This is a genomic window from Celerinatantimonas sediminis (assembly GCF_046054195.1).
Classification (GTDB): domain Bacteria; phylum Pseudomonadota; class Gammaproteobacteria; order Enterobacterales; family Celerinatantimonadaceae; genus Celerinatantimonas.
Window position 1 is genome coordinate 1 of the sequence record NZ_JBEQCS010000019.1, and the last position, 96,169, is coordinate 96,169.

The 96,169-nt window shown below is 44.9% G+C and carries 88 protein-coding genes, 1 pseudogene and 1 riboswitch; of the genes and pseudogenes, 55 read left to right on the forward strand and 34 right to left on the reverse strand.

Going from position 1 to position 96,169, the window contains the following annotated elements:
• Nucleotides 1-53 precede the first annotated feature (53 nt).
• The 3 genes from ABTQ23_RS17460 to gorA all read right to left on the reverse strand — a co-directional run bounded on the left by ABTQ23_RS17460 (nucleotide 54) and on the right by gorA (nucleotide 3,138).
• The gene (locus ABTQ23_RS17460) at nucleotides 54-1,262 is read right to left on the reverse strand and encodes a deoxycytidylate deaminase (RefSeq protein WP_408617041.1); all 1,209 of its coding nucleotides are present in this window, start codon (nucleotides 1,260-1,262) and stop codon (nucleotides 54-56) included.
• 52 nt (nucleotides 1,263-1,314) lie between these two features.
• A complete protein-coding gene (locus tag ABTQ23_RS17465) occupies nucleotides 1,315-1,488 on the reverse strand; it encodes a hypothetical protein (protein WP_408617042.1) in 174 nt (57 codons plus the stop codon).
• Nucleotides 1,489-1,776: 288 nt separating this feature from the next.
• On the reverse strand, nucleotides 1,777-3,138 hold the full coding sequence (gene gorA, locus ABTQ23_RS17470) for a glutathione-disulfide reductase (RefSeq protein ID WP_408617043.1): 1,362 nt from the start codon (nucleotides 3,136-3,138) through the stop codon (nucleotides 1,777-1,779).
• A gap of 213 nt (nucleotides 3,139-3,351) precedes the next feature.
• On the opposite strand from gorA, the gene prlC reads away from it, so the two are divergent.
• The 7 genes from prlC to ABTQ23_RS17505 all read left to right on the forward strand — a co-directional run bounded on the left by prlC (nucleotide 3,352) and on the right by ABTQ23_RS17505 (nucleotide 12,590).
• Nucleotides 3,352-5,385, forward strand: a complete 2,034-nt coding sequence (gene prlC, locus ABTQ23_RS17475) for an oligopeptidase A (protein ID WP_408617044.1) — start codon at nucleotides 3,352-3,354, stop codon at nucleotides 5,383-5,385.
• A gap of 401 nt (nucleotides 5,386-5,786) precedes the next feature.
• Nucleotides 5,787-6,905, forward strand: a complete 1,119-nt coding sequence (locus ABTQ23_RS17480; RefSeq protein WP_408617045.1) for a branched-chain amino acid ABC transporter substrate-binding protein — start codon at nucleotides 5,787-5,789, stop codon at nucleotides 6,903-6,905.
• Nucleotides 6,906-7,030: 125 nt separating this feature from the next.
• The gene (gene livH, locus ABTQ23_RS17485) at nucleotides 7,031-7,957 is read left to right on the forward strand and encodes a high-affinity branched-chain amino acid ABC transporter permease LivH (RefSeq protein ID WP_408617046.1); all 927 of its coding nucleotides are present in this window, start codon (nucleotides 7,031-7,033) and stop codon (nucleotides 7,955-7,957) included.
• On the forward strand, nucleotides 7,954-9,216 hold the full coding sequence (locus ABTQ23_RS17490; protein ID WP_408617047.1) for a high-affinity branched-chain amino acid ABC transporter permease LivM: 1,263 nt from the start codon (nucleotides 7,954-7,956) through the stop codon (nucleotides 9,214-9,216). The genes livH and ABTQ23_RS17490 overlap by 4 nt, the downstream gene beginning before the upstream one ends.
• A complete protein-coding gene (livG, locus tag ABTQ23_RS17495) occupies nucleotides 9,209-9,979 on the forward strand; it encodes a high-affinity branched-chain amino acid ABC transporter ATP-binding protein LivG (protein ID WP_408617048.1) in 771 nt (256 codons plus the stop codon). Before ABTQ23_RS17490 ends, livG begins: the two co-directional genes overlap by 8 nt.
• 5 nt (nucleotides 9,980-9,984) lie before the next feature.
• Nucleotides 9,985-10,686: an ABC transporter ATP-binding protein gene (locus ABTQ23_RS17500; RefSeq protein WP_408617124.1), complete on the forward strand. Its 702-nt coding sequence runs from the start codon at nucleotides 9,985-9,987 to the stop codon at nucleotides 10,684-10,686.
• Nucleotides 10,687-11,096: 410 nt separating this feature from the next.
• Nucleotides 11,097-12,590 (forward strand): DUF945 family protein, encoded by a 1,494-nt coding sequence (locus tag ABTQ23_RS17505; RefSeq protein ID WP_408617049.1) that lies wholly within the window; start codon nucleotides 11,097-11,099, stop codon nucleotides 12,588-12,590.
• A gap of 85 nt (nucleotides 12,591-12,675) precedes the next feature.
• Here the strand turns inward: ABTQ23_RS17505 and ABTQ23_RS17510 are convergent, their stop codons facing one another.
• Nucleotides 12,676-14,121 (reverse strand): NCS1 family nucleobase:cation symporter-1, encoded by a 1,446-nt coding sequence (locus ABTQ23_RS17510; RefSeq protein ID WP_408617125.1) that lies wholly within the window; start codon nucleotides 14,119-14,121, stop codon nucleotides 12,676-12,678.
• A gap of 260 nt (nucleotides 14,122-14,381) precedes the next feature.
• On the opposite strand from ABTQ23_RS17510, the gene ABTQ23_RS17515 reads away from it, so the two are divergent.
• Genes ABTQ23_RS17515 through puuE form a run of 3 tightly spaced genes read left to right on the forward strand, consistent with a single transcriptional unit; the run spans nucleotide 14,382 to nucleotide 16,744 of the window.
• Nucleotides 14,382-15,059: a GntR family transcriptional regulator gene (locus tag ABTQ23_RS17515; protein WP_408617050.1), complete on the forward strand. Its 678-nt coding sequence runs from the start codon at nucleotides 14,382-14,384 to the stop codon at nucleotides 15,057-15,059.
• 12 nt (nucleotides 15,060-15,071) lie between these two features.
• Nucleotides 15,072-15,803 carry an aspartate/glutamate racemase family protein gene (locus tag ABTQ23_RS17520; RefSeq protein ID WP_408617051.1) on the forward strand — a complete coding sequence of 244 codons (732 nt, stop codon included), beginning with the start codon at nucleotides 15,072-15,074 and terminating at the stop codon, nucleotides 15,801-15,803.
• An 8-nt stretch (nucleotides 15,804-15,811) separates the two neighbouring features.
• Nucleotides 15,812-16,744 (forward strand): allantoinase PuuE, encoded by a 933-nt coding sequence (gene puuE / locus ABTQ23_RS17525; protein WP_408617052.1) that lies wholly within the window; start codon nucleotides 15,812-15,814, stop codon nucleotides 16,742-16,744.
• Nucleotides 16,745-16,782: 38 nt separating this feature from the next.
• Here the strand turns inward: puuE and ABTQ23_RS17530 are convergent, their stop codons facing one another.
• Genes ABTQ23_RS17530 through ABTQ23_RS17545 form a run of 4 tightly spaced genes read right to left on the reverse strand, consistent with a single transcriptional unit; the run spans nucleotide 16,783 to nucleotide 19,619 of the window.
• Nucleotides 16,783-17,511: an amino acid ABC transporter ATP-binding protein gene (locus tag ABTQ23_RS17530; protein WP_408617053.1), complete on the reverse strand. Its 729-nt coding sequence runs from the start codon at nucleotides 17,509-17,511 to the stop codon at nucleotides 16,783-16,785.
• The gene (locus ABTQ23_RS17535) at nucleotides 17,498-18,148 is read right to left on the reverse strand and encodes an amino acid ABC transporter permease (protein ID WP_408617054.1); all 651 of its coding nucleotides are present in this window, start codon (nucleotides 18,146-18,148) and stop codon (nucleotides 17,498-17,500) included. The genes ABTQ23_RS17530 and ABTQ23_RS17535 overlap by 14 nt, the downstream gene beginning before the upstream one ends.
• Nucleotides 18,145-18,813, reverse strand: coding sequence for an amino acid ABC transporter permease (locus tag ABTQ23_RS17540; RefSeq protein WP_408617055.1), 669 nt, complete (start codon nucleotides 18,811-18,813; stop codon nucleotides 18,145-18,147). The genes ABTQ23_RS17535 and ABTQ23_RS17540 overlap by 4 nt, the downstream gene beginning before the upstream one ends.
• An 8-nt stretch (nucleotides 18,814-18,821) precedes the next feature.
• Nucleotides 18,822-19,619, reverse strand: coding sequence for a transporter substrate-binding domain-containing protein (locus ABTQ23_RS17545; protein ID WP_408617056.1), 798 nt, complete (start codon nucleotides 19,617-19,619; stop codon nucleotides 18,822-18,824).
• 213 nt (nucleotides 19,620-19,832) lie between these two features.
• Here ABTQ23_RS17545 and hpxZ point away from each other — a divergent pair, with 213 nt between their 5' ends.
• From hpxZ to glpG, 8 genes are all read left to right on the forward strand, one after another.
• Nucleotides 19,833-20,207, forward strand: coding sequence for an oxalurate catabolism protein HpxZ (gene hpxZ / locus ABTQ23_RS17550; protein WP_408617057.1), 375 nt, complete (start codon nucleotides 19,833-19,835; stop codon nucleotides 20,205-20,207).
• A 44-nt stretch (nucleotides 20,208-20,251) separates the two neighbouring features.
• Nucleotides 20,252-21,094 carry a MurR/RpiR family transcriptional regulator gene (locus tag ABTQ23_RS17555; RefSeq protein WP_408617058.1) on the forward strand — a complete coding sequence of 281 codons (843 nt, stop codon included), beginning with the start codon at nucleotides 20,252-20,254 and terminating at the stop codon, nucleotides 21,092-21,094.
• 57 nt (nucleotides 21,095-21,151) lie between these two features.
• Nucleotides 21,152-22,339 (forward strand): amidase, encoded by a 1,188-nt coding sequence (locus ABTQ23_RS17560; RefSeq protein ID WP_408617059.1) that lies wholly within the window; start codon nucleotides 21,152-21,154, stop codon nucleotides 22,337-22,339.
• A gap of 4 nt (nucleotides 22,340-22,343) precedes the next feature.
• Nucleotides 22,344-23,915: a gamma-glutamyltransferase family protein gene (locus ABTQ23_RS17565; protein ID WP_408617060.1), complete on the forward strand. Its 1,572-nt coding sequence runs from the start codon at nucleotides 22,344-22,346 to the stop codon at nucleotides 23,913-23,915.
• A 22-nt stretch (nucleotides 23,916-23,937) separates the two neighbouring features.
• Nucleotides 23,938-25,170, forward strand: coding sequence for a pyridoxal-phosphate-dependent aminotransferase family protein (locus ABTQ23_RS17570; RefSeq protein WP_408617061.1), 1,233 nt, complete (start codon nucleotides 23,938-23,940; stop codon nucleotides 25,168-25,170).
• Nucleotides 25,160-26,431 carry an allantoate amidohydrolase gene (gene hpxK, locus ABTQ23_RS17575; protein ID WP_408617062.1) on the forward strand — a complete coding sequence of 424 codons (1,272 nt, stop codon included), beginning with the start codon at nucleotides 25,160-25,162 and terminating at the stop codon, nucleotides 26,429-26,431. The genes ABTQ23_RS17570 and hpxK overlap by 11 nt, the downstream gene beginning before the upstream one ends.
• Nucleotides 26,432-26,514: 83 nt before the next feature.
• On the forward strand, nucleotides 26,515-26,838 hold the full coding sequence (gene glpE, locus ABTQ23_RS17580; protein WP_408617063.1) for a thiosulfate sulfurtransferase GlpE: 324 nt from the start codon (nucleotides 26,515-26,517) through the stop codon (nucleotides 26,836-26,838).
• The gene (gene glpG, locus ABTQ23_RS17585; RefSeq protein WP_408617064.1) at nucleotides 26,838-27,704 is read left to right on the forward strand and encodes a rhomboid family intramembrane serine protease GlpG; all 867 of its coding nucleotides are present in this window, start codon (nucleotides 26,838-26,840) and stop codon (nucleotides 27,702-27,704) included. Before glpE ends, glpG begins: the two co-directional genes overlap by 1 nt.
• On the opposite strand, the gene ABTQ23_RS17590 is transcribed toward glpG, so the two are convergent.
• Entirely contained in the window at nucleotides 27,682-28,098 is a 417-nt protein-coding gene (locus tag ABTQ23_RS17590) for a flagellar basal body-associated protein FliL (protein WP_408617065.1), read from the reverse strand. The two genes, glpG and ABTQ23_RS17590, sit on opposite strands and share 23 nt — an antisense overlap.
• Nucleotides 28,099-28,327: 229 nt before the next feature.
• On the opposite strand from ABTQ23_RS17590, the gene ABTQ23_RS17595 reads away from it, so the two are divergent.
• The gene (locus ABTQ23_RS17595; RefSeq protein ID WP_408617066.1) at nucleotides 28,328-28,840 is read left to right on the forward strand and encodes a chorismate--pyruvate lyase family protein; all 513 of its coding nucleotides are present in this window, start codon (nucleotides 28,328-28,330) and stop codon (nucleotides 28,838-28,840) included.
• Complete coding sequence (gene ubiA, locus ABTQ23_RS17600; RefSeq protein ID WP_408617067.1) at nucleotides 28,840-29,709, forward strand: 4-hydroxybenzoate octaprenyltransferase; 870 nt, start codon at nucleotides 28,840-28,842, stop codon at nucleotides 29,707-29,709. Before ABTQ23_RS17595 ends, ubiA begins: the two co-directional genes overlap by 1 nt.
• Before the next feature lie 33 nt (nucleotides 29,710-29,742).
• On the opposite strand, the gene bfr (ABTQ23_RS17605) is transcribed toward ubiA, so the two are convergent.
• Together bfr (ABTQ23_RS17605) and bfr (ABTQ23_RS17610) are read right to left on the reverse strand one after the other, a co-directional pair.
• Entirely contained in the window at nucleotides 29,743-30,210 is a 468-nt protein-coding gene (gene bfr, locus ABTQ23_RS17605; RefSeq protein WP_408617068.1) for a bacterioferritin, read from the reverse strand.
• 2 nt (nucleotides 30,211-30,212) lie between these two features.
• Nucleotides 30,213-30,689 (reverse strand): bacterioferritin, encoded by a 477-nt coding sequence (bfr, locus tag ABTQ23_RS17610; protein WP_408617069.1) that lies wholly within the window; start codon nucleotides 30,687-30,689, stop codon nucleotides 30,213-30,215.
• A gap of 323 nt (nucleotides 30,690-31,012) precedes the next feature.
• Here bfr (ABTQ23_RS17610) and ABTQ23_RS17615 point away from each other — a divergent pair, with 323 nt between their 5' ends.
• Genes ABTQ23_RS17615 through ABTQ23_RS17625 form a run of 3 tightly spaced genes read left to right on the forward strand, consistent with a single transcriptional unit; the run spans nucleotide 31,013 to nucleotide 33,611 of the window.
• Nucleotides 31,013-31,480 carry a MarR family transcriptional regulator gene (locus ABTQ23_RS17615; RefSeq protein WP_408617070.1) on the forward strand — a complete coding sequence of 156 codons (468 nt, stop codon included), beginning with the start codon at nucleotides 31,013-31,015 and terminating at the stop codon, nucleotides 31,478-31,480.
• Between the two features lie 16 nt (nucleotides 31,481-31,496).
• Nucleotides 31,497-32,564 (forward strand): HlyD family secretion protein, encoded by a 1,068-nt coding sequence (locus ABTQ23_RS17620; protein ID WP_408617071.1) that lies wholly within the window; start codon nucleotides 31,497-31,499, stop codon nucleotides 32,562-32,564.
• A gap of 15 nt (nucleotides 32,565-32,579) precedes the next feature.
• Nucleotides 32,580-33,611, forward strand: coding sequence for a DUF2955 domain-containing protein (locus ABTQ23_RS17625; protein WP_408617072.1), 1,032 nt, complete (start codon nucleotides 32,580-32,582; stop codon nucleotides 33,609-33,611).
• Here the strand turns inward: ABTQ23_RS17625 and yjeH are convergent.
• The gene (gene yjeH, locus ABTQ23_RS17630) at nucleotides 33,571-34,842 is read right to left on the reverse strand and encodes an L-methionine/branched-chain amino acid transporter (RefSeq protein ID WP_408617073.1); all 1,272 of its coding nucleotides are present in this window, start codon (nucleotides 34,840-34,842) and stop codon (nucleotides 33,571-33,573) included. The two genes, ABTQ23_RS17625 and yjeH, sit on opposite strands and share 41 nt — an antisense overlap.
• A 208-nt stretch (nucleotides 34,843-35,050) precedes the next feature.
• Here yjeH and ABTQ23_RS17635 point away from each other — a divergent pair, with 208 nt between their 5' ends.
• From ABTQ23_RS17635 to ABTQ23_RS17655, 5 genes are all read left to right on the forward strand, one after another.
• A complete protein-coding gene (locus ABTQ23_RS17635; RefSeq protein ID WP_408617074.1) occupies nucleotides 35,051-35,476 on the forward strand; it encodes an Lrp/AsnC family transcriptional regulator in 426 nt (141 codons plus the stop codon).
• A 191-nt stretch (nucleotides 35,477-35,667) separates the two neighbouring features.
• Complete coding sequence (locus ABTQ23_RS17640; protein ID WP_408617075.1) at nucleotides 35,668-36,891, forward strand: MdtA/MuxA family multidrug efflux RND transporter periplasmic adaptor subunit; 1,224 nt, start codon at nucleotides 35,668-35,670, stop codon at nucleotides 36,889-36,891.
• A complete protein-coding gene (locus ABTQ23_RS17645; protein WP_408617076.1) occupies nucleotides 36,888-40,031 on the forward strand; it encodes an efflux RND transporter permease subunit in 3,144 nt (1,047 codons plus the stop codon). Before ABTQ23_RS17640 ends, ABTQ23_RS17645 begins: the two co-directional genes overlap by 4 nt.
• A complete protein-coding gene (locus ABTQ23_RS17650; protein ID WP_408617077.1) occupies nucleotides 40,028-43,141 on the forward strand; it encodes an efflux RND transporter permease subunit in 3,114 nt (1,037 codons plus the stop codon). Before ABTQ23_RS17645 ends, ABTQ23_RS17650 begins: the two co-directional genes overlap by 4 nt.
• A 52-nt stretch (nucleotides 43,142-43,193) precedes the next feature.
• Nucleotides 43,194-44,603, forward strand: a complete 1,410-nt coding sequence (locus ABTQ23_RS17655) for an efflux transporter outer membrane subunit (protein ID WP_408617126.1) — start codon at nucleotides 43,194-43,196, stop codon at nucleotides 44,601-44,603.
• Here ABTQ23_RS17655 and ABTQ23_RS17660 read toward each other — a convergent pair.
• Nucleotides 44,572-44,928, reverse strand: coding sequence for a hypothetical protein (locus tag ABTQ23_RS17660; RefSeq protein WP_408617078.1), 357 nt, complete (start codon nucleotides 44,926-44,928; stop codon nucleotides 44,572-44,574). The two genes, ABTQ23_RS17655 and ABTQ23_RS17660, sit on opposite strands and share 32 nt — an antisense overlap.
• A 199-nt stretch (nucleotides 44,929-45,127) precedes the next feature.
• Between ABTQ23_RS17660 and lexA the strand changes: the two genes are divergently transcribed.
• The 4 genes from lexA (at nucleotide 45,128) to ABTQ23_RS17680 (ending at nucleotide 49,585) form a co-directional block, all read left to right on the forward strand.
• Nucleotides 45,128-45,793: a transcriptional repressor LexA gene (gene lexA / locus ABTQ23_RS17665; RefSeq protein ID WP_408617079.1), complete on the forward strand. Its 666-nt coding sequence runs from the start codon at nucleotides 45,128-45,130 to the stop codon at nucleotides 45,791-45,793.
• Between the two features lie 90 nt (nucleotides 45,794-45,883).
• Nucleotides 45,884-47,242, forward strand: coding sequence for an MATE family efflux transporter DinF (gene dinF, locus ABTQ23_RS17670; protein ID WP_408617080.1), 1,359 nt, complete (start codon nucleotides 45,884-45,886; stop codon nucleotides 47,240-47,242).
• A gap of 111 nt (nucleotides 47,243-47,353) precedes the next feature.
• A complete protein-coding gene (locus ABTQ23_RS17675) occupies nucleotides 47,354-47,818 on the forward strand; it encodes a tRNA (cytidine(34)-2'-O)-methyltransferase (protein WP_408617081.1) in 465 nt (154 codons plus the stop codon).
• Nucleotides 47,819-48,022: 204 nt separating this feature from the next.
• Nucleotides 48,023-49,585 (forward strand): methyl-accepting chemotaxis protein, encoded by a 1,563-nt coding sequence (locus ABTQ23_RS17680; protein ID WP_408617082.1) that lies wholly within the window; start codon nucleotides 48,023-48,025, stop codon nucleotides 49,583-49,585.
• Nucleotide 49,586: 1 nt separating this feature from the next.
• On the opposite strand, the gene ABTQ23_RS17685 is transcribed toward ABTQ23_RS17680, so the two are convergent.
• The gene (locus ABTQ23_RS17685; RefSeq protein WP_408617083.1) at nucleotides 49,587-50,981 is read right to left on the reverse strand and encodes an ATP-binding protein; all 1,395 of its coding nucleotides are present in this window, start codon (nucleotides 50,979-50,981) and stop codon (nucleotides 49,587-49,589) included.
• Complete coding sequence (locus tag ABTQ23_RS17690) at nucleotides 50,966-51,658, reverse strand: response regulator (protein ID WP_408617084.1); 693 nt, start codon at nucleotides 51,656-51,658, stop codon at nucleotides 50,966-50,968. Before ABTQ23_RS17690 ends, ABTQ23_RS17685 begins: the two co-directional genes overlap by 16 nt.
• 414 nt (nucleotides 51,659-52,072) lie before the next feature.
• Here ABTQ23_RS17690 and ABTQ23_RS17695 point away from each other — a divergent pair, with 414 nt between their 5' ends.
• Complete coding sequence (locus ABTQ23_RS17695; RefSeq protein WP_408617085.1) at nucleotides 52,073-52,978, forward strand: cation diffusion facilitator family transporter; 906 nt, start codon at nucleotides 52,073-52,075, stop codon at nucleotides 52,976-52,978.
• Nucleotides 52,979-53,022: 44 nt separating this feature from the next.
• Entirely contained in the window at nucleotides 53,023-53,802 is a 780-nt protein-coding gene (gene cysE / locus ABTQ23_RS17700; RefSeq protein ID WP_408617086.1) for a serine O-acetyltransferase, read from the forward strand.
• Between the two features lie 258 nt (nucleotides 53,803-54,060).
• Here cysE and ABTQ23_RS17705 read toward each other — a convergent pair whose 3' ends face one another.
• Nucleotides 54,061-54,312 (reverse strand): DUF1653 domain-containing protein, encoded by a 252-nt coding sequence (locus ABTQ23_RS17705; RefSeq protein WP_408617087.1) that lies wholly within the window; start codon nucleotides 54,310-54,312, stop codon nucleotides 54,061-54,063.
• 95 nt (nucleotides 54,313-54,407) lie between these two features.
• Between ABTQ23_RS17705 and ABTQ23_RS17710 the strand changes: the two genes are divergently transcribed.
• Nucleotides 54,408-54,620, forward strand: coding sequence for a cell division protein ZapB (locus ABTQ23_RS17710; RefSeq protein ID WP_408617088.1), 213 nt, complete (start codon nucleotides 54,408-54,410; stop codon nucleotides 54,618-54,620).
• Nucleotides 54,621-54,672: 52 nt separating this feature from the next.
• On the opposite strand, the gene rraA is transcribed toward ABTQ23_RS17710, so the two are convergent.
• The 7 genes and pseudogenes from rraA to priA all read right to left on the reverse strand — a co-directional run bounded on the left by rraA (nucleotide 54,673) and on the right by priA (nucleotide 64,083).
• Nucleotides 54,673-55,161: a ribonuclease E activity regulator RraA gene (gene rraA / locus ABTQ23_RS17715; RefSeq protein WP_408617089.1), complete on the reverse strand. Its 489-nt coding sequence runs from the start codon at nucleotides 55,159-55,161 to the stop codon at nucleotides 54,673-54,675.
• 134 nt (nucleotides 55,162-55,295) lie between these two features.
• Nucleotides 55,296-57,145: pseudogene (locus ABTQ23_RS17720) on the reverse strand (choice-of-anchor I family protein).
• A gap of 185 nt (nucleotides 57,146-57,330) precedes the next feature.
• On the reverse strand, nucleotides 57,331-58,665 hold the full coding sequence (hslU, locus tag ABTQ23_RS17725; RefSeq protein ID WP_408617090.1) for an ATP-dependent protease ATPase subunit HslU: 1,335 nt from the start codon (nucleotides 58,663-58,665) through the stop codon (nucleotides 57,331-57,333).
• A 24-nt stretch (nucleotides 58,666-58,689) separates the two neighbouring features.
• A complete protein-coding gene (hslV, locus tag ABTQ23_RS17730; RefSeq protein WP_408617091.1) occupies nucleotides 58,690-59,217 on the reverse strand; it encodes an ATP-dependent protease subunit HslV in 528 nt (175 codons plus the stop codon).
• A 225-nt stretch (nucleotides 59,218-59,442) separates the two neighbouring features.
• The gene (locus ABTQ23_RS17735) at nucleotides 59,443-60,000 is read right to left on the reverse strand and encodes an SPOR domain-containing protein (RefSeq protein ID WP_408617092.1); all 558 of its coding nucleotides are present in this window, start codon (nucleotides 59,998-60,000) and stop codon (nucleotides 59,443-59,445) included.
• Between the two features lie 6 nt (nucleotides 60,001-60,006).
• Nucleotides 60,007-61,755 (reverse strand): arginine--tRNA ligase, encoded by a 1,749-nt coding sequence (gene argS, locus ABTQ23_RS17740; protein ID WP_408617093.1) that lies wholly within the window; start codon nucleotides 61,753-61,755, stop codon nucleotides 60,007-60,009.
• 120 nt (nucleotides 61,756-61,875) lie between these two features.
• Nucleotides 61,876-64,083 carry a primosomal protein N' gene (gene priA / locus ABTQ23_RS17745; RefSeq protein ID WP_408617094.1) on the reverse strand — a complete coding sequence of 736 codons (2,208 nt, stop codon included), beginning with the start codon at nucleotides 64,081-64,083 and terminating at the stop codon, nucleotides 61,876-61,878.
• A 363-nt stretch (nucleotides 64,084-64,446) separates the two neighbouring features.
• On the opposite strand from priA, the gene rpmE reads away from it, so the two are divergent.
• Nucleotides 64,447-64,656 (forward strand): 50S ribosomal protein L31, encoded by a 210-nt coding sequence (gene rpmE, locus ABTQ23_RS17750; protein ID WP_408617127.1) that lies wholly within the window; start codon nucleotides 64,447-64,449, stop codon nucleotides 64,654-64,656.
• Between the two features lie 162 nt (nucleotides 64,657-64,818).
• Here the strand turns inward: rpmE and kdgR are convergent, their stop codons facing one another.
• Nucleotides 64,819-65,622 (reverse strand): DNA-binding transcriptional regulator KdgR, encoded by an 804-nt coding sequence (kdgR, locus tag ABTQ23_RS17755; protein ID WP_408617095.1) that lies wholly within the window; start codon nucleotides 65,620-65,622, stop codon nucleotides 64,819-64,821.
• Between the two features lie 311 nt (nucleotides 65,623-65,933).
• Between kdgR and kduD the strand changes: the two genes are divergently transcribed.
• From kduD to ABTQ23_RS17770, 3 genes are all read left to right on the forward strand, one after another.
• The gene (kduD, locus tag ABTQ23_RS17760; RefSeq protein WP_408617096.1) at nucleotides 65,934-66,695 is read left to right on the forward strand and encodes a 2-dehydro-3-deoxy-D-gluconate 5-dehydrogenase KduD; all 762 of its coding nucleotides are present in this window, start codon (nucleotides 65,934-65,936) and stop codon (nucleotides 66,693-66,695) included.
• A 330-nt stretch (nucleotides 66,696-67,025) separates the two neighbouring features.
• Nucleotides 67,026-67,883 (forward strand): RNA polymerase sigma factor RpoH, encoded by an 858-nt coding sequence (gene rpoH, locus ABTQ23_RS17765; RefSeq protein WP_408617097.1) that lies wholly within the window; start codon nucleotides 67,026-67,028, stop codon nucleotides 67,881-67,883.
• 142 nt (nucleotides 67,884-68,025) lie between these two features.
• The gene (locus tag ABTQ23_RS17770; protein WP_408617098.1) at nucleotides 68,026-68,538 is read left to right on the forward strand and encodes a DUF4357 domain-containing protein; all 513 of its coding nucleotides are present in this window, start codon (nucleotides 68,026-68,028) and stop codon (nucleotides 68,536-68,538) included.
• On the opposite strand, the gene ald is transcribed toward ABTQ23_RS17770, so the two are convergent.
• Entirely contained in the window at nucleotides 68,530-69,639 is a 1,110-nt protein-coding gene (ald, locus tag ABTQ23_RS17775; protein ID WP_408617099.1) for an alanine dehydrogenase, read from the reverse strand. The genes ABTQ23_RS17770 and ald overlap by 9 nt on opposite strands.
• A 190-nt stretch (nucleotides 69,640-69,829) precedes the next feature.
• Between ald and glpX the strand changes: the two genes are divergently transcribed.
• Both glpX and ABTQ23_RS17785 read left to right on the forward strand, forming a co-directional pair.
• The gene (gene glpX, locus ABTQ23_RS17780) at nucleotides 69,830-70,804 is read left to right on the forward strand and encodes a class II fructose-bisphosphatase (RefSeq protein ID WP_408617100.1); all 975 of its coding nucleotides are present in this window, start codon (nucleotides 69,830-69,832) and stop codon (nucleotides 70,802-70,804) included.
• Nucleotides 70,805-70,807: 3 nt separating this feature from the next.
• Nucleotides 70,808-71,086 (forward strand): YkgJ family cysteine cluster protein, encoded by a 279-nt coding sequence (locus ABTQ23_RS17785; RefSeq protein WP_408617101.1) that lies wholly within the window; start codon nucleotides 70,808-70,810, stop codon nucleotides 71,084-71,086.
• Between the two features lie 61 nt (nucleotides 71,087-71,147).
• Here the strand turns inward: ABTQ23_RS17785 and ABTQ23_RS17790 are convergent, their stop codons facing one another.
• Nucleotides 71,148-72,296: a murein hydrolase activator EnvC family protein gene (locus ABTQ23_RS17790; RefSeq protein WP_408617102.1), complete on the reverse strand. Its 1,149-nt coding sequence runs from the start codon at nucleotides 72,294-72,296 to the stop codon at nucleotides 71,148-71,150.
• A 7-nt stretch (nucleotides 72,297-72,303) separates the two neighbouring features.
• Nucleotides 72,304-73,833 (reverse strand): 2,3-bisphosphoglycerate-independent phosphoglycerate mutase, encoded by a 1,530-nt coding sequence (gpmM, locus tag ABTQ23_RS17795; RefSeq protein WP_408617103.1) that lies wholly within the window; start codon nucleotides 73,831-73,833, stop codon nucleotides 72,304-72,306.
• A gap of 307 nt (nucleotides 73,834-74,140) precedes the next feature.
• Here gpmM and ABTQ23_RS17800 point away from each other — a divergent pair, with 307 nt between their 5' ends.
• The 4 genes from ABTQ23_RS17800 (at nucleotide 74,141) to ABTQ23_RS17815 (ending at nucleotide 76,908) form a co-directional block, all read left to right on the forward strand.
• On the forward strand, nucleotides 74,141-74,569 hold the full coding sequence (locus ABTQ23_RS17800; protein ID WP_408617104.1) for a rhodanese-like domain-containing protein: 429 nt from the start codon (nucleotides 74,141-74,143) through the stop codon (nucleotides 74,567-74,569).
• Between the two features lie 86 nt (nucleotides 74,570-74,655).
• Nucleotides 74,656-75,126 (forward strand): protein-export chaperone SecB, encoded by a 471-nt coding sequence (gene secB / locus ABTQ23_RS17805; RefSeq protein WP_408617105.1) that lies wholly within the window; start codon nucleotides 74,656-74,658, stop codon nucleotides 75,124-75,126.
• A gap of 1 nt (nucleotide 75,127) precedes the next feature.
• Nucleotides 75,128-76,138 carry an NAD(P)H-dependent glycerol-3-phosphate dehydrogenase gene (gene gpsA, locus ABTQ23_RS17810; RefSeq protein ID WP_408617106.1) on the forward strand — a complete coding sequence of 337 codons (1,011 nt, stop codon included), beginning with the start codon at nucleotides 75,128-75,130 and terminating at the stop codon, nucleotides 76,136-76,138.
• Nucleotides 76,139-76,353: 215 nt separating this feature from the next.
• Nucleotides 76,354-76,908, forward strand: a complete 555-nt coding sequence (locus ABTQ23_RS17815) for a porin family protein (protein WP_408617107.1) — start codon at nucleotides 76,354-76,356, stop codon at nucleotides 76,906-76,908.
• Nucleotides 76,909-76,962: 54 nt separating this feature from the next.
• On the opposite strand, the gene nfuA is transcribed toward ABTQ23_RS17815, so the two are convergent.
• Nucleotides 76,963-77,541, reverse strand: coding sequence for a Fe-S biogenesis protein NfuA (gene nfuA, locus ABTQ23_RS17820; RefSeq protein ID WP_408617108.1), 579 nt, complete (start codon nucleotides 77,539-77,541; stop codon nucleotides 76,963-76,965).
• A gap of 129 nt (nucleotides 77,542-77,670) precedes the next feature.
• Entirely contained in the window at nucleotides 77,671-78,387 is a 717-nt protein-coding gene (locus ABTQ23_RS17825) for a ComF family protein (RefSeq protein WP_408617109.1), read from the reverse strand.
• A 22-nt stretch (nucleotides 78,388-78,409) separates the two neighbouring features.
• Here ABTQ23_RS17825 and bioH point away from each other — a divergent pair, with 22 nt between their 5' ends.
• The 4 genes from bioH (at nucleotide 78,410) to ABTQ23_RS17845 (ending at nucleotide 81,961) form a co-directional block, all read left to right on the forward strand.
• Nucleotides 78,410-79,165 carry a pimeloyl-ACP methyl ester esterase BioH gene (gene bioH / locus ABTQ23_RS17830; RefSeq protein WP_408617110.1) on the forward strand — a complete coding sequence of 252 codons (756 nt, stop codon included), beginning with the start codon at nucleotides 78,410-78,412 and terminating at the stop codon, nucleotides 79,163-79,165.
• 58 nt (nucleotides 79,166-79,223) lie between these two features.
• Nucleotides 79,224-79,466: a flagellar biosynthesis protein FlgE gene (locus ABTQ23_RS17835; protein WP_408617111.1), complete on the forward strand. Its 243-nt coding sequence runs from the start codon at nucleotides 79,224-79,226 to the stop codon at nucleotides 79,464-79,466.
• Nucleotides 79,467-79,475: 9 nt separating this feature from the next.
• Nucleotides 79,476-80,009: a hypothetical protein gene (locus tag ABTQ23_RS17840; RefSeq protein WP_408617112.1), complete on the forward strand. Its 534-nt coding sequence runs from the start codon at nucleotides 79,476-79,478 to the stop codon at nucleotides 80,007-80,009.
• 695 nt (nucleotides 80,010-80,704) lie between these two features.
• Entirely contained in the window at nucleotides 80,705-81,961 is a 1,257-nt protein-coding gene (locus ABTQ23_RS17845; protein ID WP_408617113.1) for an MFS transporter, read from the forward strand.
• Nucleotides 81,962-82,007: 46 nt separating this feature from the next.
• Here ABTQ23_RS17845 and ABTQ23_RS17850 read toward each other — a convergent pair whose 3' ends face one another.
• On the reverse strand, nucleotides 82,008-84,317 hold the full coding sequence (locus ABTQ23_RS17850; protein ID WP_408617114.1) for a Tex family protein: 2,310 nt from the start codon (nucleotides 84,315-84,317) through the stop codon (nucleotides 82,008-82,010).
• A 109-nt stretch (nucleotides 84,318-84,426) separates the two neighbouring features.
• Nucleotides 84,427-84,747: a met regulon transcriptional regulator MetJ gene (gene metJ / locus ABTQ23_RS17855; protein ID WP_408617115.1), complete on the reverse strand. Its 321-nt coding sequence runs from the start codon at nucleotides 84,745-84,747 to the stop codon at nucleotides 84,427-84,429.
• Nucleotides 84,748-84,904: 157 nt separating this feature from the next.
• Between metJ and metB the strand changes: the two genes are divergently transcribed.
• Nucleotides 84,905-86,062: a cystathionine gamma-synthase gene (gene metB / locus ABTQ23_RS17860; RefSeq protein WP_408617116.1), complete on the forward strand. Its 1,158-nt coding sequence runs from the start codon at nucleotides 84,905-84,907 to the stop codon at nucleotides 86,060-86,062.
• 1 nt (nucleotide 86,063) lies between these two features.
• On the forward strand, nucleotides 86,064-88,475 hold the full coding sequence (locus ABTQ23_RS17865; RefSeq protein ID WP_408617117.1) for a bifunctional aspartate kinase/homoserine dehydrogenase II: 2,412 nt from the start codon (nucleotides 86,064-86,066) through the stop codon (nucleotides 88,473-88,475).
• A 7-nt stretch (nucleotides 88,476-88,482) separates the two neighbouring features.
• On the opposite strand, the gene ABTQ23_RS17870 is transcribed toward ABTQ23_RS17865, so the two are convergent.
• The gene (locus ABTQ23_RS17870; protein WP_408617118.1) at nucleotides 88,483-88,899 is read right to left on the reverse strand and encodes a nucleotide triphosphate diphosphatase NUDT15; all 417 of its coding nucleotides are present in this window, start codon (nucleotides 88,897-88,899) and stop codon (nucleotides 88,483-88,485) included.
• Between the two features lie 114 nt (nucleotides 88,900-89,013).
• Here ABTQ23_RS17870 and ABTQ23_RS17875 point away from each other — a divergent pair, with 114 nt between their 5' ends.
• Nucleotides 89,014-89,370 carry a DUF1422 family protein gene (locus ABTQ23_RS17875; protein WP_408617119.1) on the forward strand — a complete coding sequence of 119 codons (357 nt, stop codon included), beginning with the start codon at nucleotides 89,014-89,016 and terminating at the stop codon, nucleotides 89,368-89,370.
• A gap of 18 nt (nucleotides 89,371-89,388) precedes the next feature.
• Here the strand turns inward: ABTQ23_RS17875 and trmA are convergent, their stop codons facing one another.
• Nucleotides 89,389-90,489, reverse strand: a complete 1,101-nt coding sequence (gene trmA, locus ABTQ23_RS17880) for a tRNA (uridine(54)-C5)-methyltransferase TrmA (RefSeq protein WP_408617120.1) — start codon at nucleotides 90,487-90,489, stop codon at nucleotides 89,389-89,391.
• A gap of 268 nt (nucleotides 90,490-90,757) precedes the next feature.
• A riboswitch (cobalamin riboswitch) is annotated at nucleotides 90,758-90,973 on the forward strand.
• Between the two features lie 28 nt (nucleotides 90,974-91,001).
• On the opposite strand from trmA, the gene ABTQ23_RS17885 reads away from it, so the two are divergent.
• The 3 genes from ABTQ23_RS17885 (at nucleotide 91,002) to murI (ending at nucleotide 95,267) form a co-directional block, all read left to right on the forward strand.
• The gene (locus ABTQ23_RS17885) at nucleotides 91,002-92,801 is read left to right on the forward strand and encodes a TonB-dependent receptor domain-containing protein (RefSeq protein ID WP_408617121.1); all 1,800 of its coding nucleotides are present in this window, start codon (nucleotides 91,002-91,004) and stop codon (nucleotides 92,799-92,801) included.
• Between the two features lie 196 nt (nucleotides 92,802-92,997).
• On the forward strand, nucleotides 92,998-94,308 hold the full coding sequence (gene brnQ, locus ABTQ23_RS17890; RefSeq protein ID WP_408617128.1) for a branched-chain amino acid transport system II carrier protein: 1,311 nt from the start codon (nucleotides 92,998-93,000) through the stop codon (nucleotides 94,306-94,308).
• Nucleotides 94,309-94,409: 101 nt separating this feature from the next.
• The gene (murI, locus tag ABTQ23_RS17895) at nucleotides 94,410-95,267 is read left to right on the forward strand and encodes a glutamate racemase (protein ID WP_408617122.1); all 858 of its coding nucleotides are present in this window, start codon (nucleotides 94,410-94,412) and stop codon (nucleotides 95,265-95,267) included.
• On the opposite strand, the gene ABTQ23_RS17900 is transcribed toward murI, so the two are convergent.
• Nucleotides 95,185-95,652, reverse strand: a complete 468-nt coding sequence (locus ABTQ23_RS17900) for an RNA recognition motif domain-containing protein (protein ID WP_408617123.1) — start codon at nucleotides 95,650-95,652, stop codon at nucleotides 95,185-95,187. The genes murI and ABTQ23_RS17900 overlap by 83 nt on opposite strands.
• Nucleotides 95,653-96,169 lie beyond the last annotated feature (517 nt).

Below are 96,169 nucleotides of genomic sequence, written 5' to 3' on the forward strand. Positions count from 1 at the left end.
TTATGGCTCATGGACACCTCTTTTTTTAGCTAGTTTATCTAACTAAAAGGTGTCTAGGAAATCAGTGGCGATTCAGTGGTACAATATAGTGTTTTCCCCATAGAGTTAGCGCCACTATTGCGGGCTAGAGAGATAATTGCATCCATTTCAGCATGTATTGCTCTGGAGTATTCAATGAGCGATTTCGCTTTTGAATTGTTGAAAATAATATTAGCAATTCTTTCTGGCTCGGGAACCCCTTCATCAGCAAGAATATGTTGTATTTGATTTTTCAGTTGTAACTTATGTTTATCGTTTTGACATCCTGATTTGTTATAACAACGCTGATCTTTTTTGCTTTCATGATCGTAAAGCCCTCCTCCAAATTGAGGAACATCATTGCAGCCAGTGGCGATGATATTACCTTTTCCATCCATTATAGCTGCACCCACTTGTCTAGATAAGCACGCCGAAGAAAGTGATGCTGAATGCGCTGAGTAAATTCCCCTTTCATCTCTAGTTGGTGTGTAGTTACCTACCCCATGGATTAGATTGATGAATCTTTTTATCGATGAGCTAAGCTCAGTCGTGTCATCAAGATTTCTGATGAAGTAATCTGACATTTGGATAGCTTTTTCCACATGTTGACCGAATTTGTCATTACTATTTCTATCCCTTTCTATGAGCTTTGTTGCTTCAACACTGTCTGTAATTCCTTCTTCCTTGAGGTTTTGTTGTCTTTGGGATTTTGTCCTTAGAAGGCCAATGAGATAGAAATTTTTTCTGTAGACTTCTTGGAACAGAGCTACTTCATCATGGTGCTTAATTTGATCAATGACATAAGCGACTTTTTTTGTGATTTTTACGGCGTTTCCATCATCGTTACCATTTCCAAACATGGCATTTCTGATTAGGTGGATTCGGCGAATTGCCATCTCTGCCACAATAATATTTGAATGTTTCTTCCGTAGCTCATCCCCTAAGTCTTGTAGGGTAGTGTAGCGAGTAAAGCCACTTAAACTCCGCACCGATTCTGGATTCGGTTGTGTAGCTGCAATTAGTTCACTTAGTCTAATGTGTTCTACATGATAATTAGCTGTTTTTAGCTCAGTAATTACTGCATCTTTGAGCCGTTTAACTCCTGAGCCAACTGCTCCACATAAACCGATTACAAGTTCTTGGGAATGTCTGGAGCGTATTGCTTCAAGAGAATTTTTATAGCTGCTGTTAGCGGCTGAAGAGGGTTGCGAAGGAGATAAATTTTTAACAGTTTGAGCTGGCATATATATCCCTATAGACGATGCATATAGGAATATATTATCGGATATAGGGACGCTACCAATCAAGCTTGCTTGCAGCTACCTTTAGGTTTTTCTTTGCATTTTCGAAGGCGATCATTTTTTTCTTCTGATGAATCGAAGAGACAGTAGCTTTACTAAGAGTATTGGAGTTATTGCTGGCCTTTTTAACAGGACGAGCTTTAGGCTCTGCTATGTCAATAATTTTCATTGTAATTTACCTTGGGAAAATCGCGCAAATTATACATAGTTCAGTTGTGCTTTCAACAAAATATCTGTCGCTTTTTGTTTGAAGATACCATAATAATTAAGCATAGATTAACTATCTTGTGAAACAATTTTATTTATATTATGTGAGCTGTTGTGCAGTCGGAAAGGCATTAGTTAGTACCACAATTGTACTTTCATTATTTTAACTTTTCTTCTCACTAAGAATTTTTTGCTTGTATTGGAAAATCCGGCAGCACGAGTGGCTACCGGAGTATGCTTTAGTGAGAGCCTAGCGCATGGTCACAAACTCTTCGGCGCTGGTTGGGTGAATGGCCACACAGCTATCAAAGTCTGCTTTGGTTGCACCCATTTTCATCGCAACGCCAAAGCCTTGCAGAATTTCATCCATCCCTAAGCCAATGCCATGCAGGCCAACGACTTTTTCATCTTCACCGACACAAACCAGTTTCATTTTAGTGGCTTGACGATGGCTGGTAACGGCCGTGTACATTGCAGCAAAGCTTGAGGTGTAGACTTTTACATTGTCATCACCGTAAAGCTCTTTAGCTTTGGGCTCACTTAAACCGATAGTGCCAATTGTTGGATGACTGAAGACTACGGTTGGAACTAGGTCATAGTCCATTTTCGCCGTCGGTTTGTTGTTAAACAGCCGCTCACTTAATAATCGCCCCGCTTTTACCGCAACCGGTGTCAGCTCGATTTTGCCAATGACATCGCCAAGGGCGTAAATACCATCCGTTGCCGTGTTTGAGTACTCATCGACAGTGATAAATCCACGGCCATCTGTTTGAACACCAGCGGCTTCAAGGTTTAGTTTGTCGGTATTGGGTTCGCGGCCAATCGCCCAGATAACACAGTCAACATTTAAGCTGTTACCGTTTTCAAAGCTTAATGTCAGGCTGCCATCAGATTGTTTTTCCAGTTTTTCTGGAATGCTGTGGGTGTGTAATGTTGGGCCATCTTCACTCATGATCTCAACGAGTGTTTCATAAAGCATTGGCTCAAAACTACGCAGTGGTGCGTGTTTACGTACCGCCAGATGGACTTCACTGCCCAGACCATGCAAAACCCCGGCAAGTTCTACCGCAATGTAACCGGCACCGACGACAGCTACGCGTTTTGGCTGTTCATTGAGGGCAAAGAAACCATCAGAGGTAATGCCGTACTCGACACCCGGTACGTTCGGTAGTTGTGGCCGTCCACCAGTTGCGATGAGGATATGTTTAGCGCGGTACGGCTCACCGTTCACATCCAGTGTGTGTTCATCAACAAACTTTGCAAAGCCATTGATGCGCTCAACACCATTGTTGTTAAAACCGCGTTGGTACGAGCCATGAATACGGTCAATGTAAGCTTGGCGATTTTTAACCAAGGTGGACCAATCAAATTTGTTTAAGGTTGCATCAAAACCATAATCTGTGCCGTATTTGGTAATTGCTTCGGCAATTTGAGAGCCAAACCACATTACTTTTTTAGGCACACAACCGACGTTGACACAGGTACCGCCCACTTCATTGGCTTCGATGATTCCGACTTTTTGACCATACATTGCGGCCCGGTTGGCTGAAGCAATACCGCCGCTTCCTGCACCAATACATAAATAGTCATACTCATGGACTGACTGTGTCATGGGGTTTTCTCCCGATTATTGAGTTGGTTTTAGATATCCTGAGTATAACGAGAACTGTTCGGCAGGTCATATGGTTATTAGTAAATTGATTTATTGGTTAAACCAATTAATTAAAGTAATTTGAGGGAAATAGTTAACGGTTGATTTACGCATCGATTACCCCCATATTTTAGAAATTAACAATAAAATCCCGCCGAATATAAAGGAGTTGGTATGTCCAATCCGCTTTTAGAAGCAAAAGGGTTACCCCCGTTCTCACAGATCCGTCCTGAACATGTGAAGCCAGCTGTCGAACAGGCGATTAAAGAATATCGTGAAGTTGTTGAAAAGGTCGTCGCCAATGATACGTATAGCTGGGATAACTTTGTCTCACCACTGACGGAAATCTCTGATCGTTTAGGCAAAATCTGGTCGCCAGTGAGCCATTTGAATTCGGTGATGAACTCTGAGCCACTGCGTGAAGCTTACGAGAGCTGCTTGCCCTTATTATCTGAATTAAGCACTTATCTGGGCCAGCACGCGGGGCTTTATAAAGCCTATCAATCCCTCAAAGATAGCGAAGAATTTGCAACTTATTCCCAAGCGCAGCAAAAAACGATTACCGATTCGCTGCGTGATTTTGAATTATCTGGCATTGGCTTGCCTGTAGACAAACAAAAACGCTTTGGTGAAATTAGCCAGCGGTTATCTGAGCTGGCTTCAAAATTCTCCAACCAGATCCTTGATGCAACCCACGCTTGGTTTAAACATGTGACGGATAAAGACGACTTGGCCGGTTTGCCTGAGTCAGCACTAGAAGCGGCGGCTCAAGCGGCCAAAGCCAAAGAGCTTGATGGTTGGGTATTAACGCTCGATATTCCAAGTTATCTGCCGGTGATGACCTATGCTGATAATCGCGCTCTTCGTGAAGAGATGTATCGCGCTTATACGACTCGCGCTTCAGAACTTGGGCCTAATGCTGGTGAGTTTGATAATACGGATGTGATTAAAGAAACCCTCGCACTTCGTTATGAAAAAGCGCAATTGCTTGGGTTTAAGAACTATGCAGAGCTCTCTTTGGCGACCAAAATGGCGCAAAGTACCGAGCAGGTCATGGGCTTTTTACACGATTTAGCTAAACGCTCTAAAGCGCAAGGTGAGCAAGAACTAGCTGAGCTGCAGGCCTTTGCCCGTGAAAATCACGGTGTTGAAGAGCTTAAAGCGTGGGATAACGCCTACTACAGCGAAAAACTCAAGCAACATAAATACGCCATCTCAGATGAACAACTGCGGCCTTATTTCCCTGAAGATAAAGTGCTTTCAGGGTTATTTGAAACCGTGCATCGCCTTTATGGGATTGATGTTCGCCCGGGGGATGGGGTTGAGTTGTGGCACCCGGAAGTTCGCTATTTTGAAATCTACGATAAACTCGGCCAGCTGCGCGCATCATTCTATCTTGATTTGTATGCTCGTGAGCACAAACGTGGCGGCGCTTGGATGGACGAATGTCAGGTTCGTCGCAAATTGCCAGATGGTTCAATCCAACTGCCTGTTGCGTATCTGACCTGCAACTTTAACCGTCCTGTTGGGGATAAACCGGCGTTATTTACCCATGATGAAGTGCTGACTTTATTCCATGAATTCGGTCATGGTTTGCATCACATGCTGACGCAGATTGACGTGGCTGATGTCTCTGGGATTAACGGCGTTGCTTGGGATGCTGTCGAACTGCCTAGCCAGTTTATGGAAAACTGGTGCTGGCAAAGTGAAGCGCTGAGCTTTATCTCAGGGCATTACCAAAGCGGTGAACCATTGCCGCAAGATATGCTCGATAAACTGCTCGCAGCGCGTAACTATCACTCAGCAATGGGGATGTTACGTCAGCTAGAATTTGCGCTGTTTGACTTTACACTGCACTCCCAAGACCCGGCTACGCTCAGTGTTCAGCAGGTGCTTAACGATGTTCGAGATGAAGTCGCTGTGCTTGAAGTGCCTGAATTTAACCGCTTCCAAAACGGTTTTGGACATATCTTTGCTGGTGGCTATGCGGCTGGATATTACAGTTATAAATGGGCTGAAGTTCTTTCATCTGATGCATTTTCACTGTTTGAAGAAAATGGCATTTTTGATGAACAGACTGGGCAAGCATTTTTACACAATATCCTGGAAAAAGGTGGTTCTGAAGAGCCGATGCAACTGTTTAAAGCCTTCCGTGGCCGCGAACCAAAAGTTGATGCTTTATTGCGTCACAGCGGTATCCAAGCCTAGTCATCTATCGATCTACTGCCCCGTGGCAGTAGATCATTCTCTATTTATTGTTATTTTCCACATTTGTCGTTCCTATTGAGTTTTTTAGAAAATTAAAAATTAAGATATTTGTGCTGATTTTTCACTCAATATTAGCGGTAAGCTTCAAATTTTTACTTTTTGTTAAAAACATCAAATTTATTTATCTAAAAATCTAGATTATTGCGCTGCAATTTAAGCCTCAAGCCCCGCAGAGCCTGTATTCTACGCTTGCTCAGATGCACCGATTTGGGGTAAAAATGCTATTAAGGCAGGGGATTTTTAGTATAAAACTGCCATGACAGGACAAGCTATAAATACAATGTCCTGCGTACACACAACATCACATCAAAATGACAATAAGTGATTATACGGAGAATCACATGAAAAAATGGACTTATTCAACAGCTGCTCTGGCTGTTTCCTTGGCTATGTTTGGATGCACCTCATACGCAAACGCCGCTGATACGATTAAAATTGCTATTGCAGGACCTGAAACTGGCCCTGTTGCGCAATATGGCGACATGGAATTTAACGGCGCGCATGCAGCGATTGAAATGATCAATAAAGAAGGCGGAATCGACGGTAAAAAACTCGAAGAAGTGGATTACGATGATGCTTGTGAGCCAAAACAAGCGGTTGCGGTTGCGAACCGAATCGTGAACGATGATGTACATTTTGTCGTTGGTCACCTCTGCTCTGGTGCAACTCAGCCTGCATCTGATGTTTATGAAGATGAAGGTATCTTGATGGTTACTCCAGCGGCAACTAGCCCTGGTATTACCACTCGCGGTTATAAAATGATTTTTCGTACCATTGGTCTAGATAGCGATCAGGGACCAACTGCGGGTAAATATATTATTGAACATATTAAACCGAAACGGGTCGCGATTGTTCATGATAAACAGCAATATGGTGAAGGGATCGCAACTGCTGTAAAAGCAACTTTAGAAAAAGCCGGTGTGAAAGTGGTGTCCTTTGATGGGATTACCAGTGGCACGAAAGACTTCTCCGCGCTGATTGCAAAACTCAAACAGGAAAATGCTGATTTTGTCTATTATGGCGGCTATCACCCTGAATTAGGGCTTATTTTGCGTCAATCTGCTGAAAAAGGCTTTAAAGCTCAGTTTATGGGACCTGAAGGTGTGGGTAACAAAGACTTGTCAGCGATTGCAGGTAAAGCCTCTGAAGGGCTGATTGTTACATTGCCTAGAAAATATGACAAATCACCTGAAAACGCGGCCATTGTAAAACTGATTAAAAGCGAAGGCAAAGACCCAAGCGGCCCATTCGTTTGGACATCTTATGCTGCAGTCCAAACCATTGCTAGCGCGATTAAAGCCAATGGTGATGACCCTGAAGCGGCAGCTGATTATCTGCGCGCTAACAGCGTGAAAACGGTTATGGGTCCTTTAACTTGGGATAAAAAAGGCGATCTGAAAGGATTCTCTTTTGGTGTTTTCCGTTGGCATGCTGATGCAACCTCAACTGAACTGCAATAAGACTTAGTTTGCATACAAGCTAGGTTACAAGCTGTTGATAACTATGAGGTTGGTTTTGACCCGTTCGATTATTGTGGTCAACCAGCCTCGAGTTTTAACTTGTCCTTCGTTCGTTTGAGGCGGTTATGTCTGAACACTTCTTTTATTTTATTCAACAATTGGTCAATGGCATGACGCTAGGTAGTACCTATGCGCTGATCGCTATTGGCTACACCATGGTTTACGGCATTATTGGCATGATCAACTTTGCCCATGGTGAAATTTATATGGTGGGCACTTACATTGCGTTTGTGGTGCTCTCAGCATTGATGATGGCTGGCTTTGATAATGTGCCGCTGCTATTTATCGGGGCTTTTGCCATCAGTATGCTCGTGACCAGCGTTTATGGTTGGAGTATTGAGCGCATTGCGTATCGTCCATTGCGTGGCGGTAACCGCTTAATTCCTTTGATCTCTGCTATTGGGATGTCCATTTTCTTGCAGAACCTAGTGCGAACTGCGCAAGGCAGCCGCGATGTGGCATTGCCGACATTGGTTAGCGGTGGTTGGGTTATCGGCCCAGATCAAGGGTTTCATCTGACTATCTCATACATGCAGGTGGTGATCTTTGCGGTGACATTCTTAGCAATGACGGTGTTATCTGCTTATATCTCCCGTTCGCGAATGGGCCAGGCTTGCCGAGCTTGCTCTGAAGATTTAGGAATGGCTGCTTTACTGGGAATTGACACCAATAAGGTGATCGCCTTTACCTTTATTGTTGGGGCGGCTCTTGCGTCAGTGGCTGGGGTGCTGCTGGGCGTTTATTACGGGGTGGTTAATCCGTATGTTGGGTTTATCGCCGGGATTAAAGCTTTCACAGCCGCTGTCCTGGGCGGAATTGGCTCGATTCCTGGCGCTGTCCTGGGGGGAATGTTACTCGGTATTACTGAGGCATTAACCGCTGGCTATTTAAGCCCAGAATATTCTGATGTGGTTTCATTTTTACTGTTGTGCTTTGTTCTGCTGTTTATGCCAACTGGCATTCTGGGTCGTCCGGAGGTTGAAAAAGTATGACGCATTTAAATCTCAAATCAGCGCTGATCTCGGTGTTAGTTTTTCTGGTTTTAGCTGGATGGCTACTTGGGATCCGTCTTGAACAAAATCCTAACGGTTTGGTGCTTGCCTGGTCCGATGGTCCGCGTTGGCTATTGTTGGGGATTGGTTGTGTGTTGGTGTTTGTCTTTCAACTTTTTTCTCGCCCACTACACAGTGGTTGGGAGAGCATCAAACCCAAAGGCTCCTACAAAGTTCCTTCACCTCAAGAAGCGCCAAAGCTTTATCGTTATCTGGTCTGCTTTCTGGCCGCTGCGGCTATTATTTGGCCGTTTGTCGTCTCCCGTGGCGCGGTTGATTTAGCCACATTAACCTTTATTTATGTGATGCTTGGGTTGGGGCTAAACGTTGTTGTTGGCCTCGCTGGATTACTCGATCTGGGCTACGTCGGCTTTTACGCGGTTGGTGCATACAGTTATGCGCTATTAAGCCATTATGCGGGTTTTGGCTTTTGGACTTGTCTGCCAATCGCTGGGGTACTTGCTGGTTTCTTTGGTTTCATCTTAGGCTTTCCGGTGCTGCGTTTGCGCGGCGATTACTTAGCGATTGTGACACTCGGGTTTGGTGAAATTATCCGCATTATGCTCAATAACTTAACTGGATTGACTGGCGGCCCGAATGGGATTGGTGGCATTCCTAAACCAAGCTTATTTGGTTTGGAGTTTAGTCGCCATGCTCGCGATGGCGGTTGGGATACTTTCGATCACTTCTTTGGCCTGCATTACAACTCGGATCATAAAGTGATCTTTTTGTATTTGATGGCGCTCTTGCTGGTGGTATTCACCTTATTTGTGATTAACCGTTTGCTGAGAATGCCAATTGGCCGCGCTTGGGAAGCGCTGCGTGATGATGAAATTGCGTGTCGCTCGCTGGGGCTAAACCCAACGGTTATTAAACTCACCGCTTTTACCATCGGCGCAAGCTTTGCCGGATTTGCCGGTAGTTTCTTTGCTGCTCGTCAGGGCTTTATTAGCCCCGAGTCGTTCACTTTTATGGAATCAGCCATCATCTTGGCTATCGTGGTTTTAGGGGGAATGGGCTCTCAAGTTGGGGTGGTCTTAGCTGCCATTATTATGACGGTGGTGCCAGAGCTTGCTCGTGAGTTTAGTGAATATCGAATGGTTCTGTTTGGTTTGATGATGGTATTGATGATGATCTGGCGACCGCAAGGATTATTGCCAATGAGCCGACCCAAAATGGAGCTGAGTGTCGATGAGTAGTGAAAGTTTATTAAAAGTCACAGATCTGACCATGCGTTTTGGCGGTCTGCTCGCGGTTGATGGCGTGGCTCTTGAGATTAATCCTCAGCAGGTCGTCTCAATTATCGGACCCAATGGTGCGGGCAAAACAACCGTATTTAACTGTATCACCGGGTTTTATAAACCGACCTCGGGTGAAATTCTCTTTAATGGTGAAGCGGTGCAGGGATTGCCAGGCCATAAAATTGCTCGTAAAGGGATGGTCAGAACATTCCAACATGTGCGTTTGTTTAAAGAGATGACCGCTATCGAGAATTTACTGATAGCCCAGCATCACCATCTCAATACCAATCTGTTATCTGGATTGTTCAAAACGCCTAATTTTCGCAATAGTGAAAAACAAGCTTTGGAAAACGCGAAATACTGGCTGAAAAAGGTCGATTTGCTCGATTATGCGAACCGTCTAGCTGGCAATTTGGCTTATGGTCAGCAGCGGCGCTTAGAAATTGCGCGTTGTATGGTTACCGGGCCGCAGTTATTGATGCTTGATGAACCGGCTGCTGGGTTAAATCCGCGTGAAACGGCTGATTTGAACGAGATGATTGTCGGTCTGCGTGAAAACGAAAAGATATCTGTCGTACTGATTGAACACGATATGAAGTTAGTGATGGAAATTTCTGATTACATTTATGTGGTCAATCAGGGCCGGCCTCTCGCTGACGGCACGCCAGAGCAAGTTCGAGCCCATCCAGATGTCATTAAAGCGTATTTGGGAGAGTCATAATGAGTATGCTTAAATTTGCTAACGTATCGACTCATTATGGGCAGATCCAGGCGTTAGACGATGTATCATTGCATGTCGAAAAGGGTGAGATTGTCAGTTTAATTGGTGCCAATGGCGCAGGGAAAACCACGTTATTGATGACGTTGTGTGGCGATCCTCGTGCCAGTAGCGGTGAAATTTTTCTCGATGAGCAAAATATTACCCATCAGCAAACCTCTGAAATTATGCGCACGCATGTGGCCATTGTGCCAGAAGGGCGGCGAATCTTTTCTCGCTTAACGGTGGAAGAAAACCTCTACATGGGAGCTTTCTTTGCCACTGTGAGTGAAAAGCAGGAGCTGATGCACCAGATGTTTGACTTATTTCCTCGCTTGAAAGAACGCCGTTCACAGCGCGCAGGCACCATGTCCGGTGGTGAACAGCAGATGTTAGCGGTTGCAAGGGCGCTTATGAGCCAGCCCAAATTATTGCTGTTAGATGAGCCATCACTAGGACTTGCACCCATTATTATCGCGCAGATTTTTGAAACCATTGAAAAGCTGCGCAAAGATGGGATGACCATTTTCTTAGTGGAACAAAATGCTAACCAAGCGCTAAAACTGGCGGACCGAGGTTACGTTTTGGAAAATGGTCGAATTGTTCTTGAAGACACGGGTGAGAAGTTACTCAGTAATCCACAGGTACAAAACGCTTATCTTGGCGGTTAGTCAGACATATAATTGGATTTTTGAGCAAAACCCGGACGTTAAAAAGTTCGGGTTTTTTTGTCTAAATTAAAATTATTTAATACTTTTTTATTAAGTAATAAAGTTGATTAGCTTATTGTTTATACAGAATTTTTTGTGATTTTAATGGTCAATCATTACTTTTAGAGCGGTTTTTTGATACACCTCTCTATAGATATACCTATAGATATGCGTTTCGTTAGTCGGTATTATTCCGTTGCTCAAATAAATAGCTTGCTCTTTCAGGCTATTCAGGCTGTTTTTCTAATCAGAAGAATATTTTCACTAATTAGAAAATAAAAATAGCACAAAATTAATGGATTAAAAGATCAATTCACATCATTTACCGGATGAATCCCCCATCTGGATAGGGATGTTGGTGAGAGATATATATGAATAAAAAAGTTACCGTATCGGCAGCGGTCGTTGTCGTTGTTGCAGCAGGTCTAGTTGCAGCTCCTTATGTCGTTAAATCAAAGGTTAAACCTAAGTTTACTGAGCTTCAGGTTCCACAAAATATCGCTGATACATTGGCTAAACATGATTTAGCAGCCGAATTAAAAAATGTTAGTTATGAAGATCATGGTTTAACTGCAGATACGGTTACTCGCGTGATAGTCCATAAAGAGGGTCATCCGGATAATAAGCTGTGTTTTGATATTAGCAGCAAACTTGATTTTGGTTATGGCACTTTTTACTCAGGCAACTTAGTTAAAGCTGATTCTAAGTTATTAGCGAAATCACAAGATCCAAAATGTGGTTTTATTGATAACCCTGCACTTAAATACGATCGTGGTGCTAATGAGCTGTTTGGTGAGTTGTTTAAAGATGGCTCCCCACTTACCGCGACAACAATTCTGAACTGGTCTGGTGATGTGAACCAAGCCACTATCAATATTGTACCTCGTACCCTACATGAGCCTAATCGCCGCCAAGGTGAGGCTGATATCTTCGATGTGAAAGCGGGTCAGTTAACTATTAGCCGTAACTCTTCACACGATAAAGTACAAAGCAAATTCCACTGGGATGGTTTCCATTGGCAGGATTACAGCAGCTATAAGCCAGGTGTCGTTCAGGCTGATTTTACCCTTGGCGCAGTTGACTCTAAATCAAGTCAATCTCGCGTAAGCGATACCAAATATATGTGGACAGGTACGAGTTCAATTCACATTGCACCATCTAAATTTGTTGCAACTAATTATTTCGCTAGTGATGATGGTAAACATGAAACTTATCAGCTTGGTGGGATTAATATTGACTTTACCTCAAGTGCTGCTGATAAAAAATTGACATCAACAATGGACTTGAAACTGTCTGATCTTGATATCAAAGGCAGCAAAATCGCTAATGGTGAGGCCAAGGTTACTGTAAGTAATATCAGTACTGAAGCGATGGATGACCTGTTGGGTATTTTCCAAGAAAATGGTGCGTTTGTTAAAGCTCACGGTTATCAAAGAGACGAAATCCTTGCCAATAAATTATTGTCAGTTTATCAAAATGCCAAACTTACATTAGATCCGGTGAAAGTTGAGGATAATGGTAAAGAAATTTCTATTTCAGGCAGTGAATCAGTTGGCTCAATTGACCCTAAAATGGTTCAGATGTTGGGAATTCGCGGGCTTGTCCTTGGTTCAGCAAAAAGCTTAGTTGGTGATGTGAATCTGGTTATCGACACCCAGATGGCAAATAAACTGGCAACGACTGTTATGAGTATTTTCGCTCATAATCCGCAATCGCTCAAGCATCGTACAGAACGAGTTATGCGCGGTGTTACCCGTTCTTTGCAGCGTCAAGTTGATGCCGGTTACCTTAATTATGATAAAGCAGCGGATCGTTATACAACGAAACTGCATATCGAAAATGGCCATGTTAAACAGGTTAAATAATCTGTGTGAATTTACCTAGAGCATTGTTTAGGCTCTAAGTTTAAAGTAAAAACCGGATAACCTAAGTTATCCGGTTTTTTTATGGCTAAAGATTTGTTTGCGCTTCTACCACTTCAATAGAAACGGTGCTCTTTGCCATTAGCCAATGGTAGCTGACTCCAGCTACGGCTCCACTGATAAATAGTGAGAAATTTGCCAGTTCAGTAAAGACAAATGAGCTCAAAATAGATGCGCAACCGGCAATAATGAGTGCAATAATGGCACGTGTATTCCAGCCATTGTTGTACCAGTATTGACCATTTTTTGTATCATTATAGAGACTGCTGAGATGAATTTTCTGTTTGCGAATTCTATAGTAATCGACCAAAACGATACCATACAAAGGACCGATTAAGGCGGCTAATAAATCCACTGTGTAATGGATCATGTCTGGGTTATTAAACAAGTTCCATGGTGTCATCAATAGTGAGGCAATTGCTGCGATAAAGCCTCCCCATTTAAAGCTTATTTTTTGCGGCGCAATGTTTGAAAAATCAAAAGCGGGTGAAACAAAATTAGCAACGATATTAATGCCGATGGTAGCAAGAATAAATGTTAGAGCGCCAAGCACTGTAATGGTAGCGGAATCAAGCATCTGAACTGTTTTAATGGGGTCAGTGATCATCTGTCCAAACATTGGAATAGATGCTGAAACAATCAATACACTAAATATCGAGAAAACAATAAAGTTAAGAGGTAGACCAAGTAAATTGCCCACTTTCATTTGTTTCTTATTTTTACAATAGCGAGCAAAATCACTGAAATTAAGCGTCGGACCTGCAAAATAACCAGCGACTAGGGCAATGGCTATAATCATCTCTTTTACATTGTTCCAACCGACCAGTGATTTACTCGATAGGTTAAAGTGAATTGCACTCCAGCCCGTTTGATAGAGCATAAAACCACATAGAGCAAACATTGCGATGTAAATTGCTGGGCCACTGTAATCAATGACCTTGCGGATCATGGGCATTCCGAACATAAAGACTAGAGCCTGCGCTATCCACATGAATAAAAAGCCCATCCAACCTAAGTAAGATAACCCGACGAAGCTTTCAGACTGCAGTGTTTTTAGACTTGGGAAAAAGTATAAAGCAAGAATAATAAAAGAGCTTGAGGCTAGATAGGTTTGAATTCCATACCACACAACGGCAATACAGCCACGGATAATCGCCGGAATATTTGCGCCTTTCACTCCAAATGCTAAACGACAAACCACAGGAAATGGCACGCCAGCTTTCTGTCCTGGAGTACCCATCAGGTTAGCGAATAGATAAACAATCATAATTCCCGCAAGTAAACAGACAAACACCTGCCATCCAGCAAGTCCTAGAGCAAACAGACTTGCAGCAAATACGTAGCCTCCCACACTATGTACATCGGACATCCAGAAAGCGAAAATGCTATACCAACTCCACTGTTGATCTATTTCTGGTGCTAGGTCGGCATTGCTTAACTGAGGACTCATCGATTGAAGCTGTTTGTTCATAATCATATCCTTTTGTATTGTATACAATATCACATACAATTCTGATGCCATTTTGATAACAATATGAAAACTATGATTTTTAGGAATTAAATAGTTATTACTGCTTTTTTATTGCACTGTTATAGAACACTAAATAGATCATTTTGTGCTTTTTTTGATCGAAACCTGATCGTTGTTTAATCCATTGATCAATAAATGGCAGGACATAGAAGAATAAACTGTGTTAGATTGTATACAACAATAGACTATGATTCGTATGCAGTATGAGAAAAGATCGTCACCATCAAATGTACCAGCAGATGCTAAAAGCAATCGTTGAACATCAACTTCCCCCAGGACTTAGGCTCCCTGAAGATAAACTGGCAGCTACCTTTGCAATTAGTCGCACTGGCGTGCGCAAGGTATTGCAGCGCCTGGCTCTGGAAAAATTTGTCACCATAGAACCCAATAAAGGTGCTCATGTAAGTGAACCTAGTGTTGAAGAGGCTCGACAGGTAATTGATAGCCGAATCATGCTGGAACCTCTTTTGATTGGTGCTGTTATCGATAACTGGGATGAATCGGCAAAGAGCCGCTTACAGCAACTGATTGATATTGAGCATCTAGCTCGACATGCTGACGATTTGGCTGAACAGATTGATTTAACGGCTCAGTTCCATATTGAACTTGCGAGCATCTCAGGCAACCAAGTGATGGCTGATTTTGTCCAACAGTTGGCTTATCGATCATCGTTAGTCGTCGCTGTTTATGGTTCTCGCCACAGTGTTGGATGTGATTGCGGCGATCATCAAGAGCTTCTGGAACTTTTAGATGAAAGGCAAGTTGAATCATCTATTCAGTGGATGAAAGTTCATCTTCAGGCCATTAAACAGTCGCTTAATTTTTCAGAATCTCATGACAGTGATGTTGATTTTTCGAGCATTTTTACCCCATTAGATTAGCCGGAGAGATACGTGCGTATTCAGTTACTCAATCCTAATTCCAGTACCGCGATGACCGAACGGATGACGCAGGTTGCAAGAGAGGTTGCCTTATCTAATACGCAGATTATTCCAAGTACTGCGCAACATGGACCTCTTTCTATTGAGTCTGCTCGCGATGAAGCCATCGCTGGCGCTGCGTTATTAGATGAAATTTGGTGGGCAAAAGAGCAAGGGGTCGATGCCCATATTATCGCTTGTTTTGGAGACCCGTCACTCAGTGCCGCTCGCGAAGTAGCGGATGCGCCAGTGATTGGAATTGCTCAGGCGGCATTTCATTTCGCCAGCTTAATCAGTTATCGATTTGCTGTAGTAACCACCATGCGTCGCACCATAGCGACCGCTCAAGAGTTGCTTAGTCGTTACGGTTTTACCCATCAATGCAGTGGTGTGTATGCCAGTGATATCCCCGTATTAGCACTGGAAGAATTGTCCAATCACCACCTGCAGTTATTACTCAGCGATTGTCAAAAAGCGATTGATGAAGGTGCAGAGGCGATTGTCTTGGGATGTGCTGGAATGGCAACGTTGTGTCAGCGTTTACAAGACAGGTTTCAGGTGCCGGTGATCGATGGTGTGGCTGGTGCGGTTAAATTAGTTGAATCGCTTCATTCACTTCAATTAAAGGCAGCAAAACGAGGTCAATTCGCGGCTGCCTATCCGAAACTGTTTACTGGTCGTTACCAACATTGGAGCGACCGCTAGGAGGTGATATGCAGGTAACGTTTGCCAATGAGCGCAATTATGTTGGTTATGGCGCTAATCCTGAAATTGTTCAGTGGCCAAATCAAGCTCGGGTAGCACTGCAATTTGTTCTAAATTACGAAGAAGGTGGTGAAAATTCGGTGCAGCATGGTGATGAGCATGCCGAAACATTTTTATCGGAAATATATGGAGCTGAGCCTTATGCTGCCCGCCATATTAGCATGGAATCTCTCTATGATTATGGCTCACGCGTAGGTGTGTGGCGCCTACTCAAAGAATTTGAAGAGCGGCAATTGCCATTGACGGTCTTTGCTATTGCAACAGCCTTAGCAAAAAATCCACAAGTTACCAATGCTCTTATATCTCATGGTCATGAGGTCTGTGGCCATGGTTTAAAATGGATTCATTACCAAAATGTTCCTAAAGCAATTGAACAAGAGCATCTACACCAAGCCCTCGCACTTTACCAACAGTTAACGGGGTCTCGTCCTCTTGGCTGGTATACTGGACGTGACTCGCCAAATACTCGCCAATTATTGCTCGAAGAAGGAGGTTTTTGTTACGACTCAGACTCGTATGCAGACGACCTACCATTTTGGATGCCATATCAACAGGATGGCCAACATCGAGCACACCTCGTTGTTCCGTATACTCTCGATAACAATGATATGCGTTTTTATTCACCGTATGGTTTTAGTCATGGGGACGAGTTCTTTCACTATTTAAAAGATAGTTTTGATTGCTTGTATGCTGAAGGTGCTGAGCATCCTAAAATGATGTCGGTTGGATTGCATTGTCGAATCAGTGGCCGCCCTGGTCGAATGAGTGGACTGCAACGATTTTTAGATTATGTACAGAGCAAATCTGATGTCTGGATAGCTCAGCGCATCGATATTGCTCGCTATTGGGCTGAACATTATCCCTATCAATATTCCAACTAATAGAGATAAGGATGGTGTTAGCCATCCTTATTTAATTGTTATAAAACAGCGGCTAAAAAGCTCTGTAACTCTGGGGTCTGGGGTTTGCTAAATACTTCTTTAGCGGGGCCAGTTTCCCAGACTTTTCCATGATGCATAAATACCACGCGATCCCCGACATCGCGGGCAAAGTTCATCTCGTGAGTGACTAAAATTAATGTCATGCCTTCGCGCTTTAGCTGCTCAAGTACTTTAAGCACTTCCCCAACCAGCTCTGGGTCTAGCGCTGAGGTGATCTCATCGCATAACAGCGCTTTGGGTTGCATGGCCAGTGATCGCGCAATCGCGACTCGTTGTTGTTGTCCACCTGAAAGATTACCAGGAAACTGCTCCGCTTTATCCGACAGACCCACTTTGCCAAGAACTTGTTGGGCTAGTTCTTTGGCCTGTGTGGTTGATAGCTTAAGCACTAATTTAGGCGCCAACATGATATTTTCGGCAACCGTTAAGTGCGGAAATAAATTAAAGTTTTGAAATATCATGCCAACACTGCGGCTCAGCTCTAGCAGATGTTTTTCATCATTATCAACCGCTTGTTTATCGACAATAACAGCCCCTTGGCTAAATTGTTCCAAGCCGTTAATGCAGCGTAATAGCGTACTTTTGCCTGAGCCACTGCGACCAATAATCGAGATCACCTCGCCTGCATCAACTTTTAGATCAATGCCCTTGAGTACGTGATTATCTGCATAATATTTATGAACTTGTTCAATACTAATGAGCGACATTGAGTTTCTTCTCCAAGTACGAGCTGAAAAGCGACAGTGGATAGCAAATAATAAAGTAGATACAGGCAACCATGGCAAATACTTTAAACGGCTGAAACGTTGCGTTATTGAGCATGGTGCCAGCTTTGGTTAACTCGACAAAACCGATGATTGAGGTCAGTGCGGTTTCTTTAACAATTTGAACAGTGAAGCCAACCGTGGGGGCAATGGCAATTCGCAGTGCTTGAGGCAAAATCACATGGCGCATGGTCTGAATAAAATTGATGCCTAAACATCGAGACGCTTCCCACTGGCCTTTGGGCAATGATTGGATACATCCAGTCCATATATCTGAGAGAAAGGCACTACTAAATAAAATGAGTGATGCACTGGCAGCTGTCCAAGCACTGACTTCAATGCCAACTAAAGACAATCCGAAGAATGTCAGGAATAACTGCATTAACAGCGGTGTTCCTTGAAATAGTTCCACATAGAGCCGGACCAGACGCGATAACGTTGGGCTGCGAGAAAGACGCAAGAAGGTCAAAATCATCGCCACTACCGCGCCCCCGACAAAGGCAATGAGCGATAATAAGAGCGTCCAGCGGGTGGCCATCAGCAGGTTATGCAATATATCCCAGTTACTAAATTGCATCATAATGGCGCTCCCCGGAAGGCTCGTTTAGCTAGTCGATTGAGTAATTGACGCATTAATATCGCTAAGATGAGATAAGCTGCAGTAGCGACAAAATACGATTCAAAACTTAAGAAGGTTCGCGACTGGACAAAGTCGGCCGAGTAGGTGAGCTCTTCAACCGAGATCTGTGAAACAACTGATGAGCCCAGCATCACAATAATGCACTGGCTAATTAATGGTGTGTAAATGCGCATAAATGCAGGTGGAATAACGATACGCCAAAAGACCTGTAGTCGATTTAATCCAAGCGTTCGCCCCGCTTCATATTGGCCTTTCGGCGTGACATCGATACCAGAGCGAATGATCTCCGCGCTATAGGCTCCAAGGTTAACCACCATTGCGATAAGTCCTGCTTCCATCGCCGAAAGTTTCACGCCTAAAGCCGGGATGCCAAAGTAGATGAAAAACAGCTGCACAATAAATGGCGTATTACGAATCACTTCTACGTAGATACCAGAAATAATTCGTAAAAGTCGATTATGGGTGACTCTGGCACCTGCCGTTAGAGTGCCCATAATAAGCCCACCGATGGTGGCTATTACCGTTAGTTCAATAGTGAGCCACAGCCCTTTGAGGAACTGTGGCCAATACGGTAAAAGATCTACAAAATTAAGATGATAACTCATCTGTTATCCTAGCTGTTCTGACCGAAGTTATCTGGGAGTGGTTCTTTGAGCCATTTTTCAGACATTTTCGTCAATGTACCGTTTTTGAGTCCTTCGCTGATGAGTTTATTCACCTCAGCTTTTAGCGCCGGTTCGTTTTTAGCCAGTCCGACATAGCATGGTGAATTTTTCAGAGGAAATTTGGTATTTGGTAAGCGGGCTGGATTACGATGAGCAATCGAAGCCATAACCAAGTTACCGGTTGCTATTAAGTTTACTTGACCGGATAGATATGCTGATAAAGTTGTGTTGTTGTCTTCAAAGCGTTTGATGGTCGCTGAAGGGGGAGCTACTTTCGTCAGCTGCAGATCTTCAATTGCGCCACGTGTCACGCCAATAGTTTTACCTGCAAGATCAGAAGGTTTCGTTACGTTAATACTTTTGACACCGAAGACACCGAGAAAGAATGGGGCATAGGCGTGGCTAAAGTCGATGACTTTGGCGCGTTTTTTATTTTTACCCAAACTAGAGATGACCAGATCCGCTCGTCCTGAAAGTAGATAAGGAATGCGATTGGCACTACTTACTGGGATTAGTTTGAGTTTTACGTGCATTTGTTTGGCCAGATATGTTGCCATATCAATATCATAGCCATGGGGTTTCATGTCTGTGCCGACAGAGCCAAATGGGGGAAAATCCTGAGGTACGGCGACTTTAAGTACGCCGTGTTGATGAATATCATCAAGTTTGTTGGCATAAGCATAACTTGTGACCAGCGCAATCAGTAACAGTGAACCGCGCAGTAGCGTCCTTAGGCTGAATTTCATCGATAACTCCTGGTTTATAGGCCATAAATATTGGAACTAAAGTTTTATTAAATAATAAATAAATAACTTTAGTTCCAAAATAAAAGCAAAATATATACCATGTGAGTAAAGCTATGAGTGCACAGGCTTTGGTTACCAATGCTACATAGTTTATGGCCTATCCTTCGCCCTAAACTAGTGCGACTGGATCTTTTTGGTGAAAGGAAAATAACGATGCAAATTAATAATCCGAAGATTGTTACCGAGATTGAAGAACAAGTCATGCGATATGAAAAAGCGTTAGTCAATAATGAGATAGCCGTGCTTAATGAACTATTTTGGCACAGTGAACATACCGTTCGTTTAGGTGGTTCAGAGAATCTGTTTGGCTTTGATGCGATTGCACAGTTTCGCTCTAATCGCTCAACGAAAGGATTGGATAGAGTTGTTGAAAAGGTCTCGGTTAGTACATTTGGTGAGCAGCTGGCTTGTGCTCATGTTATTTTTTCGCGTTCGGGCCAGCCTCTTGGGCGTCAGAGCCAGACTTGGGTTAAAATAGACCAGCAATGGCGCATTGTGAGTGCGCATGTTTCGACTCTCAAAAGTTAACCTAGCCGCTTTGTGCAGTGGATTTATTTTACAAGGATATCATTATGCCAACTTCAGAACTGGCCCAACGCATCTCGGCATGTCTGGAACAACTTAGTCCTAAAGAGCGACTCTTAGCTGATTTTTTGTTAACTCATGAAGCCGAATTGGCAATGTATTCAAGTGCGGATATGGCGCGTTTAGCGAAGGTCTCTAAACCCGTAGTTAGCCGATTTTTCAAGCGCTTGGGCTATGATGGTTTTTCTCAGGCTCGAGAAGCATTACGTCGCCAAGTGACTAGCGGTGCGCCGCAATTTGTTGATCTTGATGAAGACTTAAGCCAGCTGCTCAATAGCCATTTTGCTCAGGAGCAGCGAAATTTACAGCAAACTCTCAATGGTTTGCAAAGTCAGCCTCTGGAACAGATCAGTCATGCTTTTAAAACATCAAAACGAGTTTTTCTCTTTGGCTTGCGCAATAGCTATCCGGTTGCTCTGCACTGGCGGGAACAATTGATTCAGATGCGCGAAAATGTGCATTTATTCCCTCAACCTGGACAAACGATATCCGAAGAGGTTGTTGATTTAACTGATTCTGATTTAGTGGTTGTGATTGCGTTGCGCCGACGGGCCAAAGTGATTAAAGCTCTGATGCGAGAGCTCTCAACTCGCCCTGTTAAAGTTTTATTAGTGACGGACCCTTCTGGACTGGCATTAACAACTTATGCTGATTGGACTTTACCTTGTCATCAGCTTAGCTCTGGCGGCTTTGCATCTTATGCCAGCGCGATGGCGCTAGTGAGCGTGCTATGTAACATCTGTCTTGAGAGCGAACATAAAGCACGTATTGAGGCAATCGATGCGATTTATCAGCAGTTTGATGAGCTAGAATCAACTCAAGATAGATAGGAATTTATATTCCTTGATGTTTACATTTAGAAACTAAAGTTGTATTAATGAATAATCATGTCGCTATGGTTTCTAAAAATGGATGATTACAGTGTCTACTGTGCTCATGGTCCGCATCAATTGGATAGTCTTGCACACGGACCTCTGGATGGACTGCGCTTTGTCTACAAAGACCTCTATGATGTCGCCGGTTTTAAGACTGGTGCGGGTAATCCTAGTTGGTTTTTAGAGCATGCTCCAGCCAGTTACACCGCCGCGCTCATCGAGCAGCTGCGCTACGCTGGCGCAATGGCTGTTGGACGAGTGCAGACCGATGAGCTGGCATATAGTTTAAATGGCTGCAATGCCCATTTTGGCACACCTATTAACCCTCTCACCCCCGATCGTTTACCTGGCGGCTCTTCCAGTGGCTCAGCGGTTGCTGTGGCCAAAGGGGATGCTGAATTTGCCCTTGGCACTGATACGGGGGGCTCGATTCGTATCCCGGCGGCGTATAACGGTTTGTATTCGCTGCGCCCAACCCATGGACGATTGCCTATGGCTGGTATTTTGCCTCTAGCCCCTCGTTTTGATACGCCTGGCTGGTTAAGTCGCGATGCTAAAACCTTAGAGCAGGTTGGCAGTGTATTATTTGGCTTGGCAAGAGCTTATGTAAACTCACCTTCTTTGGCAGTGGTCGAGCCACTATTTGCACGTCTTCCAAGGCCATTAGCTCGGTTGTGGCAGAGCTTTTTTAAGCGATTAACCAACCAGTTTAAAACCGTTGCAGCCCCATTTTCAGCTACGCAAATTGATGATTTAAGTGGCGTGTTTCAAACATTACAGGGCCGCCAAATTGCATCACTCTATCACCATTGGCATCAGAGCCATCCTGATGCGCTGGGTAAGGATATCGCTCAGCGTTTAAGTTGGGCTGCAACTTTGAGTACATCAGAGCAACAAGATGCCGAGCAAAAACGCCAGCAATGGCTATCCCAGTTGCAAGATTGCTTTGCGCATCACGATTTTGTTGTGATCCCGACGACGCCTGATTTTGCCCCGTTGCGAACAACAGATGCTTTAGCGCTTGGTGAGTTTCGCATGCGTTTGATGGGCATGACGGCTATGGCAGGTCTAGCTGGATGCCCTCAGGTGCATCTGCCGCTGCTTGAGTGTGAGGGAGTAGCGTTTGGATTCTCTATTATTGGCCCGCGCGATAGCGATATGCAGTTGCTAGCGTTGGCTCGCCATTTAGGTCAGTTGTAACGTTATGAAGCATCAAATCGCATTTAGCGCTCCACATCATCAGGCCAGTGAAATTGGTTTAGAACTGCTGCGTCAGGGGGCCTCAGCAACGGAGGCAATGGTTGGTGCCGCTGCTGCTATCAGCGTTTTATATCCGCATATGAACGGGTTAGGTGGTGATAGCTTTTGGCTTATTCAAGAGCCAGGAAAAGAGCCCGTTGCTATCAATGGCGGGGGCCGTAGCGCGGCTCATGCAAGTATCGACTGGTATAACGAACGCGGTTTTTCAGCTATCCCTGAGCGAGGAGGTGCTAGTGCTTTGTGTGTTGCTGGAACGCTTAGTGCTTGGCAGCAAGCTCTCAAGCTCAGCCAAAACTGGCAAGCATCGCTACCACTGACTGAACTTTTAGCACCAGCGATTGAGCTTGCTCAAAGTGGCATAAACGTCAGTGATAGTTTGCAATCTGCCAGCCGTTTAACCCAGCCAGCGCTTGGGCAGTTCCCAGCCTTTTCGAAGCTTTTTTTACCAAATGGTCAGACACTCAAAGCCGGAGAGCTCTTTCGTAATCAAGCCCTCGGGGCGTTGCTCGCACATCTTGGGCAAAACGGGCTGGATGACTTTTATCGCGGCGAGATTGCGCAGCAGATCGCTGATGTTTTACAGGACAGTGGTTCGCCACTTCGCTTCAATGATTTGGCTGCACAAAAAGCATCAATGGTCCAGCCTCTTTGCGTGAGTACACGCATGGGGAAATTCTACAATTTGCCATTGCCAACTCAAGGGTGCGCATCACTAATTATTGTCGCTTTGATGCATCGACTTCTCAAACCTTCTCAAAGCGAAGCGATGCAAATACATCTATTAGTTGAGGCGACCAAACAAGCCTTTTTAGTTCGTGACCGGCTCGTTTGTGACCCCGATATCTGTAGTGAATCCATCACGGATTATCTAACGGATGATGCGCTTGATGCCATGGCTAAAGCGATTAATCCCGAGCAGGCACTGCCTTGGCCACAAGTCGCCAAACCTGGTGATACAGTTTGGATGGGCTGTTGTGACCACCAAGGTCGTATGGTGAGTTTTATCCAAAGTTTGTATTGGGAATTTGGCTCTGGCGTGGCGATCCCTGAACTTGGGCTGGTTTGGAACAATCGCGGTGTGAGTTTTTCATTAGATAAAAACAGCCCGCTGGCATTGGCTCCAAACCGTCTACCTTTTCATACGCTTAATCCGGCGCTGGCAAACCTTTATGATGGCCGCTCAATGGTCTATGGCACCATGGGCGGTGAAGGGCAGCCACAGACGCAGGCCGCTATTTTATGGCGCTATCTTTATTTAGAGCAATCTCTTGCGCAGTCTATTAGTGCTCCGCGTTGGCTGTTAGGTCGAACCTGGGGACAGAGCAGTTATGATTTAAAGATTGAAGCACCTTTAGCGGATGTTTTAACACCTTTGCACCACATGGGCCATCGCGTGCAAAGTGTTCCGACTCACAGTGAAATGATGGGCCATGCTGGTGGCATTGTCACTCAACATCACCAGGTGATAGCCGCGGCAAGTGATCCGCGCAGCGATGGCTTGGCATTAATCAGATAAAAGAAAGACTTAAGGATAGAACATGTTAACCAATCGTTCTTTAGAACAGATAAATCCTCCCGCTCGATTGCTGATGGGCCCTGGCCCTATTAATGCAGATCCGCGAGTTTTAAGAGCTATGTCAAGCCAATTGGTGGGGCAGTATGACCCTGCGATGACTGAATATATGAATCAGACGATGGCGCTCTATCGGCAGGTTTTTTGTACACAAAACGAATGGACGATGCTGGTCGATGGAACTTCCCGCTCAGGCATTGAAGCGGTCTTGGTGTCAATTATTCGTCCTGGCGATAAAGTCTTAGTGCCTATTTTTGGACGCTTTGGTCATCTGCTATGCGAAATAGCTCGGCGCTGCCGGGCTGAGGTTCATACTCTGGAAATTCCGTGGGGTGAAGTATTTGATCCGCAGCCGATTGAAGATGCTATTAAAGCCATTCAACCGCGAATTTTGCTTACCGTCCAAGGGGATACGTCAACGACTATGTTGCAGCCATTAGAGCAGCTTGGGGAAATTTGTCAGCGTCATCAGGTTCTATTTTATTGTGATGCGACCGCCTCTATCGCGGGCAATCCTTTAAAAAGCGATTTGTGGCATTTAGATGCCGTTTCTGCCGGTCTGCAAAAATGTTTAGGTGGCCCATCGGGAAGTGCGCCTGTGACATTAAGCGATGCATTCGTCCAGCAAGTGCGAGCGCGCCAGCACATTGAGCAGGGGATTAAATCAGCCCAGCATCAAGATGGTGAAGATGAAATGATTTATTCCAATTATTTTGACTTGGCAATGATCATGGATTACTGGGGGCCGGAGCGGCTAAATCATCATACGGAAGCCACCTCAATGTTATTTGCCGCCCGTGAATGTGCCCGCATTATTGCCCTTGAAGGGATTGATGAATGTGTCGAGCGCCATCAGTTACATGGCGGTGCGATGGACAAAGGGCTCAGTGCCATGGGGCTTGAGCTATTTGGTGACCAGAGCCATAAAATGAGTAATGTCACCGGTGTTGTTATTCCTAAAGGGATTAATGGAGATCAGGTGCGTCAGTTGCTGCTGAATGATTTTGGCATTGAAATTGGAACTTCCTTTGGTCCACTGCATGGAAAAATTTGGCGCATTGGGGTGATGGGCTATAACGCTCGTAAAGATACCGTATTGACCACTTTAGCTGCACTGGAAGCGGTGCTTCGCCATTTAGGTTATGTTGCAAGCGAAGGCGCAGCGATGCAGGTAGCTTGGGATCACTATGGACAATAACGGGCACGCCAAGATCATTGGTGAGCGCATTTATGCGCGTTGCCAGAAGTTAGCCGAGTTTTCTGAATCGAGCGATAAGCTTACGCGCGTCTATTTGTCCAAAGAGCATGCACAGTGTAATCGACAGGTTGCACAGTGGATGCGTGAAGCAGGTATGCGTACCTGGCAAGATGAGGTGGGAAACCTGTGCGCTCGTTATGAAGGTCAAACCGATGGGGCACCAGCGCTATTGCTAGGTTCACACCTAGATACGGTGCGCAATGGCGGCAAATACGACGGTATCGCGGGTGTGTTGAGCGCGATTGAGGTCGTGGACAGGCTGCACCAGCTAGGCATCCGGCTAGCGTTTGCCATTGAAGTTGTGGGGTTTGCCGATGAAGAGGGAACTCGGTTTGGTTCAACTCTATTAGGGAGCCGAGGCTTAACAGGCCAATGGCAACCACAATGGTTGCAACTACAAGACAGTGAAAATATCACGATTGCACAGGCGCTAGAAAATTTTGGGCTGGCGCCGGAAAACATTGCTCAAGCAACACGTTCGGCCGATGAGTTTATCGGTTATATGGAAGTTCATATTGAGCAAGGGCCACAATTAGAGCGCGCGGGTCTTGCCGCTGGCGTCGTGAGTGCCATTAATGGTGCGAAGCGCCTACAGATTAGCATCACTGGCAAAGCTGGGCATGCAGGTACGGTGCCGATGAATATGCGTCAGGATGCATTGGTGGGGGCTAGTGAAATTGTATTGTGTATCGAGCAGATAGCCAAAGAGCAACAGCTCGTTGCAACTGTTGGTCAATTGCATTGTTCTCCCGGCTCGGTGAATGTCATCCCCGCCGCGGTGCAATTTAGCTTAGATATTCGCTCTAGCGATGATGCGCATCGCGATCGCGTTTTAGCTCAAATTCTAGAGCGCGCCAGCAAGATTGCCGCAAGTCGCTACCTTGAATTTTCTCAGCACTGCTTTTATCAGTCAGATGCAACCGAGTGTGATAGCTATTTGCAGCAACGGCTAAATGATGCCTGCGAAAAGGTCCAAGGACGTTCAATGACTCTCTCAAGTGGCGCGGGGCATGATGCGATGGCTATCGCCCAGTTATGTCCGGTAGCGATGCTATTTTTACGCTGTGAAAAAGGTCTTAGTCATCATCCCGATGAAGCCGTTATCCCCGGCGACTTAGCAATAGGGTGGCAAGTGCTTTATCAAAGTGTGCAGCAGTTAGCCGCCGATTATGAGTCGAAAAGAGCAGTATCTGACACTTAGCGCGTTCTAAGTCGCACTGTTTGTACGGTTCCCTTCATGTTAAAACAGGTTACAATAAGTTTTAACCTAATGTTGGAGAGCCTATGGAACAGTTTGAACATATTGATGTGATTGCAGCCAAAAAGCTACTAGATGAACAAGGTGCTCTATTGGCTGACATTCGCGATGAAAAATCGTACCAAGCCGCTCATGCGCCCGGTGCGATGCATTTGACTAACCAGACATTATTGCAACTGATTCAAGAGCATGAGCCTGATTCACCGGTGATTGTGATGTGTTATCACGGCATTAGTAGCCAAGGGGCGGCCCAGTATTTATTAACTCAAGGGCTGGAGAATGTTTATTCTCTTGATGGCGGCTTTGAAGCCTGGGCAAAAGTTTATCCAGTGACAGGGTCTGAAGAGTAATGCAGCAGTTAGCGATTGTCGATAATCCGCGTTTGGCTCAGTCGTTTGTTGATTATATGGCGACGCTAAAGATAGCCTGTCAGTTGAGCCCTCATGAACACGGGGTGGTTATTTGGCTGGTGGATGATGCGCATCTGACACAAGCACAAAGTGAATGGCAGGCTTTTATTAAAGACCCGATGGCTCGTAAATATCAACAGGCCTCTTGGCAAGTTGGCGATCAACATCAGGTTCGGTTCAGTTATGGCAGCTCATCCTCGTTGATTAAACAGCGCTTTTTAAGCCATTGTGGCCCGTTTACATTGGTTATGATAGCCGCTGCGATTATTGTCTACCTGGCTAGTATGTTTATGGGAAATAGTGTCTATCGCGCGCTATTTTTCCCCACTTCAATGGCTAGTTTTTACGCTCAGCCGTGGCGTATTATCACGCCGATTTTATTACATTTTAGTCTTACCCATATTCTCTTTAATTTACTGTGGTGGTGGGAATTTGGTGGTGCGATTGAGCGCAAGCTTGGTAGTGCAAAGCTCATTATTCTGACCATTGTTAGCGGCATTCTTCCTAACTTCATGCAGTTTTGGTCAACAGGACCGCTGTTTGGTGGTTTATCAGGCGTTGTATACGCATTGCTGGGGTATTTGTGGTGGACAGCTTGGCTGCGCCCTCATGTCGGCGTGCAAATTAACCGGATGATCGTTGGTTTTATGTTGTTATGGATGGTGCTTGGATTCGTGACGACACCGCTAAGTTCATCAAGTAACGGTTTTATTCCAGCGACGGCGAATCTTGCCCACCTGTTTGGCCTGATTGTTGGCTGTGCACAGGCAGGCTTTGACCGACTTATTGATAAAGATATTTCGTGAAGATCAGATCTGCGACAATATTTTTGTCGCCGGTTTCCTGAAATAACAGATTGTTAACCGCGTTTAGGCATTGCTCTTTGAGTTTGTCACGACCAGATAATGATTTGATCTGATCGCTATCCATTGAGCCAAGAATCTCAATAATTGCATCGCGCAGCAGCGGTGAATTATGTTCAACCTCTTTGAGCTTACTTTCGTGATATACCCTCAGCTCAATGGTTGCTCGAATATAGCCCAAAGATTTTCCAGCGGTGATGTAGTTGGTTACAATGTCCGGCTCTAAACTATAGTATGCATATGTATCCGGCGCCTTTGGATCGTCAGCGGCAAAGCTGGCCTGCATGCTGGTTGTGGCTAACAAGCCAAATAAAAACACCCACTTAAACCATTTCATCGATTGCTCTACCTGTCTTTGGATACATTGCGCTGTATTGTCGCCGATATCTTCTTTAGGTCAAGATTTTAAGTTTAACTTCAGAATTTATTAAAGCATAAATTGTAAAATTTTGCTTACAGCTCATAGTTTAAACATGCCTAGGAGCGTTCCTTGACGCTACATCGGACAACGATTAGGCTTGCTCTATCACAGATGAAAAGCATGATAAACTTACTATAAAAGAGCGATGAGCGGCGAAAATTATTCATCATTATTAGCATCGATTGATTGGCAGCGGGTATTGCCAACGGATGTGTCACTAGGTCTTGGTCACTATTTAAGTGACAGAGGCTCACTCACACAACGGCTAAAATCGTGCACTAAGAAATTTTCGGTGTGTCAGCTTGATGCGTTTTGCAATCAGCCATATGTTCATGAGGCTGCGCTGATGGGAGATTTGGCGCACTATCGTATCCGCGAAGTTTATCTGCAAGGCGATGGTGTTAATTGGGTTTTTGCCAGAAGCCTCTGGCCTGATATCGAGCCCTGCAGTGCATTAAATGAGCTGGCAAATCAGCCGCTTGGAGAGCTGTTGTTTGCGCAAGCACAAAATGGTGATATTGCCCGTCACTATGGTTGTGTTAGTGTGGCTGAACAAACGCTTTGGGCGCGTTTAAGTATTTACTCATATCGAAGTATTCCGGTGTTGGTTCAGGAACTTTTTTTGCCGGCAAGTCCGGCCTATTTGGAGACATGTTAATGGTCAGTGAGCAGCCCAGATGGATGGTCTATGTGCACTTGATGCGATTGAATAAACCCATTGGTTCATTGCTGCTGCTATGGCCGACTCTTTGGGCATTATGGTTGGCTGCTGACGGATTTCCAGACCCAGGCGTGTTAGTCGTTTTTGTACTGGGCGTGGTGATGATGCGCTCAGCTGGGTGTGTCATCAATGATTTTGCTGATCGCAAAGTGGATGGCTTTGTGAAGCGAACTAGCTCTCGGCCATTTCCTTCGGGACAAATAACCACGGTGCAAGCGCTGTGTCTGTTTGGCGCGTTGGTGGTCGCTTCATTTTTAATGGTATTGACGCAAAATCGATTGACCATTGAACTGTCTTTTATTGCCGTTGTGTTAGCGGCAATTTATCCATTTATGAAGCGTTATACGAATCTGCCCCAGATGTTTTTAGGCCTTGCTTACAGCTGGGCAATTCCAATGGCTTATGCAGCGCAAAGTGGCCATTTGCCATTAGAAGCTTGGCTATTACTCATTGCGAATTTCTGTTGGACGGTCGCTTACGATACGTTTTATGCGATGGTTGATAGAGATGACGATATTAAAGTCGGGATTAAATCAACAGCTGTGTTGTTCGGGCGTTTTGATAAGCTGATGATCGGTGTTTTGCAGCTGGTAACTTTGCTGTTGCTGGCGGTGGTGGGGGAATTGCATCATCTTTCGCCAGTTTATTTTATCGGACTGTTAGCCGCGGGTGGATTATTTCTTTACCAGCAATATTTGGCGCGTTTTCGTGAGCGAGAAAACTGCTTTAAGGCATTCTTAAATAACAATTATGCGGGAATGATTATTTTTATTGCGGTGGCTCTGGGATATATCATTGCTGCGTAAAAGCGAGCAGGCGGTAAAACCACCTGCTAGGACTTATAGCTGAGCTTGCAAATAAGTTTCAAGGCCCAGTAGCTTAATCTGTTTAAGCTGCTGCTCTAACCAATGGGCATGGTCAGTTTCGGTGTCATCAATCAGGCGTTGTAGCGCTTTTTTGGTGACATAATCTTGTTCTTTTTCACACAACTCCATCGATTCTTTAAGTAGATTATCGACGCGGTATTCAACCTGAAGGTCGTTTTCTAGCATGCTAGGAACGTCGTGACCCACTTTAATCGGATCGCGAGTGACCATATCAGGCGTGCCTTCTAAAAATAGAATGCGCTCGATGAGGATTGAAATGTGTTCACGCTCTTCAAGCGATTCGTGTTCAATCCTTTCAAATAACTTGCTATAACCCCAATCACCATACATCCGCGAATGGATTAGGTATTGATCCATTGCAGTGAGTTCATTGGAAAGTAACCGATTCAACGCATCAATAACAACGGGTTTTCCTTGCATAATTACTCATCCTCCGAAATTTTCGTTTGCAGATATTTCTCTTCTCCGATCACGGAGATCTGGTAAAGCTGAGCTTCCAGCCAGTCAATATGTTCTTCTTCATCATCAAGGATGTCTTGGAGAAGATCACGGCTGACATAGTCCGTTTGTTGTTCACAAAAGCCCACAGCTTGGCGCAATAAAGGCAATTGGTCATTTAGAAATTGCAAATTGCATTCAAGCATTTCTTTACTTTGCTCGCCAATTCTTAGCGCCCCTAATGCCTGCAGGTTAGGGAGCCCTTCTAAGAATAAGACTCGTTCAATGAGTTTATCGGCCTGCTTCATATCTTTGATTGATTTCTTGTAGCAAGCCTTATTGAGTACTTCAAACCCCCAGTTACCAAACATACGGGCATGGAGGAAGAATTGGTTGATCGAAGTTAGCTCATAAGTCAGTACTTTATTGAGCAACTGGACGATCTGTGGATTTCCCTGCATAGAGGCCTCCTAGTGGGCAAAAGTGATCAGATTATAATTAGCATAACTCACTATTTTGTTACAACCAAGTTAAAAATAAATAAAATTTAATAAAATCAATTAGTTATAATAATGATTATTATTCTCAATAAAAATATTTCAAGATCATTAATTAGAATAAATGATGCTCATTTTTAATAAATATGTATTAAAAAACAGCTGGTTAATATTTAAGTGAGAAATATATCGTTATCTTTTTAGTAATAATTATTTTTTTAACTAGCTATTTACTTAGCCTGCTAATTAACTATAATGCTACTTCCTGTTACACAAGAGAGATCGTTATGAACTTGGATGAGTTGACTTCAGAACAATTGATGGAACATGCCTTAGCGGAAAAATTAGGGCGTGCTAGTCGATTATGGCGCAGTGTCGCCGACCGTTGTCTGCATCCATTGGGCTTGACGCATCCTCGTTGGACTGCACTGTGGAAATTGGCTCGCCTTGAAGGGGATGTCACCCAAAAACGTTTAGCTGATGCGCTTGAAATTGAATTGCCTTCATTGATGCGCACGCTCGGACAACTGGAAGAGCAGGGCTATATTGTGCGTTATAGCAGCCAACATGATAAACGTGCGCGAATCGTCAGCATGACGGATCAAGGCGCCGAGCTGCTCGATGAAATCGCGCAGCGCATTTTAACTGTACGAAAAGCACTTCTTAAGAATGTCGATGAACGTCAACTCCAAGAGTTTGAAGCGGTTCTGGCACAAATCTCTAGTAACGCTCTCGTCCTCGACAAAGAACTTTAATCTATCTAGAAATTCTATGACAAAACATAAATTAACGGCTGACCAGCTCTTTAGCCGCTGGGTTCGGCGTGTTTGTATTTTATTTTGCCTGCTATTTGTTTATTACCTGATTGCCGATTTAAAAATGCCTGTGACACCTCAGGCAATGGTTGAGCGTCCGGTAATTCAGGTCAGTCCGCAAGTGAGCGGAACCGTGACTCAAGTGGATGTTGTTAATAACCAGAAAGTCAAAGCGGGTGAGCCGTTGTTCTCTATCGACTCACGTCCTTATCAGCTGGCATTAGACAAGGCTAAATTAGCGTTGCGTCAGGCAAAACTGACCAATGATGAGTTAGATGCATCGATTAAATCGGCACAAGCTGAGATCCAATCAACGGCCGCAGTCTTGCATCAGCGTAAACGAGATGCCCAGCGAATAGCCAAGCTTTATCGCCAACATGCGGTGTCATCATCGCGTGAAGATCAGGCTATTAGTGAAGAGCAAACTGCTCAAGCTTCTTATGATATGGCGGTAGCTAAATTACAAGGGCTAAAAGTTCAACGTGGTATTAAAGGCCCTGATAACTTGTTATTACGCCAAGCGCATAACCAGTTGGATAATGCCAAGCTGAATTTATCGTATACCCAGGTGAGTGCCTCGCAAGATGGCGTGGTGAGTAACATGCAACTGCAAAGCGGAACGATGGCTGATAGCGGTCAACCGTTGCTTGCGATCGTGGCTGATAAAATTGATGTCGTAGCTGATTTTCGTGAGAAAAACTTACGTCATGTGCAGCCGGGTTCCAAAGCTGTCGTTGCTTTTGACTCTCATCCTGGCGTGCTTTTTGACGCAACAGTTGAAGGCATTGATGCTGGGGTGAGTAGTGGCCAGTTTAATGCCAATGGGGTATTAGCAACGCCTACAACGTCAAACCGTTGGGTCCGTGATGCGCAGCGTCTGCGGGTACATCTGAAAGTGAACGATATGCCAGAGTTGGCATCAGGTGCCAGAGCGACGGTTCAGCTATTGCCTTCGTCAACTCTGCTTAGCGGCGTTGCCAAAGTGCAGATCTGGGCAATCAGTGCCTTACACTTTATCTATTAATTCAGGAGAGCGTTGATGCAACTATGGCAACGAGCACTTGGCGATGATGAATTGCGACGGATGTTGCGAGTCGCTTTTGGCTGTGTGCTGGGTTTTATCATCTCTCAGACCATGAACTGGAATTATGGCGTGTTCTATACGGTCACGCCTGTGTTGCTGCTTGCGGTTGTGCCAGTATTTACCTGGCGCACCGTGAAAGAAAACATCGGCTCAGCCGTGGTTGCTTGTCTGCAGGCAGGTCTTGTTTCGGGGATGTTCGGTTCTCATCCACTGGCCATGACTATTTTAGCCTTTGGCATGTTCTTGTTCTGGTTTTATATGATGTCCCGAGGGTTCATTACCTTTGGCTGTAACGGTGTACTTTATTTAAGTGTACTGCTGCATTTTGCAAGCTATCAGAGCGTTGATGTAAACGACATGATTGCTAACAACCTGTGGGCTTCGGTAATTACCAGTGCGATTGCTTTAGTATTGATGCAGTTGATCCCACCGACACAGCCGCCAGCGTTACCGCCTAAGCCTGATAAAAATGTGCAGCGAGTTCGCCATGAAATTTTGATGGGCTCGGTGGTTGCTACCGGATCGTTTTTAGCATTTCAGATTTTTGATCTCAAAGACTCATTATCTGCGCAGGTAACGACGATTTTATTGTTGTTCCCAATGCATTGGAATGGTTCGCTAACTTATGCACGCAAGCGTACCTTTGGGACATTAATTGGGGTCACCTTTGGGTTGGCCGTGCAACTGCTGCTGTATAGCCACAATAATTCGTTATTTTTGTATGCGCCATTATTGTGGGGAGGCATTTTCTGGTTTTGTCACGCTCATCTTAAAGAGGGCAAAGGCACTGGGATTGGTTTTTCGGCGATGACTACCACCGGGATTTTATTCGGTCAGTATCTCTCTCCCGGCGGTGATATCTTTTTTAGTGCGCTATATCGCTTTAGTAGTGTCGCTGTGGCCGCCTTTTTTGGTTTGATGGCCGTTTATGCCATGCATCGATTACTTAATTGTTTTGCCGCGACGCGTTTTGCCCCAAATGCTTAAAGAGTTGCCAGAGTTTGACCGCCAGTAAAAAGCCAATACTCAGATAGATGACGTAGCTCATCGAATGGCCAAGGCTGTAACTAAATAGCAAAGTAATCACCGCAGCTCCCAGCGCAACATAGCGCTGGAGCCCTTTTAGCAATATCACTCCGGCAATCATTGCCAACAGGTAGATCACGATAAAATTACCATTGGTATAAAGCAGCAATTGAGAAAGTTTTAGCCCGAGTGCCCATGCTCCAACCGTGACAATTAACGATAGAATGCTAATCGCAATCAGTGAGACAACTGGCACTTTGTTATGATTAAGCTTGGCTAAAAATTGTGGCAGTTTGCCCTCATCTGCCATGCTCCATAATAGCCGGGCATAGCCTTGGACATAAACATTGGTGCTGGCAAAACAGGCCAAAAAACCAAGCACGGTTACGAGTGTGCCAGTGAGCGGACCTAAATGAATGGTGGCCATTTTCCCCAGCGATGCCGAGCTCGGCGCTCCGACAAGTAGCGGTAGATCTTTTAACACCAACACGCTAGCGGCCCAGTAGATTAATAAAGTAACCAGCGTGCCTATAATCAACGCCAGCGGAAAATCTCGCTCAGGTCGGCGAAACTCTTCACCCATATGCGAAAAGGCTTCGATACCAATAACACACCAGAACATTAGCCCTAGCGCATCTGTTAATGAGCTAACATGATGAAGTGGCTGAATTTGAAAATCTATCCCTTTCGGGGCGATGGTTATCCAAAGCGCGCCAATGAGCGCAATAATTAAAGCCGCGATTAGTACCTGCAACTGGCCACTGGCTTTGGCTCCTATTAATCCCAGCACAAACATTGCCGCCAGCATGGCCAACTGAAGTAGCAAATTTTGCCAGGCGCTTAAAGGGATTAATGCTTGAATAAAGTCACTACCAATCACCAGTGATGCCGGCATTCCAACGGGTAAAATAGTAAAAAACAAAAATGCTGTTAATCTTTCACTGGAGCGCCCCAGAGCTTTGCCAACGATATGCGGAACGCCGCCTGCGTGAGGGTCTTTTTTCCCCAATGCGGCGAAAGTAAATGCAATTGGCAATGTTAAGACGAGCAATACACCCCAAGCCAGTAAAGAAACTGAGCCAGTTTGTTCGGCGGTTATCGCCGGGACGACAAAAATTCCGGTGCCAAGCATGGTCGTAGCAAGCAACGCAATACCTTGGAACAAACCTAATTGGGGTTTAAGACGACTCATGAGCAAAGCTCCAATCACAGCAGCAGTAAATGAAAAAATATGGGAGAATGATAAGTGATTTTCAATCGATTCACAGACGTTAAATTCGCGGTTTTAGTAATGAATTTAGCGTCTTTAGACTGTAAATTGTTAGTGAGCGTAAAAAGGCAACTTGCTCAATCTTTAACTCATTGTTATAAGAGATAAAAATTGCAGAGCGAAAAATAATATGGATAAATTTGATCAACAGATTGTGGCATTATTAGCCCAAGATGCGCGGCTTTCTGTCAGTGCCATTGCTCGCTCGATTAATCTGTCGCGCTCAGCAACCCAAGAGCGAATTAATCAGCTAGAACGCAAAGGTATTTTGGCAGGCTATCATGCTAAAGTGCTCGACCCGAATCATGGCGAAGCATTATGTGCTTATTTTGAAGTGCATAACCATGATACTCAGTGCAATGACTATCAACCATTGATTGCTCGCATTCCGGAAGTGCGCAGTTGCCAGTTTATCAGTGGTCAGATTGATCTGATGATCTATGTAGAAACCTTTACAATGAGTCGCTTAGAGCAAATTCGCGATGAACTGGAACAGCTGCCTGGGGTCACCTTAGTGCGTACTCATTTAGTTATGAAAACATTAATTGATCGTTAAAATAGCCGATAGTAGGCTAAATGTATCGGTTTTCGGTAATTTATAGTGGGTGTAAAGGAGCGTAAAATAACGTCTTTAGTTGTTATTTTCTTTGATATTTTTAAGTAGCCATATCACTATAATTACATGCTCAATAATAGCCTGTCTTGTATATCGACTATTGATAGTCCATGGCGCTAAAAAGGATTGTAATGCAAATAAATTCCCTCCGAACATCAGGAAAGATTCTACTGCCTGTCATTGTCGTTTTACTCATTATCGCAGCAGGCGGTGGCTGGTATTGGTACCATCAGAGCCATACCAAAACCGATAATTCAGCGCAGATGCAAAAAGGTCCACCTGGGCGTCATGGTCGTCATCACGGTACGATGCCGGGTGGTAAAAGTGGTCCACAGCCTGTTTATGCGGAGTCGGTAACAACGGCAAATGTGCCTGTTTATCTGGATGCGTTGGGAAGCGTTCAGGCTAATTACTCGGTGACCATTACCAGCCGGGTGAGCGGCACTTTAGAGCAGGTCTATTTCACGGAAGGGCAATATGTGAAAAAAGGCCAGTTGTTAGCGCGTATCGATGATAGAGCTTATCAGGCGACGTTAAAACAATATCAGGGCGATTTGGCGCAGAACCAAGCGCTGTTGCAAGATGCCAAATTAACCTTAGCGCGTTATAAAAAGCTTTATCAGCAAGACTCGCTTTCAAAACAAGATCTTCAAGAACAAGCGGCGAAAGTTGGTGAATATCAAGGGCTGGTTCAATCAGACCAAGCGCAGATTGATTCAGCAAAATTAGACATCGATTACACGCGCATTCGTTCTCCGATTAGCGGTTACGCGGGTCTTCGCCAAACCGATCCTGGCAACCTTGTCAGTGCCGATAGCACTGAGATTTTAAATGTTGCCCAAACTCGCCCTATCGCAGTGGTCTTTACCATTGCTCAGGCTCATTTGGCAGATGTAGTCCCAGGGCTTCGCAAGGGCAAAACCTTTGCCGTTGATGCGTATAACCAAACGGGTGATAAGTTATTAGGCCAGGGCAAACTTAAGTTTGTGAGCAACCAAATTGACTCAAGCACTGGTACCGTCAAGCTAAAAGCTATTTTCCCTAATTCAAAAGATACCCTTTATCCGAATCAATTCGTCAATGTGCGATTGCAAATCAATACCTTAAAAGATGCGGTTGTCGCCCCCAAAGCGGCGGTTCAGCTAAGTGACTCTGGTGATTTTGTCTATGTGATTGATAAACAAAATAAAGCGCATAAACAAAGTGTGGTCACCGGCTCGATTGATGGCGAAGATCGCATTGTTGTCGTCAAAGGGCTTAAAGTTGGCGAGCAGGTGGTTACCACCGGTGTCGATGATTTATCCGAAGGTAGTCAAGTTACAATTATGAAAGCATCGACCAAGGATGCTCAATGAACCCTTCTCGATTATTCATCAACCGGCCCGTTGCGACCATTTTGTTGATGGTTGGTGTGTTGTTAAGCGGATTATTGGCTTACAAAATGTTGCCTGTTTCGGCTTTGCCGCAGGTTGATTATCCAACCATTCAGGTGACGACGCTCTATCCCGGTGCGAGCTCGCAGGTGATGGAAACGGCCGTGACCGCACCGCTTGAGCGAGAGTTAGGTGAAATGGCCGGGTTGAATCAGATGTATTCAACCAGCTCTGGTGGCGCGTCGATTATTACCCTCAAATTTAATCTATCACTCTCGCTCGATGTTGCGGAGCAAGAGGTGCAGGCAGCTCTTAATTCAGCCGATTCATTGCTGCCTGACGATTTGCCAAATCCACCGACCTATAAAAAAGTAAACCCCGCTGACAGCGATATTATGACTATTGCTGTGACCTCCGATTCGATGGCTTTAAATAAAGTTCAGGATCTGGTGAACTCGCGAATTGCCCTGAAAATCTCCCAGATCTCTGGGGTTGGGATGGTCTCTTTAGCGGGCGGCCACCAGTTGGCGGTGCGTATTCAGGCCAACCCCAAAGCATTGGCGGCTCATCACTTAACGCTTGAAGACTTATACACAGTCATTAACGAGCAAAATGTGAATGGCTCAAAAGGTGGTTTTGATGGCAAATATCATTCGGTCAGTATCGATGCTAATGATCAGCTGCGAAACCCTGAGCAATACGCCAATCTCATTATCAAATACGAAAATGGCTCGGCGCTTAGAATAAAAGATGTCGCTAAAGTTATTCATGGCAGTGAAGATGAATATCAATCGGCAACCGCTAACGGCAAACCTGCCATTATCATTCAGATTAAACGCCAACCCGGGGCGAATGTAATTGAGGTTGTCTCACGGGTGAAACAGTTACTGCCACGCTTAAAACAACTGTTGCCGGGTAGCGTTAAAATGACCATTCTTTCGGACCGCACGCAGACCATTCAGGCGTCTATCAGTGATGTGCAGTTTGAAATGATGTTATCCATCGCGTTGGTGGTGATGGTGACATTTCTGTTTTTACGCAATATCGCCGCAACCTTTATCCCAAGTGTCGCCGTACCGTTGTCCTTGATTGGGACGTTTGGCGTGATGTATCTGGCTGGATTTAGCTTAAATAACCTGACCTTAATGGCGCTGACTATCGCAACTGGCTTTGTGATTGATGATGCGATTGTGGTGGTGGAAAACATCGCCCGCTATTTAGAGCAGGGCGAGACGCCAATGAATGCAGCACTTAAAGGCTCAAAGCAGATTGGCTTTACCATTATTTCGCTGACCTTCTCTTTGATTGCCGTGCTGATCCCGCTGTTATTTATGGGCGATGTGGTTGGGCGATTATTCCGTGAATTTGCCATTACGTTGGCCGTTGCCATTGCGGTGTCGATGATTGTCTCGCTGACTTTAACGCCAATGTTATGCGCGTATCTGTTGCGTCATATTCCAGAAGAGCAGCAAAGTAAGTTCTATAAAAAAGGTGGGCAGCTGTTTGATAAATTACTCCATGGCTATGAGAAATGTCTGGATGTGGTGCTTAATCATCAACGCGCAACTCTTGGGGTATTTGTCTTTTTACTGGCGCTAACTGCTGCTTTATATTTGTGGATCCCGAAAGGATTTTTCCCCTCTCAAGATACTGGCTCATTACGTGGCATTACCATTGCTAGCAACGATGTGTCGTTTAAAGAGATGGCGCGCCGCCAGCAGCTCGTTGTTGATAAGCTGCTTAAAGACCCAGCGGTAGATAGCATTAGTGCAACCGTCGGTGTTGATGGTCAGAACATCAGCCTCAACCGTGGTCGCTTGCTGATTAACTTAAAATCGTTTGATGAGCGCTCTGAGCGCGCGCCAGCGATTATTAAACGGATGCAAAAAGAGGTCGCTGATATTTCAGGCATCCATCTGTATCTGCAGTCACTTCAAGATTTGACCGTTGATGATCAGGTTACGCCAAGTCAGTATCAATTTAACTTAGCGGATACTGATAGTAGCGAGTTGGTAACTTGGACGCCTAAATTGATGGCGGCGATGCGCCAAACCGGCTTGTTTAAAGATGTAGTGAGTAATTTACAAACCCAAGGGCGCATTGCCTATATTCAAATTCATCGTGATATTGCTGCCCGTTATGGCATAACTGCTGATGATGTGGATACAGCACTCTACAATGCGTTTGGCCAGCGTTTGATTTCGACAATTTTTACTCAATCAAACCAGTATCGGGTGGTGCTTGAAGTCAGTCCAAATGATCAATTAAACCCAGATAGTTTGAAAAATATTTATCTTGCTGGCGATACGGATTCATCGGATAGCGACTCCTCAAGTAGTAGTTCAAGTTCTTCTTCAAGCTCGAGCTCTGATTCAAGTTCAACGCCAATGGTGCGCCTAACCGATGTTGCTTCGGTTAAACTTGAAACAGGTGCGCTGATGCAGGCGCGTCTGAATCAGATCCCGGCGGTGACGGTGTCATTTAATTTGCCCGATGGAAAATCAATTGAACAAGCGCAGCAGCAACTGACGCAAATTCGCCAACAGCTCAACCTGCCTGTTGGGATGAGCCTCACTTATCAGGGAGCTGCATCGGCATTTGATAAAGCAACGGGCAATACCTTGTATCTGATTCTGGCAGCTCTTTTGACCATGTATGTGGTGCTCGGTATTTTGTACGAGAGCTTTATCCATCCAGTCACTATTCTCTCATCACTGCCAACGGCTGCGGTCGGGGCCTTTTTAGCGCTTATTTTCGACCATTCAGAATTTAGCTTAATTGCGTTAATTGGGGTGATTTTGCTGATTGGGATCGTGAAGAAAAATGCCATTATGATGATCGACTTTGCGCTGGAAGCTGAACAAAAACAGCACCTCTCGCCTAGAGATGCGATTGCTCAAGCTTGTTCATTGCGATTTCGTCCGATTCTTATGACGACCATGGCTGCCTTGTTAGGTGCTTTGCCATTGATGTTCGCCCATGGCTCGGGTGCTGAACTGCGCTCGCCGCTAGGGGTTGTGATTGTCGGAGGATTGATCTTTAGCCAAGTGCTAACTCTGTTTACCACACCAGTGATTTATCTGTTCTTTGATCGCCTCACTCGGCGGCGGAGGCACGGATGAATATTTCTCGTCCGTTTATTTTGCGCCCAGTGGCGACGTGGCTGTTAAGCCTGTCGCTCATGGCTTTAGGCGTGATTGGTTTTCGACTGTTGCCAGTTGCGCCACTGCCGAATGTTTCATTTCCGGTGATTATGGTGCGCGCCTCTCTTTCTGGCGCTAGTCCTGAAACGATGGCGGCAACGGTTGCCACGCCACTTGAGCGAGCACTTGGCCAGATTGCCGGGGTCAATGAGATGACTTCAACGAGCTCAAAAGGCTCGACAAATGTTATCTTGCAGTTTGATTTAGACCGCGATATTAATGGCGCGGCTCGTGATGTGCAGGCGGCGATTAACGCCTCTCGCGCGCTGCTGCCAAGCAGTATGCGAACCTTGCCAACTTACTTTAAAGCTAACCCGGCAGCCGCGCCGGTGTTGATGTTGTCGCTTACTTCGAATGAGCTAACGACCGGGCAGATGTATGATTTAGCATCCAGTCAGCTAGAGCAGCGTATCGCTCAGGTGAAAGGGGTTGGCGAGGTCAATCTATTTGGTGCCTCACTCCCAGCGGTGCGCATCGATCTGCATCCACAGGCGCTCACCCATTATGGAATTTCGCTTGAAACCGTGCGTAAAAAAATCGCTGCGGCAACCAGCGTGTCTCCCAAAGGCATTATCCAAAGTAATCGCTTTGCTTGGATGATCAACTCCAATGGTCAGCTCACCAAAGCTAAACAGTATCGTCCGCTCATTATTGCCTATAAAGACGGTGCGACCATTCGTCTGAAAGATGTCGCAAACGTCTACGATTCGGTGCAGAACCGCTTTAATGTTGGTTATTACAATAATCAACCAGCGATCAACGTTGGGATATCGTTGGCCGCCGGTGCCAATATGCTCTCAACCATTAATGAGATTAAAGCGCAGTTGCCGCTGTTTCGTAAGTTACTGCCAGGTGATGTGCAATTACACACAACATTGGACCGCTCACCAACGATTCGTTCCTCGTTACATGAGACTGAGCGCACGCTGATTATTGCGGTGTCATTAGTAATTGCGGTGGTCTTTGTCTTTTTAAGAAATGCCAGGGCACTGCTGATTCCGGCGGTTGCACTGCCGCTGTCTCTGATTGGTACCTTTGCGGTGATGTATCTATTAGATTACAGCTTGGATAACCTTTCACTGATGGCGCTCATTGTGGCGACTGGCTTTGTCGTTGATGATGCGATTGTGGTGCTGGAGAATATTTCTCGTCATCTTGAAGACGGTTATGGGCCTGTTCGGGCATCGCTTCGTGGGGCCAAAGAAGTTGGCTTTACGGTGTTATCGATGACCTTATCGCTGATTGCTGTGTTTATTCCGCTGTTGCTGATGGGCGGTATTATTGGCCGATTGTTCCGTGAATTTGCGGTGACGCTAACGGTCTCATTGCTCATCTCGATGCTTATCTCTCTAACGCTCACCCCTATGCTGTGCTCGCGAATGCTGCGCCGGCAAAAACAGCGTAGCGCCCAGCCTCGCGTGTATCGGTGGATTGAGCGCGGTTTTAACGCGTTGCAGAGCTCGTATCAGAGCGGTTTGCGCTGGTGTTTGAAACATCGGCGAATCACATTATTGTCTTTGCTGGTTACGATTGGCCTTAACTTTTATCTGTTTGCGGTGGTGCCAAAGGGATTTTTCCCAACCCAAGATACCGGCATTATTTGGGGCGGGTTAACGGCTGACCAAAGTACCTCGTTTGCGCAAATGAAGCCGCGGCTGCGCCGTTATACATCGCTGATTTTAAGTGACCCTGCGGTGGCCAGTGTTATGAGTTCGGTCAGTAGTAATGGTCGCGGCGGAAGTAACTCAGGGCGTTTCTTTGTGCGTTTAAAACCGCTGTCACAGCGCAGCGCTTCAGCATCTGAGGTGGCTAACCGATTGTATGCCAAAGCGCAGAAGATGGCAGGCGGTGACCTATTTTTGATGGCCGCGAGTGATTTAATGTTTGGCGGTCGGCGCTCCAATGCCAGTTATCAATTAAGCCTTCAATCCGACGATCTCAGTCAATTGCGTCAATGGGCGCCAAAAGTGCGTGATGCTCTTAGTAAATTGCCCCAGTTATCTGGCGTTGACTCTGACCAGCAAACCGGTGGCCAGCAGGTTAAGTTAGTGATTAATCGCGCGGCGGCAAAACGCCTAGGGGTATCGGTTAAAGATATCGATGCACTTTTAAATAATTCGTTTAGTCAGCGCCAGATTGCCAACCTTTATGAACCGCTCAACCAATATTCGGTGGTGATGGGCTTAACTAGTGACTACACCGATAATAGCGATGTGCTAAACCATCTGAAAATTGTCAATGATGATGGGGATGTCATTCCAATTAAAGATTTTGTCACACTCACCAGCTCCAATGCCCCGTTATCGGTACATCATCAGGGCCATTCTGCCACCATTACCATCGCATTTAATACCGCTGATGGTGTGACATTGCAGGCCGCTCAGCAGGCCATTAAAACTGCCATCGCAAAAATAGGGATGCCAAGTGATGTAGTGGCTGATTTTGCTGGCAATGCGATGCTCTTTAATAGCTTTGTGAGTAATATTCCATGGCTATTAATGGCCGCACTTGCGGCGGTTTATATTGTGCTGGGGATGCTCTATGAAAGTTATGTACATCCACTGACGATTCTTTCGACATTGCCATCTGCTGGTGTGGGCGCATTAGTGCTGATGGAAATTACCGGAACATCTCTCACTGTGGTGGCTCTGATTGGTATTTTGTTGCTAATCGGGGTGGTGAAGAAAAATGCAATTATGATGATCGATTTTGCGCTAGAGGCTCAGCGCCAGCGTAAGCTAAGCCCTGAAGAGGCAATTTATCAGGCGTGTTGCCAGCGGTTTCGGCCGATTTTGATGACATCTCTTGCTGCGTTTTTCGGGGCGCTGCCAATGGCCATTGATCACGGTGGCGATGCTGATTTGCGAAGCCCGCTTGGGATCGCAATTTGCGGCGGTTTGGTCCTTAGTCAGCTTTTGACGTTGTTTACAACGCCAGTTGTTTATCTGTACATGGATAAACTCAGTTTTAATACCCGGCGCTTATGGCGGCGTATCGTCCATAGAGAATCGTTAAGTTATGAAGGATAACAGTTTGCAAAAAATAACAGCGTTAGGACGCTTAACTGTTCTGGGGCTTGTCATGGCGAGCTTAGCAGGGTGTGCGATGGTCGGGCCGGATTATAAAGAGCCCAAAACAGTCACACTTGGTAACCAGTACAAAGCGGCGAAAGGCTGGTCACTGGCCAAACCACAAGATGCCCAAGATAAAGGTCCTTGGTGGCAGGTTTATCATGATGCAATGCTTGATAATCTGATGAAACAGGTCGCGATTAATAACCAAAATGTTGCGCAATATCTTGCACAGTACCAAAAAGCGCGAGCTCTTGCTGAAGAAGCAGGCGCTGATCTAACGCCGGAGGTTTCGTTATCGTTAAGCTCCTCGCGTGGACGTTCGAGCCGGGTGATTAGTAATAGCCATTCGGTAGAAGGGGATGTGAGTTGGGAAGTTGACTTGTGGGGAAAACTTCGCAGAACGCGTGAAGAAGAGCGTGCAAATGCCCAGTCCAGTGCCGCAGAGCTGGCATCGGCAACCCTAAGTGCGCAGTCGGAGTTGGCTCAGGATTATTTTGAGCTGCGTATACTCGATGAAAAAATTAAGCTTTATCAGAAGAATATCGAAATCTATCAGCGTTATCTAAAGGTTGTCGAGAATCAGTATAAATTGGGTAAAGAAACCCGTGATGCTCTTGCGCAGGCGCGTACTCAGTTGCATGGTGCGCGCTCATCTAAACTAGATTTAGTTTGGCAACGGGCACAGATGGAAAATGCCATTGCGGTCTTAATCGGGCGTTCAGCGTCGAACTTTTCAATAAAAGCGGTTGATTTTAAATATCAGCTGCCAGCTATTCCAACGGCTATCCCATCGCAATTACTGCAGCGGCGTCCCGATGTTGCGCAAGCTGAACGTACTGTCGCTGCGGCAAACGCTGCGGTTGGCGTGGCCATTGCTGGGTATTATCCGGATGTCACATTAACTGCCAGTGGCGGTTTTTCAAGCTCCCATTGGTCTGATTTGCTTGAGTGGCCAGCGAGAATGTGGTCCATCGGACCAAGCATCACAGAAACGCTGTTGGATTTTGGCAGAACCAGTGCTGAGGTTCGCCAAGCTCGCGCTAGCTACCGCGCCGATGTGGCAAGCTATCGGCAAAGCGTACTGGATGCAATAAAAGAGGTCGAAAATTATCTTATCGAATCGCATGTGTTAACCCAGGAGCTAAAAGAGCAGCAGCAAGCAACTGCATCAGCTAAAGAATCTGCAAAAATTACCTACAATCAATATGTTGCAGGGATGATAGATTATCTGGATGTAGCAACAACTGAGGCAACCAGCTTGAGTGAACAGCAGAGCTTGTTATCACTGCAACAAACTCAGCTGATTAATAGCGTGAACTTAATAGCTGCGTTAGGGGGCGGATGGGACCGCTCTGAACTTGTCGGTGCAAAAAGCTTTGATAGTGCTAGCCAAGATGCAGCAAAATCCCCCGAATAACCCAGTAGCATAACGCAACGGTTAGTACCGATAGGGCTAATCGTTGTTTACTGGAAAAACTATTGCGGCCAACGATTGAACCGTCTTCTAAGCGAACATGGGTTACCGCTTTGCGGGTATGCCAGTGGCCTAGCTTAAATTCGACACATTGACCACTTTGCAGGGCTTGATAGATTTGTTCGCTCATCTGCAATGGTCCCTCGATAACCTGTCCATTTGCTAAAGCAATATAATTGCAGCGGATCCATTGCTTTTTCGCGCGAGGGCAAATGGTGAGGTTGTTTTGGGCTACATCAACCACACGACCTTTTATAATCATAACCATGACAAATTAATGACGAATACGTCTATTTTATCGCCAATTTTGAAAAATTTCATCTTTGTGTCAAAAGTCTGAGCGTATTAACGGCTAACTCATTTGTTTGTTGGGAAATTTAGTCACAAAAAGAACATGGCTTTAAAAAGTTGCACTTCATAAACTACTGTATATACTAACAGTTGCTGTATAAAAAAACAGGTTCGCTATGAAAGCTCTCACTAAACGTCAAAGTCAGGTTCTGGATATAATTAAAACCCATTTAAGTGAAACGGGGATGCCACCGACTCGGGTTGAAATAGCAAAAGAGTTAGGGTTTCGTTCAGCTAATGCCGCGGAAGAGCATCTTAAAGCACTCGCGCGCAAAGGCGTAATTACAATGGTTCCAGGCGCCTCTCGTGGTATTCGTCTCGTTGAAAAAGAGGTTGAGCCAAGCGCATCTAGCGCTGATGTAGCCACGGAATCGGTAGCTGCCAATGATGAAATAGGACTGCCGCTGGTAGGCCAAGTTGCTGCCGGAGAACCTATTTTAGCCCAGCAACATATTGAGTCTCACTATAGTGTCGATCCGGCATTGTTCCATCCCCATGCTGATTTCTTGCTGCGCGTACGCGGTGAGAGTATGAAGAATATCGGTATTATGGATGGCGATCTGCTGGCAGTACATAAAACCCAAGATATTCACAACGGTCAGGTTGTGGTCGCTCGTGTTGGCGATGATGTGACTGTAAAACGCTTTGAAAAACAGCCTGATAAAGTTATGTTGTACCCTGAAAATGATGATTTTTCACCCATTGTTGTGGACCCATCTTGTGAAGAGTTGACCATCGAAGGGCTTGCTGTTGGCATTATTCGTAATAGTGATTGGTTCTAATTGGCTTTAAAGTCTTACCGTGAATATTGCTTGATTGAACGCTGCTTTGGCAGCGTTTTTGTTTTGCTAAAAACTTAAAAATAGGTCGCTATGACACTCTTTAACCGTCAGCAGTTTAAGGCTATTTTTGCCATAGCCATCCCGATGATCCTCTCCAACGTGACAGTCCCTTTACTGGGACTGGTGGATACTGCTGTCGTTGGACATCTTTCATACAGTTATTACTTAGGTGGTGTTGCCGTTGGGGCAACCATCATCAGTTTTTTATTTTGGATGGCCGGCTTTTTAAGAATGTCGACTACTGGCACGGTCGCTCAGGCAATTGGCCGTAATGATAATGCCCATGCTATTCAGACCTGGCGCCATAGTGCGTTAATGGGGCTATTTATCGCGATTGCGCTGATTGTGTTGCAATATCCCATTTGGCTGTTCGCCGCTAAGCTCGCGGGAGCCGACCCACAAGTCGCTCACTACGCACATATTTATTATCTGATTCGAATTTGGGGCGCTCCGGCGGCATTACTGAATTATGCAACATTAGGCTGTTTGTTGGGGATGAAACGAGCAAAAGCGCCGATGATTTTGTTGATTGTCACCAATGTCGTCAATATTGTTCTTGATTTGGTGTTAGTCATGGGGCTAAAGCTTGATGTTGCAGGGGCGGCGAGTGCTTCGTTAATTGCTGATTATACCGGAGCTTTGTTGGGATTATGGCTGTTATATCGTGCTTGGCATAACCGCGGCGAGTCACTATTGCCTCATCACTGGCGAGGATTTTTGCATCTGTCGCAGTTTGGTGAATTGCTGCGCTTAAATCGCGACATATTTTTGCGAACATTATCATTGCAGCTGTGTTTTAGCTTCGTCACTTTTGAAGGCGCTAAGCTTGGGACTGTCATTGTTGCCACCAATGCAGTGTTGATGAATTTTATGATGTTTGCCTCTTATGCGCTAGATGGTTTGGCTTATGCGGTTGAAGCGTTAGCCGGTGATGCCGCAGGACGCAAAGATCGCCAACTATTTAACCAAAGTGTTTGGGCAACACTTGCGCTGGCGCTTGTTACGAGCATTGTGTTTGCCATTGTTTATCAGCTCTTTGGTGAGCAAATTGTGGCATTGCTCACTAGCATTGATGCCATTCGTAAAAGCGCTGATGAATATCTGCCATGGTTGGTATTTATGCCCATTTTTGCGGTTTGGAGCTATATCTTTGATGGCGTTTATATTGCTCTGACTAAAGGCAATGTCATGCGCAACGGTATGCTCATCTCAACATTTGTAATTTTCTTCCCGCTGTGGTGGTTGACCCAAAGCTATGGCAACCATGGATTATGGTTTTCATTGTGCTGTTTTATGCTAGCTCGCGGTGTAACTTTAATGGTTCATTACTGGTTTTATAACAAACGTTGGTTCGCCAGTATGAGTCAATCTATTGATTCAAATGGATAATTTAAAATTAACCGCTACATTTGGAGAGTTATCGCTCTGCGATGTTTTTTATTATCGGTCACACCTTAGAGCACGTATAATAGCGCTATTGTTTAACGAAAAGGTTTTGTTGTGTTTCATATCGCTTTATTTGAGCCACAGATTGCCCCAAACTGTGGCAACATCATTCGTCTAGCCGCTAACAATGGTTGTCAGCTGCATCTAATTGAACCTTTAGGTTTTGATTTAGAAGAGAAAAAATTACGTCGGGCGGGGCTCGATTATCATGATTTAGCCAATGTGACGGTTTATCCAGATTATTGGGAATTTGCTAAACAGATGCAGGGGCGAACCATTTGGGCATGCACCACTAAAGGGACACGCTCTTATACTGATGTCAGTTATCAAAGTGGCGATGTGTTATTGTTTGGCGCTGAAACACACGGATTATCACCAGAGGTGATGCATTCTATCGAGCCTGAACAGCGTATTCGAATTCCGATGCAGCCGAATAGTCGCTGTTTGAATTTGTCTAACTCTGTTGCTGTGATTAGTTACGAAGCATGGCGTCAACACGGTTTTATTGGCGGTCAGTAGCGTGTTAATTAACTGGTGATTATTGGTTTGTTGTTCTAAATCAACTTGCTTAAGCCCCCATTCCAGTGTAATGCTAATAGCTCTTTGTTCTTAAAGAGCTATTGATTGTGGTTCGTCGTCCCAGTCAAATATTCTCTTTTTTATACTTGTATTCATGTCCGTTGTTGTAAAACGATGGGGCGTTTATCTTTGAGGGATGCTTGGATGCGCCAGAATTTACCAGTTAGTGAACATGAAGTGTTGTTTCCTGAACACTATAATTTGTTATCTACCACTGATCTCAATGGAGTGATCACCTACGCCAGTCCGCATTTTTGTGAAGTCGCTGGTTTTAGTAGTGAAGAACTCGTCGGTCAAGCACACAATATAGTCCGCCACCCAGATATGCCACAAGCGGCTTTTGCTAATTTATGGCAGCAGGTCCAACAGGGAAAGCCTTGGCATGGTTTAGTTAAAAACCGCTGTAAAAATGGTGATTACTATTGGGTGGATGCGTTTGTGTCGCCCATTATTGAAAATGGCAAAATCATTGAGTATCAATCGGTTCGTATCAAGCCTTCGCGAGAACATGTCAAAAATGCAGAGCGTATCTACGCGTTGCTTAATAAAGGTAAGGGCGGTTCTCTAGCCGCGCGTTCATCCTTATCATTATTTAGTCGGTTAGCTGGCGCGCTTGTCGCTTCTGCGATCATTAGTTTCGCTTGTGATTACTGGATTGATTCCTATGCGGCAATAGGCTGTTTTATGCTGTTGGGGTTAATTGCGAGTTTTGTCTTAACTCGACCTCTGGCCAAAATCGCGCATCGAGCACAGCTGCGCAATAATCATCCACTGATTACATATTGCTACCAGCATCGAAACGATGATATCGGCGTTATTTTGCAGGCCCAAAAGATGGATGGGGCCGAGCTAAACGCGGTGATTGGGCGTATTCTGGACTCTAGTATACAAATCGCTAACTCAGTTAGTACCTCTCGCGAGAATGGCCAGCAAAGCGTCGCTCAGCTCGATAATCAAAATGATGGCACGCGCGCGATTAGCACCGCTGTCGAGCAGATGCATCAGGCCACCGATGAAACCGCTGAAAATATGCAAATGGCGGCTGAGTCAGCGCAGCAAGCCTATGATATGACCGAACAACTCGCGCAAGGTGCAACGCAAAGCTCGCAAGCGATTTCACAACTGGCTGGCCAGCTTGAACAAGCTGTTTCTCAGGTGAGTGGGTTAAATGAGCGAGGTCAGCAGATTCAAGGCGTTTCTGAATCGATTAGTGCCATTACCGATGAGATTAATTTGCTGGCATTAAATGCTGCGATTGAAGCCGCTCGAGCTGGTGAGCACGGCCGGGGATTTTCGGTCGTTGCGGATCAGGTGCGATCTTTGGCTCAAACCACTCGCCAATCGACGGCTCAAATTCAGCAAGTTACCAAAGAGATTTTGGAGCAAACACATCGCGTAGTCGACACGATTGATCAAACTCGAGAGTCTGCGCTTCGTTGTCAGCAGCAGGTCGAACAGGCATTTGAACAGTCACAGAATACGTTGCGTTTTGTCGAAACGGTGACAGAGCGAAGTCAGCGGATTGCGGTTGCACTAGAGGAGCAGACGCAAGTTAGCCATGAGGTGACCGATAATATTCGCAACATTCATGAACTGAGCTTGCGCTGCAGTGAGCTGGTCAAAGCAAATGTGAGCCATACTGATAGTCTGCTCTCGGCGATGTCTGATCAAACTCGCTTAGCGAGCCAACTGCGTCGGCTCGCCTGATTTAGCGACCTCGATTGGGCAAATAAATCGTTACCGCTAGGCCTGTTTGGGTGGTGCGGTTTTTTGCCTCGATTCGTCCACCATGTTGGCGCACTGCCCAATCGGCAATCGCAAGACCCAGTCCAACGCCGCCTGAATCGCGATCGCGAGCTTCACTGGCGCGATAAAATGGGCGGAAAATTTCTTTGAGTTCGTCCTCCGGGATCCCAGGGCCGTCATCTAGGACACTAAATGTCAGTTGCGTTGCTTCGTGGCGAATTCGCAGCTCTATCGTTTTATTGGCATATTTAATCGCGTTCCGGCAGAGATTTTCAACAGCGCTTAACAGCGCTTCGGGGAAGCAATAAATGGCTTGGGGACCCTGATTATTTAAAATAAACGTTTTACCCACCTGCGATGCTTCAAACTGACAGTCCGTTGCAAGCTCTTCTAAAAGCTCTGTTAAGTTTTGCAGCTCCAGTTTACTTTCATCTAACTGCATGCGCGACAAGCCTAATAATGCTCTAATCATCTCTTCTAAACGCTCCGCCTCGCGCTCAATGCGTTTAAGCTCTTTGGTTGAGCCATAGCGTTTATTACTTAGCGCAACCGCCATATTTAATCGCGTGAGTGGTGAGCGAAGCTCGTGAGAAATATCACTGAGCAACCGCTGCTGATTCGTAATGGCATTTGATAAGGTTGTAGACATTTGCAAGAGACTTTCAGCCAGTTGCCCAACCTCATCACGGCGGTGAATATTCGGCAATTTTACCGACAGATCTCCCATCGCAATTTGGTTGGCTGATGTACGCAGCTTTTTAAGGGGTGTGGCTATATGCCAGGCCAACATAATACAAGCGATTAAGCTGAATACGACCAGCATCACCAGTAACATCTCTGGACGCATCTGAAAGTGGCTCAGCTCATCCATTCGCTCTTGATTGATAGGGCGATGGATATAGAGCAGATAGTTTTCACCATCGAGGTGTACCATCTGTGGGCCAAAGACGACACGCATTGGCCCAACAATGCGCAGTTTTGGATTCTTCTGTTTATCGTTGCTTAGGATAAACCGCAATATATCTCGTCGATTGCGTCCCAACCGAGGTGTATTGACGATCTCTCCGCTTTGGCTGACTAAAATGAGACTTGGCGTTGGCGGATGTGGTGGAAATAGATTATGAATGCCCGGTGGTAGAAACGGGAAATTATTGGGTGGGGCATAGTGCAGCATAAATGCCCCTTGCTTGAGCTCTTGGCGAGCCCAATTTGGCAGCGGATGGTCGGTATTTATGCTTAGTTGAATAATCAGTAACGCTGTGCCAACGGTCAAAATTAAGATGACCCAAAATGACAAAAAGATTTTAAAAAACAGACTACTGATGAACTGTGAAAGGCGCTTTACCATTGCAACCATAAATACCCTTTACCACGAACTGTTTTAATGCGAGGTTGGTCATCATCACGGTCGGGGATTTTTTTGCGTAAGTTTGAAACGTGCATGTCGAGGCTTCGATCAAACGGCATCAATTTTTTGCCTAAGACCTGTTCATTGAGTTTTGCTTTATCTAGAATTTCCCCTGGATGGCGCAAAAACTGCTCAAGTAGTAAAAATTCGGTACTGGTCAGTTCAACTGGCGAGCCATGATGCAAGACTTCTTGGCGACGCGGATAAATGACTAAATCATCATGGCTGATTTGGTCATCCCCATGTTCATCTGGCATTTTTACCTGATGAGTTCGGCGCAAAATAGCCTTGATGCGCGCCAGTAGTTCTCGGTCGCTAAATGGTTTGGGCAGATAGTCATCGGCGCCTAGCTCTAAGCCAAGTACTCGGTCAAATTCATCGCCTTTCGCCGTTAGCATTAAAACGGGGATTTCTAAACGAGCAGCACGCATTTCCCGCAAAATATCAAAGCCGTTTTTGCCCGGCATCATGACATCCAACAGAACGAGATCGATATTTTTTTGTAAAACTTGCTGCATGGCCAATTGACTGTCGTGGCATGCTTCAAATTCAAAACCTTCTAAAGTTAAAAGGTCACAAAGTAATTCAGTAAGCTCCTGATCATCGTCGATCATCAGCAGTTTCATATTGCGCTTCCTCATTTGATAGTCCGCTTACCCATATAAGTATTATTTTACAGGCAAAAATAGTGTAACGGACTAAAGATATTTTTCTGAATGTTTTACCCAGTTTTACTTAGCTTTGCGTGTACTGGCTTTTTTGTCTCTATTTCAAGACATTTAGCGCCAAGATGTATGGTTCTTACCCGGCTCGCTGATTACGGTTGTCGAGCGCGTGAGTCATCACTTAATCGTACAACACGCCTATAGTATTCACTGTTATGCCTTAATCATAACGAATTTTCCTTAATTCATGGGGAATATGAGTCAATTATTGCGTTATTGATTGATTTAAATGTTACTACAAAGAGCTTTTTTACCCCACTGAAGGGCGTAATTTGGTTACAATATAGACCGGTTTGAGCTCTTATAAGGAATACAGTGGCAGATAAAGATTATGCCAAATTAGTACGCTCGGCGAGTTTATTGGCAACGATGGTGGCGCTTTTGTTGCTGATTATTAAAAGTGCTGCGTACTGGCTTACTGGTGCGGTGAGTATTTTGGCATCGCAAGTGGATTCGTTAATGGATATTGGAATGTCACTGATTAATGTTTTTGCGATTCGCTATGCTTTGCGCCCACCTGATAATGAACATCGTTTTGGCCATGGTAAAGCTGAACCTGTTGCTGGATTAGTTCAATCCGGGTTTATCGGTGGGACAGCGATTATCCTATTTTATACCGGGATTGGCTCTTTATGGTCACCAAAGCCGCTGAGCTCAACTTTGGTTGGATTGGTGGTGATGATTATCTCAACCGTTGCTACAGCTTTGTTGGTTCTTTATCAGACCTATGTAGTTAAAAAGACGAATAATCAGGTGATCCGCGCCGACTCGCTGCACTATTGTATTGATATTTTGATGAACCTTGTGGTGGTTGCCGCCTTAATCTTAGACCGCTTAGGTTGGCGATGGGCAGATGGTGCCTTTACTATTGCTATCGCCGTCTATGTGCTGCATAGTGCTTGGCATATCGGTTTTGATGCGCTTCAGCACTTGCTGGATCGCGAGCTTGACGAACCGACAAAAGTCGCCATTATGGATATAGCAACAAGCGTGAAAGGTGTTGTGGGTATTCACGATATGCGCACTCGTCAGTCTGGGCAGATTAAGTTTATCCAGCTGCATATAGAGTTGGCCGATGAATTGCCACTGGTAAAAGCACATGGTATTAGCATGCGTGTTGAGCATAAATTGCGTGCCAAATGGCCAGAAGCTGATGTGATTATCCATCTTGATCCTCTTTCAATTGTCGAACAAGAGGTCGAATCCGGGTATCATTTCTAAGCTCAAGTTGTGTTGCAAGATGTAAGGGGAAAAGATAAATCATTATGATATTTACTCGTCAGCAAGTCTGGGAAAAAATAGTAACTGAAGCTCGTGAGCTGACAGTTGATGAACCGATGTTGGGTTCGTTTTTTCATGCGACTATTTTAAATCACAAAAGCTTACGCTCGGCGTTAAGTTTTCAGTTGGCGAGCAAGCTTGATAGCACAACTGTACAGTCGATTGTGCTGCGAGAGATTATTGAAGAAGCTTTTCGCAGTGAAACCGATATCTTAGATGCAGCTGCCGCTGATATTGTTGCGGTCGTCGATAGAGACCCTGCGGTGAATCATTACGCTATTCCGCTTTTGTACCTCAAAGGGTTTCATGCACTGCAAGGTTATCGTGTTGCTCATTGGCTTTGGAAAAATAACCGTCAGTCATTGGCAAGTTATCTGCAAAACCAAATCTCAGTAGTCTTTGGTGTCGATGTGCATCCTGCCGCGCAAATTGGTCGCAGTATCATGTTGGATCACGCAACCGGAATCGTCGTGGGTGAAACGGCAATCATTGAGGATGAAGTTTCTATTTTGCAGTCGGTGACGCTTGGTGGGACAGGTAAAGAAAGCGGTGACCGTCATCCAAAGATCCGTCGTGGCGTGATGATTGGTGCTGGAGCTAAAATTCTTGGCAATATTGAAGTGGGTCGGGGCGCTAAAGTTGGTGCAGGAAGCGTGGTTTTACAAGATGTTCCTGAGCATACAACGGTTGCTGGCGTCCCTGCTAAGATAGTGGGCCGCCCTGAATGTGACAGCCCTGCGAGTACGATGAGTCAATCTATCTAGGGGAGGTTGATCTTTGGTGGTTGAATTTTGTTCAAATTAAACGCATTTTGAACGCGGCGCATCCTGTGTCGCTTAATGAGTTAAGCAAGCAGGGTGCAACAAAGTTCAGGATGCGTTTAAATGAACCCGAAGGGCTGTATCTGAGAGGAATTTATCCAGCGTTAAACGTTTTTTGTGCAGAACTACAAGGCCACAACGTTTATCTGCCTAAATTCCTCTAAGATTGCTGCAAAACTAATCACAAAAGGTCAACAGCCCCTAGCTATTATTATCAATTCGCTGAAATCTAATGCAGCTTTTGCCATCTTTTTCAGCGGGTTGATTAAATAAGCTCAACGGTCGCACCCACAATTGGCGCTCGCCATATAATGGTCGGTAAATTACCATCCATTCTTGCGTTTCACTATGGCGGGCAGCGTCTAAAACTTCGTAATTATTTCCCTTAAAATGACGGTAGATACCGGCTTTGGGAATGTTGTTTGGTTTTTCATCAGATGATGATGTGCTCATGCTGAACTCCTTGTTGACTTGCTGTGACAAGGGTATGCTTCGAGCAAGCCGTAAATCTAATTATCGCGCGTTTATTCTACTTGATAGGAGCAGCTATGTCGTTTGAATTACTAGAAGAGCTGGAAGCTAAAATCCAGGCCGCAGTGGAAAATATTGAATTGTTAAGAATGGAAGTTGATGAACTTAAAGAACAAAACAGCCAGTTAAGTGATGAAAATAATCGCCTCCATCAAGAGCAACAAGCTTGGCAGGATCGTCTGAAATCATTATTGGGACGAATTAATAACGTTAATTCTGAGCAAGAATAAAGCGCGATTCTGTATAGAAAAACAGCAGCTAAGTTAGCTGCTGTTTTTTTGTCTATTCTAAATCAAGCGCATCAGGTGAGAGAATAATCCCTGTGGTGTCAGCATATAAATGATCTTCAGGTAAGAAAGTAACCCCAGCAAAGTTTACCGGAACGTTAATTTCGCCGTTTTCATCTTCAAAATCAGCACCAACAGGAATGGATGCCATGGCATGAATGCCAATATCGAGATCTTCAAGGGCATCTACATCGCGGATACAACCGTAAACTACAATGCCTTCCCAGCCATTTTCTAATGCAGTTGTTGCCATAGCTTCATCAATTAGCGCTCGTCGCATTGAGCCGCCGCCATCGATAAGTAATACTTTGCCTTCACCATCTTCTTGAATGACTTGGTTGATGAGCCCGCTGGCTTCAAAGCATTTAATCGTGACGATAGAGCCGCCGAAAGAAGTTTGACCGCCGTAGCTAGCAAATATGGGTTCAACCACATCAACTGTGTCTGCATAGATGTCGCATAATTCCGATGTGTTGTATTCCATAGTAAGATCTCGCTGCTTGATGACTTATGGCCCAAGTATAAACCCTAAGTTTCCGTTTTCAATTGAAAAAATGTGACCAAGTGTTAACTGAGTGAGGGAATCGGTATCCCTTCACAAAATTTTGCGCCTTTTAACTAGTTAAACAGCAATTGATAAATACTGGTAGTGCCACTGACTTCATTACCAACGGCAATATAATGACGACCTTGACGGGTAAAGTATTTAATTGACTCTGGTCCTAAATCGCCTGCTGCTGGATTGTATTGATGATTGGCGCATTCACCATCGGTATGGCTCTTGGTACAAACGGGTGCGTTAAAGTTTCGATGGTTCATGTAGGTTACAAACTGCGCTCCAGCTGGTTTTGAGATGTCGTAGACAAATATACCGCTTTGGCGCTCTAATCCGATAACCGCGTAATCATGACCATTAATATGTGCGACCTCTAATGCTTCAGGTTCACTTCCTTTGTCGTCACTGCGTTTATCACTGCTAAGATTGCTATCATTGTTGGCATTAAAGTTTGCTCCGTCATAGTGATGAATCAGATAGGCAAATTCATCGCCACTATCAAAGACGAGCGAGCCATCTTCGCGCCAGATAGAAAAGGAGCGGGCACCATAACTATGTAACACCTCGGTGGCATTAAGCGCCATAGTGGGTTTGATAAATTTCAGCCGAGCTAACTGGTTGTTATCTTTAAGTGCGTGATACAACGGGTGAGTTTTTGGCACGATTAGGTGCTTGCCGCGAATTTCATCGCTATAGACGATACAAGTGCCTTTTTTCATGGTGTAAGCCGGTGTTTGGCTGTAGTCATCACCATCCCAGTTTAAGCCGCGTTCATCACAATCTTGCTCGGTGGTTTGAATGGCGTATTCTCGGCTATCGCCTTCATTTGCACTCACAAGGTAGGTCACACCATCGACTTGATAACTCGCAATGGTGTCGGGCATATAAAGACCTGCTAATTGCGGATAGCCCTTAAGATGACCTGCTATATGGTCTTTGTCTGAGGCATCCAGCATGGCGTGTTGCCACGATTTGTCTCCCAGCGCATAAATGGCTTGGACTTTGGCGCTGGTTATATCGATTTTAGCAATGGCATTGTTTTCCTGAAGCGATACAAAAATCTGCCCTTTGCCGGTAAAAGTGAGGTATTCCGGCTCCAGATCTTGGGCAACAGTTGCGCCTGGTTTTGAGATGCGAACTTGTGCTGGCAATCTGCTCGCTAATGCCCCTGAGCGGTTAAAGGCTTTAAAATCAATCTGCTCGCTAATGCCCCTGAGCGGTTAAAGGCTTTAAAATCAATCTGTTTGACTAGGGCGTTATCTAGGCCTGCTTTGAGGTCAATCAGTGTCACCGAACCTTCGGGATCGCTGGTGTAATCGTTATTAGGTTCACCCTCGTTGGCACTGGCAATATATCGCCCATCAGGTGAAAAACCGACCATATCGGGCAGTGCGCCAGCTTTATAGGTGGTTAATAATTCAAGCGTATCGGCTCGGTATAAGGCAATAATGCCACGCAGTTGTTTATCTTTATTTTCAATGGCAACGGCCACTAAACCATGATGCGTGCTGACACTGTTTGCCGCCCCTATTTCAATACCGGCGCTTGTCGCAGCTTGTGTTAAATCTAAATAAGTACGCTCAACTGGCTGATTTGCGCGATTAAAAACCATGACATCAACGCGTTTGGCATGTGCATTCACAACAAACAGCTGATCGGTGCAGCTATCATAACTGACAATTTCAGCTGCAGATTCATCAAATGGCGCGTCGCTTACATGGGAGCCGATAAATTCAAGTGAGCGCAGTGAAGCATTCGTTGGAGGGATTGCCACTGGGTTTTGGCAGGTAAATGTACTCATTGGATTGGGGGTGATTGCGCTAGTGGATGTAGTTGTACTGGAGGCTGAGCAGCCAGATAAAACGATTGAGAGCAATGAGCCAAGGGCAAAGGCTCTTTGAGAGCGATGCATATCAATATTCCTTTTGAGTGAAGTCCTGCTGCCACTCTAAAAAAGGAAATTTTCGATTATGTGCCATAAACGTGAAGTTTTTATAACAGTCTTATAAACATCACCATCGCGCACGTTTTTAAGGTAAAAAAATAGCTGGCGTTGGTCGCCAGCTATTTCTGAGCAAGGTGTTTAGCCTTAGAAGATTACAGAATAAAGCGTGTTAAATCTTCATCTTCAACTAGCTCACCAAGATGGGCATTCACATATTCAGCATTGATGGTGATGGTTTCACCATCATGGTCGGCAGCGCTAAAGCTGACCTCTTCCATGAGCCTTTCCATCACGGTGTGCAGACGACGAGCCCCGATGTTTTCGGTGCGCTCATTCACCTGCCAAGCTGCATCAGCGATTCGACCAATTCCGTCATCGGTAAATTCAATGTTGACGTTCTCGGTTTTCATCAGTGCTTTGTACTGCATGGTTAGTGATGCATTAGGCTCTGTTAAAATCCGCACGAAGTCGCTGGCTGTCAGGGCATTTAGGCTGACGCGAATTGGCAGACGGCCTTGCAGCTCTGGGATCAGATCCGATGGTTTAGAAACCTGAAAAGCCCCTGAGGCAATAAACAGAATATGATCGGTGCGAACCATGCCGTGTTTAGTATTGACTGTTGAGCCTTCAACCAGTGGCAATAGGTCACGTTGAACTCCTTCGCGACTCACATCAGGACCTGATGATTCGCCACGTTTACAGATTTTGTCAATCTCATCAAGAAAGACAATCCCTTGGTTTTCAACTGCCGCTAATGCTTTTTCTTTGAGCTCTTCTGGGTTTAATAGCTTGGCGGCTTCCTCTTCAGTTAGCACTTTTAACGCATCTTTAATCTTCATTTTGCGTTTTTTGCCGTTCTGCTGACTGCCCAGATTTTGGAACATGCTTTGCAGCTGGTTAGTCATCTCTTCCATTCCTGGAGGAGCCATGATTTCAACACCAACTTGAGGCTGCGCGACTTCAACTTCAATCTCTTTATCGTCCAGCTGGCCTTCACGCAGTTTTTTGCGGAAAACCTGACGTGTGTGATTATGGTTTTCTTTGTCGCTATCGTCATTCCAGCTTGATTTAGCCGGTGGCAGCAATACGTCAAGTACTCGCTCTTCGGCATGCTCTTCTGCGCGATAGCGTACTTTTTCCATCTCTAGTTCACGGGTCATTTTCATTGCAACATCAGCGAGATCGCGAATGATAGTATCGACCTCTTTACCAACGTAACCGACTTCGGTGAATTTGGTTGCTTCAATTTTAATAAATGGTGCGTGAGCTAATTTAGCCAAACGGCGGGCAATTTCAGTTTTACCAACGCCTGTTGGGCCAATCATTAGAATGTTTTTAGGCGTCACTTCTTGACGCAGTTCTGGGTCAAGCTGCATGCGTCGCCAACGGTTACGCAGCGCAATCGCAACTGCTCGTTTTGCTTCGGCCTGCCCCACAATATGGCGGTCAAGCTCAGATACGATTTCGCGTGGGGTCATTTCAGACATGTTGGGATCCTGTGAATGATTTGGTTATTCGATGTCGAGTTCTTCAATGGTTTGGTTGGCATTGGTGTAAATACAGATGCTACCGGCAATGGTTAAACTCTTTTCGACAATGTCTTTAGCGTCTAAGTCGGTATTTTCAAGTAGCGCTAATGCTGAGGCCTGTGCATAGGGACCACCGGAACCCATCGCAATGATGTCGTGTTCTGGTTGGAGAACATCGCCGTTACCCGTAATGATGAGCGAGGCTGTTTTATCGGCAACTGCCAATAGGGCTTCTAGGCGTCTTAGCGCACGGTCTGTCCGCCAGTCTTTGGCCAGCTCTACCGCCGCTCGCATTAATTGCCCTTGATGCATTTCAAGTTTCGCTTCAAAGCGCTCGAACAAGGTGAACGCATCTGCTGTGCCACCGGCAAAGCCAGCTAATACCTGGCCGTTATAGAGTCGGCGAACTTTACGGGCGTTGCCTTTCATGACGGTATTTCCCAGGGTAACCTGACCATCACCGCCAAGCACAACTTTGTTGCCGCGACGCACAGATACAATAGTAGTCACAATAAACCTCTCTGTTGCTGAATTAGATCGCGTTACGATCAGCAGATAATGATGAGGATATGGGGGAGCGGCCAAGATTTTTCAAGGGCAGATGGTTGCGGAATCAACTAAGGAATAACAAAAATTGTGAAATGAACCGCTAGCTGATTGATTTCTAATCGATTGCGCGGACATTAAAAAGGGCTGTTATTCACAGCCCATTCTTCAATTGTGGAAGCTTAAAATTTAATCCCAGTTCCAGTACCACAATTGGCAGCCATTAATACCATTGCGTTGCAATAGATGGCGATCACTGTCGGCTGCGCGACGTGTTTTATAAGGGCCCAATACCACGCGATACCAGACTCCATTTTTACCTTCGCTGCGGCGCACTTGGCTTGAAAGGCCGGTAAACGCAACTTTGGCTTTAAAGGTTTCGGCATCATCACGGTTGCGAAAAGAGGCACATTGCATCTGATACTGATGTGCTGCTTTTTTCTGTTTTGGAACCTTCACCTTGACCTGTTTATTTTCCAGCTCTTCGATGTAATCAGGTTCTTTCGGCTGTTTAGGCAGCGGTTTGAGTGTGACTGGTTTCGCTTGGGCAGGCACAACCGCAGTTGGCAATGGTGCCTGCTTGGTTGCGGAATTATTTATTTTATAAAGCAATGTCACAAAGGCGATGATTGCAATCAGCAGAATCACCAGCGCCACGAGTGGGAAACGACGTTTCCCGGTTGGCTTTTTGCCACTTGGCCGCTTTTTATTTGCTCTGGGCTTGCGCCCTACATAATCCCTCGCCATTGTCTGTTACATCCGCTCTAAGGTGTTAATCCCCAACAAGGCCAATCCTTGCTTGATCACTTTGGCGGTTAACGCCGCCAATTGCAAGCGAGAGGCTTTAAGCGAATCATCAGCTGACAGAATTGGACAAGCTTCGTAAAAGCTCATAAATAATCCGCTTAAGTCATACAAATAGTTACATAACAGATGCGGCATCCCTTTGGCCGCAACTTGATGAACGACGTCGTTAAAGGCAATCAACTGTTGAGCCAGTGCTTCTTCTTGTTCTTGGTCAAGTTGCAATGATGCTTGATGCGTTTGTAAGTCAACCTCAGCTTTTCTAAAGATTGCGCAGATACGGGCGTATGCGTATTGTAAATAAGGTGCTGTATTGCCGTTGAAGGCCAGCATATTATCCCAATCGAATACATAGTCAGTGGTGCGACTTTTAGATAAATCAGCGTATTTGACCGCAGCCATTGCGATAGTTAATGCAACTTGTTCCTGCTCTTGCGCTGGCAAATCACTGTTGCGTTCTTTAATCATCTCACGAGCGCGATTTTCAGCTTCATCAAGCAAATCACGCAGTTTTACCGTACCGCCAGCACGTGTTTTAAATGGCTTGCCATCTTTGCCGAGCATCATGCCAAACGCATGGTGTTCTAGTGAAACCGATTCAGGCACATAACCGGCTTTGCGCACAATGGTCCATGCCTGCATCAGATGTTGATGCTGACGGCTGTCGATAAAGTACATGACGCGGTCGGCTTTGAGGGTTTCATAACGATATTTCGCGCAGGCAATATCAGTTGTCGTATAAAGATAGCCACCATCTTTTTTACGAATGATAACGCCCATTGGCAGGCCATCTTTATTTTTAAATTCACTTAAGAAGACGACAATGGCGCCATCATCTTCAACCGCAATGCCTCGGCTCAATAAGTCGTTCACGATATCAGCGAGCATGTCGTTATAGAGGCTTTCACCCATGACATCTTTTTTGCTGAGCGAAACACCCATGCGATCATAAGTTTCTTGGTTGTGGTTTAGGGTAATATCCACCAACTTGCGCCACATTTTATGGCAGTATTCATCACCACCTTGCAAGCGCACTACGTAATTACGAGCACGAAGTGCAAATTGCTCATCGCTGTCGTAACGCTGTTTAGCCTGACGGTAAAAGCTTTCTAAATCCGCCAATCCAATATGGGTTGGGTCAATACCTTGCTCTTTAGCCACATCTTCTAAATTAGCAATTAACATCCCAAACTGCGTGCCCCAGTCGCCAATATGGTTGGCACGAATAACGTTGTTGCCAAGCGCTTCTAACACTCGAACAACGGCATCGCCAATAATAGTGGAACGGATATGACCAACGTGCATCTCTTTGGCAACGTTTGGCGCCGAATAATCGACAACCACGTTTTGCTGCTGATCTTTAATAATCCCTAACGTGTCAGATTGCGCCATTTGCTCAACTTGGCCCGCTAGCCAGTGGCTGTTTAGATAAAAGTTAATAAATCCTGGACCTGCGATTTCGGTTTTTTCAACCAAGTTGCTTTGGGGCAGATTATCGACAATTAATTGCGCTAAATCGCGTGGCTTTTTACCGGCAGGTTTTGAATTAACCAGCGCCAGGTTGGTTGCCAAATCACCATGACTTTTGTCTTTGGTTTTATCCACCATGATGCGAGCACTCAAATCGCTAGCAATCAGCTGCTGTTGTTTGAGTTTGTCTATGGTTGCTTCAAGTAGTTTTACAATGAGCTCTTTCATGGTTGGATTATTACCTGTCTGGCTTTTATATTCGTTCAAAATTCGAGGGCGAACATTTTAACGTCAAATGCAATGAAACACTACAGCTCATTGATTGGCGTGGCTGATTTCTCGTTTAAGTTACATCATATCAATCGGGTCGATGTCTATCGACCAGCGCACTCGCTTCGCTTCGGGCAACGGCTCAAGGTAGTTGATAAGAGCGCTGATCAGCTGATGGAGATTTTTGCGATCTTTAGCCTGAATTAACTGCTGCTGGCGAAATTTTCCGGCTCGTTTGGGCACAGGCGCTTCATTAATCGGAAAAATCCAGCACCCGGTATGCATCTGTTGTTTGGCAAAGTGCTCTAATTTTTGCCCAAGTGCCCCAAGGTTATGCACAGATGTTGCTTCAAAGCGAAGTAGCGCCTGATAACTAAATGGCGGCAGATCTGTAAGTTTTCGTTCGGCCAAGGCAAAACGGGCAAAGTGCCCGTAACCATTATTGATGAGATCCTGCAATAGCTCATGTTCTGGATGGTGCGTTTGCAAATACACCTTACCCGCCATACCGGATCGTCCAGCGCGTCCAGAAACTTGAATAAATAGCTGAGCAAGCCGCTCGGATGCGCGAAAGTCGCTGCTAAACAGTGCATGATCAATATCTAAAATAGCAACCATGGTCACGCTTGGAAAATGGTGACCTTTTGCCAGCATTTGTGTGCCGATTAAAATTTGATGCTGGTTTTGGGTAATTTCATCAAGGACTTGATCCAGTGCGCCTTTGCGCCGAGTGCTATCGCGATCAATGCGAGCAATCGAATAGTCAGGGAATAAATGGGCTAATTCGCTCTCAAGCTGTTCGGTGCCAATCCCGGTTGTGACCAGATGAGTGGAGCCACAATGTTGACACTGTTTGGGAATCGCTCGCTGGCTGCCACAATGATGACATTCTAAATGTGGTGGATGGTTGTGCAGCGTATAAGGACGCTCGCAGCGCTCGCATTCGACCACTTGACCACATTCATGGCATAACAGCGCTGGGGCATAACCGCGGCGATTTAAAAAGAGCATCACCTGTTGGCCTTGGCGCAAGGTCTCTTGCATAGCTTTGAGCACTTGTGGCGAAAGCCCGGCTCGAAGCGGTTGTGAGCGAATATCCACCAGTTCATAACTGGCGACGCTGGCTCGTCCCGCTCGCTCAGTTAGCTCCAGATGTTGATAACGGCCAATTAACGCATTGTTGAGTGTTTCTAGTGCTGGGGTTGCACTGCCCATCACAATCGGGAGTTGTTCAAGTTTAGCTCGCATCAGCGCGACATCACGAGCGTGATAGCGAAAGGTATCTTGTTGTTTAAAAGAGCTGTCGTGCTCTTCATCAATGATGATAATCCCAGGGCGTAACATCGGCGTGAAAAGGGCGCTGCGAGTACCGATGATAATCGCCGCATTGGCATCTTTGGCTTGTAGCCAAGCGACACAGCGCTCTTTGTCATTCAGCCCCGAGTGCAAAATAGCCATTGGCAGATTAAAGCGCTTTTCAAAGCGCGCAATGGTCTGAGCGGTCAACCCTATTTCGGGAACCAGAATGAGAGCCTGTTGTCCTGCTTTTAAAATGGGCTCCAGGATTTGCAGATACACCTCGGTTTTCCCTGAGCCGGTGATCCCATCCAATAGAAAAGGTGCAAATTGTCCGGCTTTGCTATTAATTGCAGCCACTGCGACCGCCTGTTGGCGATTGAGCTTTGGTGGTTGTTCACTTAACTCTTCAAGCCGTTGATAGCGAGTTTGCTGAGTATCAAGTTCGGTTTGTTGTACGTAATGATTGTTAGCCAGAGTACTCAGGATAGTTTGTGAAATGCCTGCTTTGAGAAAAGTCTCGTGCGCGAGTATCTGCTCATGCTCAATAAGTAGTGCCAGCGCTTGGTTTTGACGCGGTGCTTTGGTGGTATTTTTTATCTGTTGATAATAGCTCTTGCCTGCATCAGTCAGTTGCCATGCCTTACATTTAGGATGTTCTGCAAGTGCCCCTTGACGAAGCAGTTTTGGCAATGCCTGCAGGTAAATATCACCCAAGTTATAGTGATAATAACCAGCGGCCCAACACAATAGCCGATGCAATTGCTCATTAAGCAAAGGCTGCTCATCAAGAATGGCCTCGATTGGCCGCAGTTTTTCTATCGCTATCGTTGTTTCATGGGGCAGTTCCACCACAATGGCGGTCATATTGCGTTTACCAAATACCACTCTGACACGCGCACCGATTGCCGGAGTAGGCATCTGCTCGGGGAGCAGATAATCAAAATGGCGACGAATATGAGTTGCCAAGACCACCCGAACCAGACGCATTAGCACCACCTTTTGTTATTAACGATGCTTGAGCGCATGTTGGTGAGCTGTGATGAGCGGTTGGCTTGCATGTAAAGAACCTGATTCATGAAGACAATATAAATGGATAATCAATAGAGTGTATTGGCTTTTATGATGTCAGTCTAACTGCTCTTGGTGGTTAAAACTTATAATTATCGACAAGGGCTCGATAAAAAGTCGGTAACGGTGAAAAAAACACCATAAAAGCATTGCTACAAAGGCCTTGATCCGCTAAAATTCGCGCCCTGAACTGAAGAGCCTTGGCTCTTTTTTATGATTAATGTTTCGTGTGGTGTCTGGCTTCGGGCTTGATAGCGACACGGCCTGATTATGAGGTTTCCCATGAAAACTGGTATTCATCCAGAATATGCAGAACTCGTTGCAACTTGTTCTTGCGGTAACGTGATTAAAACTCATTCAACTCGCCCTGGTAACATCTCTTTAGATGTATGTGACAAATGTCACCCATTCTACACTGGTAAACAACGTGTTGTTGATACTGGTGGTCGTGTTGATCGCTTCAACAAACGTTTCGGTAAATTCGCAAAATAATTTAACCGTTACGACAGAAGCGTTACTCATAAGAGTAGTGATTCTGCATGAAACGAATTATAGAAAGTCTGGTGTTCTTCACCGGACTTTTTTTATGGGTAAATTTTGCAGTGAATATAGATAGCGGTATCACTGCTATCTATATTTAATTTAAAGGACGGTTTATTTAACTGCGAGTTCTGCGCGTTTTGGATAGTGGTGATATCCCAGCTCTGATGAAACTGAAGATGCGGCCTGATGCAGCATCTCAATGTATTCATCCTTGCGGCTTTCTTCAAAGCGAATCGTTGGGAATGAAATACTAAGGCTGGCAATCACGATGCCGAAACGATCAAAAATGGGCACAGCTAAGCAACGTAATCCCTCTTCTTGTTCTTCACAGTCTTCTCCGACTACATTTTCTCTGACGACTGTTAGTTCATCGATGAGTTTTTGATGGTCAGTGATGGTGTTTGCTGTGTGAGGTTCAAATGTAATCGGAGCTAAAATTCGGCGAACTTCTTCTTCGTCTCGGTAGGCCAATAAGACTTTACCAATCCCAGTGCTATAAAGAGGGTTCCGACGACCAACGCGTGAATACATTCTTAGATTATAGCGCGAGTCTATTTTGTGAATGTAGATAATAGCATCGTCATCAAATGCGCCTAAGTGCAATGCTTCACCCGTTTTCTCAGCAATCTTGCGCATTTGTTTATCTGCTAGTGCAATTAAATCGACATGCTCTAGCGCTTTTGATCCAAGTTCAAACAGCTTGAGTGTCAAAGCATATTTTTCACTATCTTCCTCTTGTGAAACGTAGCCTGCTGTCTTCATTGTTTGCAAAAATCGATATACCGTACTTTTGGACATCATGAGCTTTTGCGCAATTTCAGTGATGCCTATCTCTCGTTGCTCTCCTAATGCTTGCAAAATACCAAACACCTTGAGCACGGAGGATACAGATTCGACCTGTTTAGTTGCTCCCATTTATCTATACCTTTTTATTTCAGATTCATGTTTTATGAATTTTGTTGGAAACGAACCGCCTGATAAACGCAAATCATGCGTTTTTTGCAGGAGATAGGTTAAGGGTACGATATTTTTCAAATTTTATAAAACACGATTTTAACGATTTGTATTCTGCATCAAAAAAATATGTGAGCTGCTTCGATAAAATCAATCATAAAATAAAACATCATTTCACATTAGTTGAAATGATGGTTCTCAAAGTCTATAGTAACTGGAAATAAGATTAGTTTTTATTGGTCTAATTCGCACAATGAGGTAAGGGGATAGAAATGTTTCTAGATAAGTTTGATTTGAAAGGAAAAGTTGCCATTGTAACCGGTTGTGATACTGGGTTGGGACAAGGAATGGCGTTAGGTTTAGCGCAAGCTGGTTGTTCAATTGCTGGGATTAATATTGCAGAACCTAGTGATACTATCGCCAAAATGCAGGAAGGCGGTCATAAATTTCTAGATATTCGAGCTGATGTATCAGACACGTCTTTGTTTGATAGTCACATTGACAAAGTACTTTCTGAGTATGGCCAAGTAGATGTTTTGGTCAACAATGCTGGGATTATTCGTCGTCAAGATGCTATCGAGTTTACAGAAAAAAACTGGGATGACGTCATGAATGTGAACATTCGTGCAGTTTTCTTTCTGTCTCAGGCTGTTGCTCGCCAATTTATTAAACAAGGTCATGGCGGCAAAATCGTAAACGTTGCCTCGATGCTTTCTTTCCAGGGTGGGATTCGTGTTCCTTCTTATACTGCTTCTAAAAGTGCTGTCATGGGGGTCACTCGATTACTGGCAAATGAATGGGCAAAACATAATATTAACGTCAATGCGATAGCCCCAGGTTATATGGCTACCAATAACACAGCTGCCCTTCGCGCCGACGAAGAACGATCTAAAGAGATCCTTGATCGTATTCCTGCTGGCCGTTGGGGATTGCCTGAAGATGTTGCTGCACCGGCGGTGTTCTTAGCATCTTCTGCTGCTGATTATATTAATGGTTATACAATCGCTGTTGATGGAGGGTGGTTGGCTCGCTAAATATCGAGTTTGAATAAGTCTATCAACGCTGCGATTAGTGCAGCGTTTGTTTTCTTTTTTTGGGAACTTTTTTGTTAAGAAAGAGTCATATAGAACGGATGATAGATGAGTTTACCGGTTAAATACTTGCGCATTTGCCAATGTCATCATCGTGAACTTTACCAAGCTGGTTATGGGTTAATCGTTATGGCGATCCTCGCAATAGCTGGTAAAATACAGAATTATAGTACCGAGATCCTTTGCCTGAAGATGCCATTGGCAAGGTGAATTTGACGTGGTAGACTCGTTTAAAGGTACCCTGGTCAACTAAATAATCTGTTGAGGTTAGGTATGAGCGATAATTTAACGTCTATGTCTATGGCTTTAGTTCCGCAAGGCAGCATTGAAGCTTATATTCAGACTGTTAACACCATTAAAATGTTAACAGAGGAAGAAGAAAAGGCGTTGGCGCTTCGCTGGTGGGAAAAAGGTGATCTCAAAGCTGCCCGGCAGTTAGTTATGTCTCATCTTCGCTTTGTTGTGCATATTGCCAAAGGCTATTCAGGCTATGGTTTGCCTCAATCTGATCTAATTCAGGAAGGCAACATTGGCTTAATGAAAGCCGTCAAACGTTTTGACCCTCATCATGGGGTTCGTTTGGTGTCTTTTGCTGTGCACTGGATTAAAGCAGAGATTCATGAATACGTATTGCGTAACTGGCGGATGGTTAAAATTGCGACCACCAAAGCACAACGCAAATTGTTCTTTAATCTGCGCAAATCAAAAAAACGTCTGGGCTGGTTTAGCCAAGATGAAATTGATACTGTGGCCAATGCGCTAGGTGTCTCTCAGCGTGAAGTCGTTGAGATGGAATCACGCATGTCTGCTCAGGATCAAGCATTTGATTTGAGCAATGATGATGAAGAACGTGAAGGTAGTTTCGCACCTGTCCAGTTCTTGGAAGATAAATCGTCCGATATTGCTCAGAGTATTGAGCAAGATAACTGGGAAGGTTATGCGGCCAACAAATTGTCGAGTGCACTGAATACACTTGATGATCGTAGCCGTCACATTGTGACTCGGCGTTGGCTTGACGAAGATAAAGCAACATTGCAGGAGTTAGCCGATGAATACGGTGTTTCTGCAGAACGAATTCGTCAGCTTGAAAAAAATGCGATGAAAAAATTGCGTCAAACAATGCAGCTATAATTGTAGTTTTAAGTGAATTCGTAAAAGCCCTGCTTATTGATAAGCGGGGCTTTTTTATTGCCAATTTGAACAAAATATCGTCATTAACTTCTGCGACAAGTTTCTTTATACTCATTACATCAAAAATTATCACGGCTTAAATATGGATAATCAATTGGACATCAGCCAAGTCAGTTTTATTGTTGATGCACAGGGACATCGTCAGGCAGCGATTATGCCGATGAAAATGTACCAACAGCTATTGGCTTTGCAGCAACTGCTTGATGATGGTGGAGCGCAAGCTCAACCTCAGGCTGATTTTTACTTTGAAGTTAAACAAGCCAAAGCTTATGGTTACCCTGTTGGCAGTAAAAGTCGCCCGAATTTTGTGGTGACGAAAGGCTCAAGTGCCAATTTAGGTCTGACTGATTCAATGCGTCCTGCCGTACGTGAATTACGCGCGCAGTTATTGGCCGACTTTGTGCTGGTGGAAGGGCCTGATAGCTATGAATTTTTACGCGATTATCAGTTCGCTAGCCCCAGCTTGGCGGCGTGCCTTATCGCAGGAAATGCTCGCAGCGGTTTAGATGCTTGGCATGACCAGTGGGGCAGAAGCTTAAAAGATCGCGGTTATGGGAAAAAACGCGTAACTCCCAAAAAGGCTAAATCATCGTAAGTCGGCGTAACGGGTATAGGTTAACCCAAGACTTTGTGCAACGGCTTGATGAGTCAGTTGGCCGCGAAAAATGTTTAAGCCGCTTTGTAGCTCGCTGTTACTCTCTAACGCCTGTAGCCCTTGATTTGCCAGTTGCATAATATAAGGTTGTGTCACCTGATTCAGTGCTAAAGTGGCCGTTCGCGCAACTGCCGCTGGCATGTTTGCAACGCAATAATGCACAATCCCATCGACTAAGTAAGTTGGATTTTGATGTGTGGTTGGCGTGGATGATTCGCAGCATCCTCCCTGATCAATTGCAACATCGACAATAACTGCGCCATCTTGCATTTGATTCAAATAGCTTCGCGGAATGAGTTTAGGTGCTTTTGCCCCCGGGATAAGGGCGCCACAAATGACTAAATCAGCATCGCTTAATGCCTGCTTGAGTGCGTAGGTATTTGCATAACGGGTTTGAATCCGGCCATGATAAAGGTTGTCCAGAGCCCTCAAGCGTTGCACATCTTTATCCATCACCAAGACCTGAGCGCCCATCCCAAATGCGATATAAGTGGCGTTACTGCCAACAATTCCCGCGCCTAAAATAACGACTTTTGCAGCTGGAACACCGGCGACACCACTTAATAAAACACCGCGCCCCGAGTGACTTTTTTCGAGGGCATTCGCACCGGCTTGAACACTCAGGCGTCCAGCTATCTCTGACATTGGCAACAGTAGCGGTAATTGTCCGGCGGCATTAGCGACGGTTTCGTAACTAATACAAGTGCATCCACTTGAGAGTAGTTCTTCACATAAGGTGCGATCAGCGGCCAGATGCAGATATGTAAAAAGCATTTGTTCAGCGTGCAACTGGGAACGTTCGATGGCTAAGGGCTCTTTTACTTTTACGATAAGCTCGCCATCGGCAAATATATCTGAGGGGTTATCGCAGATCATTGCCCCAGCTTGTTGGTAGTCTTTATCACTAAAGCCACTGCCGATACCGGCACTTCGTTCAATGAGTAGTTGGTGGCCTGCTTCGACTAGATCGCGAACATTACCAGGGGTCAGCCCAACTCGATGCTCTTGTGATTTTATTTCTTTGGGGACTCCAATACGCATACAGATTTCCAATTTTTATAAGGGTATTAGAAACCTATAGTTCAGTGCTCACTATTATTCCTACGGCAATGGATGAACTGTGATCCAAGTGAAAAGTTATCCAGCGTATCTGTGATGTTACAAAGCAAATTAAAGCAAATTAAATATGCTAGAATAATGACCAGTTTTAAGGGTTGATGAGGTAGATGTTGTGGAACAGTCGCTAGTAGCTCGGTTTGCCGAAGTAACCGAAGCGGCCGCTTTAGCTGGATATCAGTGGGTGGGTCGAGGAGATAAAAATGCCGCAGATGGCGCCGCTGTCGCCGCCATGCGTGAATGCCTGAATCAGTTACCGATGGATGCTGAAATTGTCATCGGTGAAGGCGAAATTGATAACGCTCCAATGCTTTATATCGGTGAGAAACTAGGTCAAGGTGGTAGTGGCGTTGATATTGCAGTTGATCCGATTGAAGGGACTCGCATGACGGCCATGGGCCAGAGTCATGCTGTTGCCGTTTTAGCTGCAGGCAAACGCGGGACACTACTTAAAGCTCCCGACATGTATATGGAAAAACTGGTGGTGGGGCCGCAAGCTCGCGGTGTCATAGACTTACATAAACCACTGCACGAAAATTTAATAGCTGTGGCAAAAGCCAAAGCAAAACCACTCAGTGAACTGACCGTCATTACGCTTGCCAAACCGCGTCACGAAGGGTTGATTCGTGAATTACATGCGCTCGGTGTAAAAGTGTTTGCTATTCCTGATGGGGATGTTGCAGCCTCGATTCTTACTTGCCAAAGTCACAGTGAAGTCGATGTGATGTATTGCGTAGGTGGTGCTCCTGAAGGGGTTGTTTCAGCTGCTGCAATTCGCGCTTTGGGTGGCGATATGCAGGCGCGGTTGTTACCTCGCGATCAGGTTAAAGGCGCCAGTCAAGAAAATATCGCTATTGCCAAAAGTGAATGTCAGCGCTGCCAAGAGCAACAAGTCGAAGTCAATGCGGTATTAATGCTCGATCAATTGGCTAGCAGTGATCAGGTGGTCTTTGCTGCAACGGGGATCACCGATGGAGACCTGTTAGCGGGCGTGAAAGTGCAAGGTGAACAAATAAGCTGTGAAACGCTATTGGTTGATGGTTTGAGCAAACGCATTCGCCGCATTCAGTCGCTTTATCCTCGCAGCTAGTTTATGAGTGAGCAAGATTGCCGAGCAGGGTGTGGCGCGTGTTGTATCGCACCTAGTATCTCTTCTGCCATTCCTGGAATGCCTGAGGGCAAACCTGCTGGTGTGCGCTGCGTCCAGCTTGATGACGATAATTTATGTCGGCTATTTAATCAAAGCGAGCGCCCTAAAGTTTGCGAAGAATTTAAGTTTTCTAAGTGGGTGTGTAGCGATAATCGCACGCAGGCAATCCGAGTGTTAACCGAGCTTGAATATGCAACTCAAGTGGGTAATAGCGCGATATAAAAATAGCTATCCTATTGTAAAAAGATCGACTCTAAGTCGATCTTTTTTATTTGAAAGCCGATTAATTACGCACAAACCGATGGGGATTTTCCACTTGCGATTTATAGCGAATTTGGAAAAACAGTGAATCTTCTGGTCGTCCACCTGTGTTGCCAACGGTTGCGATGGGCTCACCTTTTTTCACCGAGTCTCCAACTTTGAGTAGTAGCTCTTGGTTGTAACCGTACAGACTTAAATAATGATGGCCATGGCTGAGCACAATCACCAATCCATATCCTCTTAACCAATCGGCAAATACTACTTTACCATCGGCGACTGCTTTTACCGGCGTGCCTGCTTTGGCCTCAATGACGACCCCTTCCCAGCGATTACCGCCAAACTGGCTGTGATGATAATCGTGAATAATTTTGCCCTTAACCGGCCAGCTTAGCTGGTTATGTTTAAGCCCCGTGAGATGAACATCAACCGTTTCATCGCTCGGGTTGGCTAGTTGCTCATTGAGATAATTTTTAGCCTGTTCGAGCTGTTCTTTTTTCAACTGACTATTAGCCAGTAACTGATTGGTTTTCTTAACGGTTTGCTGGCGTTTTTGTTTTTGTGCGAGCAATTGTTTTTGTTGCGATTGCTGAGTGGCCAGTACCGCTTTTAGTGAATCTAAGTGTTGCCTCTGACTGGTTTGGTTATCCTTTAATTGCGCCGTTGTTTGCTGCAATTTTTGAATCGATTCTAAGCGGGCTTTATTTAGATATTGATAATAATTCATCAGTCGGTCTAATTCGGCTGATTTATGCTGGTTGAGCAGCATTTTCAAATAGCTGCCTTTGCCCATTTGGTAGGCGGCGGCGATTTGTGCTTTAAGAAGTTTTTGCTGCTGTTTTTGCTGGCTCTGAAGCTCTGTTGCTTGATCTTTTAATTTGCTTAGTTGTTGCTCAAGGGAGTGAACTTTGCCAATCGTTTGAGATATTTTGGCTTGCTGATGAGAAATTGCGAGCTCATCTTGTTTTAGTTTTTTTTGTAACGTTGTTAATAGCTCTTTTGCCTGGCCAATAGCATGTTTGTTTTTAGCCAGCTGATGGGTGACTGCATCCAACTGCTGTTGGCTAATTTGGCTGTCGGCATAAGCGCGCGGCATTAACAAGACGCACGCAAAAGTGCCAGCAAAAAAGCTGGCACTAACAAAAGAATATAACTTTAAAATGATACGCTTCATAGGCGCATTATTTCAAAACCACCAATGGGTGACCAGTCATTTCTTGAGGAATTTCTTCGCCCATCAAGCTCAGCATGGTTGGCGCGATATCTGACAAGCGACCACCTTCTTGCATGGTTGCTTCACGGCCAACATAGATGAACGGTACTGGCAGGTTTGTATGAGCTGTGTGAGCGCCACCTGTTTTAGGGTCAACCATCTGCTCTGCGTTGCCGTGGTCTGCTGTAATCAGACATTCACCGCCGACTTCTTTAAGAGCTTCAACTACACGACCAATACTATGATCAACGGCTTCACAAGCTTTAACAGCCGCTTCCATCACGCCAGTATGACCAACCATATCGCCGTTTGGATAGTTACAGATGATCACATCATATTTACCGCTCTTAATGGCACCGACCATTTTATCGGTCAGCTCTTCAGAGCTCATTTCTGGCTGAAGATCATAGGTTGCAACTTTTGGTGATGGCACGATTTCGCGGTCTTCACCGTTAAATGGTTCTTCTTTACCACCGTTAAAGAAGAAAGTGACATGCGCATATTTTTCAGTTTCAGAAATACGCAACTGAGTTTTACCTTTTTTCTCTAACCATTCACCCAAAGTATTGACTAAATCTTCTGGTGGGTAAGCACACTGCGTTTTAATATCGGCAGCGTATTGAGTGAGCATGATAAAGTCAGTTTTAGGATGAACCGCACGTTCAAAACCAGTGAAGTCATCATCAACAAATGCACGAGTAATTTCACGAGCCCGGTCAGCACGGAAGTTCATGAAAATAATTGCATCATCATCTTGGATTTGAACTGCATCACCAATGACGGTTGCTTTGACAAATTCATCTTTTTCGCCACGTTCATAAGCATCCGCTAGAGCCTGTGTTGCACTGGCTGCGTTATATACACCTTTGCCTTGAGAAATAACATCAAAGGCTTCTTGTACGCGTTCCCAACGGTTATCACGGTCCATTGCATAGTAACGGCCCACCATCGAAGCAAAGCGACCTTTACCGAGTTCTTTGAATTTAGCTTCAAAAAGGTCGATAGAACCTTGGGCACTTTGTGGTGGGGTATCACGGCCATCAGTGAAGGCGTGAACATAAATGTTTTCGCCGCCAGCTTTTGCTGCCAGTTCAACCATCGCCAGAATGTGATTTTCGTGGCTGTGTACGCCACCTGGAGACATCAGCCCCATAATATGGATAGCTTTGCCTTTAGCAACTGCGTTATCAACAGTGGCTTTAAGTACTGGATGAGAGAAGAAAGTACCTTCGGCAATATCTTTGTCGATGCGAGTTAAGTCCTGATAGACGATTCGTCCAGCACCAATATTGGTGTGACCCACTTCAGAGTTACCCATCTGACCATCAGGTAGACCTACATCTAATCCGGAACCTGAAATATGAGTACTGGCACAAGTTTGGCTCAGATTGTCTAACACTGGGGTGTTAGCCTGTGCGACAGCGTTGTTGGCAGAATCACTCCGATAGCCCCAGCCATCCATGATGATCAGTGCTAATGGTTTTTTACTCGCAGACATATTAATTACCTGTATTGAAATAAAAGTTGTTTATGCCTTAGCTCAAATCCTGCTTTATTGACTGTGCAGTTTGACATCTAAGGCACCCTAATTCTGTTGTTGTTTCTTATTTGAGTGAAATTTTACTACATTTTTAGAGTTCGTTAATCATGAGTTTTTTAAATAGATCAATTTCTATCCAGATAGTAAAGTGAGTTACTTTAACGATCACGCAAATTCGTGCACCGTGTTGGCTGATCTTCATAGGCGCTCGGTGTATACTCACGGGCGAGTTATTGTTTGTCAAATGAAAGGATGATTGTTGGGAATGCAGCAAATTATTGAGTTTATCCAGCTTCACCCATTGCTTTGTCTGCTCTGGGTCGTATTACTGGTGGCGGTAATTTATAGTTTTGTTATGCCACTGATGTCCAATGTGAAAGGGATCAGCCACCAGATATTGACTCAGATCGTCAATAAAGAAGATGGGGTTGTTTTTGATATTCGCTCTGCCGATCAATATCGCAAAGGGCATATCTCCGGAGCTGTGAATGTTCCGCAATCACAGTTGAAATCAGGGCCTTATTCGGCTTATGAAAAATACCAGCAAGTTCCAGTTATTGTGGCTTGTGATGCAGGAACCCAGGCCGGTCCGATTGCTCGTAAATTAGCAAAAGGCGGTTTTGAAAAGGTTTATTATCTGCAAGGCGGGATGAATGCCTGGGCTGGCGCAAATCTGCCATTGGTAAAAAAATAACAACAACTATTCATTGGGAGCAGGTATTAGCATAGGGTTTGCGGCTTGCTCCAAATATGTACATCTAGAAAAATAAGGGTTTTATTATGGCTGATGCCAATACAGAAGCAGAAGTTGAATTTGCGATTCAGCGGATCTATACCAAAGACATCTCCTTTGAAACACCTCATTCACCCGCGGTGTTCCAACAAGAATGGGCTCCTGAAATCAAAGTGGATTTGGATAATAACGTTTCAGAACTCGGCGAAAGCGTGTATGAAATTGTGCTGACTCTCACTGTGACTGCTAGCCACGAAGAAAACGTTGCGTTTTTGTGCGAAGTGAAACAGGCTGGGATTTTCACATTAGGTCATATGGAACCTGCGCAGTTGGCTCATGCAATTAACGCCTATTGCCCGAATATTCTGTTCCCTTATGCTCGTGAAGTCGTTTCTAGTCTGGTTAACCGTGGTTCATTCCCGCAGTTAAACTTAGCACCTGTTAACTTTGATGCGATGTTTGCTAATTATGTTGAGCAGATGTCCGCTGAAGAAGAAGCAGAAAATACTCAGCACTAAGATGAGCCAATCTAAATCAGTACCATTAGCAGTTCTAGGTGCAGGTTCTTATGGAACTGCCTTGGCGATTGCAGTGGCGCGTAATGGGTTCCCTATCACATTATGGGGACACCAGAGTGAGCATGTTGCTAAACTTGCGCGCGAGCGCCAAAACAGTATCTTTCTGCCGGGTTGTCCTTTCCCCGATACATTGCATCTAGAAGCCGACTTAAACAAAGTTATTGCTAATAGCAAAGATATTCTTGTTGTGGTCCCCAGTTATGCTTTTGCTGACGTTTTACGCCAGATAGAACCATTGTTGGATGAGCAGACGAGAATTGTCTGGGCAACCAAAGGGTTGATGCCGCACACCGGTGAGCTATTGTCAGCGGTTGCTGAGGATATTTTGGGGCCTTCGCGAAAACTTGCGGTGATCTCAGGGCCGACCTTTGCTAAAGAGTTAGCACAAGGTTTACCAACTGCGATATCGGTGTCATCAGCGGATGATCAATGGGTCAGTGACTTAGCTGAGCTGATGCATAGCGAGCGCAGTTTTCGTGTTTATACCAACCGCGATATGGTGGGTGTGCAATTAGGCGGTGCGATTAAAAACGTAATTGCTATTAGCGCGGGTATGGCTGATGGCCTTGGGTTTGGCGCTAATGCTCGCACCGCACTGATTACGCGTGGCTTGCGAGAGATGACTCGATTAGGTGTTGCGCTTGGTGCTCAACGTGAAACGTTTATGGGCATGGCGGGTCTTGGCGATTTAGTGCTTACATGCACCGATAATCAGTCACGTAATCGACGGTTTGGGATTGCACTAGGAAAAGGTGCGCTCATCGATGAGGCTCAAGAGCAAATCGGTCAGGTCGTTGAAGGCTATCGCAATACGCAAGAAGTCTATCAATTGGCTTGTCAGCATCAAATCGAGATGCCCATTGTCGAGCAGGTCTATCAAGTGCTCTATCAAGGTAAATCAGTTAAAGATGCCGCTACGGCATTGTTAGCTCGCGCCCAGCGTGATGAATGATGATACTGATTGAATCTTAGTGAATTTAAAAGCGGCTCATAGAAGCCGCTTTTATTTTATCTTTTGATTAAAAACGATGGATTAACTATTTAGGTCCAGCTTAAAAAGATAGTTAGTCATACCTTTGTCGTAAATTAACCATTCATTCTTAACTGATTGGTCAGTTGGTGCTAACGTCTTCATTTCTATGGGATAACTAAAAATCAGGAATAGATATGAAGACATTATGGAGTACCGGAGCTGCTGTATTACTTGGAGTAAGCATTTTGCCATTAACGGCTCAAGCCGCAATGATGGATACCTCACAATTACAACCATATATTGGTGGTCAGCTAAGTTCACAACATTTGAAATATGATGACTCAAGTGAGTCCGATGCAGTTAACTTTGGGACTGCATCTCTGCAAGCTGGGGTAAATATGAATTCATTTTTATCTGTTGAAGGACGTTTCGGTAAAAGCTTTAATAATTATGAAGAAAATGGTTATCGTTTAGAGCTTAAAGATTATTATGGCATATATTTAAAACTGGGTTTACCTACTGGCACACTGTTTACTCCTTATGGCCTATTTGGTAAAACTTGGGGAAAATTAGAAGCAAAAGGGGGAGGCGAATCAGCCGATCTTTCTGGAAATGATTTTTCATGGGGGATAGGGCTTCAAGCGGCTGTGAGCGATCATGTAGCAATTGCCCTAGAATATATGGATATGTATGACAAACATGACTATGAATTGAAAAATGTTGGTGTGTTAGTCAATTACGTATTTTAAGAAGGTTCTTGAAGAGCTAACAGATAGCTGCCAGCAGCAGCTATCTGCTGAATATTAATAATAGGAATGTTCGCCAGCTTTATGTTCGGTAATATCACGAACCCCTTGCAGTTCATCAGGAAAAGCAGCTAACAGCTGTTTTTCGATCCCTTCTTTTAAGGTGACATCAACCATAGAGCAGCCGTTGCAACCACCACCGAACTGTAAAATCGCGATATTTTCATCATTGATTTCAAGTACAGTCACCCGGCCGCCGTGTGCCGCTAGGTTTGGGTTGATTTCACTTTCAAGCAGATACTCAACACGCTCGATCAGTGGGGCATCATCCGCTACTTTGCGCATTTTTGCATTGGGCGCTTTTAAGGTGAGCTGAGAGCCGATTTTATCAGTGACAAAATCAATTTCAGCATCTTCTAAAAATGGTGCACTGGCCGCATCGACCATCGCTTTAAACCCATCAAAAGGGAGCTGAACGTCGTCAGCTTCAACACTGTCTGGTGGACAGTATGAAACACCGCATTCGGCGTGAGGGGTGCCTGGGTTGATGACAAAGACACGAATATTAGTGCCTTCGGGCTGGGCCGCTAGCAACTTCACGAAATGTTGCTGCGCTTCGGTAGAAATAGAAATCATTGCCTCGTCCTCAGATACCTGACTAAATTAGTAGGTTTTATTATAGGTTGAATGGGCATTCAAATGCTAGTCTCAAATGCATTGATATGAATAAAAGCTTGCCTTTGGCGGTTATGATACAGCAAAAGTTTAAGCTGCATAGGGGCTTGGCGTTCTGGCAATGACCCAACAGTGAACTTCGCTCACTCCCGCTTGTTTGAGTTGATGGGCCAATTCATTGAGTGTTGCCCCCGTCGTCATCACATCATCAACTAAAATGACTCGTTTGGGACAGGCTTGATTCGCTTTAAGCTGATAACTCTTTTTTACAATTTTGCGACGTTGCGTGCGGCTTAGACCAATCAGGTCAACGCTTTTATGGGGTTTGATAAATAGCTCGCGATAATCACACTGATAATATCGGGCTAAGGTTTGCGTTAATATCAAGCTTTGATTAAATCCGCGGCGCCATTTTTTAAACCAATGCATGGGCACAGGACACAGTAATCCGGTTGGTAAATTTGGATGTTGCTGGTAAAAAAGCTCCGCGAGAGCTCTTCCTAATAGCGGTTGGCGTTGATGCTTAAAGCGCAGAATCAATTTATTCAGCGGCCAACGGTAATCATCAAAAACAAATGTTTGATCGTATTCAGGCGGATGACTGATACAATGGCCACAAAGCTCTCCGCTGGCAATCGCAATCCCGCAACACTTGCATCGCTTGGTCGTCTCAGGAATTAATAATTGCCGACAGCTGCTGCACCAGTAGTGATGCAAAGCGCTGCTTTGAGCACATCCCAAGCAGTGATGGGAGACAATATTAGTTGGTAGTGATGTAGCTAAATCTTTTACCCAATCAATCAGCATAATAACGAGTTGTATTCATTGAATGATTCATATTGATAGCGAAGGCCAAGGGCCAAATCTCATCTTACTCCATGGTTGGGGAATGAATAGTGGCATTTGGGAAAAACTTGTACCGAGTCTTACGCCCTATTTCAAATTGCATCTGGTTGATTTACCGGGCTATGGATTGAGTCAACCATATACCGTGACGGCTTGGGACGAAATGATTGAGCAATTAGCCACTGAACTTCCTAGAGGTCATTTATTGGGTTGGAGTTTAGGTGGCTTAATCGCTCAGCAGATAGCTTTACGTTATCCCCAGCAAGTGATGTCACTCATTAGCGTTGCCAGCAGTGCGTGTTTTGTGCAATCACCCGTTTGGCCGGGGATGAAAAAAGAGGTTCTTAAGCTGTTTGCTAAAGGCTTAGAAAGCGACTATCGCAAAACTCTCGAGCGTTTTTTAGCGATTCAAACCCTCGGTGCTCCTGATGCAAAAGCCGATATTGCCCAGATTAAAAAGGCGTTAAATCAAAGACCACAGCCATCTCTTGAGATGTTGCATCAAGGCCTGTTATGGCTTGAGTATATCGATTTACGTGACATTATTAGCCAGATTGATTGTCCTTGGTTACAAGTATATGGAGCGCTTGATGCAATTGTCCCTAAAGATAGTATGCGCGCGCATCAGAGGATGACATCGGCTCGACAGGTTATGATCGATAAAGCTTCGCATGCCCCTTTTATCTCCCATCCACAGCAGTTTATAGGGGAAATCCTTAACTTTTTAGAAGTTGCCTAAAAACTAACCTCTAGTTTATAATGTATACAGGTGTAAATGAAAGTGGAGGAGAGGTCTGATGGAAATTCAAAATGCTAGCACTTCTGGCATGCAAATGATCCGTCGAGCTGATCAGCAGGTCTCTCAGTCAAGTCACGACCTTGCTCGGGTTGCTGCAAAACAACCACCTCAACCTGGCGATCGTTCTGTGACTGATGCCATGATCGGCTTAAAACAAGGTGAAATTTATGCCAAAACAGGTGCGAAAGTAATTCAGACCCACGATCAAATGGTGGGGAGTTTACTTGATATTCAAGCATAGAGTATCTAGATGAATGTCAATGTAACTCTGCCTAATATGATGCCTCTGGCGGCGAGCCCGCCGACAGAGGATGCGCGCAGAGAGAATTTACAGCGCCCGCAAATTATACCGACAAAGTCAATGTCGGCGAATGTCAGCGGTTCGCAGGTCGGTAGTGAGCGAGACTCATCTTTGCCGATGATGGCTGCGAACCTCAAAAATACCTCTTCAACCTCGCACAGCTCTGCTTCATCGGATAACGTCCGCATTGAAGAAAAAAACTCAGGACAGCAACAGGGCCAGCATTCTGGACAGGGGCAAAATGAGCAAGATGATGCTCAAGATCAGCGTTCCCCATTTTCTAAAATTAGCCTTGAAGCATTGTTATCGCGAGCTAAAGCGAGCCAGAATAAAGATCGTGAGTTCTATCATCGTGCGCCACCTGGCGCTCCGAGCACTCCAGAGCAGGTTAAAGCGATGCAATTTCGTAATCAAGTGATTGCTTCTCGTTACCAGTCTTCGTATAAATTGCCGAGTCAGCCAGACCTTTCTATTAATATTTAATAATATAAAATATATTTTTTATTCATAATTTTTATAAAGATACTTGGTATTCTAATCTAGCACTTTGATACTTTATCAAATGTGATTTAACACTTGCTAAGAGCTAGCTTGATTATTTTTTATGAAATAGTAGCTCTGTTTTATGAATGAACTTCACTTAATAAAATGAATAGTAAAGCGTTTTTATTTTGCCAGATATTTATTCATTTTAATGTTATTTGTTTGTTTAATTAATTTTCACTTGAAAGAGTGCGATTGATTTAACATTTATTTACATTTTATCTTATTTTTAATAGTTGTCTGCGCTAATTAATTGACCTTTAAGGGATTTAATGTCATGTGTTGACAACATCTAAGGTCTGAATATAATTTAGAAAGATGTTTTGCAGTATTATTTGCAAGATGCTTAATTAGTTTTTAATTAATATTAAATTGTTAATGGCTTGCCTAATTTAATTTGTGTAGCTGTTGTTAATGCTTAAACTGTCATGGCGTAGCGTTTTTCTACATAAATTAAAGTGTTTGTCTTGTTGTACATTCGTCTGGTTTTTCTAACTGGACTTCGCTTATTCAAGCAAAATTTTATTTAAATGACTCCAGTGATGCCGATTGTGTTCATTCACAAGGGGGAGGCTATTGCTTAAAAAAATAAAAATTAGTGGATGTTATCTCTTCTAAAGGAAAAGGAGTATTAAATGGCCGTAAATAGAATATCCGCCTCAGACGGATTGTGGAGTAAAAACTTTATCTCTTTAATTATTACCAATGGCATCTTTTTTTCTGGGTTCCATTTATTGTTGCCTGTCTTGCCATTGTATGTTGCCAAAATGGGGGGAACTCCCACCCAAGTTGGATTGGTGGCGGGTATCTTTGTATTCTCTGCAATTGCAATTCGCATGTGCACTGATATTGGTAAGAAATATCTAGGAACGATTAATTGCCTATTTGTTGGGATTGTTATCTCGCTATTGTGTGCATTAAGTTACATCATCTTTAAGAGTGTGGATGGACTGCTGGCGATTCGTATTGCCCATGGGGTAGGGTTTGGGATTGCAACTACCTTTTATGCCACCTTGGCTGCGGTGATTATTCCTAACTCCAGAAAAGGTGAAGGCATGGGGTATTTTGGCCTTGGCACAACCGTTGCCATGGCTGTAGCTCCGGCATTGGGATTGTGGTTAGCGCTAGATTACAGCTACACCGCGGTATTTGAGCTTGCCGTTGCTTGTCAGATTATCGCAATGGTCTGGACCTTCTTTTGCCATTTTGAAAAAACGCCAAATATCAATGTGCAGCGTAATAAATCTGGCATTTCGGTTATGGACCAATTCGCAGTGAAAGGTGCGCGTCTGCCTGCATTTTTAACTTTGTTGTTTGGGATTGGTTATGGCAGTGTGCTTAACTTTGTATCGGTTCTTGCAAACATTAATCACATTGATAATCCGGGTTATTTCTTCCTCGTTTCGACTATTTGTGTGTGTATTTCACGGCTCTTTTCTGGGCGTATTTATGACCGTAACGGGCCATCGAGCATCATTATCCCTGGGATCTTATTTTTCTTAGTCGCATTTTTCTGGCTGGCTCATATCCACAGTGAATTTTGGTTTACCGTGTGTTCTGCAGTTTATGGGTTTGGTTTAGGGGCGCTTTTCCCAGGATTACAGACGCAAATTTTAACCTTGGTGCCGAGCGATAAAAGCAGTGCCGCCAGCGCTACCTTTTATAACATGCTCGATATCGGTAATGGTTGTGGTGCAATTGTCTATGGGATGATTGCCGTTACCACTGGCTATGCGGCGCTTTATACCATCTCTGGTTGGTTGATGGTGATGATGTTGGTTGTGTATATCGTTGGCATGGCTTATCTCAAACGCCGTTACCCAGTGACATCTGTCACTGAGCATGAAGCAGCGGCTGCTAAATCGAGTAAACAAACCATTAGTCAGTCGTAATCTGGCTGCAAAGGTTCGCGATTGCGAACCTTTGGTGATTTACGATTTACCGGCCTTTTAACCCAGCTTTTGCAAATGCATCAGCAAACGCATTGTTTGCTGGAGCACTCGTTTGGCGAGGTTTAGTGTGACTTGTTTTGGCTTTTTGATGTGAAGGTGCTTTATCGCTATGCTGATTACTCCCACTTTGTTTGGCAGATTCATCCATCTTCATCGTCAGTGAAATCCGTTTTCGAGCGATATCAACCTCAAGCACTTTGACGTTAACCACTTGCCCTGTTTTAACAACATCGCGTGGATCTTTAACAAATTTATCGGCCAATGATGAGATGTGGACCAGCCCATCTTGATGAACTCCGATATCTACAAATGCGCCAAAATGCGTGACGTTTGTAATCACTCCTTCTAAGCGCATGTCAGGTTTTAGATCTGATAATTTTTCGACGCCTTCTTTAAATTGCGCCGTTTTAAATTCAGGTCGGGGGTCGCGACCTGGTTTTTCAAGCTCTGCTAATACATCGGTCACCGTTGGCAGACCAAATTGGGCATCGCTATAGGCTTTGGGATCAAACTGTTTTAATGCACTGTGATTACCGATTAAGGCGCTGATATCTAACCCACTGCGAGCCAACATTTTTTCAACAAGCGGGTAAGACTCAGGATGCACAGCACTTTCATCAAGCGGATTATCGCCGCCTCTAATACGTAAAAATCCAGCGGCTTGTTCATAGGCTTTGGGGCCAAGACGGGGCACTTTTAACAGGGTTTTACGATTTTTAAATGCGCCATTCTCATCACGATATTGCACAATGTTCTGAGCCAAGGTCTTGCTCAATCCAGAGATATGCTCCAAAAGAGCCGCTGATGCCATGTTGACATCGACTCCCACGGCATTTACACAATCCTCAACAACGTTAGCGAGCCGTTTTGAAAGCTCTACCTGACTGACATCATGCTGGTATTGGCCAACACCGATGGATTTAGGGTCAATTTTAACAAGCTCTGCCAGTGGATCTTGCAAGCGTCGGCCGATAGAAACTGCGCCTCGCAACGATACATCTAAATCAGGTAATTCATTTGCTGCAAGCTCTGAGGCGGAATAAACCGAGGCACCCGCTTCACTGACCACTACGCGCTGCAATTTAAGTTCAGGGTAATGCTGTTCCAGTTCGCTGACTAACTTATCGGTTTCACGAGATGCGGTACCATTGCCAATACTGACTAAACTCACCTGATGGCGCTGACACAGCTCTTTGAGTGTCATGAGCGATTCATCCCAACGCTTTTGTGGTGGGTGAGGGTAAATTGCAGTCGTATCAAGTACCTTGCCCGTGCCATCAATGACGGCAACTTTGACCCCTGTGCGAAGCCCAGGATCAAGGGCTAAAGTGACGCGGTCGCCGGCAGGCGCTGCCATCAGCAGATCTTTGAGGTTCTGAGCAAAAACGACAATCGCATCCATCTCTGCTTTTTCGCGCAAAGTTGTGAGTAGCTCGTTTTCAAGCGACAAACTAAGTTTTACCCGCCAGGTCCACTGGACCACGTTTTTCAGCCAGCTATCCGCTGGGCGGCCTTGGTCTTTAATATCCTGATGTTGGCTAATAATCGCGATAGCAGGATCGTGTTGTTCATCCGGCCATTGCAGTGACACTTGCAAAATTCCATCATTGCGACCGCGTAAAATGGCTAAAGCGCGATGGGATGGCACCTGTTTAAGAGGCTCTTGATAGTCAAAGTAGTCGCGAAATTTCTGCCCATTTTGCTCTTGTCCGGCAATGACTTTGGCAACCACGAGCGCTTCATCATTTAGACGTTGCCGCAATTTGCCAATCAAGCTGGCATCTTCGGCAAAGCGCTCCATCAAAATAGCGCGGGCCCCATCTAACACAGCTTTTTCATCAACAAAGCCCTCATCGCTATTGAGATAATTTTGGCTTAATTGGTGTGGGTCTTGGTTTGGGTCAGCTAAGAGTGTATCGGCTAGCGGCTCAATACCTGCTTCGCGAGCAATTTGTCCTTTGGTTCGGCGTTTAGGTTTATACGGTAGATAGAGATCTTCAAGCTCAGTTTTAGTGGCTGCAGCCATAATTTGTGAGCGTAAAGAGTCGGTGAGCTTATCTTGTTTTTCAATGCTGTCCAGAATGGAGCTGCGCCGGTCATGAAGTTCTCGCAAATACCCCAGGCGGGCAAATAATTCGCGCAGTTGAGTATCATCCAGCCCGCCCGTTACTTCTTTACGATAACGAGCAATAAAAGGCACGGTTGCACCTTCATCTAAGAGTTTTACGGTTGCGCTGACCTGATGGGCATTGACGCCTAACTCAGCAGCAATTTGCTGATCAATCGAGGTGTTCATCAAACACATGTCTCTTTAGTAATAAAATTGTGTTTGATTGTAGCGAGCTTTTTAAAGCGGAGCAAAGCCACTGAAAGTGGCTTTATTAAATGTCGATGGGCTTTGTTAATTACTCGTCATCTTCTGGCGGTTCAACGCCCAGCTCACTCATTAGCTTAAGTGCGCTATCCGGGATTGGCTGATTTTTTTCCTTGCTTAAATCATTATCCGTAGGGAGCGGTTGGCCAGTGTAAGCATGCAGAAATGCTTCGCATAACAGCTCGCTATTTGTGGCATGTCGCAGATTACCTATTTGTCGCCGGGTCCGCTCGTCGGTAAGAACTTTCAGAACCTTCAACGGAATAGATACAGTAATTTTTTTGACCTGTTCGTTTTTTTTGCCGTGTTCAGCATAAGGGCTGATCCACTCGCCATTCCATTTAGTTGCCATAAGCTTAATAATGTGACTAATGTTGTGGGTAATTGTAACCTACTCGGCATATTGATGACAATCTGTACGCCGGGATGTTTAGACGTCTAGAAGCATTGACGTCTAATGGGTGTCAGGGTAATCTTATAAGAGCCCTTTTCCTTCAAGCGAGATTATTATGAGCAAACGCCAACCGAGTACAATTTCGGTCCGAACCGGTATCGAAACCGATTCAACGTGTGGTGCGGTTGTCCCACCGATTTATCTGTCAACTAACTATAGTTTTCCCGGTTATAAGCATAAAGGGCCTTTTGATTACAGTCGCAGTGCTAACCCAACGCGCAGTTTGTTAGCAGAGGCTTTGGCTGAGCTTGAAGGTGGCGCTGGCGCTGTGATTACCAACACCGGAATGGCAGCCGTTCACTTAGTTTGTTCACTGTTAAACCCTGGCGATATTTTAGTGGCACCCCATGATTGTTATGGTGGCAGTTATCGTTTATTTGAATCCTTAAGTGCCAAAGGTGTATTTGAGACTATTTTTGTAGATCAAAATGATGAGGATGCCCTAGCGGCGGCGCTCTCTCGTGGCCCTAAATTAGTCTGGCTAGAAACCCCAAGTAACCCACTGATGCGGTTGGTTGATATTACTAAAGTGGCTAAACAAGCCAAAGAACAAGGTGCTTTAGTGGCGGTGGATAATACGTTTATGTCACCTGCGCTGCAGCAACCGTTAGAACTAGGGGCTGATATTGTGGTTCACTCAGCCACAAAATATATCAATGGTCACTCTGATGTTGTGATTGGTGCCGTGATAGGCAAAACAACAGAACTTCATGAAAAACTGGCTTGGTGGGCAAATTGTCAGGGGCAGACCGGTTCAGCATTTGATAGTTATATGACGCTGCGTGGCTTGCGCACGTTAGTTCCAAGAATGCGCACTCATCAGGAAAATGCGCAGATTGTCGCTGAATTTTTAGATAATCATCCACGGGTTAAAAAAGTTTACTATCCAGGGCTTGCTTCTCATCCACAGCATGAACTGGCTAAAACTCAGCAAAAGGGTTTTGGGGCGATGCTGAGCTTTGAGATTGATGCCGATGAGCAAGGGCTTATCCACTTTTTAGAGCAGCTTAAGTTATTCTGTTTGGCCGAATCGTTAGGGGGGGTTGAGAGCTTAATCGCCCATCCTGCGACAATGACCCATGCTGGCATGTCAGCGGCGGCTCAACTTGAAGCGGGAATTACACCGCAATTATTACGCGTATCGGTTGGCCTTGAAGATAGTCACGATTTAGTTGGTGATCTCAAACAAGCGCTGGATGGAGTTGCGGGTTAGTATGAGTACCATGCAACGTCATGTTCATAAATTCGGGGGCTCATCGTTAGCCGATGCCAGCTGTTTTTTGCGTGTTTGTGAAATTATTGCCAAATATACGCAGCCGGGCGATCTGATTGTCGTTTCGGCGGCAGGGAAAACGACTAACCGGTTGCTCGATGTACTTGAGCTTGCAGCTGAACATGACCCGGCCTTTGAAGCTGTATTTGATTCGCTTTGCTCATTTCAACACGACCTAATTGGTGAGTTACTAAAAGGCGATTTGGCTGAGCAGTTGTTTAGCGCTCTGGAGTCAGATCGCATGGCGATTAGCCGGATGCTTAGCAACTCACTTGATGAATTTACTCGCAATGAAATCCTCTCATTTGGTGAGCGCTGGTCGGCTCGATTGTTAAGCGCTTTACTCAATCAACATGCCCTTGAGAGTGATTATCTGGACTCGCGGGAGTTTTTCGTTGCGCCATACGGGGCACAGCCGCAGGTGGATGTGGCTCTTTCACAGCCAAAGTTAGCGGCTCTATTAGCTACGCATAAAGTATCCAAACGCTTGGTCGTGACGGGATTTATTGCCCGTGACATCGATGGTCATACGATTACGCTGGGGCGTAATGGCAGTGATTATTCAGCAACAGAGCTGGCGGCGTTAGCTGATGCCAGTGCCACAACGATTTGGAGCGATGTGGCGGGGATTTTCAGCGCCGATCCGCGCCGGGTGCGTGAGGCTCAGTTGCTGGATAAGATATCCTTAGCAGAGGCTGCAGAGCTATCACGCATTGGTGCAAGTGTCTTGCATGCTCGCTCATTAGAGCCATTATTTCGCTCTCGGCAAAAGCTTACATTACGCAGCAGTTATACCCCAGAAGAGGGAATGACTCAGGTGCTTCGCTCTGTTCAAGGTGGTTTAGGAGCGCGAATCGTCTCGGCGTTAGATGAGGTCTCACTGATTGATGTGCAATATGATGCCAATGAATCACATAGCAGCACATTATTAGAGCACCTAAAAGCGATACAATTACAGCCATTGAGTTATTCAAAGCGTCGTGATTGCCAGACGCTTCGCTTGGTTTATACCCAAGAGCTTTATTCTCGCGCCTTATCGGCGGTTGAGCACTGGGCCAGTGCGTATCAATTTCATGTTCAGGGATTATCCGGCTACAGCCTCTTGGCGCTAGTTGGGCGCGGCGTAAGTGAGCATCGCGAGCACAGCCACTTATTTTACCAAGCTCTTTGCTCTTTGCCTGTTACCTTCGTGCAAAGCGCTGATTCTACTCATTCGCTGGTGGCTGTTCTGCCAAAAACGACGTTAGATCCGCTGCTTAATGAACTTCATCAAACCCTTTTTTCCCAGCCCAAACGCATTGGTTTAATGTTGTTTGGTAAAGGAAATATCGGTCAGCAGTGGCTTGAACTTTTTGCCGCGCAACGAGAAGTGATGGAGCAACGCTATCATCTGCGATTAATTTTAGCGGGTGTTTTTGGTCGCCAAGGAGGCGTGGTTGATTTTCACGGATTGGATCCAAAAAGTGTGTTGCAGCCATTTAACCCTAAACCCGTTGTATGGTCGCAGCTTCTGGAGCGTGTTAGCGAACATCCATTTGATGAGTTGGTTGCCATCGATATCACGGCCAGTGAAGAGTTGAGTTTCTATTATCCGCAGGTGGCCCAGTTAGGGGTTCATCTGATTAGCGCTAACAAATATGCAGGCTCGGCGAAAGTTGAGTTTTATCAGCACGTTTGCCAGCAGTTTCGGGATCATGGTGGTCAATGGCTCTATAACGCAACCGTTGGGGCCGGATTACCTGTTCAATCTAGTATTAAGATGTTGCGTGATGCGGGGGATGAGATCCGTGAAATTAGCGGGATTTTCTCCGGCACGCTCAGTTGGCTCTTTCAACATTTTGACGGATCTGTGCCGTTTTCCCAGTTGCTTAAAAAAGCTTGGCAACAAGGATTAACAGAACCTGACCCAAGAGAGGATTTATCCGGTCAAGATGTGGCTCGTAAACTGCTTATTTTGGCGCGAGAAGCGGGCTATTTACTGGAGAACTCGCAGATACAGCTTCACTCGTTAGTCCCTCAAAGCCTGCAAGATATCCCGGCTGATGAGTTTATGACTCGAGTGGCTGAGCTCGATGAGTTTATGGCTGAACAATTAAAAGCCGCTCAATCTCAAGGGCAAGTGATTCGTTATGTCGCTAAATTTGCCAAAGATGGTGTGGCTGAAATTGGTCTTCAGTCATTTGATGCGCATCATCCATTTGCTAATTTGCGCCCATGCGATAATGTCTTTGCCATTCAATCGAACTGGTATTGTGAAAATCCATTGGTGATTCAAGGCCCCGGTGCTGGGCGAGAAGTCACCGCCGGAGCGGTGCAAAGCGACTTGGTTAGTTTATGTCAGTTACTTTGTTAAGCGCTTTTTACCGCTGATAAAATAATCCGGCTTGCCAGTTATCAATGGCTTGCCGGGTTCCTTCAAAAAGTGGCTCTGGCAGCCTATCAGGTGAGGCCCATATCCACCGTTCGCATTTATCCGGCTCACACAATTTAGGTTGTTGGATTGTCGGATCGCAGCTTAAGATAACCGATGCATAATGAACGCCTTCATCATGATAAGTGGCAAGGTTATTGGTCAGTCCAACGACTTGCCAATTGTTAATCTCAATGGCTGTTTCTTCTTTGACTTCGCGCTGGGCGGTTTGCTCAAATGTTTCTCCTAGCTCCATTTTCCCACCCGGTAGCGCCCAAAAAGGGGCGTGGCTTGAACAGCGCTTGCCCAGCAAAATTTGCCCTTGTTCGTTGATAATAATAGCGCCAACGCCAATCATTGGGGTCATGGTTGCTCCTTTTGTATAAGTCTTTCATCACCATAAGACAATTGTCTAAACTATGCTATAGCAAGGCTATTTTGTTGTGAGTTGCAAAAGATGGAGCGCTCTTAAGGAGAGCTTATGAAGCTTTATTACCAAATCTTGGTTCTGACTCTTGTTATCGGTGCCAGTGTGAATGCCTGTTTTTCGATGCTTTTTACCGCCAACGTGCCGTGGACGTTATTTCCTTGGATTAGCCTTATTTTGTCGGCGCGTTTGTTTCATTTGAGTGCCTTTAAAGTGCCGCTTAAGGATCGTTCTCTGTTGCAGCTGGTGGCAGTTTTTATGCTGGGAATGGTTGGCTATTCGGTGTTATTGCGAGTCGAATATCCTAATCTTGGCAATAATTTTTTGCCATCGTTGATTTGTCTGGCGCTAATGGTTTATCTGGTGGTTTCGCTAGGATGGCATAAAACTAAACAAGACCCTAAAGCATAGGGTCTTGATCAGAGGTTGTTATTTCTTGTTTAGCCAAACGCCAACTTCAGCGTGATCGGTGTAAGGGAACTGATCAAATATAGCCCACTGACTGAGCTGATGCGTTTGAGTCAACGTCTGCAAGTTTTCTAGTAAAGTGGTCGGATTACAGGAAATATATAAAATATTCGGGTAATCATTGACCATCTCTAATGTTGCATCATCCAATCCGGCGCGTGGTGGATCGACAAAAATCGTCTCGCATTGATAATCATCCAGCGATACATCGGCTTGTTCTAGACGTCGAAATGTTCGGCCATGCATGGCTTCGGTAAATTCCTCAGCTGACATTCGCAAAATTTTGACGTTTTCAATCTGGTTCACACTGATATTAAATTGCGCAGAATCAACCGAAGGTTTTGCTATTTCGGTGGCTAACACGCGCTGAAAGTTTTGTGCTAGTGCCAGTGAAAAGTTACCGTTCCCGCAATAGAGCTCCAGTAAGTCGCCTGTTTGGTTTTGGGTGACATCCAGCGCCCAACTCAACATTTTTTCGTTAATTCCAGCGTTAGGTTGGGTAAAGCTATTTTCGACCTGTTTATAGTGAATTGGGCGATTATTCACATTCAAAGTTTCGATAACAAAATCTTGATTGAGTAAGATTTTCTGTTTGCGAGCTCTACCAATTAGATGTAAATCAAATTGCCGGCGCAGCGCATCACGGAGTATCTGCGCTTGTTCCTGCCACGCTTGGTCCAATTTTTTATGATAAAGCAGGCTGACAACAATTTGCGAGCTTTGCGTAGAGAGAAAATCCACCTGAAACAGTTTGTGACGCAGTATTTGGTTGGTTTTAAGATGCTCAACTAACGCTGTCATAACCTCATTGATGAGTACACTTGCTGGGCCAAACTGATCGATGCGGATTTTCTGCTTCGTTTGTGGATCAAACATGATGTAGTAAAGATCGTCGCCATCATGCCAGACTCGAAATTCAGCGCGCATCCGATAGTGGCTTGGTTGTGAGGCAAAAACCTGAGGTTTAAGTTGAGTAACGCCGGCAAAACGCTCTTGAATGCCCGCTACTTTCTTCTCAAGCAAAGATTGATATTGTTCTGGGTAATAGGCAATGTCTGCCATAACTTTTTGTCTCGTACCGATGGATGCTAGGTGGGCCATTTTAGAGTGCATTTATCGTTGTACAAGGGGGAAGTCTGGTTTTTTGTAAAGTAATTTGTCTAGATTATGAAGAATTTGAATTATCCACACTCAGTATTTTTCAGTAAACTTATCTTAAGGACTGTTGATCTTTGGTTGTTTAATTTTGTTCAATTAAACGCATTTTGAATGCGGCGCAGCTTCAGATTAGCGCAAAACTAATTACAAAAGGTCAATAGCCCCTAATTAACTGAATAAATCAGCATTAGAGTGGCGGTTTATCCGCATTTAAGGGAATCTGGTGAAAATCCAGAACTGGCGCGCAGCGGTAACGATAGCAATGGTTTATCCGATTTAGCCTAATTTAAGTCTCGATCGGACCACTGTCGCAGATGCGATGGGAAGGGAAACCGCCATTATCTAATGGTCTCGAAGTCCGAATACCTACCTGATGCTTATCTATCATCTAGACTAACGCGTTCTTAGGATAAATCATGAAAGCTTCTTGGGTTTTAGGGGCCCTCATCCCCTTTGCGTGCTATGCGCAGGCAGAAAATACGTCCTCTGACAACGATATAATCGTCACGGCGAGCAGAATGCCACAATCAACCAACGATGTACTCGCTCCTTATACGATAATTAGCGCCAAGCAAATTGAACAGATGCAAGCGAAATCTATTGCCGATGTTTTAGCGATGCAGCCTGGTGTTCAGATTAGAGAATCGGGCGGGCGGGGGACGACGACTGCGTTGTCTATTCGAGGGAGTAATTCGGACCAAACCCTGGTCTTAATTGATGGCGTGCGGGCCATGAGTGCCAGCCTCGGAACCGGTACATTTAATTTTTTACCAACCAGTATGGTTGAGCGAATCGAGATTATTCGGGGGCCTAGAGCTGCTCGTTATGGCGCTGATGCGATGGCTGGCGTGGTGAATATTATTACCAAGCCTAGCGCTAAAGAAAAAGTGAATCGAATTTTAGCGGGTGTCGGTGAACATAACTATTGGCAAAGCGGCTGGCGCTTTGTTCACCCATTGGGTGAGAATACCCAATTTCAGGCGAACTTAGATGCTGAAGGTAGTGATGGCTATAATTTTAAACCGGATTCAACACCGGCGCATAATTACGGTTATAGCACGCAGCAAGGGCTCTTTAGTGTTCAACACCGTTTTAACGACAACTGGTCGGCTGATGGTGAGGTGATTCTCAATCGTGGGCATGGTCAGTATAACGGTTATAATATGACCACTGAGGCAGATAATACGCTCATTCAGCAGTATTTTAGTAGTTCATTATTTTATGATGCGAATAGCTATAGCTCGCACTGGAATTTAAATTACGGCGTGGATGATTCGCGCGATTACAGCAGTTCTTATTCGCGTTATGTGACGCAACGTTATGCTGGAAGTTGGCTCAACAGCTGGCAGCTTAACAATAATTGGCAACTTGATGCAGGGCTCGATGCCCGTCAAACTAATCTGGGACGCTCTAGCACTGATTTTTCAGAGACTAAACGCTATAACGTCGGTGGTTATTCCAGTGTGTCTTATCTGCAAGGGCCATATCTGGTTGATGCCAGTTTGCGTCAGGATCATAATGAACGCTATGGGAATAACACCACCTATTCAGTCGCTGGTGGTTGGACTTATCTAAGTAATCAGCAGGTCAAATTAAGTTATGGAACTGCTTTTCATGCTCCGACCTTTAATGATCTTTATTGGCCTTTATCGTATGGCTATCAGGGAAACCCCAATCTTAAACCTGAGAAGTCACAAAACCTTGAGTTAGGCTTTAAAGGACAAGTTCAAAATATTCACTATGAATGGAACTTGTATCGCACCAATTATCGCGATCTTATTGAAACTACAAGTGATTACTCAACGACTGACAACGTCAGCAAAGCGCGGGTTATGGGTAGTGAATTTGTCTTAAAATTTGTCACAGGCCCAATTCATCAGCAACTGAGTTATACCTATCTTGATAGTGAAAATAAGCAAACCAACAAAGTGCTAAGTTATCGTCCGTGGAATAGCGGTAAATGGCAGGCAGACTGGTTAGTATTGCCGAAACTAAACCTTCATACAGGGATTAACTGGAGTGGCCATCGCTTTAGTTCATCAACCGAGCGATTACCGAGCTATTGGACGATGAATATTGCAGCAGGTTATCAGTTTACATCAGCATTTAAACTCTCTGCCTCTGTGCATAATTTGTTAGACCGAGATTATGAGCAAACCACAGATTATCGTGCACCTGGCATTCAAACGAACCTAACTGCTCAATACGACTTTTAAAATCAGTTAGTTATTCTATAAACCCCAATTTAAAAAGTAATTTATTTTATGTTGGGGTTGATCAATCATCCTCAAATCGTCATGATCCCGCACTTTATTTGTGCATAATTCGCTATTTTGGTGAATTTTATGCACAAAAATATTGCATTTGAATTTTGTCAGATCTAGCAAAATCAATAACGTAGTAGGAATCATGGTGAAGCAAACACTAAAGACGACTGATATTATTGCCTTGGGATTTATGCTATTTGCATTTTTTCTCGGTGCTGGGAACATTATTTTCCCGCCGCATGCAGGCCAACTCGCAGGCGATCATTACTTAAGTGCGATGGGCGGCTTTTTATTAACCGCGGTTGGTTTACCTCTATTAAGCCTCATTGCTGTCGCTGTGGCGGGTGGCTCATGGGAAGCCATTAGCCGAGAACTGCCTAAGAACATATCTGTGCTGATGGCTGTTGTCATGTTCATCATTATTGGTCCGGCGTTTGCGATTCCCCGAACGGCGGCCGTCTCTTTTGACATGGCGGTGAAACCATTTTTAGCCCATGGTTCATCTGCTTTGCCGCTCTTTTCAGGGATCTTCTTCCTTTTAGTGATTGTTTTTGCCCTTCGTCAGGGACGCTTAATCGATACGATTGGCAAACTCCTTACGCCTGCATTATTTATTGGTTTAATCATTTTATCGTTGGGCGTATTTTTAGACCCACAAGGCCATGTTGTGGGGGCTTTAGGTAATTATGTCAACTTACCCTTGGCCAGCGGCTTTTTAGATGGTTATAACACCATGGATACGTTTGGTGCTTTGTTGTTTGGAATGCTGATGGTTGATGCGATTGGCTCAAAAGGTGTGACGCAAAAAAAGGCGGTTGCTCGTTATCTTGTTTATTCGGCTTTGATAGCAGCAGCCGGTTTAGCATTTGTTTATATTTCACTATTTTATTTAGGTGCAACCAGCTCGCAAATCGCATCACATGCGAATACCGGCAGTGATATTTTAAGTATCTATGTTCAGTCGCTGTTTGGTTCCTATGGGCAGTGGGTTCTCTCGTTAATTGTAGTACTCGCTTGTTTGACAACGGCAATCGGCTTAACTTGCGCCAGTTCAGAGTATTTTGCCAGGTTAAGCGGGATTGCGTACCGTTATTGGGTTATCGCTGTTGGCCTAGTTAGTGCTCTGATTGCTAATATTGGATTAAATCAACTGATTAACTTGTCCATCCCAGTTTTGTTGGCCCTTTATCCCACCGCTATTATGCTGGTAGCGTTAACTTTTCTGCGCTCAAAGCTTGCCAATCCTAAGTTAGTTTATCGCGTGGTGCTTGGGGCAAGTTTTATCTGTTCGCTACTTGATGTGGCGCACCGTTTAAAATTCAACGCGTCTTGGTTTGACTCTTTACCTTTATATAGCGTTGGCATGGGGTGGCTGTGCCCCACATTTGTTATTCTTATTGCTATGCTAGTTATTGATCGAATCTTGGCATTTAGATTGGTCCAAGTGAAAGCATAAATCAGCGATTGCCCCTGCTATCTTAGGACATAAACTGATTGGTCAGCCGTTAAATGCAGCGTAAACTACGCTGCATTTCTAATTTAGCAAAAGAGATGTTCATGGCACCCCATCTGGCTGTGTTTGATTCTGGTGTCGGCGGGTTATCAATTGTCCAGTCACTGGACCGCCAGCTTGGAAATTATCAGTTAAGTTATCTGTTCGATAATGCTCTTTTCCCATATGGTGAGCTTGGCGAGTCAACTTTAGTTGCTCGGGTTTTAAATTTAGTGGTTCCCTTTTGCCAGACACAACGCCCGGATTTATTAGTCATCGCTTGTAATACGGCAAGTACCGTTGTGTTAAAACCGCTTCGGCAGATGCTCTCTATACCAGTGGTTGGGGTTGTGCCAGCCATCAAGCCAGCTTGCGAAATATCCCAGTCCAAAATTATTGGTTTATTGGCAACGCCTGCAACAATTGGACGTAGCTATACAAAGCAACTTATTGAGCGATTTTCTAACCATTGTACGGTGCTCAAAATTGGCTCCACCGAGCTTGTTGAGATTGCTGAGCAAAAACTCTCTGCCCAAACTCCTGACTTAGAGCACTTACGCTCAATAGTATCTGCTTGGCTAAAGGCCAAAGTGCAACCTGATGTCGTCGTGCTGGGATGTACTCATTTTCCACTGCTGCGAAATGAGTTGGGTGCGATTTTTGGGAAAAACACTCGTTTGGTTGATTCAGGCCAAGCTGTTGCTAAGCGTGTCGCGACGCTGCTTGATATCAAGCAAGCCGCGCATCAGCAAAACTGCCTACGAGTAGGGTATTACACAAAAAAAAATGCCCACACGAATTCGTTGTGGGCATCATTTAACGCTCTAGGATTTAATGAACTTAATCTTCTTCTAGAGAATGATCTTTGCGTTCGTTCGCCGGACGGACTTTTAGTGTCCGATGCTGAAACTCTTGTTCATTAAGTGCATTCTGGGCTTCCAGAGCACCTTCTTCACTCATTTCAACAAAGCCAAAGCCACGGCGTTTGCCAGTATGTTTGTCTTTTAAAAGACGAACCGAAACAACATGTCCATATTGGGCAAACAGTTCACGAACTGCTGTTTCATTGGCACGGTAAGGAAGATTTCCAACATAAAGTGTCTGAGTGGATTCTGATGAGCTGCTGGGTTCGCTTTTGGGTACAATTGAAGAAGGTCTAACAAAAGCTACTACTAACCCGGTAATAATACTACCGATGCTCATCGCCATCGGTGCAGATAGTTTTGCACCAGTCAGTGCAGTTAATACCGCTAAAACTACCGCACATACGATCGTTAAGATAATAGACAAAGATAAAGGTGTTTTCATAATCAACCACTATTTTATAGAAAAATCCATTTCGATTTTGATTGTGTATTCCACAGAAAATATTTTAACCAACAAAGTGATATTCAGCGAATATTACTAAAGCTATTGATTAAACTTTCAATGTAGCATAAAAACAGTTGATTTTTCGCCATGTTAGCGTGAAGAATTTTAAATTTTGTGGATAAAACTGTGGCTAAGGTGTGCGAATGCTGTGTTTTTGAAAAAGTTTTAAATTTATTGAAAAAAGCGCTTGCACCCTGCGTCGAGATCCCTATAATACGCCTCCACTGACACGGCACAACAGCTTCTTAAGCGATTGGAAAGGTCAGTCAAATCAAAAGGTCAGTCAAATCAGTTGGTTAGATAAATTTCTAACGATTGGTTAAAGCCTGAAAGGTTAAATTGAAAAGTAAAATTTTCCATTGACTTTATCAGGAATGTGCGTAAGATGCGCATCCGCTTCAACGGCAAATGAGCGAAGAAGCAACCGTTCTTTAACAATTAATCAAGCAATCTG

What these genes read in the sequence shown, in the direction of transcription:
- bfr (WP_408617069.1), bottom strand. Translation starts at nt 30,689, where the DNA reads ATGCAGGGAAATCCACAGATCGTCCAGTTGCTCAATAAAGTACTGACT.
- ABTQ23_RS17845 (WP_408617113.1), top strand. Translation starts at nt 80,705, where the DNA reads ATGGCCGTAAATAGAATATCCGCCTCAGACGGATTGTGGAGTAAAAAC.
- murI (WP_408617122.1), top strand. Translation starts at nt 94,410, where the DNA reads ATGGCACCCCATCTGGCTGTGTTTGATTCTGGTGTCGGCGGGTTATCA.
- ABTQ23_RS17555 (WP_408617058.1), top strand. Translation starts at nt 20,252, where the DNA reads ATGCCAACTTCAGAACTGGCCCAACGCATCTCGGCATGTCTGGAACAA.
- rpmE (WP_408617127.1), top strand. Translation starts at nt 64,447, where the DNA reads ATGAAAACTGGTATTCATCCAGAATATGCAGAACTCGTTGCAACTTGT.
- prlC (WP_408617044.1), top strand. Translation starts at nt 3,352, where the DNA reads ATGTCCAATCCGCTTTTAGAAGCAAAAGGGTTACCCCCGTTCTCACAG.
- ABTQ23_RS17680 (WP_408617082.1), top strand. Translation starts at nt 48,023, where the DNA reads ATGCGCCAGAATTTACCAGTTAGTGAACATGAAGTGTTGTTTCCTGAA.
- livG (WP_408617048.1), top strand. Translation starts at nt 9,209, where the DNA reads ATGAGTAGTGAAAGTTTATTAAAAGTCACAGATCTGACCATGCGTTTT.
- puuE (WP_408617052.1), top strand. Translation starts at nt 15,812, where the DNA reads ATGCAGGTAACGTTTGCCAATGAGCGCAATTATGTTGGTTATGGCGCT.
- secB (WP_408617105.1), top strand. Translation starts at nt 74,656, where the DNA reads ATGGCTGATGCCAATACAGAAGCAGAAGTTGAATTTGCGATTCAGCGG.
- glpG (WP_408617064.1), top strand. Translation starts at nt 26,838, where the DNA reads ATGCAGCAGTTAGCGATTGTCGATAATCCGCGTTTGGCTCAGTCGTTT.
- ABTQ23_RS17835 (WP_408617111.1), top strand. Translation starts at nt 79,224, where the DNA reads ATGGAAATTCAAAATGCTAGCACTTCTGGCATGCAAATGATCCGTCGA.
- nfuA (WP_408617108.1), bottom strand. Translation starts at nt 77,541, where the DNA reads ATGATTTCTATTTCTACCGAAGCGCAGCAACATTTCGTGAAGTTGCTA.
- ABTQ23_RS17570 (WP_408617061.1), top strand. Translation starts at nt 23,938, where the DNA reads ATGTTAACCAATCGTTCTTTAGAACAGATAAATCCTCCCGCTCGATTG.
- ABTQ23_RS17710 (WP_408617088.1), top strand. Translation starts at nt 54,408, where the DNA reads ATGTCGTTTGAATTACTAGAAGAGCTGGAAGCTAAAATCCAGGCCGCA.
- argS (WP_408617093.1), bottom strand. Translation starts at nt 61,755, where the DNA reads ATGAAAGAGCTCATTGTAAAACTACTTGAAGCAACCATAGACAAACTC.
- livH (WP_408617046.1), top strand. Translation starts at nt 7,031, where the DNA reads ATGTCTGAACACTTCTTTTATTTTATTCAACAATTGGTCAATGGCATG.
- rpoH (WP_408617097.1), top strand. Translation starts at nt 67,026, where the DNA reads ATGAGCGATAATTTAACGTCTATGTCTATGGCTTTAGTTCCGCAAGGC.
- ABTQ23_RS17595 (WP_408617066.1), top strand. Translation starts at nt 28,328, where the DNA reads ATGAGCGGCGAAAATTATTCATCATTATTAGCATCGATTGATTGGCAG.
- ABTQ23_RS17900 (WP_408617123.1), bottom strand. Translation starts at nt 95,652, where the DNA reads ATGAAAACACCTTTATCTTTGTCTATTATCTTAACGATCGTATGTGCG.
- ABTQ23_RS17690 (WP_408617084.1), bottom strand. Translation starts at nt 51,658, where the DNA reads ATGAAACTGCTGATGATCGACGATGATCAGGAGCTTACTGAATTACTT.
- ABTQ23_RS17480 (WP_408617045.1), top strand. Translation starts at nt 5,787, where the DNA reads ATGAAAAAATGGACTTATTCAACAGCTGCTCTGGCTGTTTCCTTGGCT.
- ABTQ23_RS17825 (WP_408617109.1), bottom strand. Translation starts at nt 78,387, where the DNA reads ATGCTGATTGATTGGGTAAAAGATTTAGCTACATCACTACCAACTAAT.
- rraA (WP_408617089.1), bottom strand. Translation starts at nt 55,161, where the DNA reads ATGGAATACAACACATCGGAATTATGCGACATCTATGCAGACACAGTT.
- ABTQ23_RS17505 (WP_408617049.1), top strand. Translation starts at nt 11,097, where the DNA reads ATGAATAAAAAAGTTACCGTATCGGCAGCGGTCGTTGTCGTTGTTGCA.
- priA (WP_408617094.1), bottom strand. Translation starts at nt 64,083, where the DNA reads ATGCGTCTGGTTCGGGTGGTCTTGGCAACTCATATTCGTCGCCATTTT.
- ABTQ23_RS17620 (WP_408617071.1), top strand. Translation starts at nt 31,497, where the DNA reads ATGACAAAACATAAATTAACGGCTGACCAGCTCTTTAGCCGCTGGGTT.
- ABTQ23_RS17870 (WP_408617118.1), bottom strand. Translation starts at nt 88,899, where the DNA reads ATGACCCCAATGATTGGCGTTGGCGCTATTATTATCAACGAACAAGGG.
- ABTQ23_RS17615 (WP_408617070.1), top strand. Translation starts at nt 31,013, where the DNA reads ATGAACTTGGATGAGTTGACTTCAGAACAATTGATGGAACATGCCTTA.
- hpxZ (WP_408617057.1), top strand. Translation starts at nt 19,833, where the DNA reads ATGCAAATTAATAATCCGAAGATTGTTACCGAGATTGAAGAACAAGTC.
- ABTQ23_RS17875 (WP_408617119.1), top strand. Translation starts at nt 89,014, where the DNA reads ATGAAGCTTTATTACCAAATCTTGGTTCTGACTCTTGTTATCGGTGCC.
- ABTQ23_RS17565 (WP_408617060.1), top strand. Translation starts at nt 22,344, where the DNA reads ATGAAGCATCAAATCGCATTTAGCGCTCCACATCATCAGGCCAGTGAA.
- ubiA (WP_408617067.1), top strand. Translation starts at nt 28,840, where the DNA reads ATGGTCAGTGAGCAGCCCAGATGGATGGTCTATGTGCACTTGATGCGA.
- gpmM (WP_408617103.1), bottom strand. Translation starts at nt 73,833, where the DNA reads ATGTCTGCGAGTAAAAAACCATTAGCACTGATCATCATGGATGGCTGG.
- ABTQ23_RS17645 (WP_408617076.1), top strand. Translation starts at nt 36,888, where the DNA reads ATGAACCCTTCTCGATTATTCATCAACCGGCCCGTTGCGACCATTTTG.
- cysE (WP_408617086.1), top strand. Translation starts at nt 53,023, where the DNA reads ATGATATTTACTCGTCAGCAAGTCTGGGAAAAAATAGTAACTGAAGCT.
- dinF (WP_408617080.1), top strand. Translation starts at nt 45,884, where the DNA reads ATGACACTCTTTAACCGTCAGCAGTTTAAGGCTATTTTTGCCATAGCC.
- ABTQ23_RS17655 (WP_408617126.1), top strand. Translation starts at nt 43,194, where the DNA reads ATGGCGAGCTTAGCAGGGTGTGCGATGGTCGGGCCGGATTATAAAGAG.
- ABTQ23_RS17460 (WP_408617041.1), bottom strand. Translation starts at nt 1,262, where the DNA reads ATGCCAGCTCAAACTGTTAAAAATTTATCTCCTTCGCAACCCTCTTCA.
- ABTQ23_RS17865 (WP_408617117.1), top strand. Translation starts at nt 86,064, where the DNA reads ATGAGTACCATGCAACGTCATGTTCATAAATTCGGGGGCTCATCGTTA.
- ald (WP_408617099.1), bottom strand. Translation starts at nt 69,639, where the DNA reads ATGCGTATTGGAGTCCCCAAAGAAATAAAATCACAAGAGCATCGAGTT.
- ABTQ23_RS17545 (WP_408617056.1), bottom strand. Translation starts at nt 19,619, where the DNA reads ATGAAATTCAGCCTAAGGACGCTACTGCGCGGTTCACTGTTACTGATT.
- ABTQ23_RS17885 (WP_408617121.1), top strand. Translation starts at nt 91,002, where the DNA reads ATGAAAGCTTCTTGGGTTTTAGGGGCCCTCATCCCCTTTGCGTGCTAT.
- ABTQ23_RS17770 (WP_408617098.1), top strand. Translation starts at nt 68,026, where the DNA reads ATGGATAATCAATTGGACATCAGCCAAGTCAGTTTTATTGTTGATGCA.
- ABTQ23_RS17840 (WP_408617112.1), top strand. Translation starts at nt 79,476, where the DNA reads ATGAATGTCAATGTAACTCTGCCTAATATGATGCCTCTGGCGGCGAGC.
- gorA (WP_408617043.1), bottom strand. Translation starts at nt 3,138, where the DNA reads ATGACACAGTCAGTCCATGAGTATGACTATTTATGTATTGGTGCAGGA.
- ABTQ23_RS17815 (WP_408617107.1), top strand. Translation starts at nt 76,354, where the DNA reads ATGAAGACATTATGGAGTACCGGAGCTGCTGTATTACTTGGAGTAAGC.
- yjeH (WP_408617073.1), bottom strand. Translation starts at nt 34,842, where the DNA reads ATGAGTCGTCTTAAACCCCAATTAGGTTTGTTCCAAGGTATTGCGTTG.
- ABTQ23_RS17650 (WP_408617077.1), top strand. Translation starts at nt 40,028, where the DNA reads ATGAATATTTCTCGTCCGTTTATTTTGCGCCCAGTGGCGACGTGGCTG.
- ABTQ23_RS17560 (WP_408617059.1), top strand. Translation starts at nt 21,152, where the DNA reads ATGTCGCTATGGTTTCTAAAAATGGATGATTACAGTGTCTACTGTGCT.
- ABTQ23_RS17515 (WP_408617050.1), top strand. Translation starts at nt 14,382, where the DNA reads ATGAGAAAAGATCGTCACCATCAAATGTACCAGCAGATGCTAAAAGCA.
- ABTQ23_RS17785 (WP_408617101.1), top strand. Translation starts at nt 70,808, where the DNA reads ATGAGTGAGCAAGATTGCCGAGCAGGGTGTGGCGCGTGTTGTATCGCA.
- ABTQ23_RS17660 (WP_408617078.1), bottom strand. Translation starts at nt 44,928, where the DNA reads ATGGTTATGATTATAAAAGGTCGTGTGGTTGATGTAGCCCAAAACAAC.
- bfr (WP_408617068.1), bottom strand. Translation starts at nt 30,210, where the DNA reads ATGCAAGGAAAACCCGTTGTTATTGATGCGTTGAATCGGTTACTTTCC.
- ABTQ23_RS17490 (WP_408617047.1), top strand. Translation starts at nt 7,954, where the DNA reads ATGACGCATTTAAATCTCAAATCAGCGCTGATCTCGGTGTTAGTTTTT.
- ABTQ23_RS17590 (WP_408617065.1), bottom strand. Translation starts at nt 28,098, where the DNA reads ATGAAATGGTTTAAGTGGGTGTTTTTATTTGGCTTGTTAGCCACAACC.
- ABTQ23_RS17790 (WP_408617102.1), bottom strand. Translation starts at nt 72,296, where the DNA reads ATGAAGCGTATCATTTTAAAGTTATATTCTTTTGTTAGTGCCAGCTTT.
- ABTQ23_RS17735 (WP_408617092.1), bottom strand. Translation starts at nt 60,000, where the DNA reads ATGGCGAGGGATTATGTAGGGCGCAAGCCCAGAGCAAATAAAAAGCGG.
- metJ (WP_408617115.1), bottom strand. Translation starts at nt 84,747, where the DNA reads ATGGCAACTAAATGGAATGGCGAGTGGATCAGCCCTTATGCTGAACAC.
- ABTQ23_RS17685 (WP_408617083.1), bottom strand. Translation starts at nt 50,981, where the DNA reads ATGGTTGCAATGGTAAAGCGCCTTTCACAGTTCATCAGTAGTCTGTTT.
- trmA (WP_408617120.1), bottom strand. Translation starts at nt 90,489, where the DNA reads ATGGCAGACATTGCCTATTACCCAGAACAATATCAATCTTTGCTTGAG.
- metB (WP_408617116.1), top strand. Translation starts at nt 84,905, where the DNA reads ATGAGCAAACGCCAACCGAGTACAATTTCGGTCCGAACCGGTATCGAA.
- gpsA (WP_408617106.1), top strand. Translation starts at nt 75,128, where the DNA reads ATGAGCCAATCTAAATCAGTACCATTAGCAGTTCTAGGTGCAGGTTCT.
- kduD (WP_408617096.1), top strand. Translation starts at nt 65,934, where the DNA reads ATGTTTCTAGATAAGTTTGATTTGAAAGGAAAAGTTGCCATTGTAACC.
- kdgR (WP_408617095.1), bottom strand. Translation starts at nt 65,622, where the DNA reads ATGGGAGCAACTAAACAGGTCGAATCTGTATCCTCCGTGCTCAAGGTG.
- hslU (WP_408617090.1), bottom strand. Translation starts at nt 58,665, where the DNA reads ATGTCTGAAATGACCCCACGCGAAATCGTATCTGAGCTTGACCGCCAT.
- ABTQ23_RS17800 (WP_408617104.1), top strand. Translation starts at nt 74,141, where the DNA reads ATGCAGCAAATTATTGAGTTTATCCAGCTTCACCCATTGCTTTGTCTG.
- ABTQ23_RS17640 (WP_408617075.1), top strand. Translation starts at nt 35,668, where the DNA reads ATGCAAATAAATTCCCTCCGAACATCAGGAAAGATTCTACTGCCTGTC.
- ABTQ23_RS17625 (WP_408617072.1), top strand. Translation starts at nt 32,580, where the DNA reads ATGCAACTATGGCAACGAGCACTTGGCGATGATGAATTGCGACGGATG.
- bioH (WP_408617110.1), top strand. Translation starts at nt 78,410, where the DNA reads ATGATTCATATTGATAGCGAAGGCCAAGGGCCAAATCTCATCTTACTC.
- lexA (WP_408617079.1), top strand. Translation starts at nt 45,128, where the DNA reads ATGAAAGCTCTCACTAAACGTCAAAGTCAGGTTCTGGATATAATTAAA.
- ABTQ23_RS17705 (WP_408617087.1), bottom strand. Translation starts at nt 54,312, where the DNA reads ATGAGCACATCATCATCTGATGAAAAACCAAACAACATTCCCAAAGCC.
- ABTQ23_RS17465 (WP_408617042.1), bottom strand. Translation starts at nt 1,488, where the DNA reads ATGAAAATTATTGACATAGCAGAGCCTAAAGCTCGTCCTGTTAAAAAG.
- ABTQ23_RS17535 (WP_408617054.1), bottom strand. Translation starts at nt 18,148, where the DNA reads ATGATGCAATTTAGTAACTGGGATATATTGCATAACCTGCTGATGGCC.
- ABTQ23_RS17540 (WP_408617055.1), bottom strand. Translation starts at nt 18,813, where the DNA reads ATGAGTTATCATCTTAATTTTGTAGATCTTTTACCGTATTGGCCACAG.
- ABTQ23_RS17530 (WP_408617053.1), bottom strand. Translation starts at nt 17,511, where the DNA reads ATGTCGCTCATTAGTATTGAACAAGTTCATAAATATTATGCAGATAAT.
- ABTQ23_RS17500 (WP_408617124.1), top strand. Translation starts at nt 9,985, where the DNA reads ATGCTTAAATTTGCTAACGTATCGACTCATTATGGGCAGATCCAGGCG.
- ABTQ23_RS17635 (WP_408617074.1), top strand. Translation starts at nt 35,051, where the DNA reads ATGGATAAATTTGATCAACAGATTGTGGCATTATTAGCCCAAGATGCG.
- hpxK (WP_408617062.1), top strand. Translation starts at nt 25,160, where the DNA reads ATGGACAATAACGGGCACGCCAAGATCATTGGTGAGCGCATTTATGCG.
- glpE (WP_408617063.1), top strand. Translation starts at nt 26,515, where the DNA reads ATGGAACAGTTTGAACATATTGATGTGATTGCAGCCAAAAAGCTACTA.
- ABTQ23_RS17850 (WP_408617114.1), bottom strand. Translation starts at nt 84,317, where the DNA reads ATGAACACCTCGATTGATCAGCAAATTGCTGCTGAGTTAGGCGTCAAT.